This is a genomic window from Rhizobium sp. CF080 (assembly GCF_000282095.2).
GTDB lineage: Bacteria > Pseudomonadota > Alphaproteobacteria > Rhizobiales > Rhizobiaceae > Neorhizobium.
In genome coordinates, this window is sequence record NZ_AKKC02000016.1 from 1 (window position 1) to 113,236 (window position 113,236).

Annotated in this window: 113 protein-coding genes and 4 tRNA genes (1 of these 117 cut by a window edge); 32 read left to right on the forward strand and 85 right to left on the reverse strand. The window is 61.4% G+C overall.

Going from position 1 to position 113,236, the window contains the following annotated elements; all coding sequences use genetic code 11:
- The 30 genes from PMI07_RS30245 to rpsL form a co-directional block, all read right to left on the reverse strand.
- Positions 1-502: DNA-directed RNA polymerase subunit alpha (locus tag PMI07_RS30245; protein WP_024164296.1), on the reverse strand; the 502-nt coding region annotated here is incomplete at its 3' end.
- A 198-nt stretch (positions 503-700) separates the two neighbouring features.
- Complete coding sequence (gene rpsK / locus PMI07_RS30250; protein WP_007766864.1) at positions 701-1,090, reverse strand: 30S ribosomal protein S11; 390 nt, start codon at positions 1,088-1,090, stop codon at positions 701-703.
- 122 nt (positions 1,091-1,212) lie between these two features.
- Positions 1,213-1,581, reverse strand: coding sequence for a 30S ribosomal protein S13 (gene rpsM / locus PMI07_RS30255; RefSeq protein ID WP_024164297.1), 369 nt, complete (start codon positions 1,579-1,581; stop codon positions 1,213-1,215).
- A gap of 238 nt (positions 1,582-1,819) precedes the next feature.
- Positions 1,820-2,470 carry an adenylate kinase gene (locus PMI07_RS30260; protein ID WP_007766861.1) on the reverse strand — a complete coding sequence of 217 codons (651 nt, stop codon included), beginning with the start codon at positions 2,468-2,470 and terminating at the stop codon, positions 1,820-1,822.
- A complete protein-coding gene (gene secY / locus PMI07_RS30265) occupies positions 2,467-3,807 on the reverse strand; it encodes a preprotein translocase subunit SecY (protein ID WP_007766858.1) in 1,341 nt (446 codons plus the stop codon). Before secY ends, PMI07_RS30260 begins: the two co-directional genes overlap by 4 nt.
- A 240-nt stretch (positions 3,808-4,047) precedes the next feature.
- Positions 4,048-4,527 carry a 50S ribosomal protein L15 gene (gene rplO / locus PMI07_RS30270; protein ID WP_007766854.1) on the reverse strand — a complete coding sequence of 160 codons (480 nt, stop codon included), beginning with the start codon at positions 4,525-4,527 and terminating at the stop codon, positions 4,048-4,050.
- 16 nt (positions 4,528-4,543) lie between these two features.
- Complete coding sequence (gene rpmD, locus PMI07_RS30275; protein WP_007766851.1) at positions 4,544-4,756, reverse strand: 50S ribosomal protein L30; 213 nt, start codon at positions 4,754-4,756, stop codon at positions 4,544-4,546.
- A gap of 11 nt (positions 4,757-4,767) precedes the next feature.
- Positions 4,768-5,337 (reverse strand): 30S ribosomal protein S5, encoded by a 570-nt coding sequence (gene rpsE / locus PMI07_RS30280; RefSeq protein ID WP_007766847.1) that lies wholly within the window; start codon positions 5,335-5,337, stop codon positions 4,768-4,770.
- Positions 5,338-5,488: 151 nt separating this feature from the next.
- Positions 5,489-5,851, reverse strand: a complete 363-nt coding sequence (gene rplR, locus PMI07_RS30285; RefSeq protein WP_024164298.1) for a 50S ribosomal protein L18 — start codon at positions 5,849-5,851, stop codon at positions 5,489-5,491.
- Positions 5,852-5,863: 12 nt separating this feature from the next.
- Entirely contained in the window at positions 5,864-6,397 is a 534-nt protein-coding gene (rplF, locus tag PMI07_RS30290; protein WP_007770122.1) for a 50S ribosomal protein L6, read from the reverse strand.
- 43 nt (positions 6,398-6,440) lie between these two features.
- Complete coding sequence (gene rpsH, locus PMI07_RS30295) at positions 6,441-6,839, reverse strand: 30S ribosomal protein S8 (protein WP_007770127.1); 399 nt, start codon at positions 6,837-6,839, stop codon at positions 6,441-6,443.
- A gap of 12 nt (positions 6,840-6,851) precedes the next feature.
- The gene (rpsN, locus tag PMI07_RS30300; protein WP_007770129.1) at positions 6,852-7,157 is read right to left on the reverse strand and encodes a 30S ribosomal protein S14; all 306 of its coding nucleotides are present in this window, start codon (positions 7,155-7,157) and stop codon (positions 6,852-6,854) included.
- 33 nt (positions 7,158-7,190) lie between these two features.
- Positions 7,191-7,748, reverse strand: a complete 558-nt coding sequence (gene rplE, locus PMI07_RS30305; protein WP_007770134.1) for a 50S ribosomal protein L5 — start codon at positions 7,746-7,748, stop codon at positions 7,191-7,193.
- Positions 7,741-8,049 carry a 50S ribosomal protein L24 gene (gene rplX, locus PMI07_RS30310; RefSeq protein WP_007770136.1) on the reverse strand — a complete coding sequence of 103 codons (309 nt, stop codon included), beginning with the start codon at positions 8,047-8,049 and terminating at the stop codon, positions 7,741-7,743. Before rplX ends, rplE begins: the two co-directional genes overlap by 8 nt.
- 12 nt (positions 8,050-8,061) lie before the next feature.
- On the reverse strand, positions 8,062-8,430 hold the full coding sequence (gene rplN / locus PMI07_RS30315; protein WP_007770138.1) for a 50S ribosomal protein L14: 369 nt from the start codon (positions 8,428-8,430) through the stop codon (positions 8,062-8,064).
- A 235-nt stretch (positions 8,431-8,665) separates the two neighbouring features.
- Positions 8,666-8,902, reverse strand: coding sequence for a 30S ribosomal protein S17 (gene rpsQ, locus PMI07_RS30320; protein WP_007770140.1), 237 nt, complete (start codon positions 8,900-8,902; stop codon positions 8,666-8,668).
- An 11-nt stretch (positions 8,903-8,913) separates the two neighbouring features.
- Positions 8,914-9,114 carry a 50S ribosomal protein L29 gene (rpmC, locus tag PMI07_RS30325; protein ID WP_007770142.1) on the reverse strand — a complete coding sequence of 67 codons (201 nt, stop codon included), beginning with the start codon at positions 9,112-9,114 and terminating at the stop codon, positions 8,914-8,916.
- Positions 9,115-9,126: 12 nt separating this feature from the next.
- On the reverse strand, positions 9,127-9,540 hold the full coding sequence (gene rplP / locus PMI07_RS30330) for a 50S ribosomal protein L16 (RefSeq protein WP_007770145.1): 414 nt from the start codon (positions 9,538-9,540) through the stop codon (positions 9,127-9,129).
- 38 nt (positions 9,541-9,578) lie between these two features.
- The gene (rpsC, locus tag PMI07_RS30335; protein ID WP_007770147.1) at positions 9,579-10,319 is read right to left on the reverse strand and encodes a 30S ribosomal protein S3; all 741 of its coding nucleotides are present in this window, start codon (positions 10,317-10,319) and stop codon (positions 9,579-9,581) included.
- On the reverse strand, positions 10,319-10,708 hold the full coding sequence (rplV, locus tag PMI07_RS30340; RefSeq protein ID WP_007770149.1) for a 50S ribosomal protein L22: 390 nt from the start codon (positions 10,706-10,708) through the stop codon (positions 10,319-10,321). Before rplV ends, rpsC begins: the two co-directional genes overlap by 1 nt.
- A gap of 2 nt (positions 10,709-10,710) precedes the next feature.
- Positions 10,711-10,989, reverse strand: coding sequence for a 30S ribosomal protein S19 (gene rpsS / locus PMI07_RS30345; protein ID WP_007770151.1), 279 nt, complete (start codon positions 10,987-10,989; stop codon positions 10,711-10,713).
- Positions 10,990-11,007: 18 nt separating this feature from the next.
- Positions 11,008-11,844: a 50S ribosomal protein L2 gene (gene rplB, locus PMI07_RS30350; RefSeq protein ID WP_024164299.1), complete on the reverse strand. Its 837-nt coding sequence runs from the start codon at positions 11,842-11,844 to the stop codon at positions 11,008-11,010.
- Between the two features lie 11 nt (positions 11,845-11,855).
- Positions 11,856-12,149 carry a 50S ribosomal protein L23 gene (locus tag PMI07_RS30355; RefSeq protein ID WP_007761057.1) on the reverse strand — a complete coding sequence of 98 codons (294 nt, stop codon included), beginning with the start codon at positions 12,147-12,149 and terminating at the stop codon, positions 11,856-11,858.
- A complete protein-coding gene (rplD, locus tag PMI07_RS30360) occupies positions 12,146-12,766 on the reverse strand; it encodes a 50S ribosomal protein L4 (RefSeq protein WP_007761052.1) in 621 nt (206 codons plus the stop codon). Before rplD ends, PMI07_RS30355 begins: the two co-directional genes overlap by 4 nt.
- A 13-nt stretch (positions 12,767-12,779) precedes the next feature.
- On the reverse strand, positions 12,780-13,421 hold the full coding sequence (gene rplC, locus PMI07_RS30365; protein ID WP_024164300.1) for a 50S ribosomal protein L3: 642 nt from the start codon (positions 13,419-13,421) through the stop codon (positions 12,780-12,782).
- 37 nt (positions 13,422-13,458) lie between these two features.
- Positions 13,459-13,767 (reverse strand): 30S ribosomal protein S10, encoded by a 309-nt coding sequence (gene rpsJ / locus PMI07_RS30370; protein ID WP_003547547.1) that lies wholly within the window; start codon positions 13,765-13,767, stop codon positions 13,459-13,461.
- A 264-nt stretch (positions 13,768-14,031) separates the two neighbouring features.
- Positions 14,032-15,207 (reverse strand): elongation factor Tu, encoded by a 1,176-nt coding sequence (gene tuf, locus PMI07_RS30375; RefSeq protein ID WP_024164301.1) that lies wholly within the window; start codon positions 15,205-15,207, stop codon positions 14,032-14,034.
- Positions 15,208-15,275: 68 nt separating this feature from the next.
- On the reverse strand, positions 15,276-17,375 hold the full coding sequence (gene fusA, locus PMI07_RS30380) for an elongation factor G (protein WP_007755830.1): 2,100 nt from the start codon (positions 17,373-17,375) through the stop codon (positions 15,276-15,278).
- 33 nt (positions 17,376-17,408) lie between these two features.
- Positions 17,409-17,879 (reverse strand): 30S ribosomal protein S7, encoded by a 471-nt coding sequence (rpsG, locus tag PMI07_RS30385; RefSeq protein ID WP_007755828.1) that lies wholly within the window; start codon positions 17,877-17,879, stop codon positions 17,409-17,411.
- A 78-nt stretch (positions 17,880-17,957) separates the two neighbouring features.
- Positions 17,958-18,329 carry a 30S ribosomal protein S12 gene (gene rpsL, locus PMI07_RS30390; protein ID WP_003547537.1) on the reverse strand — a complete coding sequence of 124 codons (372 nt, stop codon included), beginning with the start codon at positions 18,327-18,329 and terminating at the stop codon, positions 17,958-17,960.
- A 485-nt stretch (positions 18,330-18,814) separates the two neighbouring features.
- On the opposite strand from rpsL, the gene PMI07_RS30395 reads away from it, so the two are divergent.
- On the forward strand, positions 18,815-19,108 hold the full coding sequence (locus PMI07_RS30395; RefSeq protein WP_007755824.1) for a hypothetical protein: 294 nt from the start codon (positions 18,815-18,817) through the stop codon (positions 19,106-19,108).
- Between the two features lie 253 nt (positions 19,109-19,361).
- Here the strand turns inward: PMI07_RS30395 and rpoC are convergent, their stop codons facing one another.
- From rpoC to PMI07_RS30445, 10 genes are all read right to left on the reverse strand, one after another.
- A complete protein-coding gene (gene rpoC / locus PMI07_RS30400) occupies positions 19,362-23,573 on the reverse strand; it encodes a DNA-directed RNA polymerase subunit beta' (protein ID WP_007755822.1) in 4,212 nt (1,403 codons plus the stop codon).
- A gap of 186 nt (positions 23,574-23,759) precedes the next feature.
- Positions 23,760-27,896, reverse strand: a complete 4,137-nt coding sequence (gene rpoB / locus PMI07_RS30405; RefSeq protein WP_007755820.1) for a DNA-directed RNA polymerase subunit beta — start codon at positions 27,894-27,896, stop codon at positions 23,760-23,762.
- 255 nt (positions 27,897-28,151) lie between these two features.
- Positions 28,152-28,529 carry a 50S ribosomal protein L7/L12 gene (gene rplL / locus PMI07_RS30410; RefSeq protein WP_024164302.1) on the reverse strand — a complete coding sequence of 126 codons (378 nt, stop codon included), beginning with the start codon at positions 28,527-28,529 and terminating at the stop codon, positions 28,152-28,154.
- A 60-nt stretch (positions 28,530-28,589) separates the two neighbouring features.
- Complete coding sequence (gene rplJ / locus PMI07_RS30415) at positions 28,590-29,111, reverse strand: 50S ribosomal protein L10 (protein WP_007770609.1); 522 nt, start codon at positions 29,109-29,111, stop codon at positions 28,590-28,592.
- Positions 29,112-29,449: 338 nt separating this feature from the next.
- A complete protein-coding gene (gene rplA, locus PMI07_RS30420; RefSeq protein WP_007770611.1) occupies positions 29,450-30,145 on the reverse strand; it encodes a 50S ribosomal protein L1 in 696 nt (231 codons plus the stop codon).
- Between the two features lies 1 nt (position 30,146).
- On the reverse strand, positions 30,147-30,578 hold the full coding sequence (rplK, locus tag PMI07_RS30425; protein WP_007770613.1) for a 50S ribosomal protein L11: 432 nt from the start codon (positions 30,576-30,578) through the stop codon (positions 30,147-30,149).
- 198 nt (positions 30,579-30,776) lie between these two features.
- Complete coding sequence (nusG, locus tag PMI07_RS30430; RefSeq protein ID WP_007770615.1) at positions 30,777-31,307, reverse strand: transcription termination/antitermination protein NusG; 531 nt, start codon at positions 31,305-31,307, stop codon at positions 30,777-30,779.
- Positions 31,308-31,322: 15 nt separating this feature from the next.
- On the reverse strand, positions 31,323-31,523 hold the full coding sequence (gene secE / locus PMI07_RS30435; protein ID WP_007770617.1) for a preprotein translocase subunit SecE: 201 nt from the start codon (positions 31,521-31,523) through the stop codon (positions 31,323-31,325).
- A gap of 197 nt (positions 31,524-31,720) precedes the next feature.
- Positions 31,721-31,796, reverse strand: a tRNA-Trp gene (locus PMI07_RS30440).
- Between the two features lie 113 nt (positions 31,797-31,909).
- Positions 31,910-33,304: a capsular biosynthesis protein gene (locus PMI07_RS30445; protein WP_007770619.1), complete on the reverse strand. Its 1,395-nt coding sequence runs from the start codon at positions 33,302-33,304 to the stop codon at positions 31,910-31,912.
- A gap of 380 nt (positions 33,305-33,684) precedes the next feature.
- Between PMI07_RS30445 and PMI07_RS30450 the strand changes: the two genes are divergently transcribed.
- Positions 33,685-34,755, forward strand: coding sequence for a capsular biosynthesis protein (locus tag PMI07_RS30450; protein ID WP_245277257.1), 1,071 nt, complete (start codon positions 33,685-33,687; stop codon positions 34,753-34,755).
- 98 nt (positions 34,756-34,853) lie between these two features.
- Here PMI07_RS30450 and tuf (PMI07_RS30455) read toward each other — a convergent pair whose 3' ends face one another.
- The 4 genes from tuf (PMI07_RS30455) to PMI07_RS30470 form a co-directional block, all read right to left on the reverse strand.
- Positions 34,854-36,029, reverse strand: coding sequence for an elongation factor Tu (gene tuf, locus PMI07_RS30455; RefSeq protein ID WP_024164301.1), 1,176 nt, complete (start codon positions 36,027-36,029; stop codon positions 34,854-34,856).
- 277 nt (positions 36,030-36,306) lie between these two features.
- Positions 36,307-36,801: a hypothetical protein gene (locus PMI07_RS30460; protein WP_007770655.1), complete on the reverse strand. Its 495-nt coding sequence runs from the start codon at positions 36,799-36,801 to the stop codon at positions 36,307-36,309.
- 302 nt (positions 36,802-37,103) lie between these two features.
- A tRNA-Gly gene (locus PMI07_RS30465) sits at positions 37,104-37,177 on the reverse strand.
- A gap of 25 nt (positions 37,178-37,202) precedes the next feature.
- Positions 37,203-37,287 (reverse strand) — tRNA-Tyr (locus PMI07_RS30470).
- Positions 37,288-37,489: 202 nt separating this feature from the next.
- Here PMI07_RS30470 and rlmB point away from each other — a divergent pair.
- The 5 genes from rlmB (at position 37,490) to PMI07_RS30495 (ending at position 42,142) form a co-directional block, all read left to right on the forward strand.
- Positions 37,490-38,368, forward strand: a complete 879-nt coding sequence (rlmB, locus tag PMI07_RS30475; protein ID WP_007770654.1) for a 23S rRNA (guanosine(2251)-2'-O)-methyltransferase RlmB — start codon at positions 37,490-37,492, stop codon at positions 38,366-38,368.
- A gap of 84 nt (positions 38,369-38,452) precedes the next feature.
- A complete protein-coding gene (cysQ, locus tag PMI07_RS30480) occupies positions 38,453-39,241 on the forward strand; it encodes a 3'(2'),5'-bisphosphate nucleotidase CysQ (protein WP_024164303.1) in 789 nt (262 codons plus the stop codon).
- A 158-nt stretch (positions 39,242-39,399) separates the two neighbouring features.
- Positions 39,400-40,704 (forward strand): UDP-glucose/GDP-mannose dehydrogenase family protein, encoded by a 1,305-nt coding sequence (locus PMI07_RS30485; RefSeq protein WP_007770651.1) that lies wholly within the window; start codon positions 39,400-39,402, stop codon positions 40,702-40,704.
- 70 nt (positions 40,705-40,774) lie between these two features.
- Complete coding sequence (locus tag PMI07_RS30490) at positions 40,775-41,146, forward strand: hypothetical protein (RefSeq protein ID WP_007770650.1); 372 nt, start codon at positions 40,775-40,777, stop codon at positions 41,144-41,146.
- 108 nt (positions 41,147-41,254) lie between these two features.
- Positions 41,255-42,142, forward strand: coding sequence for a transglycosylase SLT domain-containing protein (locus PMI07_RS30495; RefSeq protein WP_245277258.1), 888 nt, complete (start codon positions 41,255-41,257; stop codon positions 42,140-42,142).
- A 301-nt stretch (positions 42,143-42,443) separates the two neighbouring features.
- Here PMI07_RS30495 and PMI07_RS30500 read toward each other — a convergent pair whose 3' ends face one another.
- The 3 genes from PMI07_RS30500 to PMI07_RS30510 form a co-directional block, all read right to left on the reverse strand.
- Complete coding sequence (locus PMI07_RS30500; RefSeq protein WP_007768142.1) at positions 42,444-42,716, reverse strand: hypothetical protein; 273 nt, start codon at positions 42,714-42,716, stop codon at positions 42,444-42,446.
- A gap of 49 nt (positions 42,717-42,765) precedes the next feature.
- Complete coding sequence (locus PMI07_RS30505) at positions 42,766-43,419, reverse strand: hypothetical protein (protein ID WP_007768139.1); 654 nt, start codon at positions 43,417-43,419, stop codon at positions 42,766-42,768.
- Between the two features lie 213 nt (positions 43,420-43,632).
- A tRNA-Thr gene (locus tag PMI07_RS30510) sits at positions 43,633-43,708 on the reverse strand.
- Between the two features lie 251 nt (positions 43,709-43,959).
- Here PMI07_RS30510 and PMI07_RS30515 point away from each other — a divergent pair.
- Positions 43,960-44,733, forward strand: coding sequence for an NAD kinase (locus PMI07_RS30515; protein ID WP_007768137.1), 774 nt, complete (start codon positions 43,960-43,962; stop codon positions 44,731-44,733).
- Positions 44,734-44,798: 65 nt separating this feature from the next.
- Here PMI07_RS30515 and PMI07_RS30520 read toward each other — a convergent pair whose 3' ends face one another.
- On the reverse strand, positions 44,799-45,455 hold the full coding sequence (locus PMI07_RS30520) for a TetR/AcrR family transcriptional regulator (RefSeq protein ID WP_007768132.1): 657 nt from the start codon (positions 45,453-45,455) through the stop codon (positions 44,799-44,801).
- Positions 45,456-45,625: 170 nt separating this feature from the next.
- Here PMI07_RS30520 and PMI07_RS30525 point away from each other — a divergent pair, with 170 nt between their 5' ends.
- Entirely contained in the window at positions 45,626-46,831 is a 1,206-nt protein-coding gene (locus PMI07_RS30525; protein ID WP_007768125.1) for a multidrug effflux MFS transporter, read from the forward strand.
- A 78-nt stretch (positions 46,832-46,909) separates the two neighbouring features.
- On the opposite strand, the gene prfB is transcribed toward PMI07_RS30525, so the two are convergent.
- From prfB to PMI07_RS30540, 3 genes are all read right to left on the reverse strand, one after another.
- Positions 46,910-48,041 (reverse strand): peptide chain release factor 2 gene (gene prfB, locus PMI07_RS30530; RefSeq protein WP_155956703.1). Its coding sequence is split into 2 segments (ribosomal slippage): positions 46,910-47,971 and positions 47,973-48,041, totalling 1,131 coding nucleotides; the frame shifts between segments, so codons are not numbered across the junction.
- 110 nt (positions 48,042-48,151) lie between these two features.
- Positions 48,152-50,623, reverse strand: coding sequence for a penicillin-binding protein 1A (locus tag PMI07_RS30535; RefSeq protein WP_007768118.1), 2,472 nt, complete (start codon positions 50,621-50,623; stop codon positions 48,152-48,154).
- Between the two features lie 255 nt (positions 50,624-50,878).
- Positions 50,879-52,048: an N-acetylmuramoyl-L-alanine amidase gene (locus tag PMI07_RS30540; protein WP_051484307.1), complete on the reverse strand. Its 1,170-nt coding sequence runs from the start codon at positions 52,046-52,048 to the stop codon at positions 50,879-50,881.
- A gap of 706 nt (positions 52,049-52,754) precedes the next feature.
- Between PMI07_RS30540 and PMI07_RS30545 the strand changes: the two genes are divergently transcribed.
- The 6 genes from PMI07_RS30545 (at position 52,755) to aat (ending at position 59,859) form a co-directional block, all read left to right on the forward strand.
- Complete coding sequence (locus PMI07_RS30545; RefSeq protein WP_024164305.1) at positions 52,755-55,745, forward strand: ribonuclease E/G; 2,991 nt, start codon at positions 52,755-52,757, stop codon at positions 55,743-55,745.
- Between the two features lie 295 nt (positions 55,746-56,040).
- Entirely contained in the window at positions 56,041-56,817 is a 777-nt protein-coding gene (locus tag PMI07_RS30550) for a DsbA family protein (protein ID WP_007770545.1), read from the forward strand.
- A 132-nt stretch (positions 56,818-56,949) separates the two neighbouring features.
- Positions 56,950-57,387, forward strand: a complete 438-nt coding sequence (aroQ, locus tag PMI07_RS30555; protein WP_007775798.1) for a type II 3-dehydroquinate dehydratase — start codon at positions 56,950-56,952, stop codon at positions 57,385-57,387.
- Positions 57,388-57,415: 28 nt separating this feature from the next.
- Complete coding sequence (accB, locus tag PMI07_RS30560; protein WP_007775796.1) at positions 57,416-57,877, forward strand: acetyl-CoA carboxylase biotin carboxyl carrier protein; 462 nt, start codon at positions 57,416-57,418, stop codon at positions 57,875-57,877.
- Between the two features lie 9 nt (positions 57,878-57,886).
- A complete protein-coding gene (gene accC, locus PMI07_RS30565) occupies positions 57,887-59,233 on the forward strand; it encodes an acetyl-CoA carboxylase biotin carboxylase subunit (RefSeq protein WP_007775794.1) in 1,347 nt (448 codons plus the stop codon).
- Positions 59,234-59,241: 8 nt separating this feature from the next.
- Positions 59,242-59,859, forward strand: coding sequence for a leucyl/phenylalanyl-tRNA--protein transferase (aat, locus tag PMI07_RS30570; RefSeq protein ID WP_007775793.1), 618 nt, complete (start codon positions 59,242-59,244; stop codon positions 59,857-59,859).
- Positions 59,860-59,866: 7 nt separating this feature from the next.
- Here aat and PMI07_RS30575 read toward each other — a convergent pair whose 3' ends face one another.
- From PMI07_RS30575 to PMI07_RS30600, 6 genes are all read right to left on the reverse strand, one after another.
- Positions 59,867-60,286 carry a DUF2155 domain-containing protein gene (locus PMI07_RS30575; RefSeq protein ID WP_037088812.1) on the reverse strand — a complete coding sequence of 140 codons (420 nt, stop codon included), beginning with the start codon at positions 60,284-60,286 and terminating at the stop codon, positions 59,867-59,869.
- Between the two features lie 77 nt (positions 60,287-60,363).
- Positions 60,364-60,762, reverse strand: a complete 399-nt coding sequence (locus PMI07_RS30580; RefSeq protein ID WP_007775788.1) for an NADH:ubiquinone oxidoreductase subunit NDUFA12 — start codon at positions 60,760-60,762, stop codon at positions 60,364-60,366.
- A 103-nt stretch (positions 60,763-60,865) separates the two neighbouring features.
- Positions 60,866-61,327, reverse strand: coding sequence for a GNAT family N-acetyltransferase (locus PMI07_RS30585; RefSeq protein WP_007775780.1), 462 nt, complete (start codon positions 61,325-61,327; stop codon positions 60,866-60,868).
- A gap of 25 nt (positions 61,328-61,352) precedes the next feature.
- Positions 61,353-61,859, reverse strand: a complete 507-nt coding sequence (locus PMI07_RS30590) for a GNAT family N-acetyltransferase (protein ID WP_024164306.1) — start codon at positions 61,857-61,859, stop codon at positions 61,353-61,355.
- 3 nt (positions 61,860-61,862) lie between these two features.
- Entirely contained in the window at positions 61,863-63,368 is a 1,506-nt protein-coding gene (gatB, locus tag PMI07_RS30595) for an Asp-tRNA(Asn)/Glu-tRNA(Gln) amidotransferase subunit GatB (RefSeq protein WP_007775776.1), read from the reverse strand.
- A 108-nt stretch (positions 63,369-63,476) separates the two neighbouring features.
- Complete coding sequence (locus tag PMI07_RS30600) at positions 63,477-63,986, reverse strand: GNAT family N-acetyltransferase (RefSeq protein ID WP_007775774.1); 510 nt, start codon at positions 63,984-63,986, stop codon at positions 63,477-63,479.
- A gap of 279 nt (positions 63,987-64,265) precedes the next feature.
- Between PMI07_RS30600 and PMI07_RS30605 the strand changes: the two genes are divergently transcribed.
- Positions 64,266-64,523 carry a YjhX family toxin gene (locus tag PMI07_RS30605; RefSeq protein ID WP_007775772.1) on the forward strand — a complete coding sequence of 86 codons (258 nt, stop codon included), beginning with the start codon at positions 64,266-64,268 and terminating at the stop codon, positions 64,521-64,523.
- A gap of 35 nt (positions 64,524-64,558) precedes the next feature.
- Here PMI07_RS30605 and PMI07_RS30610 read toward each other — a convergent pair whose 3' ends face one another.
- The 4 genes from PMI07_RS30610 to PMI07_RS30625 form a co-directional block, all read right to left on the reverse strand.
- On the reverse strand, positions 64,559-64,828 hold the full coding sequence (locus PMI07_RS30610; RefSeq protein ID WP_007775771.1) for a hypothetical protein: 270 nt from the start codon (positions 64,826-64,828) through the stop codon (positions 64,559-64,561).
- Positions 64,829-64,891: 63 nt separating this feature from the next.
- Positions 64,892-66,373 (reverse strand): Asp-tRNA(Asn)/Glu-tRNA(Gln) amidotransferase subunit GatA, encoded by a 1,482-nt coding sequence (gatA, locus tag PMI07_RS30615; RefSeq protein WP_024164307.1) that lies wholly within the window; start codon positions 66,371-66,373, stop codon positions 64,892-64,894.
- 58 nt (positions 66,374-66,431) lie between these two features.
- Positions 66,432-66,719, reverse strand: a complete 288-nt coding sequence (gatC, locus tag PMI07_RS30620) for an Asp-tRNA(Asn)/Glu-tRNA(Gln) amidotransferase subunit GatC (protein ID WP_007761091.1) — start codon at positions 66,717-66,719, stop codon at positions 66,432-66,434.
- Between the two features lie 109 nt (positions 66,720-66,828).
- Positions 66,829-67,530 (reverse strand): metal-dependent hydrolase, encoded by a 702-nt coding sequence (locus PMI07_RS30625; RefSeq protein WP_007761089.1) that lies wholly within the window; start codon positions 67,528-67,530, stop codon positions 66,829-66,831.
- A 133-nt stretch (positions 67,531-67,663) separates the two neighbouring features.
- On the opposite strand from PMI07_RS30625, the gene ruvX reads away from it, so the two are divergent.
- Positions 67,664-68,152, forward strand: coding sequence for a Holliday junction resolvase RuvX (gene ruvX, locus PMI07_RS30630; RefSeq protein WP_007761087.1), 489 nt, complete (start codon positions 67,664-67,666; stop codon positions 68,150-68,152).
- Here the strand turns inward: ruvX and PMI07_RS30635 are convergent.
- From PMI07_RS30635 to PMI07_RS30645, 3 genes are all read right to left on the reverse strand, one after another.
- Complete coding sequence (locus PMI07_RS30635; RefSeq protein ID WP_007761084.1) at positions 68,095-68,421, reverse strand: DUF6105 family protein; 327 nt, start codon at positions 68,419-68,421, stop codon at positions 68,095-68,097. The two genes, ruvX and PMI07_RS30635, sit on opposite strands and share 58 nt — an antisense overlap.
- On the reverse strand, positions 68,418-68,588 hold the full coding sequence (locus PMI07_RS35485; RefSeq protein WP_007761081.1) for a hypothetical protein: 171 nt from the start codon (positions 68,586-68,588) through the stop codon (positions 68,418-68,420). The genes PMI07_RS30635 and PMI07_RS35485 overlap by 4 nt, the downstream gene beginning before the upstream one ends.
- A gap of 128 nt (positions 68,589-68,716) precedes the next feature.
- Entirely contained in the window at positions 68,717-69,361 is a 645-nt protein-coding gene (locus PMI07_RS30645) for a TetR/AcrR family transcriptional regulator (protein ID WP_007761079.1), read from the reverse strand.
- Positions 69,362-69,544: 183 nt separating this feature from the next.
- Between PMI07_RS30645 and PMI07_RS30650 the strand changes: the two genes are divergently transcribed.
- Positions 69,545-70,480 carry an AEC family transporter gene (locus tag PMI07_RS30650; RefSeq protein WP_007761075.1) on the forward strand — a complete coding sequence of 312 codons (936 nt, stop codon included), beginning with the start codon at positions 69,545-69,547 and terminating at the stop codon, positions 70,478-70,480.
- Here PMI07_RS30650 and PMI07_RS30655 read toward each other — a convergent pair.
- Positions 70,462-72,114: an acyl-CoA dehydrogenase family protein gene (locus PMI07_RS30655; protein ID WP_007761072.1), complete on the reverse strand. Its 1,653-nt coding sequence runs from the start codon at positions 72,112-72,114 to the stop codon at positions 70,462-70,464. The genes PMI07_RS30650 and PMI07_RS30655 overlap by 19 nt on opposite strands.
- A gap of 202 nt (positions 72,115-72,316) precedes the next feature.
- Here PMI07_RS30655 and PMI07_RS30660 point away from each other — a divergent pair, with 202 nt between their 5' ends.
- Genes PMI07_RS30660 through dprA form a run of 4 tightly spaced genes read left to right on the forward strand, consistent with a single transcriptional unit; the run spans position 72,317 to position 76,328 of the window.
- Positions 72,317-73,258, forward strand: a complete 942-nt coding sequence (locus PMI07_RS30660) for an aspartate carbamoyltransferase catalytic subunit (RefSeq protein WP_007761069.1) — start codon at positions 72,317-72,319, stop codon at positions 73,256-73,258.
- Positions 73,255-74,541 (forward strand): dihydroorotase, encoded by a 1,287-nt coding sequence (locus tag PMI07_RS30665; protein ID WP_024164308.1) that lies wholly within the window; start codon positions 73,255-73,257, stop codon positions 74,539-74,541. The genes PMI07_RS30660 and PMI07_RS30665 overlap by 4 nt, the downstream gene beginning before the upstream one ends.
- A 13-nt stretch (positions 74,542-74,554) precedes the next feature.
- Positions 74,555-75,172 carry a glycerol-3-phosphate 1-O-acyltransferase PlsY gene (plsY, locus tag PMI07_RS30670; protein WP_007775013.1) on the forward strand — a complete coding sequence of 206 codons (618 nt, stop codon included), beginning with the start codon at positions 74,555-74,557 and terminating at the stop codon, positions 75,170-75,172.
- Between the two features lie 13 nt (positions 75,173-75,185).
- Positions 75,186-76,328 (forward strand): DNA-processing protein DprA, encoded by a 1,143-nt coding sequence (gene dprA, locus PMI07_RS30675; protein WP_024164309.1) that lies wholly within the window; start codon positions 75,186-75,188, stop codon positions 76,326-76,328.
- Here the strand turns inward: dprA and PMI07_RS30680 are convergent.
- Entirely contained in the window at positions 76,308-76,514 is a 207-nt protein-coding gene (locus PMI07_RS30680; protein ID WP_007766712.1) for a hypothetical protein, read from the reverse strand. The two genes, dprA and PMI07_RS30680, sit on opposite strands and share 21 nt — an antisense overlap.
- Positions 76,515-76,760: 246 nt before the next feature.
- Between PMI07_RS30680 and topA the strand changes: the two genes are divergently transcribed.
- The 6 genes from topA (at position 76,761) to rpmG (ending at position 84,386) form a co-directional block, all read left to right on the forward strand.
- Positions 76,761-79,442, forward strand: coding sequence for a type I DNA topoisomerase (gene topA / locus PMI07_RS30685; RefSeq protein ID WP_024164310.1), 2,682 nt, complete (start codon positions 76,761-76,763; stop codon positions 79,440-79,442).
- A 50-nt stretch (positions 79,443-79,492) separates the two neighbouring features.
- Positions 79,493-81,793, forward strand: coding sequence for a ribonuclease R (gene rnr, locus PMI07_RS30690; protein WP_051484308.1), 2,301 nt, complete (start codon positions 79,493-79,495; stop codon positions 81,791-81,793).
- Between the two features lie 2 nt (positions 81,794-81,795).
- Entirely contained in the window at positions 81,796-82,248 is a 453-nt protein-coding gene (locus tag PMI07_RS30695; RefSeq protein ID WP_007758593.1) for a DUF983 domain-containing protein, read from the forward strand.
- A gap of 32 nt (positions 82,249-82,280) precedes the next feature.
- Positions 82,281-82,931 (forward strand): NUDIX hydrolase, encoded by a 651-nt coding sequence (locus tag PMI07_RS30700; protein ID WP_051484309.1) that lies wholly within the window; start codon positions 82,281-82,283, stop codon positions 82,929-82,931.
- 11 nt (positions 82,932-82,942) lie between these two features.
- Entirely contained in the window at positions 82,943-84,127 is a 1,185-nt protein-coding gene (locus PMI07_RS30705; RefSeq protein ID WP_007758595.1) for an MFS transporter, read from the forward strand.
- Positions 84,128-84,218: 91 nt separating this feature from the next.
- Positions 84,219-84,386: a 50S ribosomal protein L33 gene (rpmG, locus tag PMI07_RS30710; protein ID WP_003547442.1), complete on the forward strand. Its 168-nt coding sequence runs from the start codon at positions 84,219-84,221 to the stop codon at positions 84,384-84,386.
- A 779-nt stretch (positions 84,387-85,165) separates the two neighbouring features.
- Here the strand turns inward: rpmG and PMI07_RS30715 are convergent.
- Entirely contained in the window at positions 85,166-86,536 is a 1,371-nt protein-coding gene (locus tag PMI07_RS30715; RefSeq protein ID WP_024164312.1) for a PleD family two-component system response regulator, read from the reverse strand.
- Positions 86,537-86,552: 16 nt separating this feature from the next.
- Entirely contained in the window at positions 86,553-86,924 is a 372-nt protein-coding gene (locus tag PMI07_RS30720) for a response regulator (RefSeq protein ID WP_007765577.1), read from the reverse strand.
- Positions 86,925-87,056: 132 nt separating this feature from the next.
- Here PMI07_RS30720 and PMI07_RS30725 point away from each other — a divergent pair, with 132 nt between their 5' ends.
- Both PMI07_RS30725 and PMI07_RS30730 read left to right on the forward strand, forming a co-directional pair.
- A complete protein-coding gene (locus PMI07_RS30725) occupies positions 87,057-87,365 on the forward strand; it encodes a DUF3572 domain-containing protein (protein WP_007765574.1) in 309 nt (102 codons plus the stop codon).
- Position 87,366: 1 nt separating this feature from the next.
- Complete coding sequence (locus PMI07_RS30730; protein ID WP_007765571.1) at positions 87,367-88,017, forward strand: hypothetical protein; 651 nt, start codon at positions 87,367-87,369, stop codon at positions 88,015-88,017.
- Positions 88,018-88,020: 3 nt separating this feature from the next.
- On the opposite strand, the gene PMI07_RS30735 is transcribed toward PMI07_RS30730, so the two are convergent.
- On the reverse strand, positions 88,021-88,602 hold the full coding sequence (locus PMI07_RS30735) for a GNAT family N-acetyltransferase (RefSeq protein WP_007765569.1): 582 nt from the start codon (positions 88,600-88,602) through the stop codon (positions 88,021-88,023).
- 77 nt (positions 88,603-88,679) lie between these two features.
- Here PMI07_RS30735 and PMI07_RS30740 point away from each other — a divergent pair, with 77 nt between their 5' ends.
- Together PMI07_RS30740 and PMI07_RS30745 are read left to right on the forward strand one after the other, a co-directional pair.
- The gene (locus PMI07_RS30740; RefSeq protein ID WP_024164313.1) at positions 88,680-89,972 is read left to right on the forward strand and encodes a DNA polymerase IV; all 1,293 of its coding nucleotides are present in this window, start codon (positions 88,680-88,682) and stop codon (positions 89,970-89,972) included.
- A gap of 108 nt (positions 89,973-90,080) precedes the next feature.
- The gene (locus PMI07_RS30745) at positions 90,081-91,466 is read left to right on the forward strand and encodes a L,D-transpeptidase (protein WP_081761032.1); all 1,386 of its coding nucleotides are present in this window, start codon (positions 90,081-90,083) and stop codon (positions 91,464-91,466) included.
- Positions 91,467-91,472: 6 nt separating this feature from the next.
- On the opposite strand, the gene dnaE is transcribed toward PMI07_RS30745, so the two are convergent.
- From dnaE to nuoG, 16 genes are all read right to left on the reverse strand, one after another.
- A complete protein-coding gene (gene dnaE / locus PMI07_RS30750; RefSeq protein WP_024164315.1) occupies positions 91,473-94,970 on the reverse strand; it encodes a DNA polymerase III subunit alpha in 3,498 nt (1,165 codons plus the stop codon).
- A 1,180-nt stretch (positions 94,971-96,150) separates the two neighbouring features.
- The gene (locus tag PMI07_RS30755) at positions 96,151-96,834 is read right to left on the reverse strand and encodes an ABC transporter ATP-binding protein (RefSeq protein WP_007772170.1); all 684 of its coding nucleotides are present in this window, start codon (positions 96,832-96,834) and stop codon (positions 96,151-96,153) included.
- A 14-nt stretch (positions 96,835-96,848) separates the two neighbouring features.
- Entirely contained in the window at positions 96,849-98,156 is a 1,308-nt protein-coding gene (locus PMI07_RS30760) for a lipoprotein-releasing ABC transporter permease subunit (RefSeq protein ID WP_007772171.1), read from the reverse strand.
- Positions 98,157-98,240: 84 nt separating this feature from the next.
- A complete protein-coding gene (proS, locus tag PMI07_RS30765) occupies positions 98,241-99,566 on the reverse strand; it encodes a proline--tRNA ligase (RefSeq protein WP_007772662.1) in 1,326 nt (441 codons plus the stop codon).
- A gap of 539 nt (positions 99,567-100,105) precedes the next feature.
- Positions 100,106-100,375 carry a DUF1467 family protein gene (locus tag PMI07_RS30770; RefSeq protein WP_007772665.1) on the reverse strand — a complete coding sequence of 90 codons (270 nt, stop codon included), beginning with the start codon at positions 100,373-100,375 and terminating at the stop codon, positions 100,106-100,108.
- Between the two features lie 102 nt (positions 100,376-100,477).
- Positions 100,478-100,882, reverse strand: a complete 405-nt coding sequence (gene mce / locus PMI07_RS30775) for a methylmalonyl-CoA epimerase (RefSeq protein ID WP_007772666.1) — start codon at positions 100,880-100,882, stop codon at positions 100,478-100,480.
- Positions 100,883-101,150: 268 nt separating this feature from the next.
- Positions 101,151-102,818 (reverse strand): ribonuclease J, encoded by a 1,668-nt coding sequence (locus PMI07_RS30780; RefSeq protein ID WP_007772668.1) that lies wholly within the window; start codon positions 102,816-102,818, stop codon positions 101,151-101,153.
- A 9-nt stretch (positions 102,819-102,827) separates the two neighbouring features.
- Positions 102,828-103,598 carry a biotin--[acetyl-CoA-carboxylase] ligase gene (locus PMI07_RS35195; RefSeq protein WP_007772669.1) on the reverse strand — a complete coding sequence of 257 codons (771 nt, stop codon included), beginning with the start codon at positions 103,596-103,598 and terminating at the stop codon, positions 102,828-102,830.
- A gap of 2 nt (positions 103,599-103,600) precedes the next feature.
- The gene (gene nuoN, locus PMI07_RS30790) at positions 103,601-105,043 is read right to left on the reverse strand and encodes an NADH-quinone oxidoreductase subunit NuoN (RefSeq protein WP_007772670.1); all 1,443 of its coding nucleotides are present in this window, start codon (positions 105,041-105,043) and stop codon (positions 103,601-103,603) included.
- Between the two features lie 18 nt (positions 105,044-105,061).
- Positions 105,062-106,573 (reverse strand): NADH-quinone oxidoreductase subunit M, encoded by a 1,512-nt coding sequence (locus tag PMI07_RS30795; RefSeq protein ID WP_007772671.1) that lies wholly within the window; start codon positions 106,571-106,573, stop codon positions 105,062-105,064.
- The gene (gene nuoL / locus PMI07_RS30800; RefSeq protein WP_007772672.1) at positions 106,573-108,573 is read right to left on the reverse strand and encodes an NADH-quinone oxidoreductase subunit L; all 2,001 of its coding nucleotides are present in this window, start codon (positions 108,571-108,573) and stop codon (positions 106,573-106,575) included. Before nuoL ends, PMI07_RS30795 begins: the two co-directional genes overlap by 1 nt.
- Positions 108,574-108,580: 7 nt before the next feature.
- Positions 108,581-108,889: an NADH-quinone oxidoreductase subunit NuoK gene (nuoK, locus tag PMI07_RS30805; protein WP_007772674.1), complete on the reverse strand. Its 309-nt coding sequence runs from the start codon at positions 108,887-108,889 to the stop codon at positions 108,581-108,583.
- A gap of 25 nt (positions 108,890-108,914) precedes the next feature.
- Positions 108,915-109,529, reverse strand: coding sequence for an NADH-quinone oxidoreductase subunit J (locus tag PMI07_RS30810; RefSeq protein ID WP_007772676.1), 615 nt, complete (start codon positions 109,527-109,529; stop codon positions 108,915-108,917).
- 148 nt (positions 109,530-109,677) lie between these two features.
- Positions 109,678-110,169, reverse strand: a complete 492-nt coding sequence (gene nuoI / locus PMI07_RS30815) for an NADH-quinone oxidoreductase subunit NuoI (protein WP_007772678.1) — start codon at positions 110,167-110,169, stop codon at positions 109,678-109,680.
- Between the two features lie 45 nt (positions 110,170-110,214).
- Complete coding sequence (gene nuoH, locus PMI07_RS30820; protein ID WP_007772680.1) at positions 110,215-111,258, reverse strand: NADH-quinone oxidoreductase subunit NuoH; 1,044 nt, start codon at positions 111,256-111,258, stop codon at positions 110,215-110,217.
- 8 nt (positions 111,259-111,266) lie between these two features.
- Positions 111,267-113,236, reverse strand: the 3' portion of a protein-coding gene (nuoG, locus tag PMI07_RS30825; protein ID WP_007772684.1) for an NADH-quinone oxidoreductase subunit NuoG. It continues 112 nt past the right edge of the window; only the last 1,970 of its 2,082 coding nucleotides appear in the window; the start codon falls outside the window, past its right edge; its stop codon occupies positions 111,267-111,269.

A 113,236-nucleotide genomic window follows, 5' to 3' on the forward strand; every position in this document is an offset into this window, starting at 1 on the left:
TTAAGCCGATCGGAGCATCTTCGGCACGGTTACGATCGGCAGGAACGTAACCTTTGCCGTTGTTGACCGTGAATTCCATGCGGATCTCGGCACCCTCGTCGAGGGTGCAGATAACATGGTGCGGGTTGAGGATCTCGATATCGCCGACCGTCTGGATGTCGCCGGCGGTCACCGAGCCCGGGCCCTGCTTGCGCACGACCATGCGCTTTGCGTCATCGCCATCCATCTTGATGGCGATTTCCTTGATGTTGAGCACGATGTCCGTCACATCTTCCCGGACGCCCGGGATGGAGGAGAACTCATGCAATACGCCATCGATCTGCACGGCGGTCACAGCCGCACCGCGCAGAGACGACAAAAGCACGCGACGAAGCGCGTTGCCAAGCGTCAGGCCGAAGCCGCGCTCGAGGGGTTCGGCAACCAGGGTTACCTTGGTACGGCCGGAGGAGGAGAATTCCACCTTGTTCGGCTTGATCAGTTCCTGCCAGTTCTTCTGGATCATGACTCAATAACCTTCCGTTCGTTGCCACCATCCAATCGTGGCAACCGAGCATGAGGAGCACCGATCGGGACAATGCCCATCGGCGATATGGGTAAAGCCGCCGAACCTCTTGAGGAGGGTCAGGCGGCTATTCCCGAGTTCAGACAGAGGCCACCAATTCCCAACACGAGATCCGGCAGCCTCTTCGATTTCCGACAATCAGACGCGGCGCTTCTTGCGCGGGCGGCAGCCGTTGTGCGGGATCGGGGTAACGTCGCGGATCGAGGTGATCATGAAGCCGGCAGCCTGCAGAGCGCGCAGAGCCGATTCACGGCCGGAACCCGGGCCGCAGACTTCGACTTCCAGCGACTTCATGCCATGCTCCTGAGCCTTCTTGGCGCAGTCTTCGGCAGCGATCTGAGCGGCGAACGGGGTCGACTTGCGCGAACCCTTGAAGCCCTTTGCACCAGCGGACGACCAGGCAATCGCATTGCCCTGCGCGTCGGTGATGGTGATCATCGTGTTGTTGAAGGTAGAATTGACGTGGGCAACGCCCGACGTGATATTTTTACGCTCGCGTCTACGGACGCGGGTGGCTTCCTTGGCCATTTTATCCCTTTCGTTGATCTCTGCACCGCCGTAATTCCAGCGGCTCCACCTTGGAGTGAGTAGTCAATAGTGATTAGTGAGCAGGAACCAATCACTGCTCACCAACAACTAATCACCCCAAATTACTTCTTCTTACCAGCGATCGCCTTTGCCGGACCCTTGCGGGTGCGGGCATTGGTGTGCGTGCGCTGACCGCGGACCGGAAGGCCACGGCGATGACGCAGGCCGCGATAGCAGCCAAGGTCCATCAGACGCTTGATGTTCATCGCGGTATCGCGACGAAGGTCACCTTCGACCTGGTAGTCGCGGTCGATGGTTTCGCGGATCTGCAGGATTTCCGAGTCCGTCAGCTGATGGACGCGCTTTTCAGCCGGAAGACCGACCTTCTCCATGATTTCCGATGCGAATTTCGGGCCGATCCCGTGAATGTAGGTCAGCGCGATGACAACGCGCTTCGCAGTCGGGATGTTGACGCCAGCGATACGTGCCACGCCTATTCTCCTTGTTCCAGTTGCCATCCGGCAAGTGGTACTTCTTCCATGAAAGCAGCCTGATATGGGCCGCCAGTTCAAACACCATACGGAACAGGTCAAAACGACCGGTCTCGGATGTCCTTGCGGGAAATCCGCGCCGATCGCTAAAGCTGTCGCGAGTTGGCGCGGTGTTTAACGGAATCAGCGCTGAAATGCAACTGCTCCGCCCAAGATTCTTTAACAGATCGATGACGGCTCAAAGATCCGCCAGGATATTTTCGATGTCGGCCGTAACCTTGTCCATGTCCGCCATGCCGTCGACAGCCTTGAGCTTGCCCTTGGCATGGTAGTAGCCGAGAAGCGGCGAGGTTTCCTTGTAGTAGACCTCGAGTCGCTTGGTCATGGTCTCGGCGTTGTCGTCGGGACGGCGTTTGAAATGCGTCGAACCGCACTTGTCGCAGACGCCTTCCTGGGACGGCTTCTTGTCCGTGTCGTGATAAGTCGTGCCGCACTTCGCGCAGGAATAGCGACCCGCGACGCGGCGCACGAGCTCCTTGTCGTCGACACGCAGTTCGATGACGACGGAAAGATCGAGACCCTTGGCTTTCAGCATTGCCTCGGTCGCATCCGCCTGCACGAGCGTGCGCGGAAAACCGTCGAGGATGAAGCCGTTGGCGCAATCGGGCTGGTCGATACGCTCGGAGACGATCGCATTGACGATCTCGTCGGAGACGAGGTTGCCGGCATCCATGACGGCCTTGGCGCGCTTGCCCACTTCCGTCTCGGCGGCTACCGCCGCACGCAGCATATCGCCCGTGGAGAGCTGCGGGATGCCGTGCTTCTCCACGATCCGCTGGGCCTGGGTCCCCTTCCCCGCGCCCGGCGGTCCTAAAAGAATCAGTCTCATCGTCCCCTCTTTCCTCCGCGCAGTTTCGACTTCTTGATCAGACCCTCATACTGCTGCGCAATGAGGTGCCCCTGAATCTGTGCTACCGTATCGAGGGTTACACTGACAACAATCAAAAGCGAAGTCCCACCAAGGGCTAATGGCACGCCGGTGCGGGCCACCAGGAATTCCGGCAGGATGCAGACGAAGACAAGGTAGATCGCGCCGATGACCGTGATGCGGGTCAGCACATAATCGATGTATTCAGCCGTGCGCTCGCCCGGACGGATGCCCGGGATGAAGCCGCCATGCTTCTTCAGATTGTCGGCAGTGTCCTTCGGATTGAAGACGATCGCCGTGTAGAAGAAGGCGAAGAAGGCGATCAGCAGGCCGTAGAACAGCATGAACAGCGGCTGGCCATGGCCGAGCGCCGAGATGATCATGGTTGCCCAGTCCGGCAGGCCGGCATTGCCGGCAAAGCCTGCGGCCGTCGCCGGCAGAAGCAGAAGCGACGAGGCGAAGATCGCCGGGATGACGCCCGAGGTATTGAGCTTCAGCGGCAGGTGCGACGTATCGCCCTGGAACATGCGGTTGCCGACCTGGCGCTTCGGATACTGGATCAGCAGGCGGCGCTGGGCGCGCTCGACGAAGACGATCAGCGCAATGACGCCGATGGCGACGATCAGGACGGTGAGAATCAGTGCCGTCGGCAAGGCGCCGGTGCGGCCGAGCTCGAGTGTGCCGGCGAGAGCCGTCGGCAGGCCGGCGGCAATGCCGGAGAAGATGATCAGCGAAATGCCGTTGCCGATGCCGCGCGAGGTGATCTGTTCGCCGAGCCACATCAGGAACATGGTGCCGCCGAGCAGCGTCACGACCGTGGAAAGCTTGAAGAACCAGCCCGGATCGACCACCAGGCCCTGGCCGCTTTCGAGGCCGGCCGCGATGCCATAGGCCTGCAGCGTGCCGAGCAGCACCGTGCCGTAGCGGGTGTACTGGTTGATGATCTTGCGGCCGGCTTCGCCTTCCTTCTTGAGGTTCTCAAGCGAGGGGACGACCGAGGTCATCAGCTGCACGATGATCGACGCGGAAATGTAGGGCATGATGCCGAGCGCGAAGATCGCCATGCGCTCCACTGCACCGCCCGAAAACATGTTGAAAAGTCCGAGGATGCCGCCGGCCTGGCCGCGGAAGGCCTGGGCATAGGCTTCGGGGTTCAAGCCCGGAAGCGGAATGTGGGTGCCAAGGCGATACACGAGAAGTGCCGCAAGGGTAAACCAAAGCCGCTTCTTGAGGTCCTCCGCCTTGGCGAAGGTCGCAAAATTCAGATTGGAGGCAAGTTGTTCCGCTGCAGAAGCCATGCAATTCTCCGCCCGACCAATTCTCCGGCGGCGGGGGAAGTGCCGGGTCCGGAAAGCAGTCTAAAAATTCAGGTTCACAAAAACCGGGCGCGCAAGATTGCGAATGCAATCGGATGCCTCACCCTGTTTTCCGTATGATCCCGGTCAGGCGACCAACAGGATCGCTTCGGGATCGTGAGGCTCACATATGGAGATAAAATCGCCCGGTGTGAAGCACAAACCGGGCGATTTTTAAACGATTTATTCGGCTGCCGCTTCGGCGACGACGAGCAGCTTGATCGAGCCACCGGTCTTCTCGATCTTCTCGACGGCAGCCTTGGAGGCACCGGCGACTTCGATCGAAACCTTGGCGGTCAGCTCGCCGTCGGCGAGGATGCGAACGCCGTCCTTCGGGCGACGGATGACGCCGGCAGCCTTGAGGGCAGCAGCATCGATCGTTGCCTTTGGGTCAAGCTTCTTGGCATCGATCGCGGTCTGGATACGGCCGAGCGAAACGGTGGCGTATTCAGACTTGAAGATGTTGGTGAAGCCGCGCTTCGGCAGGCGACGATAGATCGGCATCTGGCCGCCTTCGAAGCCCTTGATCGCCACGCCTGAACGGGCCTTCTGACCCTTCACGCCACGACCGCCGGTCTTGCCCTTGCCGGAACCGATACCGCGACCTACGCGGATACGGTCCTTGGAAGAGCCTTCGTTGTCCTTGATCTCATTCAGTTTCATGGTCAATTCCTCCGTCTCACTTCTCGTCGACGACGCGAACGAGATGCTGGACAGCCCGGATCATGCCACGAACGGAAGGCGTATCTTCCAGGGTGCGGGTCCGGTGCATCTTGTTAAGTCCGAGACCGATCAGCGTCTGGCGCTGGACGTCCGGGCGGCGGATGGGGCTACCGATCTGCTCGACGGTAACCGTCTTCTTGGCTTCTGCCTGAGTGGCTTTCTTGGCCATTATCGCTCTCCTTATTCTTCCTGCGCATTGCCGGAAGCGGCGCGGCGAGCCTGAAGCGTTGCATACTTGATGCCACGCTGAGCCGCTACGTCCTTCGGATGCACCTGATGCTTCAGGGCGTCGAACGTGGCGCGAACCATGTTGTAGGGGTTCGACGAACCGGTCGACTTGGCGACGACGTCATGGACGCCGAGCGTTTCGAATACGGCGCGCATCGGGCCGCCGGCGATGATGCCGGTACCAGCCTTGGCCGAGCGCAGCAGAACCTTGCCGGCGCCGTGACGGCCGTTGACATCGTGATGCAGCGTACGGCCGTCGCGCAGCGGTACGAAGATCAGATCGCGCTTTGCGCTTTCGGTCGCCTTGCGGATGGCTTCCGGCACTTCGCGTGCCTTGCCATGGCCGAAGCCGACGCGGCCCTTCTGGTCGCCGACGACGACGAGAGCTGCGAAACCAAAACGACGGCCGCCCTTGACGACCTTGGCGACGCGGTTGATCGCGACCAGCTTGTCGACGAATTCGCTATCGCGCTCTTCGCGGCTCTGGCGATCTTCGCGCTGGCCTCTTCTTTCTTGTGCCATTGTTCTTTTCCTTTTTCTTTTCCGGGTGCAATGGGCAATTTCCGGGAGCCAACCATCCCCTGCCCGTGAAGGACTAGAATGGAACGACTGATGCGTGCGGCGAACCGCATTTCGCCCGCCTCCCCTTCTTCGGGGATGCGGGCGAAAATTCTTAGAAGCTCAGGCCGCCTTCGCGGGCAGCTTCGGCAAGCGCCTTGATGCGGCCGTGATAGATGAAGGCGCCGCGATCGAACACGACTTCCGTCACGCCGGCCTTGGTGGCGCGTTCTGCAACCAGCTTGCCGACAGCGGCAGCTGCCGCAACGTCAGCACCGGTCTTCAGCGACGTGCGCAGACCGGCATCGAGCGTGGAGGCGGCAGCAAGCGTGCGGCCGGCCACGTCATCGATAACCTGGACATAGATGTTCTTGGACGAGCGGTGAACCGACAGACGCGGACGGCCGTTTGCGACCTTCTTGATCTGGCGGCGAACACGGCTCGCACGCTTGGTGAGTGCTTCTTTTCTGGTAGCCATGATCCGTCGTCCTTACTTCTTCTTGCCTTCCTTGCGGACGATCCGTTCCTCAGCGTACTTGACGCCTTTGCCCTTGTAGGGCTCGGGACCGCGGTATTCGCGGATTTCCGCGGCAACCTGACCGACCTGCTGCTTATTGATGCCGGTGACGACGATTTCCGTCGGCTTCGGCACGGCAATGGTGATGCCTTCCGGCGTCTGGTAGACGACGTCGTGGCTGAAGCCCAGCGCCAGCTGCAGGTTCTTGCCCTGCATGGATGCGCGGTAACCGACGCCGTTGATTTCGAGCTTGCGCTCAAAACCGTCCTTAACACCCTTCAGGATGTTTTCGATCATCGTGCGGGACATGCCCCACTTCGACCGAGCATCCTTGCTGTCGTTGACCGGAGTCACCGAAATGGCATTGTCTTCAAGTGCCAGCTTGATTTCGTCGTTTGCGACGAAGAAAAGCTCACCCTTCGGGCCCTTGGCAGTCACCTTCTGGCCATCAACAGTGGCCGTGATCCCTGCAGGAACCTGAACGGGCTTTTTACCGATACGAGACATGTTTCAATCCTGTCTGTTCGCTATGGAGTTCCCCTACCCTGTCTTAGAAGACAGAGCAGAGAACCTCGCCACCAACGTTCTGTTCGCGAGCCTGGTGATCAGCCATCACACCCTTCGGGGTCGAAAGGATGGTGATGCCGAGGCCGTTCGAAACCTGCGGAATGGACTTCACCGAGACATAAACTCGGCGGCCCGGCTTGGACACGCGGCCGATCTCACGGATCACCGACGCGCCTTCATAGTACTTGAGTTCGATTTCGATCTCGGCCTTGCCGTTACCGTAATCGATTTCCGAATAACCGCGGATGTAGCCTTCAGCCTGCAGGACGTCGAGAACGCGGGCACGCAGCTTGGAAGCAGGCGTGGAAACGGTCGACTTGCGGCGGGCTGCGCCGTTGCGGATACGGGTGAGCATATCGCCCAAGGGATCAGTCATGGTCATCTAACGATCTCCTTACCAGCTCGACTTGACGATGCCCGGCACCTTGCCGAGATTGCCGAGCTCACGAAGCGCGATACGCGACATCCTGAGCTTGCGATAGAAAGCGCGCGGGCGACCGGTGACTTCGCAACGGTTGCGGATACGCGTCTTCGACCCATCGCGCGGCAGAGAAGCGAGCTTCAGAGTTGCCTTGAACCGTTCTTCGATGGAAAGTTCCTGGTTCATGATGGTTGCCTTCAGGGTCGCACGCTTGGCGGCCTGGTTGGCAACTGTCTTGCGGCGGCGCTTGTTCTTTTCAACTGCGCTGGTTTTCGCCATATCGGAGTTCCTTTTAAACGCTCGTCGTTACGGTTACTGGCGGAACGGGAAGTTGAACTCTTTCAAGAGAGCCCGTGCTTCGTCGTCCTTGGTAGCCGTCGTGCAAACGATGATGTCCATGCCCCACATCTGATCAACCTTGTCGTAGTTGATCTCAGGGAACACAATGTGCTCCTTGATGCCCATGGCAAAGTTGCCACGGCCGTCAAAGCTCTTCGGGTTCAGGCCGCGGAAGTCGCGAACGCGCGGAAGCGCGATGTTGATCAGACGGTCCAGGAATTCGTACATGCGTGCGCCGCGAAGCGTAACCTTGGCACCGATCGGCATGAATTCGCGAACCTTGAAGCCCGCGATGGAATTCCGTGCCTTGGTGATGACCGGCTTCTGGCCTGCAATGGCGGCCAGGTCGGCAGCAGCCACGGAAGGCTTCTTCGAGTCAGCCGTCGCTTCGCCAACACCCATGTTGATGACGATCTTGTCCAGCTTGGGGATCATCATGTCGTTGGAATAGGAGAACTGCTCCTTCAGCGCGGCGCGAATGCGGGAATTATATTCCGCCTTGAGCCGCGGCTCATACTTTGCCTCAGCCATCGATCACATCTCCCGTACGCTTGGCCACACGCACCTTCTTGCCGTCGACGACAGAGAAGCCAACGCGGGTCGGCTTGCCGTCTTTCGCGACGATCGCGATGTTCGACAGATGAATGGACGCTTCCTTGTTGATGATGCCGGCTTCCTGCGTCTGAGACTGACGCTGGTGGCGCTTCACCATGTTGATGCCACGCACGACGGCGCGGTCTTCCTTCGGCATGACCTGGAGGACTTCGCCGGTGCGGCCCTTGTCCTTGCCTGCCAATACGACGACGCTGTCGCCCTTCTTGATCTTGTTCATCGCATGAGCTCCTTACAGTACTTCCGGAGCCAGCGAGATGATCTTCATGTGGTTCTTGGCGCGAAGTTCGCGCGGAACCGGTCCGAAGATACGGGTGCCGATCGGCTCTTTCTTGTTGTCGATGAGGACCGCTGCGTTGTTGTCGAAGCGGATGACGCTGCCGTCCGGACGACGGATGTCCTTGGCGGTACGCACAACAACCGCCTTCATCACGTCACCCTTCTTGACGCGGCCGCGCGGGATCGCTTCCTTGATCGAAACGACAATGATGTCGCCGATCGAAGCGTACTTGCGCTTGGAGCCGCCCAGCACCTTGATGCACATGACACGACGTGCGCCGGAATTATCCGCCACGTCGAGGTTTGTTTGCATCTGAATCATGTCAGGTCGCCTTTTTCTAATGACCGAAACGACCGGGCGCAAAAACACCCCGTTTCGGCTTATGGACAGAATCTCGTTGTGCGCGGGTGGGGTCTTGCCAAGGTGGTTTCCTCAAAAGGACCTTCCCTGCGCTCAAAGCAAAAGAACGCTCGTTTCCGAGCGTCCTGCGCCAGTGGGGTGCTTCTTACAGGATTCTGCGTCGGGCGCAAGGCCCAGACGCGAAATCCGAAGCAAATTAAGCCTGGGCGGAAACGACCGTCCAGGTTTTGTCCTTGGAGATCGGCGCGCATTCCTGAATGGAAACGACGTCACCTACCTTGTACTGGTTGTTCTCGTCATGCGCCTTGTACTTCTTGGAACGGCGGACCGTCTTCTGAAGCAGCGGATGCGCGAAGCGGCGCTCGACCCGGACAACAACGGTCTTCTCGTTCTTGTCGGAAACTACGACGCCCTGCAGAATGCGTTTCGGCATATTATTTTTCCTTAGGCCTTGGCTTCTGCCGCCTTCTGGCGGGCAATGGTTTTCACGCGGGCGATGTCCTTGCGAACTTCGGTGATGCGCGAGGACTTCTCGAGCTGACCGGTAGCCTTCTGGAAGCGCAGGTTGAACTGCTCCTTCTTCAGGTCGGCGAGCTTGTCCTTGAGCTGGTCGGCCGTGAGGCCGCGAACGTCTTCGGCTTTCATGTGCCTTGCTCCTTACTCTGCGATGCGCTGTACGAAGCGCGTCTTGACCGAGAGCTTGGCTGCGCCGAGACGAAGCGCCTCGCGGGCGAGCTCCTCGGAAACACCGTCGATCTCGAACATCATGCGGCCGGGCTTGACCTTGCAGGCCCAGTATTCGACGCCGCCCTTACCTTTACCCATGCGGACTTCGGTCGGCTTTGCGGTGACCGGAACGTCCGGGAACACGCGGATCCAGACACGGCCGGCGCGCTTCATGGCACGCGTGATCGCGCGGCGGGCCGCTTCAATCTCGCGGGCGTTGACGCGGTTGGGTTCCTGAGACTTCAGGCCAAATTCACCGAAGGCCAGATCGAAGCCGCCCTTGGCCACACCCTTGATGCGACCCTTGAACTGCTTGCGGTACTTGGTACGCTTTGGCTGCAACATTTTCTTACTTCTCCGAGCTTATCTTTCGCCAGCGTTGATCAAGCGTTTTCGCGGCGGCGATCACCACGGTCACCACGATCGCCGCGTTCGCGGCTTGCGGGACCCTGTGCATCGCCTTCCATGGCGCGACGTTCAGAAGCCATCGGATCGTGCTCAAGGATTTCGCCCTTGAAGATCCAGACCTTGATCCCGCAGATACCGAATGCGGTTTCGGCTTCAGCCGTACCGTAGTCGATGTCGGCGCGCAGTGTATGAAGCGGAACGCGACCTTCGCGGTACCATTCGGTACGGGCGATTTCAGCACCGCCGAGACGGCCGGCGCAGGTGATCTTGATGCCTTCGGCACCGAGACGCATGGCCGACTGAACGGCACGCTTCATCGCACGGCGGAAAGCCACGCGGCGCTCGAGCTGCTGGGCGATCGACTGGGCGACGAGCGTCGAGTCGATTTCCGGCTTGCGCACTTCAACGATGTTGAGATGCGTTTCCGAATTGGTCATCGTGGCGATCTTCTTGCGAAGCTTCTCGATGTCCGCGCCCTTCTTGCCGATGATCAGACCCGGGCGAGCCGAGTGGATCGTGACGCGGCACTTCTTGTGCGGACGCTCTATGACAACCTTGGCGATGCCGGCCTGCTTCAGTTCCGACATCAGATAGGCGCGGATCTTCAGGTCCTCATGGAGGAGCTGACCGTATTCCGCGTTGTCGGCGAACCAACGGCTGTCCCAGGTACGGTTAATGCCGAGGCGGAAACCGATCGGATTAATTTTCTGGCCCATTATGCGGCCTCCCCTTTTTCCTCGACTTCGCGGACGACGATCGTCAGATGCGAGAACGGCTTCTCGATCCGCGATGCACGGCCGCGGCCACGAGCGTGGAAGCGCTTCATCACGATCGACTTGCCTACATAGGCTTCCGAAACGATCAGGGCGTCGACGTCGAGGTCATGGTTGTTTTCAGCATTGGCGATTGCAGACTCGAGGGTCTTCTTCACCGTGCCGGCGATGCGCTTGCGCGAGAATTCGAGCTCTGCAAGCGCGCGTTCGACCTTCTTGCCGCGGATCATGGCGGCAACGAGGTTCAGCTTCTGGGGGCTGACGCGGAGCGTGCGCGCAACTGCCTGCGCCTCGTTATCCTTCAGCCGGCGTTCGGTCTTAGCCTTCGCCATGATTACTTCCTCTTCGCCTTCTTGTCCGCGCCGTGACCGTAATAGGTACGGGTGGGAGCGAATTCACCGAACTTGTGTCCGACCATGTCTTCGTTGACGCTGACCGGAATGTGCTTGCTGCCGTTGTAGACGCCGAACGTCAGACCAACGAACTGCGGCAGGATGGTGGACCGACGGGTCCACATCTTGATTACTTCACTCCGTCCGCCTTCGCGCACCTTCTCAGCCTTCTTGAGAAGATAGCCGTCAACAAACGGACCTTTCCATACTGAACGAGCCATTAGTGACTTCCTTCTCTCTTACTTCTTGCGCTGGTGGCGCGAACGCATGATGAACTTGTCCGTGGACTTGTTCGAACGCGTGCGCTTGCCCTTGGTCGGCTTGCCCCACGGCGAGACCGGATGACGGCCGCCCGAGGTACGGCCTTCACCACCGCCGTGCGGATGGTCGACTGGGTTCATGACGACGCCGCGGTTATGCGGACGCTTGCCACGCCAGACGGTACGACCGGCCTTGCCGTCGCTGATGTTGCCGTGATCCGGGTTGGAAACCGCACCGACCGAAGCCAGGCAGGAGCCCGGAACGAGGCGCTGTTCGCCGGAGTTCAGGCGCAGGATCGCCATGCCAGCGTCGCGGCCGACGAGCTGAACGTAAGTGCCGGCCGAACGAGCGATCTGACCGCCCTTGCCCGGCTTCATCTCGACGTTGTGCACGATCGAACCGACCGGGATGTACTGCAGCGGCATGGTGTTGCCGGGCTTGACGTCGACGGCCTTCTCGGAAGCGATCACCTTGTCGCCGGCAGCGAGGCGCTGCGGAGCCAGGATGTAGGCCTGCTCGCCGTCGGTATAGGTGACCAGCGCGATGAACGCGGTGCGGTTCGGGTCGTATTCCAGACGCTCGACGGTGCCTTCAACGTCGAACTTGCGACGCTTGAAGTCGATCAGGCGATAGGTCCGCTTGTGACCGCCGCCGATAAAGCGGGCGGTGATGCGGCCGTAGTTGTTGCGGCCGCCGCTCTTGGAGAGACCCTCGGTGAGCTTCTTGACGGGCTTGCCCTTCCAGAGGCCGGACCGGTCGACGATAACCAGCTGACGCTGGCTCGGGGTCGTCGGGTTGTAGCTTTTCAATGCCATTATCTTATACCTCAGAGACCGGTGGAGACGTCGATCGTCTGACCTTCGGCCAGGGTGACGACAGCCTTCTTGACGTCCTTCTGCTTGCCAATGAAGCCACGGAACCGCTTCACCTTGCCCTTGCGGACAAGCGTGTTGACGGCCGTGACCTTCACACCGAACAGCGCCTCTACGGCAGCCTTGATTTCCGGCTTGGAAGCAGTCTTGGCAACGTTGAAGACGACCTGGTTCTGCTCTGATACCAGCGTCGACTTTTCGGTGATCGAGGGAGATACGATCACATCATAGTGGCGAATGTCGGTCACTTGAAACGCTCCTCTAGAGCTTCCACCGCAGCCTTGGAAAGCACCAGCTTGCCGCGACGCAGGATGTCGTAAACATTGATGCCCTGAACCGGCAGAACATCGACGTTCGGGATGTTCTGGGCGGCGAGCTTGAAGTTGCTGTCGAGCTCAACGCCGCCGATGAACAACACGTTGGTGAGGCCGAGCGAAGCAAACGAACCGGCAAGCGCCTTGGTCTTTGCTTCGGCGGCAACCAGGTTGTCGACGATGATGATGTCTTCAGCCTTCATCTTTGCAGAGAGGGCGTGACGAAGAGCCAGCGCACGAACCTTCTTGGGAAGGTCATGCTCGTGGCTGCGGACGACCGGGCCGTGAGCCTTGCCACCGCCGCGGAACTGCGGAGCGCGAGCCGAATGGTGACGAGCGCGGCCCGTACCCTTCTGCTTGTACATCTTGGCGCCGGTGCGGGAGACTTCAGCACGACCCTTGGTCTTGTGCGTGCCCTGCTGCTTCTTGGCGAGCTGCCAACGAACCATACGGGCCAGAATGTCTTCGCGGGGGTCGAGGCCGAAAATCTCGTCCGACAGGGCTACCTTGCCGGCGTCTTTTCCCTCGAGGGTCTTGACGTTATATTCCATGTGCTTGGCTCCCTTACTTCGCGGCCGACTTGATGGCATCGCGAACGACGATCCAAGCGCCCTTGGAGCCGGGAACGGCACCCTTGACGAGGATCAGGCCACGGTTCTCGTCGGTGGAAACAACTTCGAGGTTCTGGGTGGTGATGCGCGTCTGGCCCATATGACCAGCCATGCGCTTGCCCTTCCAGACCTTGCCCGGATCTTGGTTGTTACCAGTCGAACCATGCGAACGGTGCGAAACGGACACACCGTGCGTGGCACGCAGACCACCGAAGTTATGGCGCTTCATGGCGCCGGCGAAACCCTTACCGATCGAGGTACCGGTGACGTCCACCAGCTGACCCGCCGTAAAGTGACCAGCCGTCAGCTCGGTGCCGACATCGATCAGATTGTCTTCGGAAACGCGAAACTCGACGAGCTTCGCCTTCGGCTCGACTTCGGCGACGGCGAAATGGCCGCGCAGCGCCTTGGTCGTGTTCTTTACCTTGGCCGTGCCGGCACCGAGCTGAACGGCGGGGTAGCCATTCTTCTCGACAGTGCGCTGAGCCACGACCTGGCAGTTTTCCAGCCGCAATACGGTTACGGGAACATGCTCGCCTGCGTCGTTATAGACGCGGGTCATTCCCACCTTCTGTGCAATTACACCTGAACGCATCGGTTCAATCCTTCTCACTCAGCCCGAGACCGAGGTCTCAGAGCTTGATCTCAACATCGACACCAGCGGCGAGGTCGAGCTTCATCAGCGCGTCCACCGTCTGCGGTGTCGGGTCAACGATATCGAGAAGGCGCTTATGGGTGCGCATCTCGAACTGCTCGCGGCTCTTCTTGTCGATGTGGGGGGACCGGTTAACCGTAAACTTCTCGATGCGGGTCGGAAGCGGAACGGGGCCCCGGACGCTTGCGCCGGTGCGCTTCGCCGTCGACACGATCTCGCGCGTCGACGCGTCGAGAATGCGGTGATCGAACGCCTTCAGGCGAATGCGGATATTTTGGCCGTTCATTCGACGTTATCCTTGTTGTCTTGTTTATCCACGTGCCAACCCAATAGGGCACGGGTTGTTCTTTCTTCCTAAGGCGGACCACCGGTTTCAAAGATCGAAGGGGACACCGAGAATACGGCGTCCCTTTCCACTCTTCGGGCCTTTGGCCCACCTCATTTGTTCATTGCCTGCCTCGAACCCGAAGCAGCGGGCAAATCACGCTCGCGCGCCATTTGCTACATTTTTGTGTCATACGCAAGCGGCCAAAGCCGCTTGCGTTAAAACTTACTCGACGATCGAAGCAACGATGCCTGCGCCGACGGTGCGGCCGCCTTCGCGGATTGCGAAGCGCAGCTTTTCTTCCATCGCGATCGGAACGATCAGCTCGACGGCAACGGTCACGTTGTCGCCAGGCATGACCATTTCCGTGCCTTCCGGAAGCGTCACGATGCCCGTCACGTCCGTCGTGCGGAAGTAGAACTGCGGACGGTAGTTGGTGAAGAACGGCGTATGACGGCCGCCTTCTTCCTTCGTCAGGATGTAGGCTTCAGCCATGAACTTCTTGTGCGGCTTGACCGAACCCGGCTTGCACAGAATCTGGCCACGCTCGACGCCGTCACGGTTCACGCCGCGAACCAGTGCGCCGATGTTGTCGCCGGCCTGGCCCTGATCGAGCAGCTTGCGGAACATTTCAACGCCGGTCACCGTCGTCTTCGAGGTCGGGCGGATGCCGACGATCTCGACTTCTTCGCCAACCTTGACGATGCCACGCTCGACGCGGCCGGTGACAACCGTGCCACGGCCCGAGATCGAGAACACGTCTTCGATCGGCATCAGGAACGGCTGGTCGATCGGACGCTCAGGCGTCGGGATGTAGGCATCGACGGCGGCCATCAGTTCGCGGATCGCGTCTTCGCCGATCTTCTTGTCGGAATCTTCAAGAGCGGCCAGAGCCGAACCCTTGACGATCGGAATGTCGTCGCCCGGGAAGTCATAGGACGACAGCAGTTCGCGCACTTCCAGCTCGACGAGTTCGAGAAGCTCGGCGTCGTCAACCTGGTCGACCTTGTTGAGGAACACGACGATCGCCGGAACGCCGACCTGACGGGCAAGCAGGATGTGCTCGCGGGTCTGCGGCATCGGGCCGTCGGCAGCCGAGCAGACCAGGATCGCGCCGTCCATCTGCGCGGCACCGGTGATCATGTTCTTGACGTAGTCGGCGTGGCCGGGGCAGTCGACGTGGGCATAGTGGCGGGCCGGCGTCTCATATTCGACGTGCGCCGTCGAAATGGTGATGCCGCGCGCCTTTTCTTCAGGAGCCGCGTCGATCTGGTCATAGGCTTTGTACTCGCCGAAGTACTTCGTGATCGCGGCCGTCAGCGACGTCTTGCCATGGTCAACGTGACCGATCGTGCCAATGTTGACGTGCGGCTTGTTGCGCTCAAACTTGCTCTTTGCCATTTCCGGCTTCTCCGTTCTTATCCCCGTCAGGGGTTATTCTCTAAATTTGATTGGGCGGGTTACCCCGGTCACTTCTGACCGGAGTACTTGGCCTGGATTTCGTTTGCTACGTTCGTCGGAACCGGTGCGTAGTGATCGAAGGTCATCGAGTACTGCGCACGGCCCTGGGACATGGAGCGCAGGTTGTCGACGTACTTGAACATGTTCGCAAGCGGCACATGGGCGTTGATCACGACGGCAATGCCACGTGCTTCCTGGCCCTGGATCTGGCCACGACGGGAGTTCAGGTCGCCGATAACGTCACCGACGTAATCTTCCGGAGTGACGACTTCGACCTTCATCATCGGCTCGAGGAGCTGGGCACCGGCCTTCTTGGCTGCTTCACGGAAGCAGGCGCGGGAGGCGATTTCGAATGCCAGAACCGACGAGTCGACGTCGTGGAAGGCGCCGTCGATGAGGGTCGCCTTGACGCCCAGCATCGGGAAGCCAGCCAGCGGGCCGGAAGACAGAACGCTTTCGATGCCCTTCTGGACGCCCGGGATGTATTCCTTCGGAACAGCACCACCGACGATCTTGGACTCGAACTTGAAGTCGTCGCCATCCGGGTTCGGTTCGAAGACGATCTTGACGCGCGCGAACTGGCCGGTACCACCGGACTGCTTCTTGTGCGTGTAGTCTTCTTCGTGCTTCTTCGTGATGGTTTCACGATAGGCAACCTGCGGAGCACCGACGGTGGCTTCGACCTTGAACTCGCGACGCATGCGGTCGACGAGAATGTCGAGGTGAAGTTCGCCCATGCCGGCGATGATGGTCTGGCCGGATTCCTCGTCGGTCTTGACGCGGAAGGACGGATCTTCGGCAGCCAGGCGGTTGAGCGCGAGGCCCATCTTTTCCTGGTCGCCCTTGGACTTCGGCTCGATGGCGATCTGGATGACCGGCTCGGGGAATTCCATGCGCTCGAGGATGACCGGCTTCAGCGGATCGCAGAGCGTATCGCCAGTGGTGGTTTCCTTGAGGCCTGCGAGAGCAACGATGTCGCCGGCGAAGGCTTCTTCGATGTCTTCACGGGAATTGGAGTGCATCTGCAGCATACGGCCGACGCGCTCGCGCTTTTCCTTGACCGTGTTCAACAGCGCAGCGCCCTTTTCGAGCTTGCCCGAATAGATGCGGCAGAAGGTGAGCGAACCGACGAAGGGGTCGTTCATGATCTTGAAAGCGAGCATCGAGAGAGGCTCGTTGTCATCGGCATGACGGTCGATTTCGGCTTCGGTCTTGACGTCGATGCCCTTGATCGCCGGAATGTCTGCCGGGGACGGCAGGAATTCGACAACGGCGTCGAGGAGCGGCTGAACGCCCTTGTTCTTGAAGGCGGAGCCGCAGAACATCGGGAAGAACTTGACGTCGATGGTGCCGCGACGGATGAGCGCACGGATCTTATCGTTGTCCGGCATGATGCCGTTCAGATAGTCTTCCATGGCCTGTTCTTCGATCTCGACAACGGTCTCGATCATCTTTTCGCGGAATTCTTCAGCGCGAGCCTTCAGGTCTTCCGGGATCTCGACGACGTCCCACTGGGCGCCGAGCGATTCATCGCGCCAGACGAGCGCGTTCATCTCGATTAGGTCGACAACGCCCTTGAACTCGGTTTCTGCGCCGATCGGGAGCTGGCAGACGACAGCGGTCGCGCCGAGACGGGTCTTGATCATCTCGACCGAGCGGTAGAAGTCAGCGCCGGTCTTGTCCATCTTGTTGCAGAAGATCATCCGCGGGACGTTGTACTTGTCGGCCTGGCGCCAGACAGTTTCCGTCTGCGGCTCAACGCCGGCATTGGCGTCGAGAAGAGCAACTGCACCGTCGAGAACGCGCAGCGAACGTTCGACTTCGATGGTGAAGTCGACGTGGCCGGGAGTGTCGATGATGTTGAAGCGGCGCATCTTGCCGTCACGGCCCTTCCAGAAGGTCGTGGTCGCAGCGGAGGTGATCGTGATGCCACGCTCCTGCTCCTGCTCCATCCAGTCCATCGTGGCTGCGCCGTCGTGAACTTCGCCGATCTTGTGCGACTTACCGGTGTAATAGAGGATACGCTCGGTGGTCGTGGTCTTGCCGGCGTCGATATGCGCCATGATACCGAAATTGCGGTAGTCTTCGATTTTATATTCGCGAGCCATAGGACTGCCTTTCGAAATTCGATCGGGTGAAGATTACCAACGGTAATGCGAGAATGCGCGGTTGGCGTCGGCCATCTTGTGCGTGTCTTCACGCTTCTTGACGGCACTGCCACGGTTGTTTGCAGCATCCATGAGTTCACCGGAAAGGCGATCAACCATCGTCGTTTCGTTGCGCTTGCGGGCAGCAGCGATCACCCAACGGATCGCGAGAGCCTGGCGGCGCTCCGGACGAACATCGACCGGAACCTGGTAGGTTGCACCACCAACGCGGCGCGAGCGAACTTCGACATGCGGCGCGACATTGTCGAGCGCCGAATGGAAGATACCCAGCGGGTCAGCCTTGGCCTTGCCCTGCACGACGTCGAACGCGCCGTAAACGATGTTTTCAGCCACGGACTTCTTGCCGTGGAGCATGATCGCATTCATGAACTTCGTGACGACCAGATCGCCGAACTTCGGGTCCGGGTTGATCTCACGCTTCTCTGCACTATGGCGTCGGGACATACTTCTCGTCTCTCAATTGTTACGGGCGCTTTACCACGCGGAGAACCTCGCGCAGCGCCGGATAAACCAAATTCCGAATTACTTCGGACGCTTCGCACCGTACTTCGAACGGCGCTGCTTGCGGTTCTTGACGCCCTGGGTGTCGAGAACGCCGCGGATGATGTGGTAGCGAACGCCCGGCAAGTCCTTGACGCGGCCGCCGCGGATCATCACGACGGAGTGTTCCTGCAGGTTATGGCCCTCACCCGGGATGTAGCCGATGACTTCGAAGCCGTTGGTCAGACGAATCTTGGCAACCTTACGCAGAGCCGAGTTCGGCTTCTTCGGGGTCGTCGTGTAAACGCGGGTGCAAACGCCGCGCTTCTGGGGATTTTCCTGCAGAGCAGGAACCTTGTTACGCTTTACGTTCGCCTGGCGAGGCTTGCGGATCAGCTGGTTTACGGTAGGCATTCAACCATCCCTTACGTTTTTCTCAGTACCCTTTCGGGCCGATCTGATGCCGTTTCCGGCGGCGGCACACACATTTCCTCATGCGCAAAACGTGGCCCGATCCGCTTTTCCGGATGGACCACAGAAAGCAGAGGACGCATTCCTCATGCGTCGTGCGTGCAGCATTCGTATCTTCAACGTGCGTATGGAACCGTGTCTGAGGCGTACTCCGGAACGAGTCGTTCCGAACGGGCAAGCCTCACATCGCTTCCGATGCGGGGCGTGTACTGTTTTCCCCCCTGCCCGTCAAGACCAAATCCTAATTTATTGCCCCGAACCCTTGGTTTCGGGGGCGAAAGGAGGGTTTCGGGACAAGGTTTCGTGAAATCTGACATGTCCTCGCGGATAATGTTTGGGAATCATCGCCGATCACACTAAAGAGTGCGGGAACCTTCCGTTCCGCCTCGTCTTCGGACGATACTAGGGAATCGCTTGCGGAGATGACCATGATCGCCACACCCGACAATGACAACAACCTCGACGGGCCGATGGTCTTCATCATCATCGGCAAGGGCTATGAGAAGAAGGGCGGCGAAGGCATCGAGCTGCATATCATGCTGCGCGCGCCGGATGACGATTCCGCCGTCCGCGAGGCGCTCAACGCGCTGTCCGAAGAGGGCTTCATCGAGGCCGACCTCGACCAGATCGGCGTCCTGACCGACGAACCCACCGAGGAGCCCCATGCCTCCGCCTACCAGGGTGCGCTCGAAGGCGAAGTGGCGATCATCCGCTTCGAGTAGTCTCGATCGACGAAGAGGCCTGGCTGTCCTCGCCTCTTTGTTTGCCGGCGGCCGCAAGAGTGCGGACCTGTTCCGTTTTTGCTTGTCTTTCCCAACCCTCACCAACAGCGACACGCCTGCGTTTCACCAAAAAATATGCATGAAGCCGCCGGCCAATCCCGGCGGCTTTTTGATGTCCATCCCCTTCCCGCTTGAAACGAAAAACCGCCCGGATCGCTCCGAGCGGTTTTGATTTCCAATGGCCAGTTACCGATTACTCGGCGGCCGGAGCCTTCTCGCCGGCAAGATCCTGGAGCATCGGGGTGGCGGACGAAGCGCCCGAACCCTTCTTGCGTTCTTCCAGGATGAGCTCGTCGCGCGAAGTGGCGATACGGCGGATCTGGGTCATGGTACCGCCAGTACCGGCCGGGATGAGACGGCCGACGATGACGTTTTCCTTGAGGCCCTGGAGCGTGTCCATCTTGCCGGCGATCGCAGCTTCCGTCAGCACCTTGGTCGTTTCCTGGAAGGAAGCGGCCGAGATGAAGGACGGGGTCTGCAGCGACGCCTTGGTGATGCCGAGCAGAACCGGTTCGCCGTAAGCGGGCTTCTTGCCTTCTTCGACGAGACGCTCGTTGGCTTCGTCCAGTTCGATCCGGTCGACATTGTCACCGACGATATACTGGCTGTCGCCAGCATCGGTGATCTCGACCTTCTGCAGCATCTGACGGACAATCACCTCGATGTGCTTGTCGTTGATGACAACGCCCTGCAGACGATAGACTTCCTGGATTTCGTTGACGAGGTAGGAAGCGAGTGCTTCCACGCCCTTGATCGCCAGGATGTCGTGCGGGGCCGGATTGCCGTCGAGGATGTAGTCGCCCTTTTCGATGTAGTCGCCTTCCTGAAGATGGAAGGGCTTGCCCTTCGGGATCAGGTATTCGACCGGTTCGACACCGTCTTCCGCCGGCTCGATCATGACGCGACGCTTGTTCTTGTAGTCGCGGCCGAGGCGGATCGTACCATCGATCTCAGCGATGATGGCGTGATCCTTCGGACGACGGGCTTCGAAGAGCTCGGCGACGCGCGGCAGACCACCGGTGATGTCCTTGGTCTTGGCGCTTTCCATCGGCACACGGGCAAGAACGTCGCCCTGGGAGACCTTGGCACCCGGCTCGACCGACAGAATGGCGTCGACCGACAGGTTGAAGCGGGCTTCGCCACCGCGGGCCAGCTTCATGATGTTGCCGGACGCGTCCTTGATGACGATCGCAGGCTTCAGGTCGGTGCCGCGCGGCGTCGAACGCCAGTCGATGACCTGACGCTTGGTGATGCCGGTGGATTCGTCGGTCGATTCCGAAACCGAGATCGAATCGACCACGTCCTCGAACTGAACCGTACCTTCGACTTCTGTCATCATCGGGCGTGTGTAGGGATCCCACTCTGCCAGACGCTGACCGCGACGAACCTTGTCGCCGTCATCCACGAACAGCTTCGAACCGTAGGCTACGCGCTGCGAGGAACGCTCGACGCCGCGCTCGTCAAGGATGGTGACCGCCATGTTGCGGCCCATCGCGACGAGAACGCCTTCGGAGTTCCGCAGCATGTTGCGGTTCTTGATCTGGATCGTGCCTTCGTACGACGCTTCCAGGAACGACTGGTCGACCACGTTTGCCGTACCGCCCAAGTGGAAGGTACGCATGGTGAGCTGGGTTCCCGGCTCGCCGATCGACTGAGCAGCGATGACGCCGACGGCTTCGCCCATGTTGACCGGCGTACCACGGGCCAGATCTCGGCCGTAGCAGACCGAGCAGACGCCCGTCTGGACTTCGCAGGTCAGTGCCGAACGGATGCGGATCGACTGGATACCAGCCTTTTCGATCTCGATGACATCCGGCTCGAGGATCATCTTGCCGGCATCGACGATGCGGGCACCCGTGACCGGATGATCGATATCGTCGAGTGCAGTACGGCCGAGAACACGAGCGCCGATGGAAGCCACGACCTGACCGGCGTCAACGATCGCCGTCATGGTGAGGCCGCTTTCGGTACCGCAATCGACGAGGTTGACGATGCAGTCCTGCGCGACGTCGACGAGACGACGGGTCAGGTAACCGGAGTTCGCGGTCTTCAAGGCGGTGTCTGCGAGACCCTTACGGGCACCGTGGGTCGAGTTGAAGTACTCGTTAACGGTCAGGCCTTCCTTGAAGTTCGAGATGATAGGCGTTTCGATGATCTCGCCCGAGGGCTTGGCCATCAGGCCACGCATGCCGCCCAGCTGGCGCATCTGGTTCGGAGAACCACGTGCACCCGAGTGGGACATCATGTAGATGGCGTTCATCTGCTTCTGGCGACCGGTCTCCGGATCGAACTCGACAGCCTTAATGCGGGCCATCATGTCTTCCGCGACCTTTTCGGTTGCCTTGCCCCAGGCGTCGACGACCTTGTTGTACTTTTCGCCCTGAGTGATCAGGCCGTCATTGTACTGCTGCTCGTATTCCTTGACCAGGGTTTCGGTGTCACCGACGATCTTCGCCTTGGTTTCCGGGATGATCATGTCGTCCTTGCCGAACGAAATGCCGGCGCGGCAGGCATGCGTGAAGCCGAGCTGCATGATGCGGTCGCAGAAGATCACCGTGTCCTTCTGACCGCAGTGACGGTAGACCGTGTCGATCATCTTGGAGATGTTCTTCTTGGTCATTTCCTGGTTGCAGGTCTCGAACGGCACGTTGACGTTCTTCGGCAGAAGTTCGCCGATGATCATGCGGCCGGGGGTCGTTTCATAGATCTTCGACACCAGCTTGCCGTCGGCATCCAGGGTCTTGAAGCGGCCACGGATCTTGGCATGCAGGGTGACGATCTTGTTTTCCAGAGCGTGGTGCAACTCGCCCATGTCGGAGAAGGCCATGCCTTCGCCCGGCTCGTTCTGGTTCATGATCGCCAGATAGTAGAGGCCGAGAACCATGTCCTGTGACGGAACGATGATCGGTGCACCGTTTGCCGGATGCAGGATGTTGTTCGTCGACATCATCAGCACGCGGGCTTCGAGCTGGGCTTCGAGCGACAGCGGCACGTGAACGGCCATCTGGTCACCGTCGAAGTCGGCGTTGAAGGCCGTGCAGACGAGCGGATGCAGCTGGATTGCCTTGCCTTCGACCAGGATCGGTTCGAAGGCCTGGATGCCCAGGCGGTGCAGCGTCGGTGCGCGGTTCAGGAGGACCGGATGCTCGCGGATGACCTCGTCGAGGATATCCCAGACTTCCGGCTTTTCCTTTTCAACCAGCTTCTTGGCCTGCTTGACGGTCGAGGAGTAACCCTTCGCGTCGAGGCGGGCGTAGATGAACGGCTTGAAGAGTTCGAGCGCCATCTTCTTCGGCAGGCCGCACTGGTGCAGCTTCAATTCCGGACCGGTCACGATGACCGAACGGCCGGAATAGTCGACGCGCTTGCCGAGCAGGTTCTGGCGGAAGCGGCCCTGCTTGCCCTTGAGCATGTCGGACAGCGACTTCAGCGGACGCTTGTTGGCGCCGGTGATGACGCGGCCGCGACGGCCGTTGTCGAACAGCGCGTCCACGGATTCCTGCAGCATGCGCTTTTCGTTGCGGATGATGATGCCCGGAGCGCGCAGTTCGATCAGGCGCTTCAGACGGTTATTACGGTTGATGACGCGACGATAGAGATCGTTGAGGTCCGAGGTCGCAAAGCGGCCGCCATCAAGCGGAACCAGCGGGCGCAGGTCCGGCGGGATGACCGGGACGACCTTCATGATCATCCATTCCGGGCGGTTGCCCGACTCCATGAAGTTCTCTACGATCTTCAGGCGCTTCATCAGCTTCTTCTGCTTCAGATCCGACGTGGTGTCGGCAAGTTCCGAACGCAGGTCGCCGGCGATCTTTTCGAGATTCATCGAAGCGAGCATCTCATAGATGGCCTCGGCGCCGATCATCGCCGTGAACTGATCTTCGCCGAACTCGTCGACGGCGATCATGTATTCTTCTTCGGAAAGAAGCTGGTTTTCCTTGAGCGAGGTGAGGCCCGGCTCAGTGACGATGTAGTTCTCGAAATAGAGAACGCGCTCGACATCCTTCAGCGTCATGTCGAGAAGGGTCGAGATGCGCGACGGAAGCGACTTCAGGAACCAGATATGGGCGACCGGAGCGGCGAGCTCGATATGGCCCATGCGCTCACGACGAACGCGCGACAGCGTGACTTCGACGCCGCACTTTTCGCAGATGATGCCCTTGTACTTCATGCGCTTGTACTTGCCGCACAGGCACTCGTAGTCCTTGATCGGCCCGAAGATGCGCGCGCAGAAGAGGCCGTCGCGTTCCGGCTTGAACGTACGGTAGTTGATGGTCTCCGGCTTTTTGATTTCGCCGTAGGACCAGGAGAGAATCTTCTCCGGAGACGCGATCGAGATGCGGATCGAGTCGAAGTGCTGTGCAGGCACCTGCGGATTGAAAAGATTCATGACCTCTTGGTTCATGCCTATCTCCTTTAGGGGCGGAAGCCCTCGGCTGGCGATCGATACGGTCCGAATTCCCGGGAGGGACCGCTCGATGCTCTAAAACAGTATTAGCCGCGAAATGCGGCAAAAATCCCCCTAGCCTTCGGTGCGAACCGGAGGCGGGAGTGGCGCGCGCCCATTCCTGGCGCGCGCCGGCTTTTGTTCTTATTCGGCTGCGTCCGGAAGCTGAGCGGCATTCGCCTCGTCGATCTTCGAGTTCTCAAGCTCGACGGACAGGCCGAGAGAGCGCATTTCCTTGACGAGAACGTTGAAACTCTCCGGAATGCCTGCCTCGAACGTGTCGTCGCCGCGCACGATCGCTTCGTAGACCTTGGTACGGCCGGCCACGTCGTCCGACTTCACGGTCAGCATTTCCTGCAGCGTGTAGGCAGCGCCGTAGGCTTCGAGCGCCCAGACTTCCATTTCGCCGAAGCGCTGGCCGCCGAACTGCGCCTTGCCGCCGAGCGGCTGCTGGGTGACGAGCGAGTACGGACCGATCGAACGCGCGTGGATCTTGTCGTCCACAAGGTGGTTCAGCTTGATCATGTACATGTAGCCGACAGTCACCTTGCGGTCGAACTGCTCGCCGGTACGGCCGTCATAGAGGACCGACTGACCGGACGGATCCAGGCCCGCCTTGGTCAGCATCGCTGCGACGTCCGGCTCATGCGCGCCGTCGAAGACCGGCGTCGCAATCGACAGACCACGCTTGGACTGCTCGGCCAGGCGAATGAGAGAGTCGTCGTCGAAGCTTGCAACTTCGGCGTTTGCCTCACTTTCATAGGCTTCCGTCAGCTCTTTCTTCAGGTCGGTGATGTCGTTCGACCTGCGGTACTCTTCGAGCATCGCACCGATGCGCTTGCCCATGCCGGCGCAAGCCCAGGCCAGGTGCGTCTCGAGGATCTGGCCGACGTTCATGCGCGAAGGCACGCCGAGCGGGTTCAGAACGATGTCGACATGCGTACCGTCTTCGAGGAACGGCATGTCCTCGACAGGTACGATGCGCGACACGACGCCCTTGTTGCCGTGACGGCCGGCCATCTTGTCGCCCGGCTGGATCTTGCGCTTCACAGCGACGAAGACCTTGACCATCTTCATGACACCCGGAGGCATTTCGTCGCCGCGCTGGACCTTTTCGACCTTGTCCATGAAGCGCTGTTCAAGGCGCGACTTGGATTCGTCGTACTGGCCGCGAAGCGCTTCGACTTCGCCCTGCACCTTTTCGTCCTCGACTGCGAACATCCACCACTGCGAGCGGGGATATTCGGAGATGACGGCGTTGGTGAGCTCGATGCCCTTCTTGAAGCCCTTCGGACCGGCAACCGACATCTGGCCGCGCAGCATGTCCGTCAGACGGCCATAGACGTTGCGGTCGAGGATTGCCTGTTCGTCGTCGCGGTCCTTGGCGAGGCGTTCGATTTCCTCACGCTCGATCGCCATGGCGCGTTCGTCCTTCTCCACACCGTGACGGTTGAAGACGCGGACTTCGACGACCGTGCCGAACGTGCCCGGAGGCATGCGCATGGAGGTGTCGCGAACGTCGGAGGCCTTTTCACCGAAGATGGCGCGCAGAAGCTTTTCTTCCGGCGTCATCGGGCTTTCGCCCTTCGGAGTGATCTTGCCGACGAGGATGTCGCCCGGCTGGACTTCGGCGCCGATGTAGACGATGCCGGCTTCGTCGAGGTTCTTCAGCGCTTCTTCCGAAACGTTCGGAATGTCGCGCGTGATTTCTTCCGGACCAAGCTTGGTGTCACGCGCCATCACTTCGAATTCTTCGATGTGGATGGAGGTAAACACGTCGTCCGACACGATGCGCTCGGACAGCAGGATCGAGTCTTCGTAGTTGTAGCCGTTCCAGGGCATGAACGCGACGAGCGCGTTGCGGCCGAGCGCCAGGTCACCGAGGTCCGTCGACGGACCGTCGGCGATGATGTCGCCCTTGTTCAGGATGTCGCCGACGGCGACCAGCGGACGCTGGTTGACGCAGGTGTTCTGGTTCGAACGCTGGAACTTCTGCAGACGATAGATATCGACGCCCGACTTCGACGGATCGAGGTCTTCGGTGGCGCGGATAACGATACGCGTCGCGTCGACCTGGTCGACCACGCCACCACGGCGGGCAGCGATCGCCGCGCCGGAGTCGCGGGCAACGACCGGTTCCATGCCGGTGCCGACGAACGGAGCTTCAGCCCGCACCAGCGGCACGGCCTGACGCTGCATGTTCGAGCCCATGAGAGCACGGTTGGCGTCGTCGTTTTCCAGGAAAGGGATCAGAGCGGCCGCGACCGAGACAAGCTGCTTCGGCGAGACGTCCATCAGGTTGATGGTGTCGCGCGGTGACAGCATGACTTCGCCGGCATGACGGCACACGACGAACTCTTCAAGGAACGAACCGTTCTTGTCGAGCGGAGCGTTCGCCTGTGCGACGTAGTACTTGGCCTCTTCCATGGCGGAGAGGTAAAGCACTTCCTTCGTCACGACGCCGTCGATGATCTTGCGGTACGGGCTTTCGATGAAGCCGTACTTGTTGACGCGGGCAAAGGTCGCAAGCGAGTTGATCAGACCGATGTTCGGGCCTTCCGGCGTTTCGATCGGGCAAATACGGCCGTAATGGGTCGGGTGAACGTCGCGGACTTCGAAGCCGGCGCGCTCGCGGGTCAGACCACCCGGGCCAAGTGCCGAAAGACGGCGCTTGTGGGTGATTTCCGAAAGCGGGTTCACTTGGTCCATGAACTGCGACAGCTGCGAAGAACCGAAGAATTCGCGAACCGCGGCAGCAGCCGGCTTCGCGTTGATCAGGTCCTGCGGCATGACGGTGTCGATTTCGATCGACGACATGCGTTCCTTGATGGCGCGCTCCATGCGGAGCAGGCCGAGGCGATACTGATTTTCCATCAGTTCGCCGACAGAACGGACGCGGCGGTTGCCGAGGTTGTCGATATCGTCGATCTCGCCCTTTCCATCGCGCAGTTCGACCAGCATCCGGACCACGGCCAGGATGTCGTCCTTGCGCAGCGTGCGGACGGTGTCGGCGACTTCGAGGTCGAGGCGCATGTTCATCTTGACGCGGCCGACGGCGGAGAGGTCGTAACGCTCCGAGTCGAAGAACAGCGAGTTGAACATGGCTTCGGCCGATTCCATGGTCGGCGGCTCACCCGGACGCATGACTCGGTAGATGTCGAACAGAGCGTCCTGACGGTTTTCGTTCTTGTCGGCCGACAGCGTGTTGCGGATGTAGGCGCCGACATTGATATGGTCGATGCCGAGAACCGGAACTTCGTCGAAACCTGCATTGAGGATGACCGGCAGGGTCTTTTCGTCGATCTCGTCGCCGGCTTCGAGGTAGATCTCGCCGGTTGCCGCGTTGACGATGTCTTCGGCAAGATAGTTGCCGTAGATGTCGTCATTGGTTGCCTTCAACGCCTTGAGGCCCTTGTCCGTCAGCTGACGGAGAAGGCGCGGCGTGAGCTTCTTGCCGGATTCGACGACCACTTCGCCGGTATCGGCGTCGATCATGTCGGAAAGGGTCTTTGCACCCTTGAGGGTCTCCGGCTGGAACGGAATCCGCCAGCCATCGCCGTCGCGCTGATAGGACGACTTCGTATAGAAGGTCGACAGGATTTCTTCGCCGTCCATGCCGAGCGCCATCAGCAGCGAGGTCACGGGGATCTTGCGGCGGCGGTCGATACGGGCGTAGACGATATCCTTGGCGTCGAATTCGATGTCGAGCCAGGAACCGCGATACGGAATGACGCGGGCAGCGAAGAGCAGCTTGCCGGAAGAGTGGCTCTTGCCCTTGTCATGGTCGAAGAAGACGCCCGGCGAACGGTGCATCTGGGACACGATCACGCGCTCGGTGCCGTTCACGATGAACGTACCGTTGTCGGTCATGAGCGGCATGTCGCCCATGTAGACCGACTGTTCCTTGATGTCCTTGATCGACTTTGCGCCCGTATCCTCGTCGATATCGAATACGATCAGGCGCAGCGTCACCTTCAGCGGCGCAGCATAGGTCAGATCGCGCTGACGGCATTCTTCCACGTCGAACTTCGGCAGTTCGAATTCGTAGGACACGAATTCGAGCATGGAGGCGCCGGAAAAATCGGTGATCGGAAAGACCGACCGGAAGACCGCGTTCAGACCTTCGTCCGGACGGCCGCCCTTCGGTTCATCGACCATCAGGAACTGATCATAGGATGCCTTCTGAACCTCGATGAGGTTCGGCATCTCCGTGACTTCGGGGATTTTTCCAAAAAACTTGCGTACGCGCCTGCGACCATTAAAGGAAAGGGTCTGAGCCATCGTCGCTCCTTCAAACTTGCATCCGGGCCTGCAACGGACGGGGTTCGATGGCCAGTCGATCCCGTCGATCAATGGGTATTCTCAATCTCGTCCCACCTCTCGAACACGCCAGGCCGGATTGCCTTTTCGGTTCGATTCGGGACCATCCTCTTGAGAACCCATTACCCAAGAGCCGTTTTTGACGGTTCTTGGGTAATCAGTTCCAAGGAAGAACACCGGGAGAGGAGCAATCCCCTCTCCCGGCGCATTCCGATATTACTTAACGTCGACCTTGGCGCCGGCGTCCTCAAGCTTCTTCTTGAGGTCAGCGGCTTCAGCCTTGTTGACGCCTTCCTTGACAGCCTTCGGAGCGGCTTCAACGAGATCCTTGGCTTCCTTGAGGCCCAGGCCGGTGATGGCGCGGACTTCCTTGATGACGTTGATCTTGTTGGCGCCGGCATCAGCGAGGATGACGTCGAACTCGGTCTTTTCTTCTTCAACAACGGCAGCAGCAGCGCCACCGCCAGCAGCAGCAACAGCTACCGGAGCAGCTGCAGAAACGCCCCACTTCTCTTCGAGCAGCTTGGAAAGCTCAGCAGCTTCCAGAACGGTCAGAGCAGAGAGGTCTTCAACGATCTTTGCGAGATCAGCCATTTTACTAGTTCCTTATATTCGGTTCGAACTTGATTTGGGTATGAACAGCGAAAAACCGCCTTAAGCGGCTTCCTCGTCCTTCTTGGCGTAGGCCGCGAACACGCGGGCAAGCTGACTTGCCGGTGCGGCGACAACCGTAGCAACGCGGGTGGCCGGGGCATTCAAGAGGCCCAGCAGCTTTGCGCGAAGCTCGTCCAGCGAAGGCAGGGTCGCAAGCGACTTGACCGCATCCGCAGTGAGCGTGGTTGCACCCATGGAACCGCCCAGAACAATGATCTTGTCATTGGTCTTGGCGAAATCCATGACGACCTTCGGAGCCGTTACCGGGTCTTCGCTGAATGCGATCAGCGTCTGACCCTTGAAGAGATTTGACATCCCTTCCGACTCCGTACCCTGAAGAGCGATCTTGGCCAGACGGTTCTTCGCGACTTTGACGGTGCCGCCAGCAGCGCGCATCTTCGAACGAAAATCGTTCATCTGCGCAACTGTGACACCAGCATAGTGGGCCACGACAACCGAACCGGAAGCCTTGAAGACTTCGTTCAGCTCCGTGACAAATTCGCGCTTTTCCGCTCTTTCCACTGTCTGTCTCCAGTTGACGGGACCGCAATCCTGCAGGCCCCATCGGGTTGCCTTTGCCTCAAGGGATCCGTGTATAGGACCCCAAGCGACGCTTGAGGATCCTGTCCCCTCGCTCTGTCGCCGTAAGGCTCCAGGCACAAGGCACACTAGGCTCGAACCGAATTCGCGAGGCGCATAGCACCTCAAAAATCTCGGGTCTTACCCGTCTCATGCAGGCAAAAGTGATTAAGGGATAACCACCTGCAATCTCGGACAGGAATTCCGGATTTCTCCGGAAATTCCCGGTCTCGAAGGACCGGGAATTCATGCGACCGGAGCCCGAAAGCTCCGGCAAATCTTTAAGCCGTGACCGTCGACGGGTCGATCTTGACGCCCGGGCCCATGGTCGAAGAGATGGCTACGCGCTTGACGTAGTTGCCCTTGGCGCCAGCCGGCTTGGCCTTGATGACCGCATCGGCAAAAGCCTTGATGTTCTCTTCAAGAGCCTTGGCTTCGAACGAGGCCTTGCCGATACCGGCATGGATGATGCCAGCCTTTTCGACGCGGAACTCGACAGCACCGCCCTTGGAAGCCTTGACGGCGCCCGTGACGTCCATGGTGACGGTCCCGACCTTCGGGTTCGGCATCATGCCGCGGGGGCCGAGAACCTTACCGAGACGACCGACGAGCGGCATCATGTCCGGGGTGGCGATGCAGCGATCGAAGTCGATCTTGCCGCCCTGGACGATTTCGACGAGGTCTTCGGCGCCGACGATGTCTGCACCGGCGGCCTTGGCTTCGTCAGCCTTGGCGCCACGTGCGAAAACGGCGACGCGAACGTCACGGCCGGTGCCGTTCGGCAGGTTGACTACACCGCGGACCATCTGGTCTGCGTGACGCGGATCAACGCCGAGGTTCATGGAGATTTCGACGGTTTCGTCGAACTTCGCCGTGGCACGAACCTTGACCATCGAGATGGCTTCCGTCAGGGCAACCAGCTTGGTCGGGTCGACGCCTTCGCGGATCTTCTGAATACGCTTTGCAAGCTTTGCCATGTTAAGCCACCACTTCCAGGCCCATGGCGCGGGCGGAGCCCTCGATCATGGCCATTGCGCCTTCGATGTCGGCAGCGTTGAGATCCTTCATCTTGGCTTCAGCGATCGTCTTGATCTGAGCCTTGGTGAGGGTGCCAGCCTTGGCGCCCTTGCCCGGGGTCTTGGAACCCGAGGTGATCTTCGCTTCCTTCTTCAGCCAGTAGCTGACCGGAGGCTGCTTCATCGCAAACGTGAAGGACTTGTCCTGGAAATAGGTGATGACGACCGGAATCGGCATGCCCTTTTCCATTTCCTGCGTGGCGGCGTTGAACGCCTTGCAGAATTCCATGATGTTGATGCCGCGCTGACCAAGTGCAGGACCGATCGGCGGGGACGGATTGGCCGACCCTGCCTTCACCTGCAGCTTGAGCTGGCCCATAACTTTCTTAGCCATAACTCTCTGCCTTTCGAGAGACCGGTTACCCGGCTCATTAGAGACCGGTTTCCCGGTCCGACATGCCGGCTTTCGCCGACGGCTGCGGTTGCGTGGTTCGGCCAAAGTGCCCGGCTAAGGCACCGTTCCTCCCACGCGCTTGCGGCAAACGCCGCACGAGGCCCGCTGAACAAACAGCAGGCCCCATTTCGAAACTCATCAGACCTTTTCGACCTGAGCGTATTCCAGCTCGACCGGGGTCGCACGACCGAAGATCGAGACTTCGACCTTGAGGCGGGAGCGCTCTTCGTCGACATCCTGAACGGTGCCGTTGAAGGACGCGAAAGGACCGTCGGATACGCGAACCTGCTCGCCGATCTCGAAGGTGATCGAGGATTTCGGCCGCTCGACGCCCTCCTGGACCTGGCCCAGGATACGCTCTGCTTCGAAGTCCGGGATCGGGACCGGCTTGTTGTCGGAGCCGAGGAAGCCGGTGACCTTCGGGGTGTTCTTGATCAGGTGATAGGCTTCGTCGGTCAGGTTGGCCCGAACCATGACGTAACCCGGAAAGAACTTGCGCTCGGAATCAACCTTGCGGCCGCGTCGCACCTCGACGACCTTTTCGGTCGGCACGAGGATCTTTTCGAACAAATGCTCAAGCCCCTTCTGGCGAGCCTTGTTCTCGATGTCCTCAGCCACCTTCTTCTCAAAATTAGAATATGCGTGGACGATGTACCAACGCGCCGCCATCTTCATTCTCCAGAATCAAACGCTGACGTTCAGTACGAGACGTAGCAGCCAGCCCATAAGCTGGTCGGCAGCGAAGAAAAACAGCGCAGCGAACACAACCATAACCAGAACCATGGCCGTGGAGATCATGGTCTCGCGACGAGACGGCCAATGGATTTTCGTCGCTTCGGAGCGCACTTGGCGCAGAAACGTAACGGGATTGGTTTTGGATGCCATAGATTGTCCACGCAATTACGGCACGTAAAGCTGAACTCGCTCAGCCCCACGCACCGCGTGTCTGTTTTGACCTACATAAACACCCCTTCCCCTTTACACAAGAGGGAAAACAGTGTTCGATGAAATTTCGCCGTTTTGCACGGCGGCCATTTCCCGACAATTCCGCTGCGGATAATCTCGCGCCAATCATCTGAAAGTGGCAGGGGCGGCCGGGCTTGAACCGACGACCTGCGGTTTTGGAGACCGCCGCTCTACCAACTGAGCTACACCCCTTCAACCCTGGCGAACCCTCAACCGGAAACTCCGGCCTGCCGCCAACTGGCTAGGCGCTCCCTTTAAGGGGATGCGCTGCGCTTTGCAAGAGCATTTTTGAATATCGGGACGTTCTACCTGAGCTTTCGGCCGGACCTGTCGGATACGTCCGCAAAGCGGGCGACCGAAAGCGCCGGCTCCGCGCCGCCACCAAGAATTTCCTTGCCCGGCAACTCGATTCCGCCCGGCAACAGCCCGGAGGAATGGGGCTTTCGTTCAGGCGATACCGGCAGGCGCCGCCAGGAAAGGCGCGGCGGCCGCGCCACATAGGCGTCCGGCTGATTGACCAGGCCGCCCGAGATACGGGCGATGATTCCCTCGATGCCGTGCTTGCGGCCTTCCCTGTTGTAGAAATTGCCCTTCACCTGGATGCTGCCGGCGAGCGCCTTGATGAAATCGGCGAGCAGCTGCGAATCGATCGGCTCCGGATGACGCCAGAAGCTGTCGATGCCCCCCTGATGGGTGAGGCCCGGCACGTCGTAGACCGCGGCTCCTACAGCGATCGTCGGGATCCCGGCCCGGAGGCTGTGCATCGCCGTCGTCGAATTGACGACGATGGTGCCGTGCGAATTGCGCAGGATGGTCGGCAGATCGCCCTTTTCGATGAAGACCACCCTGCCCTGAACCCGATGGCGTGCCGCAAGCCGCGTGACGACCTTGCGCCAGTCTTCCAGATCGTTGTCGAGCGGATGCTGCTTGACGATCAGCCGGCTGTTTTCCGGCGCATGACGGGCAAAGGACTGGATCGTCTGCTCCAGCATCTGAGAGAGATGCCGGTAAGGCGAGTTGGCGCGGATCTGATAGTCGCTCTGCAGCTGGAGGGCGAGAAGGTAATTCTTCTTGGACTTGTCGTCGAAGAAACCTTCCGGCAGGTCATGCCGCGGCCGGAACATGCGCGGCAGCCAGGAAAGATAGTCGAACAGCGGATCGTAATATTTGTCGGACCGGTAGAACGGGAACATCGGTCGGCCGAAATAGGCGGCGAGATTATAGACGACCTCGTTGGTGGCCTCCTGGCTGAACGTGTGGCCGAAATGCGCCTTGAGGTCGGGAACACCCACCTTGGCGGCGATCTGCCGGATATGTTCCGGGTCATTGGGAAAATGGGAAAATCGCCCCATGCCGTCCCGTTCCAGGGTGATCCAGTCCGGTCTCAGATAGCCGAATTCCACCGCATGACAGCGGACACCCAGCTTGCGGGCAACATGTGCCGCAAGGCGGTGATAGGGAAGCCGGTCGGCATAATAGAGGACGTCGGTAAAGCCTTCGCGGCGGATCAGATCCGCCAGATAGCGCGGCCACGCCCGCAGCGTGCCGCGATAATTGATGGCGCCGCGCTTTCGCCAGTAGAGCTGGTCGCCGAAGGAGAAATTGACACGCTTGGTTGCGATCCCCTGCGTCTCGAACGCATCCGCCAGTTCGCGCCAGAATACGGAAGGTGGCCCTTGCAGGAACAAGACTTTCGTCATGCGGAAACCAGTGCTGGTTGTGACTCGGATCTTACAAAAGCGATTTCATTTGCGAAATTTGTCGATAAGTATCAGCGGCATCTTTCAACAAGGCAGCTTCCCTCGTCAATGCCAAACCCGACGCCCGCAGTTTTTCCAACAGGTTGTGTGACATGAACACCCGCACGTTCCTGTTTCTCCAGGGGCCGGCTTCGCCGTTCATCAGGCTGCTGGCCGAAGCCGTTGAAAAGAAAGGCGCTTCCGTCCGTCATATCGGCCTCTGCCTCGGAGATATGGCGTTTTGGTGGCCAAGGAAGGGGGATTTTTTCTCAGGTCGCGCGAATGATTGGCGTATGTATCTCAAAAGTTACATTCGCGATCACAATGTTACGGACATTGTCATGTTGGGTGATGGCCGCTTCCCGCATGCGACTGCGGCCGAGATCGGCGTGGAGGATGGAATTCGGGTCCATGTCCTCGAACACGGCTATCTCCGGCCCGACTGGCTGACGATCGAGCCGGACGGCATGTCGGCCCATTCGCGCTTTCCCCGCAGCCCCGGCGAAATTGAAGCACTGGCTGCCGGCACACCGACCATCATGCCCGGCGGCCTCTACCGGTCGAGCTTCCTCACCTATGCGCTCTACGATCTCGCCTACCATGTTCCGAACGTGCTTCTCGGCTGGCTCGTCCATCGCCACTACCGGACGCATGGGCCGGTGCATCCGGCGGTGGAATATGGCGGCTGGATCTGGAAGGCGCTGACCGTCGCCAAGCGTCGCCGAGAGGCCAAAAAGATGATCGACGCCTGCCTGTCACCCGACGCGAATGGGCATGCGCACTTCTTCCTGTTTCCGCTGCAGTTGCCGGGCGACTACCAGATCCGCAGCCAGTCACCGGGCGGAGACCTGCTCAAGCTGGTGGATGCCACGATCGCGTCCTTCGCCCGGCATGCGCCTCCCGGAAGCCGGCTGCTCTTCAAGGTGCACCCGATCGACAACGGTCTGTCCCGCTGGGCCGCCCGAATAGGCGACGCAGCCAAGCGCCATGGCGTCGCGGACCGTGTGTTCGTGGCCGACGGCGGCAGTACTGACGACCTGATCCGAAGGTCGGCGGGCATCGTCACCGTCAATTCCACGGTCGGACTGACGGCAATCGGTCTCGGCAAGCCGGTGATCGCGCTGGGCTCGGCGATCTACGATGTGCCGGGCCTCACCTTCCAGGGCAGCCTTGCCGCCTTCTGGCAGCGCCCGACGCCGCCCGATGCGGATCTGTTCGACGCCTTCACCCGCGCGCTTGCGGCAACGACCCAAGTTCGTGGCGGCTTCGTCGGCAGCGAAGCGATCCGCGCCGGTGTCGAGAACGTCGCCGAGCGGCTCCTGGAAACCGAAGACAGACTTCCCCTCGTCTTCCGCAAGCCGCGCGGCAAAACGCATTTCCGTTACGAGAACGAGCTCTTTTCGGCAGGCTGACTCCGGGTGAGCCGGCCGATTGACTCATAGTCAGGCCCAAAAGCAAAAGGCCCCGCCGTCGCCGGCAGGGCCTTTCTCAATTCTAGTGTCGCGATCGATTACTCGACGATCGAAGCAACGATGCCTGCGCCGACGGTGCGGCCGCCTTCGCGGATTGCGAAGCGCAGCTTTTCTTCCATCGCGATCGGAACGATCAGCTCGACGGCAACGGTCACGTTGTCGCCAGGCATGACCATTTCCGTGCCTTCCGGAAGCGTCACGATGCCCGTCACGTCCGTCGTGCGGAAGTAGAACTGCGGACGGTAGTTGGTGAAGAACGGCGTATGACGGCCGCCTTCTTCCTTCGTCAGGATGTAGGCTTCAGCCATGAACTTCTTGTGCGGCTTGACCGAACCCGGCTTGCACAGAATCTGGCCACGCTCGACGCCGTCACGGTTCACGCCGCGAACCAGTGCGCCGATGTTGTCGCCGGCCTGGCCCTGATCGAGCAGCTTGCGGAACATTTCAACGCCGGTCACCGTCGTCTTCGAGGTCGGGCGGATGCCGACGATCTCGACTTCTTCGCCAACCTTGACGATGCCACGCTCGACGCGGCCGGTGACGACCGTACCACGGCCCGAGATCGAGAACACGTCTTCGATCGGCATCAGGAACGGCTGGTCGATCGGACGCTCAGGCGTCGGGATGTAGGCATCGACGGCGGCCATCAGTTCGCGGATCGCGTCTTCGCCGATCTTCTTGTCCGAATCTTCAAGAGCGGCCAGAGCCGAACCCTTGACGATCGGAATGTCATCGCCCGGGAAGTCATAGGACGACAGCAGTTCGCGCACTTCCAGTTCGACGAGCTCGAGAAGCTCGGCGTCGTCAACCTGGTCGACCTTGTTGAGGAACACGACGATCGCCGGAACGCCGACCTGACGGGCAAGCAGGATGTGCTCGCGGGTCTGCGGCATCGGGCCGTCGGCAGCCGAGCAGACCAGGATCGCGCCGTCCATCTGCGCGGCACCGGTGATCATGTTCTTGACGTAGTCGGCGTGGCCGGGGCAGTCGACGTGGGCATAGTGGCGGGCCGGCGTCTCATATTCGACGTGCGCCGTCGAAATGGTGATGCCGCGCGCCTTTTCTTCAGGAGCCGCGTCGATCTGGTCATAGGCCTTGTACTCGCCGAAGTACTTCGTGATCGCGGCCGTCAGCGACGTCTTGCCATGGTCAACGTGACCGATCGTGCCAATGTTGACGTGCGGCTTGTTGCGCTCAAACTTGCTCTTTGCCATTGAATGCTTCCTGTGAACATAAGGGTGGACCCGGCGACCGGGTTTGGTGTCGCCGTTTAAGGCTTTCCACTAGAATGCGCAAGACATAATTACGACGCGCGCCCGGACAAGGGGAGCAGGCGAAATCGCACGGAAATCGTTCGCAGACGGCGCGGTTCGCAGCATGCCTGGCAGCGGACAACACCGTTCCATGACAGCCGCAAAACAAAGAGCCGACCGTCATCCCTCGAAGCGGGAGACGGCCGGCCCTATAATCCTTGAGCGCCGGAGCGGGCTGTTACTTCGCCGGCTTCAGCGAGTTGATGAGCGCCAGCAGTTCCGGGCCGTGCTTTTCCTGCTCGCCCTTGGTGCCCCAATAGGTGATGACGAGAAGCTTGTCCGGCTTCGGCGCGACGAGCGAGACGCCGATCGAGACGGCACCGTCCTTGTCCTTGCCGCTCCAGTCCAGGTTGATCATCTTCATGCCGTTGAACGTGTCTTCGGACTGCTTCTGGGTAGCCGGATCGACCGTGACGCCATTCTCGTCCAGGAAGGAGAACACGTCCTCGATGACCTTGTCGGTGGTCTCGGAGGTCGCGACATCGATCGAGAGATAGATCGCATCGTCATCGGAATTCGCCTGGATGCCGCTATCGGTTTCTTCAGGGTTCCATGCATCCGGAATGGTGATCTGCGCGACGGGTTCGGCGCTCGGGAAAAGCAGGGTCGCGGCAAACGACGGAGACGACAGGAGCGTCGTCGCAAGGACTGCGGCGGCAAGTATTTTCTTCATGGACAAAGTTTCCATAGCTGGTGGTGAGACGGCCTCGATGCCGGCCAAAATGCTTCTAACGAGAATGCTTTAAAAAGTTGCGAGCGTCACCACGACAATGCGGGGCGATCAGAGGAAATCAGGATTCCACCCAAAAAAAGTACAACCGAAATCGCGATGTCTTCATGTGGCGATGAAGCGCGATATTTCAGCTATCACGGACAGCAGACGGCCCGTCCCGAACCCGCAGGCCGACGACCTCAGCAGAGGCGCCGAGATCCCATCGAACGGGGGATGTTTCAGTCTTCTCATGATCTTGAAAATGGAGCGGGTAGCGGGAATCGAACCCGCGTATTCAGCTTGGAAGGCTGCTGCTCTACCATTGAGCTATACCCGCGGTGTGGTGTCCGATCAGAGACGAATGGTGGAGAGAGTTGGATTTGAACCAACGTAGGCTGAGCCAACGGATTTACAGTCCGTCCCCTTTAACCACTCGGGCATCTCTCCAGTTTTTCGTCCGGATCGTGAGACCAAGTTCGTCAGACCGTGAAGCTTGCCGCCCCTCGATCTGCGCCGCGTATATGACCGCCTCGTTCTCGTCTGTCAACACGAGGAAGACGCAAAAATGACGAAAATAAATCAGTCCCTCTTTCGGCCCGCCTCCCCGTCGAGGGCTTTGCCCGGAGAGCGAGGATGGCTATAAGGCCTGATGAGCAAGGACGACAAAGAAGACAAATCCACCCGCGACACCCATTACGCGACGCTCCGGCGCGCCGTGCGCGATGCCAGGCGCGAGCGTGGCGAAATTCCGACGCCGCCGCTGAAGCGGCCGAAATCCAACAAGGACTGGAAGCCGCCGCAGCTCCAGCCGGAACAGGTCTTCCTTTACGGCCTGCACACGGTGCGCGCGGCCCTCGACAACCCCGAGCGCAAGCTCATCAAGCTGTCGGTGACGCAGAACGCCTTCGCGCGGCTCGAGATCGGTGAACCGGAGACGCTGTCCTTTCCGGTCGAATTCGTCTCGCCGCAGGATATCGACAAGGTGCTCGGCCCCGAAGCCATCCACCAGGGTGTGATGCTGGAAACACGCCCCCTGCCCGTTCGGCGCTTGGAAGCCTTGAAGGCAAGTCCGCTCCTGCTGGTCCTCGACCAGGTGACCGACCCGCACAATGTCGGCGCGATCATGCGCTCAGCCGTCGCGTTCGGCGCGGGCGCGGTCATCACCACCCAGAGACATAGCCCGACCGAATCCGGCGTGCTCGCCAAATCGGCCTCCGGGGCGCTGGAACTCATACCTTATATACAGATCACCAATCTCGCCGACGCGATCGAAGAACTGCATCGGCTCGGTTTCCAGACGATCGGTCTCGATTCGGAAGGCCCAGCCCCGCTCGAAGGCACGTTTGCCGGCGGCCGGATCGCGCTGGTGCTGGGTTCGGAGGGCAAGGGCCTGCGGCAGAAGACCCGCGAGACGGTCACCGCACTCGCCCGCCTCGACATGCCGGGCGCCATAAAGTCGCTCAACGTCTCGAACGCCGCCGCGATCGCGCTTTATGCGACACGGCAGCATCTCGCCAAGGCCGGCTGACCCGGCCGTTTAAGACTCCCATGCGCGGGGCAAACGTGTCATGGGAAGTCTTCGCAACTGATGTGACCGCCCGCCATGGAATTGATGCTCGCCACATTCGAAAAAGCCGCGCTTCTCGCCGGCAAGGCCATCCTGGACATCTACAGGGCAGGCCCCAGTACGAGCTACAAGGCCGACCGGTCTCCGGTCACGGAGGCGGACGAGCGGGCTGAGGAGATCATCCTCGCCGAGCTCTCCCAAGCTTTTCCGGAGATTCCGGTCATCGCGGAGGAATCGGTCGCGAGGGGACGTATCCCATCGATCGAGGGACGCTCCTTCATCCTCGTCGATCCGCTCGACGGCACCAAGGAGTTCATCAACAAGCGCGAGGATTTCACGGTCAACATCGCTCTCATCGAGAACGGGGCGCCGGTCGTCGGCGTTGTTTATGCCCCTGCCCTCAAAGTCGCCTATCTCGGCGGCGGCGATCGGGCGGAAAAACTCGTCATCGATGACGATTTCGGAGTGGCCAGCCGGGCGCCGATCGTCGCAAGGCGCGTCGAGACACGGCCGGTCTGCGTCGCGAGCCGCTCGCACAATTCCGCCGAGACCGAGGCCTTTCTTGAAAAGGCCGGTGCCGCCGACATCCGCAGTATCGGCTCCTCGCTGAAATTCTGCCTGTTGGCGGAGGGTGTCGCCGACCTCTATCCCCGCTTCGGCCGGACCATGGAATGGGATACGGCCGCCGGCGATGCCGTGCTCCGTGCCGCAGGCGGCAGCACCGTGACGACCGATGGCAGGCCGCTCACCTACGGCAAGACCGGCCGCGCCGGCAATCTGGATTTCGCCAATCCCGATTTCATCGCCTGGGGATCGCGGCCCGCAAATACCTAGCATCGTCGTCCTATTGTCATCATTCGGTGACATTGCCCATGGAGCCGACTGCAGGATGCAGCCGCCACAACAGGCCGATCCGATGCGTTGCATTCCCTTTCGGATGCGCTTAGGAAGCCGCTGCGCGTGAGATTACCGAGCAAAGATGAGGATTATTGATGCGTATCGTGATGGTTGGATCAGGTTATGTCGGCCTCGTGTCGGGAGCCTGCTTTGCGGATTTCGGACATGACGTGATCTGTGTCGACAAGGCTGAGGAAAAGATCGAGGCGCTGAAAAAGGGCGTCATCCCGATCTTCGAACCGGGCCTCGACGATCTGGTCGAATCGAACGTCAAATCCCGTCGCCTTTCCTTCACCACCGAGCTCGGCCCGGCGGTGGCCGATGCCGATGTCGTCTTCATCGCAGTCGGCACGCCATCGCGCCGCGGCGACGGCCATGCGGACCTCGGCTACGTCTATGCCGCAGCCAAGGAAATCGCCGAAGCGCTGACCGGCTTCACCGTCATCGTCACCAAGTCGACCGTCCCGGTCGGCACCGGCGACGAAGTGGAGCGGATCATCCGCGAAACCAATCCGGATGCGGATTTCGCCGTCGTCTCCAACCCGGAATTCCTGCGCGAAGGCGCTGCGATCGAGGACTTCAAGCGTCCGGACCGCATCGTCGTCGGCCTTTCCGACGAGCGTGCTCGCGGGGTGATGACGGAAGTCTATCGTCCGCTCTATCTCAACCAGTCGCCGCTCCTCTTCACCAGCCGCCGCACGTCCGAGCTGATCAAATATGCCGCCAACGCCTTCCTGGCGATGAAGATCACCTTCATCAACGAGATGGCCGACCTCTGTGAGCGCGTCGATGCCGACGTCCAGGACGTTTCGCGCGGCATCGGCCTCGATGGCCGCATCGGCTCGAAATTCCTGCATGCCGGTCCCGGCTATGGCGGCTCCTGCTTCCCGAAGGATACTTTGGCGCTCGCCAAGACCGCCCAGGACTATGACAGCCCGGTGCGCCTGATCGAAACGACCATCGCCGTCAACGACACTCGCAAGCGCGCCATGGGCCGCAAGGTGATCGCGGCCGCCGGCGGCGACGTGCGTGGCAAGAAGGTCGCAGTCTTCGGCCTGACCTTCAAGCCGAATACCGACGACATGCGCGACAGCCCGGCGATCGCCGTCGTCCAGACGCTGCAGGATGCCGGCGCGATCATTTCAGGCTACGATCCGGAAGGCATGGAAAACGCCAGGCAGATGATGGATATCGAATTCGCCAGCGGCCCCTATCAGGCCGCTGAAGGCGCAGATGTCGCGGTTCTCGTCACCGAATGGAACGAGTTCCGGGCGCTCGACCTGGAGCGGCTGAAATCCGTCATGAAGAGCCCGGTTCTCGTCGACCTGCGCAATGTCTATCGGGCGCGGGAGGTGGAAGCGCATGGCTTTGCCTATACCGGCGTCGGCAAGGTGCACTAGGCAGTCCCCAAGGCGTCGGGATTGAAGGCACCGGCCTGGAACCTTGGGCTTTGCGCGAGGGGTGTCCCGTATGACCACGGAAGCGAAAATCACTTGGGTCTTGGCGCCGCTGCTGATGGCGGCGCCGGCTTTCGCCCAGACCGAACCGATCCGGTCCGCCGAACAGCACATATCCTGTTCGGCCTTCTATTCGATGCGCGAGGTCATGGCCAGGGAGTTCGGCAAGAGCGGCCTGACCGCCGGCCTCGTACCCCGCGATGAGGAGCATATGCATGCCGCGCTGCTGATCCTGCAGGATATTGGCTATCCGCGAGACGGCACCAGCGCGCTCTTCGAGAGACAGACGCAGCAGATGCTGGAAAGGACCCAGTCGATGACGGAGACGGATTTCGCCGCGCTGGACCGGTCCTGCCAGTCGCTTCTGGAACAATCCAGGCGATAGACAATCCGGTTCTGAATGTTCCTGGTGTGGAAGGCTTTCAAGCGGCGGCTTGATTGGGCATATTGCATGCCGATGATGTTTCGCCATCTCATGCAGACAGGCTTGGCCTTGTCATTGGCAGTCCCGCCCCATGGCGGGAGCATTGCGGCTGCCGAAGACCCCGCCGCTCCCGAATGCCGATACGAGCGTGCGGCGTCGGGCGGCATGGACCGGCTCTGCATCCGCGCCGAAACCTACAATGAGGATCTCTGCCAGGTGATGGAGCGGCTCGCCGTGACGAACGGGCTGCCCCCGGAATTTTTCGCGCGCCTGATCTGGCGCGAAAGCCTGTTTCGAGCCAATGCAGTGAGCCCGAAAGGCGCCGAGGGCATCGCCCAGTTCATGCCGGGAACTGCCAAGATCCGGGGGCTGGCAAACAGTTTCGATGTCGCCGAAGCGCTTGTCGCGTCCGCTCTCTATCTCGGCGATCTCCGCAACCGTTTCGGCAATCTCGGCCTTGCCGCCGCGGCCTATAATGCGGGAGAAGCCGGCCTGGAAACCTTCCTGAAAGCCGGGCGATTGCCGATCGAGACGCGCGACTACGTGTTTGCGATTACCGGCCATTCCGCCGAGACATGGAAGGACAATCCGCCGAAGGTGGCGGCTCAGGCTCTCGATCCCGGAAAATCCTTCATCGACGGCTGCGTGCGGCTCGCCAATACACGGCGGCTCAACGAGACCGTCCTGATCGCCTCGGCGGATTGGGCCCCATGGGGCGTGCAGCTTTCGGCCCACTACAATCCGAATATGGCCAGCCAACTGTTTGCCAACACGATCGGCAGGCTGCCGGCGCCGCTCAACTCGGAACGGGCGCTCGTCGTGCGGCAGAAACGCGGCAATTTCGGCTATCGCCCGCGCTACGCAGCCCGGATCGGCCGCGCCACCAGGGCCGAGGCGACTGATTTGTGCGCGAGGATCAGGGCACAGGGGGTGTCTTGCACAGTGTTCAGGAATTGAAGCCGCATTAGAGTGCGGAGCGGGGCGTTCAAACTACCTCCCGCGCAGGAATGGAGATCAACAGTTTTGTGCCTGCCCGGTCCGGGAGGTTCCATCCGGGCTGGTCGCGACGGAGCCCTGCGGCAGGCACCGGAACCATCGCGCCGCCACAGCCACGAAAGTTAAAGACCGGGCCGCATCCTTGCGCACGCATCAAACTGTAGAATTCAATGAAGCAGGGATCAACCGAGCCATCCCGTGTGCTCAGCCCAGAGCTAGCGAATCTTGGTCTCGGTATCGTACTTCTGTATTGCTATGTCACCTATTCGATTTTGTCATTTGCCTCATACCATTCGCCGGGTTCAGCCTTCAAATGCTCTAAGACGATGCGCGTGACGATTGTAGCTATGTGGTCGAGTTCTTCAGCGATTTGTTCGGCACCGAGGGGTTCGGCGCCCATCGATATGTCCTCTTCTGACAAGGGTTCGAGATCGTATTTCAGGCTCATCGCCCTCACGTTTATCTCGGCTAGTTCCTGCAGGACATTTGCAAGTGCGGAGCCCTCGAATGGTCGGTTGCTGTTTGCTGGTTGCATGTCATCTCCTGCATTACGCAATCAAAGCGTGACAGGATTCACGGCGGGGTCAAGGCTCTTTCGGGTCATCAAGCAGGCTCAGCAAGCCACCTTTGTGAAGTTGATCTGGACGTACAGTGAAGCTGTGCAATTCTCGCTTTTCTTCCGGATCAAGCCCACTTGCCGCGATAGCGCTGTAAATTCTCTCTTCGACCCAATCGGCACCTTCGCGCAAAAGCTCAAGCGAGTTTCGGCCCGTGTACATGCCGCCGCGCATCATAAGCACCGTGCGCACGTCCTCTGGGCGATCTGCAAACAGCGAAAGTGTCGGTCGCACAACACTTCCGTCATCTTTCAACCAAGCCTCATAAGCGGCCCACTCATATTCGTGTATGATGTTATCGCGCTCTTTGCGAAGGAATTCCCAGAATATCGGGTGTTGGTCTTTGTGCGCCCTGATCGACGTCCATTCCGCAGCAACGGCTTGGCGGAGATCGGTGTTTATGCACGAGCGGGCATCGACTTGAAACAGATCGATGCATGTCCGCAGGATTGTACACGTCCCGATCCATATCACTTTCCACTCAGAGAGCAGAAAGCTTGCGTCGCGAAGGTAGTCCTCCAGGTGCCGAATGCCCGATCTCGCATCTGATAGGGCGCGGTAGCTGTTCAGGAAATACTTAACTTCGATGTACATCGGGGGGATATTGATAGGTAGCGTCATCACGTTTAGCCCCACTCAATTAATGCCGAATTCTCGGGGGCTAAACTGAGTCGCAAGCCATCGTTTGCTATGCGACAGTTGCGTCCCATGTCGCATGGATTTGCCGGGAGCCCCGTGGAATTCGTGGGAAATCAAGGGGAGCAGCCGCAACACGAAATGCAACATGCCGCCCATTTTATTCGAGCGGCATGCCGTTAAGGTCTGTAAATTCTTTGGTGCCCCCGGCAGGGTTCGAACCCGCGACCCCCTGATTACAAATCAGGTGCTCTACCAACTGAGCTACAAGGGCACTTTCGAGTGGGGAGTTACCAGATTTTCCCCTCCTGTAAAGAGAAAATCGCTGCAACACCACATGCCGTGCATTCGAGTTGCGTTGTTTCACTTACCGGGGAAGGCGCAAGGCGCTTGTCCAAAAGCCTGTTTTTCCTGTACTTAATGCCGTCCGGCCGGCATGGTCCTGTCACAGGCTCGTGTTAGCTCAAATGGTTACAGCGTCCCTTGCGCGGCCCTTCGGGCGGCGGCACCCTCAAAGGCCCGTTCATGTCGTCCCAGACGAACAAGCTCTCCATCATCGCCTCGACAGCCCCGGAAGCACAAACCGCGCTGGAGGAACTCGTGCGGCTCTACGGCAACGTGCCGACCGCGGAAGCGGACGTGATCGTCGCGCTCGGCGGCGACGGTTTCATGCTGCAGACGCTGCATGACACGATCCATACGGGCAAGAGCGTCTATGGCATGAACTGTGGCTCGGTCGGCTTCCTGATGAACGATTTTCGCGCCGAGCAACTTCATGAGCGGGTGGCCGAATCGGTCGAGAACGAATTTCACCCGCTGAAGATGACGACGGAAAACGAGGACGGCTCGACGTCGGCAGCTCTCGCCATCAACGAGGTCTATCTCTTCCGGCAATCCTACCAGGCGGCGAAGCTGCGCGTCGAGATCGACGGCCATGTGCGGCTGGAGGAGCTGATCTGCGACGGCCTGATGATCGCCACGCCCGCAGGCTCCACCGCCTACAATCTGTCGGCGCATGGGCCGATCCTGCCGCTGGAAGCCCCGCTGCTCGCCATGACGCCGGTCTCCGCGTTTCGCCCGCGGCGTTGGCGCGGCGCGCTGCTGCCGAACCATGTCTGCGTCGATATCCACATCCTCGAGCCGGAGAAGCGGCCGGTCAACGCCGTTGCCGACAATACGGAGGTGAAGTCGGTGCTGAAGGTGCGGGTGGCGCAGTCGACCGAGATTACCGCCCGCATCCTGTCCGATCCTAACCATTCCTGGTCCGACCGGATTCTCGCGGAGCAGTTCAACAACTGACTCAGCGTCAGCGTGCGTGACTCAGCGTCAGCGCGCAAACAAAGCCTGTTGCACTGACGTGAAGCTCAGCGCCTCGGGGCAAAGGCGCGCAAAAAAGTGCGGGTGGCATTCGCCGCCATCTGGTCGATCTCCGATTCCGGCGTCTGGCGGCCGATCTGCTGGTCGTAGCGAAGGTCGGTCGCGAGAAGCGCCATATACTGGCGGGCCGCAAGCGCCGGATCGTCGATCTGGAGATAACCGCTATGGGCAAGCTGTGCCAGGCGGGCGGCGATGGCCGGATATTTCTTGCCCGGCCCGTATTCCTTCCAGGTCTCGAAAAGCTCTGGGAAACGGGCGCCTTCGGTCTCGACCACCTTGCGCAGCCAGCGGCCGTTCGGGTCGCAGATCGCCTTGCGCAGGAGCTGGGCCGAAAATTGCGTCAGCTCCGTCTCGATATCCTGCGGCGCCACGGGGAAAGTATCGAGGACACGAAAAAAACCGGCGCTGGAGCGGTCGGTGATTTCGGCGACCACCACCTTGAAGAGGTTATCCTTGTCGCCGAGCTGGTTGTAGATCGTCTGGCGCGAAACCCCTGCCCTTGCCGCGATCGCATCGATGCTGGCACCGCCAAAGCCTTCCTGGGCAAAAACATCGGCTGCGGCATTGAGGATTGCCTGGCGCTTGTTCTGCGCCGGCGGCCATGTGTCGTAATCGCGTGAAAGCTCGGCAGACGAATTTTTCATGACATCACCATAGCGGGGCTTGACGGATTGGACAATTGTGTCCAAAATATTTTACATGATTGACTAGGCCCATCTTCCCACACGCGGCCGGCTTTCATATTCATCTCCCATAATCGTCCTCGCCCTGCCGTTACCACGGCAGATGTGGTGACGGGAAAGGTTTTTTCCAAATGCAAAGCAGAGCTCCTTCGCATGCCCTGTCGCTCGGGCTGCTCTCGGCTATCGGGCTTTTCGCCCTCGACATGTACCTTCCGGCATTGCCGACCATCAGCGCTAACCTCCATGCCGACAGCCATGCGGTGCAGGCGAGCCTGATCTCCTTCTTCGCCGCCATGGCGGTGTCGCAGATCGCCTATGGCCCCCTCTCCGACATGTTCGGCCGCAAGAAGCCGCTCTATGTCGGCCTCGCACTTTATGTCATCGGGGCGATCGGTTGCGCGCTGTCGCCGTCGATCGAGTGGCTGATTGCCTTCCGCTTCCTGCAGGGCATGGGCGCCTGCGCCGGCGTCGTCATCTCCCGCGCCATCGTTCGTGACCTGCATACCGGTCCGGCGGCGGCCCAGCTGATGTCGCGGCTGATGTTGGTGTTCAGCGTCTCGCCGATCCTCGCACCGCTTGCCGGCAGCATCGTCACCGTGTTCGGCGACTGGCGGCTGATCTTCTGGGTAATGGTCGGCGCCGGTGCCGTCGGCGCCGTCGTCGCGGTCTTCTTCCTCGAAGAGACCCGCCTGCCAGCCGCACGCAGCGAAAGCGGCCTCGCCAGCGCGCTCAACTCCTATGGCACGCTGCTCCGGGATCCCTATTATCTCGGGCTGGTGCTGATCGCCTCCTTCGGCATGTCGAGCTACATGATCTATGTGGCGAATTCGTCCTTCGTGCTGATCGAACATTACGGCCTGTCGCCGACCTTCTACAGCATCGTCTTCTCGTGCAATGCGGTCGCCTTCATCGGCATGTCGCAGCTGAACGGCTGGCTCTCCCGCAAGATCGGGCTTCGGAAAGTGATCCGCAGCGCGGTATTCGGGTATTCGGCGATGATGGTCCTGCTGGCGCTGGTCACCTCGCTCGGCATCGACCGCCTCGACGTCATGGCGGCTTTCCTGTTCGGCGGCTACGGCTTCCTCGGCATGATCATCCCGACGGCGGCGGTGCTGGCGCTCGAACATCACGGCCGGATCGCCGGCACGGCGTCGGCGATGATGGGCACGATCCAGTTCGTGACATCGGCGGTCGTGGTCGGCGTCGGTGGCATGTTCGTCGACGGCACCTCGCTGCCGATGGTCACGGTCATCGCGGTGTGCTCGGTGATGGTCTTCCTGCTGTCGCTTGCCGTGCTGCGCAGCCCGCGCGGCGCCATGGCGGCCGCAGCGGAATAATCCCCGCCTTCACTCAATAAAAAAGCGGCCGGGTCGCAAGATCCGGCCGCTTTCGTTTGGCATCTTGATAGGAAGGCCTCAGTCGACGTCGGCGGCGTCGATATCCGGCTTGCCGCTGATGCGGTGGGCGAGTGCCGCTTCCATGAACTCGTTGAGTTCGCCGTCCAGCACGTCGTCGGGCGCTGTGCTCGAAACGCCGGTACGCAGGTCCTTCACCAGCTGGTAGGGCTGGAGCACGTAGGATCGGATCTGGTGGCCCCAGCCGATATCGGATTTCGAAGCCGCTTCGGCATTTGCCGCTTCCTCGCGCTTCTTCAGCTCGGCCTCGTAGAGACGTGCACGCAGCATGTCCCACGCCTTGGCGCGGTTCTTGTGCTGCGAACGTTCCTGCTGGCATTGCACGACGATGCCCGACGGGATGTGCGTGATGCGCACTGCCGAGTCGGTCGTGTTGACGTGCTGGCCGCCGGCGCCCGAAGAACGGTAGGTGTCGATGCGGCAGTCGCTTTCGTTGATCTCGATATTGATCGAGTCGTCGATGACCGGATAGACCCAGATGGACGAGAAGGACGTGTGGCGACGGGCGTTGCTGTCATAGGGCGAAATGCGGACCAGGCGGTGGACGCCCGATTCGGTCTTCAGCCAGCCATAGGCATTGTGGCCCTTGACGAGGATGGTCGCGGACTTGATGCCCGCTTCTTCGCCGTCATGCACTTCCAGGAGCTCGACCTTGAAGCGCTGGCGTTCGGCCCAGCGGGTGTACATGCGCAGAAGCATGTTCGCCCAGTCCTGGCTTTCCGTGCCGCCGGCGCCGGAATGGACTTCGACATAGGTATCGTTGCTGTCGGCTTCGCCCGACAGCATGGCCTCGACCTGGCGCCGGCCGGATTCCGCCTTGAGCGCTTTCAGCGCATCCTCGGCTTCCTTGACGATACCCTCGTCGCCCTCTTCCTCGCCGAGTTCGATGAGTTCGATATTGTCGTTGAGCTGTTGCTCCATGGCCTTGACGCCATTGATGCCGTCGTCGAGCTGCTGGCGCTCGCGCATCAGCTTCTGCGCCTCGGCGGCATCGTTCCAGAGGTTCGGATCCTCTGACTTGTTGTTCAACCAGTCCAGTCGTCTTACCGCCTGATCCCAGTCAAAGATGCCTCCTCAGCAGGCTTATGGCCTGCTTGATTTCGTCGACTACATTGATGATTTCCGCACGCATGGCGCTTGTTCTTCGCTCTTTGTGTTGGGTTTTAGGTGCCGTGGACATAGTTGCAGCGAGCCCGGATGTAAAGCCCGGGCCGGCCCGCAGGCCATTCGCGTCCGACGGGATCAGAACAGGCCCGGCATGCCCGAGGTCACAGCCTGCTGCGCCTGGGGCGAATTGGTGAAGATCTGGTCCTGGGTCATGTATTCGCCGTCGCCGATGACCTGGAAGACGTCGGCCGGGCCGGTGCCGGGCTTGAAGGCTTCGACGATCGTGTCGGGCTGGCCTTCTCCGGCTGCCATGCCGGTCTTGCGGTTGACGGCGACGAGTTGCATGCCGTCCGGCACATGGAACTTTGCAGCAGGCGTCAGCTTGGCCGCCTGAGCGAGGAACTCACCGAAAATAGGCGCGGCAAGGCCACCGCCGGTGCCGGCACGGCCGAGCGGCGTCGGCGTGTCGAAGCCGATGTAAAGACCCGCAACCAGGTTCGGCGTGAAACCGACGAACCAGGCATCCTTCTCGTCATTGGTGGTGCCGGTCTTGCCGGCGACGTCGCGGTCCTTGACCGGAATCTTGCCGGCTGCCGTGCCGCGTAGGACGACGCCCTGCATCATCGAGGTGATCTGGTATGCAGTCATCGGGTCGAGAACCTGCTCGCGATTGTCGACGATGCTCGGTTCTTCCTGGTTGGCCCAGTCATTGGTGTTGCAGCCGTCGCAGGCCCGCTCCTCGTGGCGGAAGATCGTCTTGCCGTAGCGGTCCTGGATACGGTCGATGACGGTCGGCTTGATCTGCTTGCCGCCGTTGGCGATGACCGCATAGGCCGAGACCATTCGCATGACCGTCGTTTCGCCGGAACCGAGCGACATGGCAAGCACCGGCAGCATCTTGTCGTAGATGCCGAAGCGTTCGGCATATTCGGCGACCAGTTCCATGCCCATGTCCTGCGCCAGACGCACGGTCATCTGGTTGCGGGACTTTTCGATGCCGGTGCGCAGCGTCGAAGGGCCACCCGCCTCGCCGCCGTAGTTTTCCGGCCGCCAGACCTGACCACCGGAGACGATCTCGATCGGAGCGTCGAGGATGACCGAGGCCGGCGTATAGCCGTTGTCGAGGGCCGCCGAATAGACGAAGGGCTTGAACGACGAACCCGGCTGACGCATTGCCTGGGTGGCGCGGTTGAATTCGGATTGCGAATAGGAGAAGCCGCCCGCCATCGCGAGAACACGGCCCGTATTCGGGTCCATGGCGACGAAACCACCCTGGACCTTCGGCGGCTGGCGCAGCCTGTAGGTCTTGGCCTGCGGATTGATCGGCTCCACATAGACGACGTCGCCCGGCTTCAGCACGCCGTCCGGAGATTTCGCCGGCTTGCGGGTATTGGTCGAATCCCGATAGGCCCATTTCATGTCGTCGGCGTTGATCGTGCCCGTCTCGCGGGCCGCGTCGACCTTGCCGGCCGCATCCGTCGAGGGCTGCAGGCCGATCGTGGCGGACTTTGCCGAGACCTCGGTCACGACCGCGAGCTTCCATTCCGGCACGTCCGAAAGCGACTTCTGCTTGGCGAGTTCCGGACCCCAATCCGAGCTTCCGAGGGCGCCGGTCATCGCGATCTGAGCGAGCGGCCCATGGAAACCGCGGCGCTCGTCATATTCCACCAGGCCGTTCTGAAGGGCGCTGCGGGCGAAGACCTGAAGGTCGGGATCAAGCGAGGTACGGACCGAGAGACCGCCTTCGTAGAGCGCCTTGTCGCCGTAACGCTCGATGATCTGGCGGCGGACTTCTTCCGAGAAATAATCCGATGCGAAGACATGGGCGCCAGTGCGGCGCTGCTTGACGCCGAGCGGCTGCTTCTTGGCGTCGTCGGCATCGGGCTGGGTGATGTAACCATTCTCGGCCATGCGGTCGATGACCCAGTTGCGGCGCTCGAGCGCGGCCTTTTCGCGGCGGAAGGGATGGTAGTTGGCCGGGCCCTTGGGAAGGGCCGCGAGATAGGCGGCCTCGGCCGTCGTCAGTTCAGTCACCGACTTGTCGAAATACGTGAGTGCCGCGCCGGCAATGCCATAGGAATTCAGGCCGAAGAAGATCTCGTTCAGGTAGAGTTCGAGAATCTTGTCCTTCGAATAGGTCTGTTCGATGCGGAAGGAAAGGATCGCCTCCTTGACCTTGCGGTCGATCGTCTGGTCGGCCGAGAGAAGGAAGTTCTTCGCCACCTGCTGGGTGATGGTCGAGGCGCCTTCCGGGCGACGGCCGGAACCAAGGTTCTGGAGGTTCGAGAGGACGGCGCGCCCAAGCCCCGTGATATCGATGCCGGGATGGCTGTAAAAATTCTTGTCTTCCGCCGACAGGAAGGCAGCCTTGACGCGATCGGGCACCGCCTGGATCGGCAGAAAGAGGCGCCGCTCGCGGGCATATTCGGCCATCAGCGCGCCGTTGCCGGCATGAACGCGGGTCGCGACCGGCGGCTCGTAGGAGGCAAGCACCTCGTAGTTCGGCAAGTCCTTGGTCATCCCGGTGAGGTAGATACCCACGCCGGCGGCCACGACCAGAAACAGGACGCAGGCCAGTCCAAAGAGATAACCAATCAATCTTACCATATCGGAGCTACCGTTCAGCTTTCATTCGGCGCGTGAAACGCACCATCGCATGGTTAGAGGCGTTTTGCACGGTGATTGCACCAGCGCAAGGCGAAAGCGGATCAATTGCCCCTCGTCCATTGCCCCTGACAATCCTCGAGTAACCGCCCGAATGTGAGTAAAATAGGGCTCTTAACTGCAATTTCCGGTAACCGGCCTCCCCCGCGCAATATTCGCCGGCGCCTGTGGCACCGGCGCCACGCGCGTCAGGCAGAATCAGCCGCCGTTCGCCACCGCACGGTCACGATAACGCCTGATCGCGTCGACCATGCGATCGATCACCTTCGAGCGCCACGACTCATCCAGAAGCAGCTTTTCATCCTCGGCATTGGACAGGAAGCCGAGCTCCAGAAGCACGGACGGAATGTCCGGTGCGCGCAGAACCTGGAAACCCGCATAACGATGAGGATTGTTGATGAGCCCGATCTGCCCTTCGAAGGATTCGACGACATTGCTCGCGAGCGCGATCGAAAACGCCTGAGTCTCGCGCCGGGTCAGGTCGAGCAGGATATCGGCGACTTCGGGCGGGCCGCTCTGGAGCGTGTAGCCGGCGAGTTCGTCGGACAGGTTTTCACGGGTGGCGAGATTTTCGGCCATGCGGTCGGAGGCCTTGTCCGACAGCGTATAAACGGTCGCGCCACGGATATCCTTCTGGCCGAGCGTATCGGCGTGCAGGGATACGAAAAGATCGGCGTGCCCCTGGCGGGCGAGCGTCACGCGCTCGGAGAGCGACAGGAAGGTGTCGTCATCGCGGGTCAGGAAGGCCTTGATGCCGTCGAGCTTGTTCAATCGTTCGGCAAGCGTCTTGGCGAAGGCGAGCGTGATGGTCTTTTCCGAGGTCTTGGTGGCCGCCCCGGTGGCACCGGCGTCGATCCCGCCATGCCCGGCATCGACCGCAACGGTGAAGACATTGTCCTTCTCGGCCATCGCAAGCGGGTCGGGAGCGGCGGCGCGCGGCGTCGCCCAGCTCTGGGTCTTCACCAGATCGGCGAAAACCTCCTTGGAGGCCATTTCCGCATCGAGCACCAGACGAAAGCTGCCGTTGTCGTTCGACTGAACCTCGGCGATCGACAATTTCACCGGCCTCTTGGCGGTCAGCACGATGCGGGCGCTCGACTCGCCCATCGTGCCGTAGCGTATATCTTTAAAGAGGCCTCGCGCGGACAGATCCTCGGCAGGAAAGCCGAAGGCGGTCGCCGGGAGGTCGACGATCACCCGTTCAGGCGCGGCAACGTAATGGACGGAGAATTCCGGTTTCTTCTCGAAATCGATGACGATCCGGGTGCGCGCCTCGTCGCCGGCGACGCGCGCACTGAAGGCGAGAAGCGGTGGCTGCGGCGTGGCGCGAACGGCCGTGGGGGGAAGAGTTGCGACGAAGCATATCAGAAGGAGAAGCGCGTAACCGATTCGCGCAAAAAACCGCGGCCGGGTTCCACCGCAGGTCGTCGCCGCCCTCGCCTTCACATCCGCCCTCAAAACGCCACTCGCATTCAAAGCCCCGCCGCAATCGCGCTACCCGCATCAAAGTGCCCATTTTAGAAGGCATTTGCACGTCAAAAGATGCGAATCATCCGCCCATTCCCTGCCATCCATAAGGCGTCTAATTCCATCGAGAATATGGCAAACTTGGCTTTTCCCTTGCTATTGTGACAGATAAACCATACAACGCGCATGAGGGTTAAAGTGTTGACGGGATAGTCTGCCGATAGGCTGGCCAGCCTCCAAGGACCTGGCGCCGGAGACCGACAGTCATCCGCCGTCGTTACACTTTATCCTGATACTCGATCCAACCGGCGGTGGCCGGAATAGTACCGGGTGGCATGTGCCACCCACCGCTCACGCGGAGCACATTCATCGGGCCCTTAAGGGCCTATGGTATCGTCATTCTCGTTTGGTTTTTGATGTCGCGGCACAATTTTCAGAACCTGGAGAGACCGAGGGAGCAATGCTCCCCGTCATCTTTCCGGTTGCCGTCACAACCGCGCCCGACGGGAACATCTTTATCCGGCGCAACGACCGCATTGCATGACGGGCCTGTCCTTGTGGCAGCCTTTTCTGCACTCCCCCGGCGGCGCCGAGGAGCAGAATTTCAATGGCAGACAAAATGCTTATCGACGCGTCTCACGAAGAGGAGACGCGCGTAGTTGTCGTTCGCGGTAACCGGATCGAGGAGTTCGATTTCGAATCGCAGCATAAGAAACAGATACGCGGCAATATCTATCTGGCGAAGGTGACGAGGGTCGAACCCTCACTGCAGGCCGCTTTCGTCGACTACGGCGGGAACCGTCACGGCTTCCTCGCCTTTGCCGAAATCCATCCCGATTATTATCAGATCCCGCTTGCCGACCGTCAGGCGCTGATGCAGCAGGAAGCCGAGGATCAGCGCAAGATCGCTGAAGCCGAGGCGGCCGATCCGGTTGTCGATCTCGCCAACGAGGATCAGCCGGATATCGGCATCGCTGCGCCGGCACCCGCCGCCGAGCCCACAAGCGAAGCTGGCGCCGAAGCCGCAGAGGCCGCTCCGGTCGAAGCGGTCGCCGTCGAAGAAGAAGCCGAAAAGCCGAAAGCCAAGCCCAAGCGCAGCCGCGCCCGCAAGAAGCCGGCCGAAGAGGCGCCCGCTGCAGAAGCCGCCGCAGCCGAGGTCGAGACCGCCGCCGCCGAGAACAATGATGAAGACGGTTCGACGCCCGGCGAAATGGCCGCAATGGTCGAGACCGATTCGATCTCGGAAGATGTCGATGCCCGCCGCGGTGGCCGCGGCGACGATTTCGACGATGATGACGACGACGACAATCACGAGAAGGAAGTGATCGAGTCGGTCGGCGCCGAAGACGCGATGGAAGAGGTTCCGGACCGCGTCGTGCGCAAGCCGCGCAAGCAGTACCGCATCCAGGAAGTCATCAAGCGCCGCCAGATCCTGCTCGTGCAGGTCGCCAAGGAAGAGCGCGGCAACAAGGGCGCTGCTCTCACCACCTATCTTTCGCTCGCCGGCCGTTATTCCGTGCTGATGCCGAACACGGCGCGCGGCGGCGGCATTTCCCGCAAGATCACCCAGCCGCAGGACCGCAAGCGCCTCAAGGAAATCGCCCGCGAGCTCGACGTGCCGCAGGGCATGGGCGTGATCCTGCGCACCGCCGGTGCCAACCGCACTCGCGTCGAGGTCAAGCGCGACTTCGAATACCTGATGCGCCTGTGGGAAAACGTCCGCACGCTGACGCTGAACTCCACCGCGCCGTGCCTCGTCTATGAAGAAGGTTCGCTGATCAAGCGCTCGATCCGCGACCTCTACAACAAGGACATTTCCGAGATCATCGTGTCCGGCGAAGAAGGCTATCGTGAAGCGAAAGACTTCATGAAGATGCTGATGCCGAGCCATGCCAAGGTGGTCCAGCCCTATCGCGACCTGCATCCGATCTTTGCCCGCTCGGGCATCGAGGCGCAGCTCGACCGCATGCTGCAGCCGCAGGTGACGCTGAAGTCCGGCGGCTACCTGATCATGAACCAGACGGAAGCGCTCGTCGCCATCGACGTCAACTCCGGCCGCTCGACCCGCGAGCATTCGATCGAGGAAACGGCGCTCCAGACCAATCTGGAAGCGGCGGAAGAAGTCGCCCGCCAGCTTCGCCTGCGCGACTTGGCCGGCCTGATCGTCATCGACTTCATCGACATGGAAGAAAAGCGCAACAACCGCGCCGTCGAGAAGAAGCTGAAGGATTGCCTGAAGAACGACCGCGCCCGCATCCAGGTCGGCCGCATCTCGCATTTCGGCCTGCTCGAAATGTCGCGCCAGCGCATTCGCGCCTCGGTTCTCGAATCGACGACGCAGATCTGCACCCATTGCGGCGGCACCGGTCATGTGCGCTCGCAGTCGTCGGTCGCCCTGCATGTGCTGCGCGGCGTCGAGGAATACCTGCTCAAGAACACCACGCATGACATCACCGTGCGCACCACGCCGGAAATCGCGCTTTATCTCCTGAACCACAAGCGCAGCAGCATTGTCGATTACGAGAACCGCTTCGGCGTCTCGATCTTCATCGAATCGGATGTCAGCATCGGCTCCAGCCACTTCGCGATCGATCGCGGCGAGCCGGTCGAAAACCCGGTCAAGATCGAAAGCCTGATGCAGTTCGCTGCCATTCCCGTCGAAGAAGATGATGACGACATCATCATCGAGGCAGACGAGGAAGAAGAGGAAGAGATCGTTGCTTCGTCGCAGCCGGCCGCTGCCAATGCCGAGCGCGCCCAGCAGCAGGGCGACGACCAGAACGGCCGCAAGCGCAAGCGCCGCCGGCGTCGGCGCAACCGCGGCGGCGAGCGGGGCGGAGACGCCCAGACCGCCCAGGGCGGCAATGACGACATGGCCGATGGCGACGAGGACGGCGACGAAGGCGAGGACGATGTTTCCGAAGCCGGAGAAGCACCCGACGCAACGGTTGCCTCCGACGCGGACTCGGACGAGAACAACCGCCGCAAGCGCCGCCGTCGCGGCAAGCGCGGCGGCCGTCGCAACCGCACCGGTGAGGACGGACAGGAGTTGAGCGCTTCGGAAGACGGCGAAGCAGCCGATGACGATGCGTCCGACGAAGACGATGACGCTGCAGCGGTGATTCCGGCAGCAGCAGCAGCAGCCGTAGCCCCTGAAGACTTGGCCGTCGAGGCCGTGGCTGTTCCCGCCGAAGCGGAAGCCGCACCTGCCGGCAAGGCGGACGCCAAGCCCCGCCGTTCGCGTCGTGGCAAGGCGGCGACTGCGGCCGACGTCCCGGCTGCGGAAGAGGCCCCGGTGGCTGTCGCCGCTCCGGCTCCGGTGGAAGCCGTGGTCGAGCAGGTCGAAGCCGCACTCGGCGAAGAGCCGAAGGCTGGCGAGGTTGCTCCCGCTGCGGAAGCTCCCGTCGAGGAAGCGGCGGTGGCTGAGCAGGCCGATGCCGGCGACGTGAAACCGGCTCGTGCCAACCGCGCGTCGAACATCTCTTCTTCCGCCGAGGCGGTGGTGAAGAGTTCCGATCCGGCGGCTGCGCCCGAGGCCGAAGGCGACCCGTCGAAGCCCAAGAAGGCCGGCTGGTGGCAGCGCCGCGGTTTCTTCTGAGCCGACTGACAATCGATGAGAACGGCCGCGGTAAACGCGGCCGTTTTTGTTTGCGCGCTGCCGTCGCCTTGAGACACTGAATCAACAGCCTGCCGAAGCGATTCCGGAAAAGCAGCCAAGCCGTTGAAATCCGACTCCATTCCTCCGTCCGGCCAAACGTCATACGCAGTTGTGAACCGGTGGAATCCGCTTGCAAATGATTTTGAGGTTTTTTGGAAAGCCCGACTGGCTTACTTTGGGCGCAAACCGCAACAATGGTGCGCGGGATTCGTGTGCCCGACCCGAGAGGATATGGATGACCCGCCTGTTCAAGACGCCCGTTTTCAAGACATTGGCCGCCGGCTCGATGCTGGCCCTGGCATTTTCCGCAGCCGCCCCGGCTGTTGCCCTGGACGATCAACAGAAGAAGGAAATGGGCGAGTTCATCCGTGAATATCTGATCCAGAACCCGGAAGTCCTGGTGGAGGTTCAGAACGCGTTGGAAGCCAAGCAGCAGACCCAGCGCGTCGAGCAGTCGACCAAAGCGATCGCGGACAACAAGCAGGAGATCTTCTCCTCGCCGACCGACATCACGCTCGGCAATCCGAAGGGGGACGTCACCGTCGTCGAATTCTTCGATTACAATTGCGGCTACTGCAAGCGAGCACTTTCCGACATGGACGACATTCTTTCCAAGGACAAGAACGTCCGCTTCATCCTCAAGGAATTCCCGATCCTCGGTCCGGACTCGATTGCCGCCCACCGGGTTGCCAATGCCGTGCGCCTGGTGGCGCCTGAGAAATATGCGGAATTCCACCGCCAGCTGCTCGGCGGCAAACCCCACGCAACGGAAGCGACGGCGATTGCGGTCGCCGGCGCGCTCGGCGTCACGGAGGCGGCGGTCCGCAAGTCGATGGCCGACCAGCCGAACGACAATCTGGTGCGCGACGCCTACCAGCTTGCCAATGCAATCGGCATCACCGGCACGCCGACCTATGTGGTCGGCGACGAAGCCGTTTTCGGCGCCGTCGGCCTCGACACGATCGAGCAGAAGGTCGCCAACGTACGCGCCTGCGGCAAGGCGACCTGCTGACAAGGCACCCTTGACCGACAGATGTTCCATCGCAGTGGACTCACGGGCTTTCGGCGCGGCGGGGGCTTTCCCTTGCCGCCTCGCCGGTCTATAGGTGGCCCCTGAATTTCTGCATGGAACAATAGATCAGTGATGAGCAAGACGGTCTTCGTCCTCAACGGCCCCAATCTCAATATGCTGGGCAAGCGCGAGCCGGGCATCTATGGCGCAGCCACGCTGAAGGACGTCGAGAACGACTGTATTGCAGCGGGCAAGGAGCTCGGCTTCGAGGTCGATTTCCGCCAGAGCAATCATGAGGGCGTGCTGATCGACTGGATGCACGAGGCCAACGAAAAGGCCGTCGGCGTCGCCATCAACGCAGGCGCCTATACGCATACCTCGATCGCATTGCACGACGCCATCAAGGCGATTTCCGTGCCGGTGATCGAGCTTCATATCTCGAATGTCCATGCGCGGGAGGAATTCCGCCATCATTCGATGATCGCACCGGCCGTAAAGGGCGTGATCTGCGGTTTTGGCACCGCGAGTTACATTCTGGCGCTGCACGCCTTGAAATCCATTACCGCCTGACAAGATAAACAGAACAATAGGGTTTGCCATGTCTGACAAGAAGAACGGTATCGACAAGGGACTGATCCGCGACCTCGCGAACATCCTCAACGAGACCGACCTCACCGAGATCGAAGTCGAACAGGACGATTTGCGTATCCGCGTATCGCGCGCCGGCACGACGCAGTATGTCCAGGCACCGATTGCAGCGCCCGCCTACGCCCCGGCTGCCGCAGCCGCTCCGGTTGCCGCCGCAGCGCCCGCCGCGCAGGACAACAAAAACGCCGTAACCGCGCCGATGGTCGGCACCATCTATCTCTCCCCGGCCCCGGGCTCGCGCGCCTTCGTCGAAGTCGGCGCCACCGTCAAGGAAGGCCAGACGCTGCTGATCATCGAAGCCATGAAGACGATGAACCAGATCCCGTCGCCGCGCTCCGGCAAGGTCACGGAAATCCTGGTCAACGACGCTCAGCCAGTCGAGTATGGCCAGCCGCTCGTCATCATCGAGTAAGGCGCATCCATGATTTCCAAGATCCTCATAGCCAACCGCGGTGAAATCGCGCTTCGTGTGCTTCGCGCCTGCAAGGAACTCGGCATCGCGACCGTCGCGGTCCATTCCACAGCGGATGCCGATGCCATGCATGTGCGGCTTGCCGACGAAAGTGTGTGCATCGGCCCGCCGCCCTCGCGCGACAGCTATCTCAACATCCACCAGATCGTTGCCGCCTGCGAAATCACCGGCGCCGACGCCGTGCATCCGGGCTACGGCTTCCTGTCGGAAAACGCCAAGTTCGCGGATATTCTCGACGCGCACGGCATCACCTTCATTGGCCCGACCGCCGACCATATCCGTATCATGGGCGACAAGATCACCGCCAAGCAGACCGCGCAGGAACTCGGCATTCCCGTCGTTCCCGGCTCCGACGGCGAAGTGAAGCCCGAGAACGCGATGGAAATCGCCCGCCAGATCGGTTTCCCAGTACTCATCAAGGCAACCGCCGGCGGCGGCGGACGCGGCATGAAGGTCGCCAAGACCGAGGCCGACCTCGACGAGGCCGTATCGACCGCCCGTTCCGAAGCGCTCGCCGCCTTCGGCAACGACGCCGTCTACATGGAAAAATACCTCGGGAAGCCGCGCCATATCGAAATCCAGGTGGTCGGCGACGGCGAAGGCAATGCCATCCATCTGGGCGAGCGCGACTGCTCGCTGCAGCGCCGCCACCAGAAGGTCTGGGAAGAGGCAAACTCCCCTGCCCTCAATGTCGAGCAGCGGATGAAGATCGGCGAGATCTGCGCCGATGCGATGCGCAAGCTGAAATACCGCGGCGCCGGCACGATCGAGTTCCTCTACGAGAACGGCGAGTTCTATTTCATCGAAATGAACACCCGCCTTCAGGTCGAACATCCGGTCACCGAAGCGATCACCGGCATCGACCTCGTGCACGAACAGATCCGCGTCGCCTCCGGCGGCGGCCTGTCCGTCAAACAGGAAGACGTCGTGTTCTCCGGCCATGCCATCGAATGCCGCATCAATGCCGAGGATCCGCGCACCTTCGTGCCGTCGCCCGGCACGATCACGCATTTCCATGCGCCGGGAGGCCTTGGCGTGCGCGTCGATTCCGGCGCCTATGCGGGCTATCGCATTCCGCCCTATTATGACAGCCTGATCGGCAAGCTGATCGTGCACGGACGCACCCGCGTCGAATGCATGATGCGCCTGCGCCGCGTGCTGGACGAGTTCGTTGTGGACGGCATCAAGACGACGCTGCCGCTCTTCCAGGATCTCGTCGACAATCCGGATATCGCCAACGGCGATTATGACATTCACTGGCTGGAACACTATCTCGCCGGCGACAAGACGCATTAGGGAGATCGATGGCAGGGCGACGTGGCAGATATTACCCGGCGATAACCCCGGAAATCCTGCTGCGCGCCTATTCCATCGGCCTTTTCCCGATGGCAGAATCCGCCGACGACCCGGAAATCTTCTGGGTCGAGCCGGAAATGCGCGGCATCCTGCCGCTCGACAGCTTCCACATTTCAAAAAGCCTCGCCAAGGCGGTCCGCAAGAGCCCGCTCGACATCCGTTTCGACACGGCCTTCGAACGGGTGATCGCGTTGTGCGCCGAGCCCGCCGGCGACCGTCCGAGCACCTGGATCAACTCCACCATCCGCAAGCTCTATATCGAGCTGCACCGCATGGGTCACGCGCACAGCGTCGAGGCCTTCGAAGGCGATGAACTGGTCGGAGGGCTATACGGCGTCTCGCTCGGCTCCGCCTTCTTCGGCGAGAGCATGTTTTCGAGGCGCACCAATGCCTCCAAGATCTGCCTGACGCATCTGGTGGAACGGCTGAAGGCGAACGGCTTCACGCTTCTCGACACGCAGTTCACCACCGAGCATCTGAAGACCTTCGGCGCGATCGACGTACCCAAGAACGACTATCTGAAGCTGTTGAGAAAAGCGGTCGATCTACCGCATCTGAAATTCTAAAGGAAAATCAGTTGGTCGCCTTTGGCGGCGGCACGTCGGACTTCTGCTTGCAGCCGGTCAGCCAGACGTCATAGATCGGATGTTCCACGGCGTTGAGGCCGGGGCTGTCGGCGAACATCCAGCCGGTGAAGATACGCCGGATCTTGCGGTCGAGAGTGATCTCGTCCACTTCCACGAAACCGTCGATCTTCTGGGCTTCCGTCTCGTCGCGGGAATAACAGACTTTCGGCGTCACCTGCAGCGCGCCGTATTGAACGGTCTCGTTGACATAGACGTCGAATGTGGTGATGCGGCCGGTGATCTTGTCGATGCCGGCAAAGACCGCAACGGGATTGCTCAGCCGCGCCGCAGACACACCATCCGCCGCAAGCACGGATGCCAGCGCGATCAGTGCGCCGACCATTGGCTTGCGTGGAAAAACCGTCATCAATCCCATTATGCTTCCCGTCTCGGCAAATCCCGTCGGCGTCGACCCCTAGAGGTCGAATGTGGCCAAAACAGGTGTCAGTTGCCGGGCGTCCAGGCGTCGTAGTCGCCGGTGACGCGGGGGCGTTCGCCGGTGGCGGCAAGCGAGCCCTGCGGGTGATAGGCGAACGGCGTGCCGGTGGCATTCGGCTTGTGCGTCTTTTCCCATTCGCGGGCCTTGTAGTCTTCCTGCGACGGAGCGACATCGGTGCGGTAGTGCATCCAGCCGTGCCAGCCGGGGCCGATCGCGGAGGCTTCGGCGTAATCCTTGTAGATCACCCAGCGCTTCGGCTTGCCCCAGGAGGTCATCGGGCCTTCGTAATAGATATTGCCCAGCTCGTCTTCGCCGACCTTCTTGCCGAAACGCCAGGTGAAGAACCGGGTGCCCATGGTCTGTCCGTTCCACCAGGTGAAGATCTGCAGCAGGAGGTTTTTCATGGATGTTCCGTCGGCTTGGCAAACAGGATGACGATCGAAGTGACTGATCCGCTTATGCCGCTTGGCGCCTTCGATGTCCAGTGATTCCAAATGTCGCGCACGGTCATTTGAGCTTCATCTTGAAGCCGAAATGGCTCTTGGCGAAACCGAGCCGTTCGTAAAAACGATGCGCGTCGGTGCGTGCCATGTTGGAGGTGAGCTGGACCGTCCGACAGTCGCGGCGCCTGGCCTCCTCGATCGCATGATGGATCATCCGCGCGCCGATTCCCCTGCCGCGCATGTCGCTGCGGGTCTGCACCGCTTCCAGGATCATCGACAGCGATCCCCTGCCCGTCAGCGTGCGGTTGAAGAGGATCTGGAACGTGCCGACCACCTCACCCTCCCGTTCGGCGACGAAGAGCTGTTCGTTTTGAGAGGCATCGATGACGTTGAAGGCGCGCAGGTAGTCGTCGAAGGCGGCTTCGTCCGTCGTATCGCCATGGCCGCCGAGGTCATCCGCTGCAAACAGGGCGATGAGTTCGGGAAGGTCGGCTTGCCGCGCCCTGCGGATCACCATGTCGGCCATGCAAGCTCCTCCTCGGGGTCAGGATCTAGTGCGACTCCAGCCGCTTTTCCATGATGATCGCCGGCAGGCCGGAATTGGGAGCACCCCACTCCCCCATCCGGTCGACCTCGGAAAACCCGAGCCGCTCGTAGAAGGACAGCGCGCGCACATTCGGCAGAGCCACCTCGACCCGCATGATCTCGGCATCCGGGAAACAGGTTTCGATCTCGGCGAAAATGTCGCGGCCGATACCCTCGTTCTGGCAGGATGGCTTGACGTAGAGCTGGTGCAGCATCGCTGTCTTCACCATTTTCGGATACATGGCGGCATAACCGATGCCGCCGATATCCTTGCCGTTGTCGGCGACCAGGAATTCGCCGCCGCGCTTCTGGATGCGCGACCGGACGGCCGCGGACGAATGCCAGCCTTCGACCATCCGCTTGACCTTGTCGGCGCCGTAGAACGGGTCGTAGGTATCGTGAAAGGTTGCCGCCAGCAGGGCGCGGATCTGCTCGACGTCAGCTTCACCGGCGGTGCGGACGAAGTAGACCACAGCCTACTCCTCTTCAATCCCGAGCTTCGCCTTGACGAGCGCCTGGACGGCCTGCGGATTGGCCTTGCCGCCGGTCGACTTCATCACCTGGCCGACGAACCAGCCGGCAAGCGTCGGCTTTGCCTTGACCTTGGCCACCTGGTCCGGATTGGCGGCAATGATCTCGTCGACAGCCGCCTCGATCGCGCCGGTATCGGTAACCTGCTTCATGCCGCGGGTCTCGACGAGTTCGGCCGGGTCGCCGCCTTCGTTGAGCACAATCTCGAAGAGGTCCTTGGCGATCTTGCCGGAAATCGTCTCGGCCTTGATGAGGTCGATGATGCTCCCAAGCTGGGCGGGCGAAACCGGAGTCGCTTCAATGTCTTTGCCGGTTCTGTTCAAGGCGCCCAGCAGGTCGTTGATCACCCAGTTTGCGGCCGTCTTGCCGTCGCGACCTTCGGCAACCGCCTCGAAATAATCGGCGATCGCCTTTTCGGAAACGAGCACCGAAGCGTCGTAGATCGACAGGCCGAGCTCGCGCACGAAACGGGCCTTCTTGTCGTCCGGCAACTCGGTCAGGCCTGCGCGGAGTTCCTCGATGAAGGCATCGTCGAATTCGAGCGGCAGCAGGTCCGGATCGGGGAAATAACGATAGTCGTGCGCGTCTTCCTTGGAGCGCATCGAGCGGGTCTCGCCCTTGTTCGGGTCGAAGAGCCGGGTCTCCTGGTCGATAGAACCGCCGTCTTCCAGAATGCCGATCTGGCGGCGTGCTTCGTATTCGATCGCCTGGCCGATGAAGCGAATCGAGTTGACGTTCTTGATCTCGCAGCGGGTGCCGAATTCGGCGCCCGGACGGCGCACCGAGACGTTGACGTCGGCGCGCATCGAGCCTTCGTCCATGTTGCCGTCGCAGGTGCCGAGATAGCGCACGATCGAGCGCAGCTTGGTCATATAGGCCTTGGCTTCGTCGGAGGAGCGCATGTCGGGCTTGGAGACGATCTCCATCAGCGCCACACCGGAACGGTTCAAGTCCACATAGGACATGGTCGGATGCTGATCGTGCATCGACTTGCCGGCATCCTGTTCCAGGTGCAGGCGCTCGATGCCGATCTCGATATCCTCGAACTGGCCCAGGCGGTCAGGACCGAGCGAGATGACGATCTTGCCCTCGCCAACGATCGGGTCCTTGTACTGGGAGATCTGGTAGCCCTGCGGCAGGTCCGGATAGAAATAGTTCTTACGGTCGAACAGCGAGCGCTTGTTGATCTGAGCCTTCAAGCCGAGGCCGGTGCGCACCGCCTGCTTGATGCATTCCTCGTTGATGACGGGCAGCATGCCGGGCATGGCCGCATCGACGAGCGAGACGTTGGAATTGGCCGGCTTGCCGAACTCGGTCGAGGCGCCGGAGAAGAGCTTGGAATTGGAGAGAACCTGGGCGTGCACCTCCATGCCGATGATGACTTCCCAGTCGCCGGTGGCACCGGGAATGAAGCGTTTCGGATCGGGCGTGCGGACGTCGACAAGGGTCATCTGATGCTCGTGAAATGGTCTCGATTGGGTTTTCTGGAGGTAGAGCAATTGGCGCGGGCGTGCAAGCTCAACTGACATTCTGGCGCATTTGGGGGACGGCGGATGCCGTCAGAAGCTCGGCCCGTAAGTATCCGGCGCCTCGACAACGAGGCGCTTGGAGAGGCCGACCGACTGTACGTCGCGGTCGATCTTCGGGGAATAGCTGGTGGAGAGCCAGTTGATCGAAAAACCCTGCTTCTCGAAAAAGCCGATGGCCTCGGTATTGCGGGCATGGGTCTCGACGCGGGCGACCTCGAAACCCTGGTGGACGATCTCGGCCTCGACTTCGACAAGAAGCGCGCGGCCGAGCCCCTGGCCCTTGAAGGACGGATCGATCCAGAAATCGGAGATCAGTTCGTCGAGCTTTTCGCGCGCCGCCCAGCCGGCGAGATTGCCGCCCTGTTCGACGACGGTGATGGTGAGCCAGGAGGAGCGCGTGAAATTCTGGAAGGCAGTGCGGGCGCCTGAGCGCATATCGGTCATCTCGCCGATCGAAGTCATGGCCTTCTCCCAGGAGCGGAAGCCGATTTCCGCCAGGATATCCACCTCGTCCTCACGCGCATTGCGAATATGGGCCATATCTTCCCCTGTTGCAGCGCCAGTAGACCACTGAGTCCGCGCTTTGACCAGTGCAACATATAGGGCGTTTCCATCAGACGCTTGACGGCTCCGGAAAACCCGCTTAGGGCGAAATTCGTACCGATGGAGTTTTGATGTTCTCTTCCATAGAGACCCGATAAGGGGCCGGCCCCGCATCCAGCCGCGCCGGCCCAGACAAAAACGAGAACCCCGACGTCACATGACGCCGGCAACGTTTTTGCGCGCTCGTTTCCGAGCGCTTCTCCGGACATCAAGACAATGGATATTTCCCGCGCCGAACAGCGCATCCTCCACCTGCTCGCCCAAGGCGGCAGGATCGAGATTACCCGCGACGACAACAGAAAGATCGAAAAACTGCAGCTCGTCACCCGCGAAGGCTGGGCCTTCTCGGGGCTGGACCTCGTGACCTTCCGCAAGCTCAAGCAGAAGAAGGCGATCAAATCCCAGGGCGGCAAACCCTACCGCATCACCGAAAGGGGACTGGTGCTGGTGAGGGCCGAGCAGGATAACCGGTAAAGCCAGAATACTGCCGCGCGTCTCACGGCGCGCGGCTATCCGGCCGAAATCTCCGCCCTCATCACCGACCAGTCCTCGGCGATCGAGGCTGCGCGCCTCTTCCCAGCCCGGCGGTACCAGTAGTCGGCGTTCCAGTCGTCGCCTTCGATGCGGTGGCAGAGCGCGTGGCCCCAGTCGAACGGCTGTTCGCCCTCATGGGCCTGGCAGATGTTATGAACCGCTTCCCAGTCCGTGCCCATGGTGAAGCCGGAGGTTGCGAGGCGGTCAAACGCCTCGATCAAATGTGCGAGATCCGTCTCAGCCATGAACCATCTCCCCGGCGACCGCCTGGTGATCGGCGGCCGTCATTTTCCGGATGATCGGCCCGCTTACCACCACTTCGACGGCGTGAACCGGCCGGCTGCCTGTTCGATGACATAGGCGGTGCGGAACAGCGTTTCTTCCTCGAACGGCTTGCCGATCAGCTGCAGGCCGAGCGGCAGGCCCTTGGCGTCGAGGCCGGCGGGGACGGCGATGCCCGGCAGGCCGGCCATGTTGACCGTTACCGTGAAGATGTCGTTGAGATACATCTTGACCGGATCGGACGCGAGGTCCTCGTCGGCGATGCCGAAGGCGGAAGACGGCGTGGCGGGCGTCAGGATCGCATCGACGCCGGCGTCGAAGACGATCTCGAAGTCACGCTTGATCAGCGTGCGAACTTTTTGCGCCTGCAGGTAATAGGCGTCGTAGTAACCGGCCGAGAGAACATATGTGCCGATCATGATGCGGCGCTTGACCTCGGTGCCGAAGCCGGCGGCGCGGGTCTTCTCGTACATGTCGACGATGTCCTTGCCGTCGACGCGCAGGCCGTAACGCACGCCGTCGTAGCGGGCGAGGTTCGACGAGGCTTCGGCAGGAGCGACGATGTAATAGGCCGGCAGCGCGTATTTGGTGTGCGGCAGGGTGATGTCGACGATCTCGGCACCGGCATCCTTCAGCCAGGCAATACCTTGAGCCCAAAGCTTTTCGATCTCTTCCGGCATGCCCTCGACGCGGTATTCCTTCGGAATGCCGATCTTCATGCCCTTGAGCGACTGGCCGAGCGAGGCTTCATAATCCGGCACCGGCAGGTCGACCGAGGTGGTATCCTTGGCGTCGACTGACGCCATCGACTTCAGCATGATCGCCGCATCGCGCACGTCGCGGGCGATCGGGCCGGCCTGGTCGAGCGAGGAGGCGAACGCGACCGTGCCCCAGCGCGAGCAGCGGCCATAGGTCGGCTTGATGCCGACGGTGCCGGTGAAGGCGGCCGGCTGGCGGATCGAGCCGCCGGTATCGGTGGCGGTGGCACCGGCGCAGAGAAATGCAGAGACGGCCGCGGCCGAACCGCCGGACGAGCCGCCCGGCACGAGCTGCTGGTTGGAGCCGTTGGCCCGCCACGGGTTGACCACCGCGCCGTAATGGGAGGTCTCGTTGGAGGAGCCCATCGCGAACTCGTCCATGTTGAGCTTGCCGAGCATCACCGCGCCGTCATCCCAGAGGTTCTGGGTGACGGTCGATTCGTATTTCGGCAGGAAACCGTCGAGGATGTGGCTGCAGGCCTGGGTGTGGACATCGCGGGTGGCAAACAGATCCTTGATGCCGAGCGGGATGCCTTCGAGCGCACCGACAGTGCCCGCGGCGCGGCGCTCGTCGGAAGCCTTCGCCATGTCGAGCGCCTTTTCCGGGGTCACAGCCACATAGGCGTTGAACACCGAGTTGGCGGCGTCGATCGCGGAAAGATAGGCCTTCGTCAGCTCGACCGAGGTGAATTCCTTGGCTTTGAGCTTTTCGCGGGCTTCGGCAATGGTGAGGCTGGTGAGTTCGGTCATGGTCTCTTCAAACGGTTCGAATGCTAGGGAGAGGTTCGGCGGGGCGCTATTTGAGCGCTCACTCGACGACCTTCGGCACCAGGAAGAAATTGTGGTCGGTGGTCGGCGCATTGGCGACGATATCGTCGGCCTTGTCGCCATCGGTTACGGCGTCGGCGCGCTTGCGCATTTCCATCGGGGTGACCGAAGTCATCGGCTCGACGCCCGTGACATCGACTCCGGAAAGCTGCTCGACGAAATTGATGATGCCGTTCAGCTCGCCGACCATGCGATTGGCATCTTCCTCGGTGACCGCAATGCGGGCAAGGCGCGCGACGCGCTTGACGGTGGCGAGATCGACGGACATGGCATAACTCCGATGGGAAATTTCCCCTTCGCTATAATGGCCATGCCCGCCCTTCGCAACAGGGAGCACGCCTCAATTTGCGAAGGCGCGCTGCCGGAAAGGATGCGACTTAGAAGGTCAGGCTGCCGCCCGGCACCGGTGTCTCGACGCGGGTGCGCGAGCCTTCCATGCCCTTGACGAACTTTTCCGGCGTCTGGTCGACGCCCGGCAGGCCGTAATGGCAGGGTAGCGCATGTTTGAAGTCGAAGAAGCGCTGGCAGGCGAGAGCGGCCACGGCACCGCCCATGGTGAAGCGGTCGCCGATCGGCACGATGCCGATATCCGGCTGGTGCAGTTCGTTGATCAGGGCCATGTCGGAGAAGATGTCGGTATCGCCCATGTGGAGGACGGAGAGTTCGTCTTCGAAATGCAGCATCAGGCCGTTGGCATTGCCCAGGCAGTGCGAAACGCCGTCTTCGGTGAGCTGCGCCGAGGAATGCAGCGCATTGGTGAAGGTGGCGGTGAAACCCTCGAAACCGATCGTGCCGCCGGTATTGCCCATTTCGAGCTTCTCGACGCCCTTCTTGGCCAGCCAGACGCCGAGATCGTAGTTGGCGAGAACGACGGCACCGGTTTCCTTGGCGATCTGGATCGTGTCGCCGACATGGTCGCCGTGGCCGTGGGTCAGCAGGATATGCGTCAGACCCTCGGCAGCGGCCTTGATGTCCTGGCCGGCAAAGGCGGGATTATAGGTCAGGAAGGGGTCGATCAGGATTTTTGCCTTGGCGGTCTCGATGCGGAAGGCGGCATGGCCGAGCCAGGTGATCTTCATGGAAAACTCTCCTCCAATATGATGTGAGATGGTAACGACACATAGCCGATATAAGGCTAAAGGGAAGTGGGACAGAGCGTGGGACAAAACCCTCTCTGGCCACCCCCTATTGGATCCCCGGGATGAAGAGCGCATGACAGTGATGACGATCGAGGAACTGGCTGAGGCCCTTCAACCCGGTCAGGCGATTGCCGGCCTCGACCTCGGGACCAAGACCATCGGGCTCGCCATGTCGGATCTCGGCCGGCGTTTCGCCTCTCCCCGCCCGGTCATCAAGCGGGTGAAATTCACCAAGGATGCAGAAGTGCTGCTCGCCTTTGCCGAGAAGGAGAAGGTGGCGGGCTTCGTCATCGGCCTGCCGACCAACATGGACGGCTCGGCCGGGCCGCGGGTGCAGGCGACCCGCGCCTTCGTGCGCTCGATGTCGGAAAAAACCGCCCTGCCCTTCGTCTACTGGGACGAACGGCTATCGACGGTTGCCGCCGAACGGGCGCTTCTGGAAATGGACGTGTCACGGGCCAAGCGGGCCGAGCGGATCGATTCCGCTGCGGCGAGCTTCATTCTTCAGGGAGCTCTCGACAGGCTCTCGTCGCTCGGCAGGGAGACCGATTTCGCAAGCTGACGCCTTTGCCACCAAGCGGCGATTTCCTTGCGCTTGCGGAAGGCAATGATCGCGAACACGACTAGGCTGTCGAAAGCGATAGCGCGCGCCACCAGCGGCGGGATGGTTTCCGGCGGAATGCCGAGAATATTGCCGTAGATCTGGAAGACCAGATCATGGGTCTGGCGGGTCAGCATGAAGAAGCCGAAGCTCATATCGTAGTAGGAAAGCCCGTACCAGCTGCACAGCAGCAGGACCGGGCCGGCCCACAGAATCAGGAACCACTTCATGCGGTCTTCCCCCTCGGCTCGACTGGATACACATCCAGAGACACGAGCCATCTCGACAGAGCCATAAGGCTCAGGGTCATCGCGGGAACAGCAATATCGAGCGCCAGCACCGCGAAGATCGTCGTCATGACGAGCAGCAATGCCGTGTCCCTGATTGTGGTTCCCATCCTGAGCGTGTCCGGCCGGCGTCTTGGTTAACAATGCGTTAATGCCAATTTAGGCCGTGGGGGATTTCCTGCAACGGAAACCGGGCAGCATGGTTAATTCCGAAGGGGCGGCTGTGGATAACGCGGGATCAGCCGTAGATCGCACGAACCAGACGACGCAGGGCGTTGCCGACCTTGTCCCAGTCCTTCTCGGTCTTCAACGCCATGCCGGCGAACTGGCCGCTGACGGCGGCTGATATCACCAGGTGCTGGATCGCCCCAAACAGTAGCGCATTGGTGGTCGCGGCATCGACACCCTTTGGCGGTGTCAACGAGCCGCGCATCCTTTCGAGCCATTTGCCGAGCGCCTTGGTACGCGCCTCCGACAGCCGGCGGACCTGCGGCGTATCCTGCGAGACCTCCCAGGCGACGATCTTGCAGACCAGCGGATCGTCTCGCAGCGCTTCCATGAAATAGATGGAGAGCTTTTCCATCAGATCGCCATAAGTCAGCAGGAACATGCCGCCCGTATCTTCCGGGATGCGATCCTTGACCCAGGTACCGAGATCGGCGCCGATCGCTTCGATCAGTCCGTCGAGGCCGCCGTAATAGCGGTAGATAAGCTGTTTGTCGCAGCCGGCGCGGCGCGCCACCGCGTTGATGCCGAAACCCTGAAAGCCCTGTTCGGCGAGCAGCTCGCGAGCTGCCAGGAAAATCGCCCGCTCGGTGCCGGCGCGGTTGCGCACTTTCACGACCGCACCTTCTTGCGCTGTGACTTCAGGGATCTGGAGCATTTTTCGCCTGTTTCGGTTTCGTCTTGACCAACCGCGATAGTCCGAGCCATCCACCGCCGCAAGCGGTCTCGGTCGCCATGCACAGGATTGCGCGGGCAGGGCTTGAATTCGCGGGGTCAGCATTGCACTATCGGCAAGGGAGGACTAACGAGATCGTATTCTCCCACCCGCGTGCCCTCCCCCATGCTCATCGTCTTCCAAAGTGTCCTGCCGATTTTCCTGCTGGTTCTCCTCGGCGTCGGATTGAAACGCGCGCCGATCATCAATCCCGATTTCTGGGACGGGCTCGAGCAGTGCAGCTACTGGGTGCTGTTTCCGGCCCTGCTGTTTTCGACCATGGCCAAGGCTGATTTCTCCAATACCGAGAACCTGACGGTCAGTTTCGCCGCGATCATATCCGTGTTGGTGATGTCGGGCGGGCTGCTGCTGGCCTGGCCGCTCTTGCGAAACTTGCGGGTCGGCGCGCCGGCCTATACGTCGCTGTTCCAGACGGCGACGCGCTGGAATGCGTTCATGGCGCTGGCGATCGCCGCCAAGACATACGGTCAGCAGGGACTGACCATGGTCGGCTTGGTGATGGCGGCGATCATCATCCCGCTCAACTTCATCAACGTGACGGTGCTGCTGTGGTTCTCCGGCCACGACCGGAACTACAAGGCCATCCTCTATCGGATCTGCACCAATCCGCTGATCCTTTCGACAGCGCTTGGCATCGTCGTCAACCTTGCCGGCATCCCGGTCTACGAACCGGTGATGGTGACGATCGACCTCTTGTCGCAGGCCTCCCTCAGCCTCGGCCTGATCACTGTCGGCGCCGGCCTCAGGATCATGGACGCGCTGAGACCGCGGCCGATCACGCTCCTCGCGGTCGTTCTGAAGCTGATTGCCTTCCCGATCGTCGCCGTCGGTGTCGGAGCGCTGTGCGGCATCCAGGGCAACGGCCTCGTGCTCCTGGCGCTGAGCGCCGCGGTGCCGACCGCGATGAATGGCTATCTGCTGGCGAAACAGCTGAACGGCGATGCGGACATGTATGCGGCGGCGGCGACCCTGCAGGTCGTCGCCTCGTTCCTAACCATCCCGGTCGTGATGACGACCGTGGCTTACGTCGCGGCGGGATAAAGCAGGTCGACGATATAGCGGGCGTCGAACCGGGCATCGAGCATGCCATAGGTCGAGCGCCAGCCGCCGGCCAGCCGGGTTTCCAGGAAGGCATCGGCGATCTTGCCGGCACCGAGCCGCACCAGTTCGGACGCCGCTGCCGCAAGTGCCAGCTGCTCGACCAGAAGCCGGGCAGCGCCCTCGTCGGTTTCACAGAGCGCCATGGCGGCGCGCAGCACTTCCACCGTCTTCTTGCCCGCAGGCCCGAGATCCCGTTCGAAACCGGCGAGCACCGTATCGAACAGGTCCTTGCCGCGTGAGAGGACCCGGAGCACGTCGAGCGCCATGACATTGCCCGAGCCTTCCCAGATCGCATTGACCGGAGCCTCGCGGTAATGCCGGGCGATCGGTCGCTCCTCGATATAACCGTTGCCGCCGATGCACTCCATCGCCTCGTAGATCAGCGCGGGCGCGATCTTGCAGTTCCAGTATTTGATGACCGGGGTCATGACGCGGGCGAAAGCGGCATCGGCCGCGTTGCTGGCGGCGCGATCGAAGGAATCCGCAAGCCGGAACGCGAGCGCCGTCGCGGCAGCCACGTCGAGCGCCATGTCGGCGAGCACGCGCGTCATCAGCGGCTGATCGACCAGCTTCTTGCCGAACACGCTGCGACCGCGGGTATGGTGGACCGCCTCGGCAAGCGAGGCGCGCATGATGCCGGCGGATGCCAGGGCGCAATCGAGCCGCGTCAGGGTCACCATGTCGAGAATGGTGCGGATGCCGCCGCCCGGCTCGCCCAGCAGATAACCGAAGGCATCGGTGAACTCGACTTCGGAAGACGCGTTCGAGCGGTTGCCTACCTTGTCCTTCAGGCGCTGGAACTGCAGGCCATTCGCCGATCCGTCCTCAAGCAGCCGCGGCACCAGGAAACAGCCGATGCCGTCGCCGGTCTTCGCCAGCATCACGAAACCGTCGCTCATCGGCGCCGACATGAACCACTTGTGGCCGGAGAGCCGGTAGATGCCCTCGCCGACCCGCTCGGCGGTCGAGCGGTTGGCGCGCACGTCGGTGCCGCCCTGCTTTTCGGTCATGCCCATGCCGAGCGTGACCGCGCTCTTCTGCAAGGCCGGGCGATTCGTCGAATCGTATTTGCGCGACAGTATCTTTGGCGCCCATTCCTTCTGGACGCGCGGCGAGGCCATCAGCGCGGCGATCGAGGCGCTGGTCATGGTCAGCGGGCACAGATGTCCGCATTCGAGCTGCGCCGAGAGATAGAATCGCGTCGCCCGCGCCTTGTGCTCGTGGCCCTTGGCTTCGGGCACGTTTTCCCAGACGGAGGAATGCAGGCCGGTCTGCATCGAACGGCGCATCAGCGCGTGCCAGGCGGGATGGAACTCGACGACATCCAGCCGCTCGCCGCGCGGACCATGGGTCTTCAGCTTCGGCGGGTTCTCGTTCGCCATGCGCGCCAGTTCCTGCGCCTCCGGCGAGGTGACGTAACGACCGAGCTGGTCGTATTCCTCGCGGATGGTGCGGTTCAGCGTGCTCGTCAGGTCGACGACCAGCGGATCGGATCGGTAGGCATTGATGCCGGACCAGGGTTTCGGCTGGTTCAGTTCGGCAAATTTTTCTTCGGCGCGCGACATCTGGTTCATGAAACGGGTTCTAGCGGAAGTTACCGGGCCTGGGAACGGCGCCCGTTCAGGATTTCTGGCGTTCTCAACAAAAGGCCGCACCCGCGTCAAGAAACCATCTTGTCGCCATCCTCACAAACAAGCAGTGAGATAAGTCCGTCGCCCGCTTGCGGCGCTTGACGGCAGTCATTATAGACCGCCGAACGCAAGCGGAGACGTGTCCATGGTCTTCTTCCCTCACCGCCATCTGATTGGCATCAAGGGCCTTACCGAACAGGATATCACCTTTCTTCTCGACAAGGCCGACGAGGCCGTGAAGATTTCCAGGCAGCGGGAGAAAAAAACCTCGACGCTGCGGGGTCTTACCCAGATCAACCTGTTCTTCGAAGCTTCCACCCGCACCCAGTCGTCCTTCGAGCTCGCCGGCAAACGCCTCGGCGCCGACGTGATGAATATGTCGGTCGGCAATTCCTCGGTGAAGAAGGGCGAAACGCTGATCGATACGGCGATGACGCTCAACGCCATGCGGCCGGACGTCTTGGTGCTGCGCCACTCATCGGCCGGCGCCGCTGCACTTCTCGCCCAGAAGGTCGCCTGCTCGGTGATCAATGCCGGCGACGGCCAGCACGAGCACCCGACCCAGGCGCTGCTCGACGCGCTGACCATCCGCCGCTCCAAGGGCAAGCTGTCGCGGATCATCGTCGCCATCTGCGGCGACGTGCTGCATTCGCGCGTGGCGCGGTCGAACATACTTCTTCTCAACGCCATGGGCGCACGGGTCCGGGTCGTGGCGCCTTCGACGCTGCTGCCCTCCGGCATCAGGGACATGGGCGTCGAGGTCTTCCATTCGATGGAAGAGGGTCTGAAGGATGCCGACGTGGTGATGATGCTGCGCCTGCAGCGCGAGCGCATGGCCGGCGCCTTCGTGCCTTCGGTGCGCGAATATTTCCGCTTCTACGGGCTCGACGCCGAAAAGCTTAAAGTCGCCAAGCCGGATGCGCTCGTCATGCATCCCGGCCCGATGAACCGCGGCGTCGAGATCGCCTCCGAGGTGGCCGACGGCCCGCAGAGCGTCATCGAGCAACAGGTGGAAATGGGGGTCGCGGTCCGCATGGCCGTGATGGAGGCCCTGCTCATCTCCCAGAACCAGGGAGAACGCGCATGACCCCGACCGTGCTGAAAAACCTGCGCATCATCGACCCGTCGCGTCAACTCGACGAGACCGGCACGATCATCATCGGCGCCGACGGCCACATCCTCGCCGCCGGCAAGCAAGCCCAGAACCAGGGCGCCCCGGACGGTGCGACCATCCGCGACTGCAAGGGCCTCGTCGCGACACCGGGCCTCGTCGACGCCCGCGTCTATGTGGGCGAACCGGGTGCCGAGCACACCGAGACGATCGAATCGGCAAGCCGCGCGGCGGCGGCCGGCGGCATCACCTCCTTCATCATGATGCCCGACACCGATCCGGTGCTGGACGACATCGCGCTGGTCGAATTCGTGCAGAAGACGGCGCGCGACAAGGCGGTGGTCAACGTCCATCCGGCCGCGGCCCTCACCAAGGGTCTCGCCGGCAAGGAGATGACGGAGATCGGGCTCATGCAGCAGTCCGGCGCCGTCGCCTTCACGAACGGCCGGCACGGGCTTTCCGACACGCTGCTCTTGCGCCGGGTGATGACCTATGCCCGCGAATTCGACGCGGTCGTCTCGCTGGAACTGCGCGAAAAATATCTCGGCAACGGCGTGATGAACGAGGGCCTGTTCGCCAGCTGGCTCGGCCTCTCCGGCGTGCCGAAGGAAGCCGAAATCATTCCGCTCGAAAGGGATCTCCGGATCGCCGGCCTGACGCGGGCGAAATACCATGCGGCGAAGATTTCCGTGGCGGAATCGGCCGAAGCCATGCGCGTCGCCCGCGCCCGCGGTGCCAACGCCACCTGCGGCGTGTCGATCAACCACCTAGCGCTCAACGAGAACGACATCGGCGAATACCGCACCTTCTTCAAGCTGTCGCCGCCACTGCGCTCCGAAGACGATCGCGTCGCGATGGCTGATGCGATCGCCGACGGCACGATCGATATCATCGTCTCCTCGCATGATCCGCAGGACGTCGATACCAAGCGCCTGCCGTTTGCCGATGCCGAGGACGGCGCGATCGGTCTGGAAACCCTGCTCGCCGCTGCCCTTCGCCTGCATCACGACGGCCGCGTGCCGCTGATGCGGCTGATCGATGCGATGTCGACCCGGCCGGCGCAGATCTTCGGCCTCGATGCCGGCACGCTGAAGCCCGGCGCCAAGGCCGATATCACGCTGATCGACCTCGACGAGCCTTGGATCGTTTCGAAGGATATGATCTTGTCGAAGTCGAAGAACACGCCGTTCGAAGACGCGCGATTCTCGGGGCGCGCCGTCGCCACCTACGTGGCCGGCAAGTGCGTCTACACGCTTTAAGGGGAGCAAGGGCGTGAGTGAACTCTTCAACTGGCAGATCAGCCTGCCGATCGCGCTGGCCGCACTGGCATTCGGTTATCTGCTCGGCTCCATTCCTTTCGGCCTGATCCTCACCCGTGCGGCCGGCCTCGGCGATATCCGCTCGATCGGATCGGGCAATATCGGCGCCACCAACGTGCTGCGCACCGGCAACAAGAAGCTCGCGGCGGCCACCCTGCTGCTCGACGCGTTGAAGGCAACCGTCGCGGCGCTGGTCGCCTGGTATTTCTTCGGGAAGGAAGCGGGGCTGCTAGCCGGTTTCGCAGCGTTCATGGGCCATCTCTTCCCAGTCTGGCTGGGCTTCAAGGGCGGCAAGGGTGTCGCCACCTATATCGGCACGCTGCTCGGCGTCGCCCCCTGGATGGTGCTGGTATTTGCCGCCATCTGGCTCGGCGTCGCCAAGATCAGCAAATATTCCTCGCTCTCCGCTCTGGTTGCAACTCTTGTCATTCCGGTTGTGCTGTGGTTTTTAAACGAGCCGAAGATTGCGCTGGTCATGGCCATCATGACCGTGATTTCCTGGTGGAAACACGAGGAGAATATCAAGCGGTTGATCGCCGGCACCGAAAGCAGGATCGGCCAAAAGGGATAGACCGGGGGAAAGAATGCCGGACGGCAGCGCAAGGCGAACGGGAATTGCGCTGACGGAGAGGCAAAGGATCGCCTGGCTGAGGCTGATCCGCTCCGACAATGTCGGCCCCGCCACATTCAGAGACCTCATCAATCACTGTGGCTCGGCGGAAAACGCGCTCTCCATGCTGCCGGAACTCTCCGCCCGGGGCGGCGCCATACGGGCGATCCGAATCGCCAGCGTTGAGGAGGCCGAGCGGGAACTGGAAACCGCCCATCGCCACGGCGCTCAGTTTATCGGCATCGGCGAACCCGACTATCCGCCGGCGCTGCGCCAGATCGAAGGCGCGCCGCCGCTCCTTGCCGTGAAAGGCAATCTTTCGGCGGCGACATGCCCCTCGGTCGGCGTCGTCGGATCGCGCAACGCTTCCATTTCGGGCGCCAAGTTCGCGGCGATGATCGCCAGGGATTGCGGCCGCGCCGGTTACACGGTGACGTCAGGCCTTGCCCGCGGCATCGATACCGCCGCCCACCGTGCCAGCCTGGAGACCGGCACGATCGCGGTGCTCGCCGGTGGGCTCGACCAGCCCTATCCGCCGGAAAATATCCCCCTTCTCGACGAGATCACCGAGGGTGCCGGGCTTGCCGTCAGCGAGATGCCGTTCGGCTGGGAGCCGCGAGCGCGGGACTTTCCCCGCCGCAACCGGCTGATATCGGGCATTTCACTCGGCGTGGTGGTGGTGGAGGCGGCCGAGCGCTCCGGCTCGCTGATCACCGCGAGGCTTGCGACCGATTTCGGCAGGCTCGTCTTTGCCGTCCCCGGCTCGCCGCTCGATCCGCGCTGCCACGGTACCAATGGTCTCCTGAAACAGGGAGCGATCGTCACGACCGGCTCGGCTGACGTCATCGAGGCTCTGGCGCCGCTGTCGCAGCTCGATCTCTTCAACGAACCGATGGTGGAAGAGCCGAAGGAGACCGGCGAGATGCTGCCGCCCAACGACGACGACCGGGCGGTCATCGTCTCGGCGCTGGGGCCGACGCCGGTCGATGTCGACGACATCATCCGCCATACCGGTCTGGCGACGTCGTCCGTCTACCTCGTGCTCCTGGAACTCGATCTCGCCGGCCGGCTGCATCGGCATGCCGGCGGCATGGTGTCACTCGCGATGGAAGACTGAGCGCGGACGCCGGCCCGCCTGGACGTCACCCGCTTCCACATAGGCCATCTCTATAAGATAGCAGAGCATGTCCGCGCCCTCCGACAAGGCGACCTGCCGGAGCTCTCCGAGCATCTGCCTTATATAGGCGACATTTTCCTTGGTATCATCTTCACGCCGGCCGTTCGTCTCACTTCGAGAAACCATATTCTGTCCTGTCAAAAAAAGCCGGCCACCGGTCCAAATAAATTCACCTTGAGGTATGCGGGGGACCATATCGCATTTATTTAAAATTGCAACCAATTGCATATCTTCCCAAGGTTGCATCTCGTTGTACCCCATAATTTATGGCTCGCCTCTTGACCCCGAGCCAAACGCCCTCCATGTCGGGAGGTCAGATTTCCGCCTGGACCGCAACGGTGCCGGGCCAAGCCTCTATTGCAGAGAAGCAAAATGAATGTTGTCGTCGTAGAATCTCCTGCCAAAGCCAAGACAATCAACAAGTATCTCGGCTCCGGCTACAAGGTTCTCGCCTCTTTCGGCCATGTGCGCGATCTTCCGGCCAAGGACGGGTCCGTGCTTCCCGATCAGGACTTTGAAATGCTGTGGGAGGTCGACCCCGCGTCCCAGAAGCGGATGAAGGACATTTCCGACGCCGTCAAAGGCTCGGATGCCGTGTTCCTCGCAACCGACCCGGATCGCGAAGGTGAAGCCATTTCCTGGCACGTGCTCGATCTTCTCAGGAAGAAGAAGGTGATCGGCGACAAGCCGGTCAAGCGCGTCGTCTTCAACGCCATCACCAAGAAGGCCGTGCTCGACGCGATGGCGAGCCCCCGCGATATCGACGTGCCGCTTGTCGACGCCTATCTCGCCCGCCGCGCACTCGATTATCTGGTCGGCTTCAACCTTTCGCCAGTGCTGTGGCGCAAGCTGCCGGGCGCCCGTTCGGCCGGCCGCGTGCAGTCGGTTGCGCTGCGGCTTGTCTGCGACCGCGAATCGGAAATCGAGCGTTTCGTCTCGGAAGAATACTGGAACCTGTCGGCGCTCCTGCGCACCCCGCGCGGCGACGAGTTCGAGGCGCGCCTCGTGTCTGCCGACGGCAAGCGGCTGCAGGGCCGCTCGATCAAGAACGGCGAGGACGCCAACCGCCTGAAGACGCTGCTCGACGGCGCGACCTATCTGGTCGATACGGTCGAGGCAAAGCCCGTCAAGCGCAATCCAGGCCCGCCCTTCACCACCTCGACGCTGCAGCAGGCCGCCTCTTCCAATATCGGCTTCAACGCCTCGCGCACCATGCAGGTGGCGCAGAAGCTTTATGAAGGCGTCGATATCGGCGGCGAGACGGTCGGTCTCATCACCTATATGCGTACCGACGGCGTGCAGATGGCGCCGGAAGCGATCGATGCCGCCCGCAGCGCCATCGTCGGCCAGTTCGGACAGCGTTACCTGCCGGAAAAGCCGCGCTTCTATTCCACCAAGGCGAAAAACGCCCAGGAAGCCCACGAAGCGATCCGCCCGACCGATTTCAACCGCACGCCGGACCAGGTGCGCCGTTATCTCGATGCCGACCAGGCCCGTCTTTATGAACTGATCTGGAAGCGCGGCATCGCCAGCCAGATGGCGTCTGCCGAAATCGAGCGCACCACCGTCGACATCCTCGCCGACAACAAGGGCGAGAAGGCAGGCCTTCGCGCCGTGGGCTCGGTCATCCGGTTCGACGGCTTCCTCGGCGCCTATGTCGACAGCCGCGAGGATGCCGAAAAGAGCGAGGACGACGATGAAGATGGCCGCCTGCCCGAGATCAACGCCCGCGAAAAGCTCGACAAGAACAAGGTGAACGCCAGCCAGCACTTCACCGAGCCGCCGCCGCGTTATTCGGAAGCCTCGCTGATCAAGAAGATGGAAGAGCTCGGCATCGGCCGTCCGTCCACCTATGCCGCGACGCTGAAGACGCTAAGCGACCGCGAATACGTGACGATGGACAAACGCAAGCTGATCCCGCATTCCAAGGGCCGGCTGGTGACGGCCTTCCTGGAAAGCTTCTTCACGAAATACGTGGAATACGACTTCACCGCGGATCTCGAAGAAAAGCTCGACAAGATCTCGGCCGGCGAACTCGACTGGAAGCAGGTTCTGCGCGAATTCTGGCAGGACTTCTTTGCCCAGATCGAGGACACCAAGGAACTGCGCGTCACCAACGTGCTCGACGCGCTCAACGAGACGCTTGCGCCGCTGGTCTTCCCGAAGCGGGAGGACGGCAGCGATCCGCGCATCTGCCAGGTCTGCGGCACCGGAAACCTGTCGCTGAAGCTCGGCAAATACGGCGCCTTCGTCGGCTGCTCGAACTATCCGGACTGCAATTTCACCCGCCAGCTTTCCTCCGAAGGCGGCGCGGACGCGGAGGCGAACGCCCTCAGCGAACCGAAGGCGCTCGGTGCCGATCCGCATACCGGCGAGGAACTGACGCTGCGCTCGGGCCGGTTCGGGCCTTATATCCAGCGCGGCGACGGCAAGGAAGCCAAGCGTTCGTCGCTGCCGAAGGGCTGGAAGCCCGAGGATATCGACCACGAAAAGGCGCTCGCCCTGATCAACCTGCCGCGCGACGTCGGCAAACATCCGGAATCAGCCAAGATGATCTCGGCGGGCCTTGGCCGCTACGGACCGTTCCTGCTGCATGACGGCAGCTATGCCAACCTGGAAAGCATCGAGGACGTGTTCTCGATCGGCCTCAACCGCGCCGTGACCGTGCTTGCCGAAAAGCAGAGCAAGGTGGCGGCCGGCGGTGGCCGCACCCGCGGCGCGCCCGCGGCTCTGAAGGAACTCGGCGACCATCCGGACGGCGGCACGATCACCGTGCGCGACGGCAAATACGGCCCCTATGTCAACTGGGGCAAGATCAACGCGACGCTGCCGAAGGGGCTGGACCCGCAATCGGTGACGATCGAACAGGCGATGGCCTTCATCATCGAAAAGGGCGGCAAGGCACCGTCGGCCAAGGCAAAGCCGAAGAAGGCCGCCGCCAAGGCAACCACCGATACCAAGAAGGCGGCGCCGAAAGCCAAGACGGCCGCGAAGGCTAAAGCTCCGGCGAAAAAGGCTGCAGCTGCACCGAAGGCGAAGAAGACGGGCACGTGAGAGAACCGCGCGACAGATCGAGACACCAGGGAAAACGCCCCGAGAAAGTCATCCGAGGCCACGCCGCTTCCACAACGGAAAAGCCGGTGATCATCCACGGTGCGGTGCCGCCGCGCGATGTCCTGCTCGAATTCATCGCCGACAACCCGGACAAGGGATCGAAGCGGGAGATCGCCAAGGCTTTCGGGCTGAAGGGCGACACCCGCGTCGAACTGAAGGACCTGCTGCGGACACTGGAGGAGGAAGGCCTTCTCAAGAAGAGCCGCAAGTCGCTCACCCGTCCCGACGCGCTGCCGCCGGTCACCGTTCTTGACATCACCAGCCGCGACAAGGACGGCGAGCTGATCGGCCGGCCGGCCGAATGGCCGGAGGAACTGGGTGCCGCCCCTGCGGTGCTTATCCGCCAATCCTCGGACAATCGCGGCAAGGGCAAGGCGCCCGCCGCCGGGCTCAACGACCGGGTGCTGGCAAAGATCTTCCCCAACAAGGATCGGGCCGGCCCCGCTTACACCGCCCGTGTCATCAAGATCATCGACAAGCGCCGCGGCGCTTCGCTCGGCATCGTCCACAAGCTTGACGATGGCGAGCTGCGCCTGCTGCCGATCGACCGGCGCGGCGAGGAAATGGTGATCGAGCCCGCCGATATCGGCGAGGCCAAGGATGGCGACCTGGTCGAGACGGAAGTCGTCCGTTCGGGCCGCTTCGGCCTCCCCCGCGCCCGGGTTCTGTCGATCGTCGGCACGATCGGCTCGGAAAAGGCGATCTCGATGATCGCCGTCTATTCGCACGGCATCCCGCATATCTTCCCGAAACAGGTGATGGACGAGGCGGAAGCCGCGAAGCCCGCCACCATGGCGCAGCGCGAGGACTGGCGTTCGCTGCCGCTGATCACCATCGACCCCGCCGACGCCAAGGACCATGACGACGCGGTCTATGCCGAGCTCGACCCCTCGCCCGACAATCCGGACGGCGTCATCGTCACCGTGGCGATCGCCGATGTCTCCTGGTATATCCGCACCGGCTCGGCACTCGACCGCGAGGCGCTGAAGCGCGGCAATTCAGTCTATTTCCCGGATCGCGTCGTGCCGATGCTGCCGGAGCGCATCTCCAACGACCTCTGCTCGCTGCGTGAAGGCGAAGACCGGCCCGCACTTGCCGTGCGCATGGTCTTCTCCAAGGAAGGCCGCAAGGCCGGCCACACCTTCCACCGGATCATGATGAAGAGCGCCGCCAAGCTCTCCTACAACCAGGCCCAGGCGGCGATCGACGGCAAGCCGGACGACAAGAGCGGACCGCTGCTCGAGCCGATCCTGAAGCCGCTGTGGCATGCCTACGGCGTGATGAAGCGCGGTCGCGACCGCCGCCAGCCGCTCGAACTCGACATGCCGGAGCGCAAGATCCTGCTGAAGCCCGACGGCACCGTCGACCGGGTCTTCGTGCCGGAGCGGCTCGACGCGCACAAGCTCATCGAAGAGATGATGATCCAGGCGAACGTCGCCGCCGCCGAGACTCTGGAAAAGAAGCGGCAGGCGCTGATCTATCGCATCCATGACACGCCCTCGCTTGCCAAGCAGGAAACGCTGCGCGAGTTCCTCGCGACTTTGGGCATTCCGATGGCCAAGGGCGGCCAGATGCGGGCCAACTCGTTCAACGGCATTCTCGCCAAGGCCGAGGGCACCGCGCACCAGGTGATGGTCAACGAGATGGTGTTGCGCTCCCAGAGCCAGGCGATCTACAGCCCCGAGAATATCGGCCATTTCGGCCTCAACCTGATGAAATACGCGCATTTCACCTCGCCGATCCGCCGTTACGCCGACCTCATCGTGCACCGTGCGCTGGTCGGCTCGCTGGGCTTGGGCGAAGGCGGCATCAAGCCGGAGGAAGAGGCGCAGCTCGACGATATCGCTGCCGAAATCTCGACCTTCGAGCGCCGCGCCATGGCCGCCGAGCGCGACACGATCAACCGGCTGATCGCCCACCACCTGAGCGAGCGGATCGGCGAGGAATTCGTCGGCCGCGTCTCCGGCGTCACCAAGGCGGGACTATTTGTCTCGCTTCCGACCTATGGCGCGGACGGATTCATACCTATATCCACGCTCGGCAACGACTACTTCATCTACGACGAGGCGCATCAGGCCCTGTCCGGAGAGAAGACCGGTCTGGGCTACCAGATCGGCGATACGGTCGATGTGCGGCTGAAACAGGCCATCCCGCTTGCCGGCGCGCTTCAGTTCGAAATGCTGAGCGAGGGCAAGAAACTGCCGACCGCGACACGCTCCTTCCATAAATCGGGGCGGCGTGGCCGGACGCAACCCGGCACGCGGCCTCCGCGGAGCGGCCGAAGGAGATAGCAATGCAGAAACAGGGCGAACAGACCGTCCGATATGGCGGAGTGCCTGAGGCCGAAAGGCCGCTCGGCCGCTCCATCAAGCGGGGCTTGCTCTCAACCTGTCCTGCCTGCGGCACCGGCCGCCTGTTCCGGGCCTTCCTGAAGCCGGTCGATAGCTGCACCGTCTGCGGCGAGGAAATCCATCACCACCGCGCCGACGACCTGCCGGCCTATCTCGTCATCGTCGTCGTCGGCCACGTGCTGATGACCGGCTACATGCTGACCGACATGGTCCTGCGGGTTTCCCCCTGGGTGCATCTCGCCATCTGGGTGCCGCTGGCGATACTCGCAGCTCTCCTGACCATCCAGCCGATCAAGGGCGGCGTCATCGGCTTCCAGTGGGCGTTGAAGATGCACGGCTTCGGTGGCAGCGAAGACGAGGTGGTCGATCCCGGCCGGGGCGGACCGATCGCATGACATCCTCCACCGAGGAACAGGCTCCGTTCGCGATGGACGCGCCGAAGCATGCGCGCGTGGCTGGCGTGACGCCCAAGGACGCGGCATCACTGATCCTGATCGACCGCTCGGGCGGCAGTCCTCGGGTTCTCATGGGCCGGCGCGGCAGCGGCCATGTCTTCATGCCGGATGTCTATGTCTTCCCCGGCGGCAGGCGCGATGCCCGCGACCACGCCCTTCCCTTCAGTGCCGATCTCGACCCGCTGGTTCTCGAAAAGCTGGCCGCCGGCACCACGGTCCGCATGAACCCGGCCCGCGCCCGGGCCCTGGCGCTCGCGGCCCTCAGGGAACTCCAGGAGGAGACCGGGCTTGCCGGCGACGGCCCTGCCGATCTCTCCCGCCTGCGCTATATCGCCCGCGCCATCACGCCGCCCGGCAATGTCCGGCGCTACGACACGCGCTTCTTTCTCGCGTTTGCCGACGAAACCCTCTTCGACATGGCGCGGCTCGGCGACTCAAACGAACTTCAGGACGTGCGCTGGCTTGACATTGCCGAGCTTTCGGGTCTGAAACTCCCGCGCATCACCCAGACGGTCATGGAGGACGTGAAAAACCTGATGGCATCCGATCCGTCTTTACCGCTTGGAAGCCCGGTTTCCTTCTACTTCATGCGTCATGGACGATTCGTCCGCAGCCGACTGTAAGGAACAATTGAATGCCTCAGCCGACGACAGACGCCAACGGCCATGTCGAGACGATTCACTGGCCGTCGCTGATCGCCGCCATATCCGCCATCAGTGCCGTGGGCATCGCCATCGGCCTCGGCCTGCCGCTCCTCAGCATCATTCTTGAAAAACGCGGAATCTCCTCCACCCTGATCGGCCTCAATGCCGCCATGGCCGGCATCGCCTCCATGGTCGCAGCACCGATCACCACCAAGATCGCCCATGACTGCGGCGTGGCGCGCACCATGATGTTCGCGGTGCTCGTCGCGGCCATCAGCGCCATCGGCTTCTATTACGCGGATGCGTTCTGGATGTGGTTCCCGCTGCGCTTCACCTTCCATGGCGCGACGACGACGCTGTTCATCCTGTCGGAATTCTGGATCAACGAGGCGGCCCCTCCACGGCGCCGTGGGCTCGTTCTCGGCATCTATGCCACGGTGCTCGCCATCGGCTTCGCAATCGGCCCCCTGCTCTTCTCCGCGCTCGGCAGCGACGGCATCCTGCCCTTCCTGGTCGGCGCGGCGATCATCATGCTGGCGATCATCCCGATCTTCATCGCCCGTAATGAAAGCCCCGTGCTGGACACCAAGCCGGACCGGCACTTCTTTCACTACATCTTCCTCGTTCCGACGGCGACGGCCGCGGTATTCGCCTTCGGCGCGGTGTCGGCGGGCGGGCTGTCACTGTTCCCGATCTATGCGCTGCGTTCCGCTTTGACCGAACCCCAGACCGCCGTGCTGCTGACGGTGATGGGAATAGGCAACATGGCTTTCCAGATCCCGCTCGGCCTCTATTCCGACAAGCTGAAGGACCGGCGGCCACTCTTGACCGCCATGGCCGTCCTCGGCGTCGCGGGATCGCTCGCCCTGCCCTTCCTGATCGGGAACTGGATCATGATGGCCGTGATCCTGTTCTTCTGGGGCGGTTGCGTCTCCGGCCTCTATACGGTCGGCCTCGCGCATCTGGGATCGAGACTCAGCGGCGCCGACCTTGCGGCCGCCAATGCGGCCTTCATCTTCTGCTATGCGGTCGGCACCGTTGCCGGTCCGCAGGGTATCGGCGCGGCCATCGATATTGCCGGCAATGACGGTTTTGCCTGGGCGTTGGCGGGATTCTTCGGCTTCTATGTGCTGGTTTCCCTCTGCCGGATGCTTTTCCAACCAAAACGGAGTTGACTTTTCGGGCGCGATTTGTAATTTCGCGCCAGATTTTGCCGTGGACCCAACCCGCGTCCGCGGCTTCATTTTTTCTTAGAGGCAGAACACCATGGCGAAAGCTACGACCATCAAGATCAAGCTGCTGTCGACGGCTGACACCGGTTTCTTCTACGTCACCACGAAGAACAGCCGCACGATGACCGACAAGATGACCAAGACCAAGTACGACCCGGTCGCCAAGAAGCATGTCGAGTTCAAGGAAACCAAGATCAAGTAAGACTTGATCCGGGGTTTATCGGAAGGCGCCGGCCGATGGGCTAGGCGCCTTTTTCTTTTGGGCCTCACCCTGCCGGGGTGATCCAGAACATGACAGGCTGCGTAGAAATGGAAAAGCGCCGCTCCAGAGGTCTGGAAGCGGCGCTTTCAAATGGGGGTCGACCAGCCTGCAATCACGGCACGAGGAACCGCTTTGGTATGCCTGCCAGTCGACCGACCCCACGACCCAGGAGATGCGGCGGACCTGAGCATCATGGGGTATCGGTGACCCTTTCGGGTACACTGTCTGTGTTGCGGTCAAAATTGCTCAAAACGAAAAGAAAATCAACAGATTCTTAATCTGATACCGGTTCAGTCATTGTTGTTGGTTAAAATTCGCGCCCGCTATTCACATTCTGCTTAATTTTCTTGATCTAATTCCAAGATCATTTCCGGCGCTCCATAGGATTACAATCAATCCAACTCTTGGAAATATGTTCCCAACTCAACAACATTCTTAGCGAACACTGTTTATCCGATTAGCCATGCAAAAATATGGAAGCGAATTCGCGAAGCTATTCTCCATTGACAAGCCTGAAGCATGCCTCCGATACATTCGGAATTTCTTGAATGCGCTGCAGCAGCAGGATTAACCGACTACTGTTCATGAAACTCTTCGATTAATTCGCACCTGCAAAAAATTGGGTTTCGCATCGAAACAACCCCGGACTCCAGGGGCTTTTCCACAGCATCCTTGCATTGCAGGTGCATGAGGCATGCAATTTAGAATTTGCTGATTCTCTAGGCGGCGGCGGCAACCACGCGATTGCGGCCGCCATTCTTCGCTTCATAGAGAGCGCGGTCGGCCTGCTTCATGAGCTGCTCCGGCGTTTCTGCCCCGTAGGCGTTGCAGGCGATCCCGAGCGATGCGGTGATATTGAGCATGATGCCCGCCGTCTTCAAATGGAACGGCTGGCTTTCAATGATGCTGCGAAGCCTCTCGGCGATCGCTGCCGCCGACATCGCGTCGGTATCGGGCATGACGACCACGAATTCCTCGCCGCCGTAACGGCAGGCGAGATCGGCTCCCCTGACCGTCGAGCGGACGCGGGTCGCGAACTCCCTCAGCACCTCGTCGCCGGCATCATGGCCGTAGGTGTCGTTGACCAACTTGAAGCGGTCGATATCGGTGATGCAGACGGACAGCGGCCGCGAACGTGCGGCGGCGCGGTTGAACAGCACCTTGAGGTGATTGTCGAGATAACGCCGGTTGTTGAGGCCGGTCAGCCCGTCGGTGACGGCGAGCTCGATCGTCTGGCGGACGCTCATGCGCAGGCGATCGTTGTAGCGCTTGCGCTTGATCTGGGTGAGCACGCGGGCCACGAGTTCGTTGGGGTCGATCGGCCGGACGATATAATCGTTGACGCCGAGGTCGAGTGCCCGGACGATCACGTCGTCGGCGCCCATTTCGGTCACCAGAAGCAGCGGCAGGAAGCGGGTGCGCTCCAGCGAGCGAAGCTGCGAGCAGAGTCTCAGCGGATCGTATTCGTCGAAATTGGCATTGACGATCACCAGATCGACCGGGCTCTCCGCCGCTTCGAAAAGGGCCGCCTGCGGATCGGACATGGCAATGACACCGGCGACCGGCTTCAGCGCCTTGATGATGCGCTCCTGCGAGCTTGCGCGGCCATCCACGAGCAGGACCTGGGCCATCTCGTCACGACCGTCGGCGCCCTTCAGCATGTCTTCCAGCCCGATATTGCTGGCGGTGTCGGCGCGGATTCGCAGCTCGTCGCTGAGCGTCTTCAGCCGCACGAGGCTTTTCACGCGCGAGATCAGCTGCAGGTCGTTGACCGGCTTGGTCAGGAAATCGTCGGCGCCTGCCTTCAGCCCGCGGACGCGGTCGGACGGCTGGTCGAGCGCGGTGACCATGACGACCGGGATGTGGGCGGTGCGCGGATTGGCCTTCAGCCGCTCGCAGACCTCGAAACCGTCAATGCCCGGCATCATGATGTCGAGCAGGATCAGGTCCACATGGGTGCTGTCGCAGATCGCCAGCGCCTTGTAACCGTCGTCGGCGGTCAGGACGTCGAAATATTCGGCCAGAAGCCTGGCTTCGAGCAGCTTCACGTTCGCCGGAATATCGTCGACTACCAATATGCGCGCCGTCATGACGTCCGTCCCGTTTTCATGCGTCGCCGAGATAAGTCTTTATCGTCTCGATGAACTTCGGCACCGAGATGGGTTTCGAGACATAGGCCTCGCAACCACCCTGGCGAATGCGCTCCTCGTCGCCCTTCATGGCAAAGGCGGTCACCGCGATCACCGGAATGACGTGCAGTTCATCATCTTCCTTCAGCCATTTGGTGACTTCCAGACCCGAAACCTCGGGAAGCTGGATGTCCATCAAAATCAGGTCGGGGCGATGTTTGCGCGCAAGATCAAGCGCCTCCATACCGTTGCGGGTCTGGATGGTATCGTATCCCGATGCTTCGATCAGGTCGCGGAAGAGCTTCATGTTCAGCTCGTTGTCCTCGACGATCATGACCCGTTTGGGCATGGCGATCCGTTCCTTAAATCCCGGCTTGCATGAGTGCCTTCAGTATATAAGCTCCCGGAACGGCCGATTCCACAGAGCGCCTATCAGGCACGGTAAAGCCATTTAGTTGAAAAAGAGGTAACTCGGCAGACAATGCGGCGCGACCCCGGTAATACTCGAAACAACAGAACCCAGGCGGAGGAGACCGCGGCCGCCATTCTCGGATGGCTCGCCAGCGAACCCGATATGCTCGGCCGTTTCCTCGCTCTTTCCGGCGTCCAGCCCAACCAGTTGCGCAATGCGGTAAACGATCCGGGCTTTCTCGCCGGCATGATCGATTTCCTGATGGGGCATGAGCCGACTCTGCTGGCCTTCTGCGAGGCGACGGATACAAAGCCTGAAGCCGTGGCAGCAGCCTCGCATCACTATTCCGGCCCCGGGCTCGATTCCGGCGACTATTGAGATGACCGAGATCCTCGACCTTTCCCATGTGCGCCTCGGCGACCGGCCGCTCGTCGTCTGCGATGTCGACGACGTGGTGCTGCATTTCGTTGCCCCTTTCCAGGAGTTTCTGCGCGGCGAAGGCCATGAACTCTTGCCGCGCTCGTTCCGGCTCACCGGCAATATCGTTTCCATAGAGACCCAGATCGCGCTTGAGCACCCGGATGTGCGCCGGCTGATCGAGGCTTTCTTCGAGGCCCAGGAGAACTGGCAGATCCCCACCGACCTCGTCGTCCAGACGCTCGACACGCTGTCGAAGGATGCCGACGTCGTGTTTCTCACCGCGATGCCGCCGCGCTATCGGGAGCACCGCCGCCGGCTTCTCGACCAGATCGGCCTCACCTTCCCGATGATCGCCAGCGAAGAGCCGAAGGGGCCGATCATGCAGCGCCTGCATGCCGGGCGTCCCCTGCCTTCCGTCTTCATCGACGACATGGCGCATAATCTTCATTCGGTGCGGGATCATGTCACTGAGTGCCTCCTCCTCCACATGATGCCCGACTCTCCCTTGCATCTGCTTGCGCCGAAACCCGCCGACGGCATCGTCCGGGCAGCCGACTGGGGCCATGCCGCCGAGCTGATCCGTCGCCATATCCAGCCTGAAGCCGCCTGACATCTAAAGTTCCAGCCGCATCAACGGCCGTCCGTCCTTGCGGCGCTCCACAACGTCGAAGCCGGCCGCGTCGAAGATCGCCGTCGAGCCGATGCACAGTGTCACCGATTTCGACTGCTTCACATGATCGATCGGACAGGCATCGACGAAACGTGCTCCCATATGCCGAGCGTATTCCACTGCGCCGGACAGCAGACGGTGGCTCAACCCCTTGCCCCTGAGCTTCGGCTTCAGGAAGAAACAGCTGACCGCCCAGACCGAGGGATCGACTGCATCCGCCTCCTCCAGCGGGCGTGAGACGGTGCGCGGCGAGTTGAACTGCGGCACGTCGTGGCGCGGCCCCACCTGCACCCAGGCCACCGGTTCACTCTCCGAATAGGCCAGAATGCCGGGCGGCGGACCGGCGGCTATGCGGCCGCGGATATGGTCCTTGCGCTCCTGCGGCCGCATCTTGGTGCGCACCGCATGCGGCAGGCGCAGCGCAACGCACCAACAGTCGCAGAAGGCGCCATGCGGACCGAAAAGCATTTCGAAATCCTCCCAGCGCTCCGCCGTCACAGGCTCGAAACGAAGATCGATATCCACGCCAAACCTCTACGCTCTCCCTTGTGACTCACGAGCTTAGGCCTTAACGTCGCAGTGTTCAATCTTTGTTCTCTGCCATGACGCCCACGCCTGACAAGACACCCGGCTTCTGTCGCGACTGCCTTGCGGAGCAGAAGGCGGAAGTGCGCCGTTGCCGCGCCTGCGGCAGCCCGCGCCTCGTCTATCACAAGGAGCTCTATGGCCTGACGCTGGCGCATATCGATTGCGACGCCTTTTACGCGACGATCGAAAAACGCGACAATGCGGACCTTGCCGACAAGCCGGTGATCATCGGCGGCGGCAAACGCGGCGTCGTCTCGACGGCCTGTTATATCGCCCGCATCAATGGCGTCCGTTCGGCGATGCCGATGTTCAAGGCGCTGGAACTCTGCCCGGATGCCGTGGTGATCCCGCCGAACATGGAGAAATATGTGACTGTCGGTCGGCAGGTGCGCGCCATGATGCACGATCTGACGCCTCTGGTTCAGCCGCTGTCGATCGACGAGGCCTTCCTCGAACTCGCCGGCACCGAGCGGCTGCACCATGCCCCGCCGGCACGCATTCTTGCCCAGTTTGCCAAACGGGTGCAGGACGAGATCGGCATCAGCATTTCGGTCGGCCTCTCCTATTGCAAATTCCTCGCCAAGGTCGCCTCGGACCTGCAGAAGCCGCGCGGCTTTTCCGTGATCGGCCGGCAAGAGGCGCTGGAATTCCTGGCGGCGCGGCCGGTCACCACCATCTGGGGCGTCGGCAAGGCGTTCAACGCGACGCTGGAGGCGGACGGCATCCGCACGATCGGCCAGCTCCAGACCATGCAGGAGGCCGACCTGATGCGCCGCTACGGCACGATGGGCCAGCGGCTCTACCGGCTCTCGCGCGGCATCGACGATCGCGAAGTGCATGTGAACGACGCGGCGAAGAGCGTTTCGGCCGAGACCACCTTCTTCGACGACATATCTCGTTACGACGACCTCGTGCCGATCCTGCGCCGGCTTTCGGAAAAGGTCTCGACCCGGCTGAAGAAACACGGCATCGCCGGGCAGACCGTCGTTCTCAAGCTGAAGACCGCCGACTTCAAGAGCCGCACCCGCAACAAGCGGCTGGAGGACCCGACTCAGCTCGCCGACCGCATCTTCCGGACCGGCCTCTCGCTGATGGAACGCGAGACCGACGGCACGAAATTCCGCCTGCTCGGCATCGGCGTCACCGATCTCGGCGACCCGGCGCGTGCCGATCCGCCCGATCTCGTCGACCGCCAGGCCGGCCGCCGCGCGGCCGCGGAAGCGGCGATGGACAAGCTGCGCGACAAGTTCGGCAAGGCTGCGGTCGAGACCGGATATACTTTCGGAAGCCGGCGCCGGGATCAATGAAATGTGATCCGTTATTAACCATAACGTTAAAACTACTCGCGGTACTGATAACCTTCCTTAAACCTCGTGCGCTAATATGCGGGTCTTGTATTGCGTATGGGGTCGGTCATGTTGCGTCGCCTGGTGTTCGGGTTAGGTCTTTTGTCTGCGACCATGCTGTCGCATGCAGCTTTTGCGGAAGGTGCCCGCACGCTGCAAATCATCGTTTCCAAGGACAAGCAGTCGCTCGTCGTCTATGACGGCGAGAATGTCGTGACCACCTCCAAGGTGTCGACCGGCAAGGACGGCCACACGACGCCGAGCGGCATCTTTTCGGTCCTCGAAAAGCAGAAATATCACGAATCCAACCTCTATTCGAACGCGCCGATGCCGTGGATGCAGCGCCTGACCTGGTCGGGCATCGCGCTTCACGAGTCGAACAGCGTGCCGAACTATCCGGCCTCGCATGGCTGCGTGCGCATGCCCGGCGCGTTTGCCAAATCGCTCTACCAGATGACTGAGCGCGGCGCGCATGTGATCATCACCGATGCGCCGGTCGTGCCGCAATTGATCGAGAACGCCAACCTGTTCCTGCCGCGCAAGCCGCTGCCAACCGGGCCGCTGCTTTCCGACGTGCAACTGAGGACCTCGTCGATCGGCGGCAGTTCCAAGCCTGTCGATTCCAAGCCGGTCGAAGTGGCGATGAACGTCGTTCCGAACAATCCCTCGATCGTCCATCCGACGACCGACGCGCGGCCGGCTCCGACCCAACCGGTCACGGCCGCGAAAGAAGACGTCGCACCGCTGCGCATCCTCATCACCCGCCGCGGCGATCGCGAGACGCTGATGGACGCCCAGGTCCTGCTGCAGCAGCTCGGTTTCGACACCGGCGGCGGCGACGGGTTTGCCGGGCCGATGACCCGCAGCGCGATTGCCGGCTTCAAGCGCTGGAAGAACCTGCCCGCCAAAGGCGCGCTGGTGACACCGGAATTCCTGGATTCGCTCTACGAGACCGCCGGCAAGCCGCGTCCGCCGATGGGCCAGATCATGGTGCGCCAGAATTTCCAGCCGCTGTTCGAGGCCCCGGTCGGCATCAAGGATCCCGAAATCGCGCTGGGCACGCATTTCTTCAGCGTCGACAAGGTCGAACGCAAGGAAGAGACGGCCGAGTGGCACAGCGTCACCGTTCCGAACGGCCTGAGCGCTGCGATGAAACAGCGGCTCGGGATCACGGTCGACGACGATCCCTATGCGCCCGGCGCCGCCGCAAAGGCGCTTGCCCGCATCGACATCCCGGCCGACATTCGCGACCGGATCGAGACGCTGATCAGCGACGGCTCGTCCCTGACGATCAACGACCAGGGGATCGGCACCGATACCGGCGACGGCACCGATTTCATCACCATCACCCAGCCGGTCAAGCGGGTTGCCGAAGCGCAGGCGTCCATCACGAAGCCGCAGCCGGTCAGCCAGCGGCGGACGGAAGCTAAGCCGCGCGCCTACGGCCTTTACTAAAGTCTCCTAGACCAGCTCGACATCGAGAACGCCCGGCGCCGTCCGAAGCGCCGCGGCGATTTCCGGCGAGATGCGGTATTTCTCCGTCAGCTCCACCTCGATTTCCCGCTTGCCGTCATCCTTGATGACCACGAAGGACACCAGCCCGTCGCCTCGGGCATTCAGATGCCGCGCGACGGCGCGCATCGGGCCTGAATCGCGCACGAAAACGCGCAGCGCCTTCTGTATCTGCACCGACTTTTCCTCGAGCGACTGGGCGGTCTGGATGCGCAGGCCGATGCCTTCCGGCCGCTCTTCCGCTTGAACGGTGATGACCAGCGACTTGCCGGGCTCGAGCAGGTCGCGATATTGCGCCAGCCCTTCCGAGAACAGCACCGCCTCGAACTGGCCGGTCGCATCCGAGAAGGTGACGATGCCCATCTTGTTGCCGGTGCGGGTCTTGCGTTCCTGCTTGCTGGTCACCGTTCCGGCCAGCCGGCCGGCGGTTGCGCCCTGTTTCACGGCGGCGGAAAAGTCCGCGAAATTCTGAACGCGCATCTTGGCGAGCACATTGGCATAGGCATCGAGCGGGTGGGCGGACAGATAAAAGCCGAGCACCTGGTATTCGCGCATCAGCTTTTCGGACGGCATCCACGGCGTAAACGACGGGAAGATCAGCGTTTCCGGCCCGGAGGCGGAGGACGAGCCGAACATGTCGTGCTGGCCGCTGACCTTCTCCCCTTGGGCGCGCTGCGCATAACCGATGATTCGGTCGAGGCCGCCGCTCAGTTCGGCGCGATCACGGCCGAAACAATCGAAGGCACCCGCCGAGATCAGGCTTTCCATGACGCGCCGGTTGACCTGTTTGGGATCGATCCGGAGGCAGAAATCCTCGATGCTGGCGAAAGGCACATCGCCACGGATCTCGGTGATATGCTCGACCGCCGACTCGCCGACGCCCTTGATGGCGGCCAGCGCATAATAGATCCTGTTGTCGCCGGTCTCGAAATGCCGGAACGAGGTCTGCACAGACGGCGGAATGACGGAAATGCCGAGGCGGCCGGCATCCTGACGGAAGTCGTTGAGCTTCTCGCTGTTGGCCATATCGTAGGTCATCGAGGCTGCGAGGAACTCGACCGGATAATGCGCCTTCATGAAGGCCGTCTGGTAGGAGACGATGGCGTAGGCCGCGGCGTGCGATTTGTTGAAGCCGTAGTTGGCGAACTTGGCGAGCAGTTCGAAGATGTTGTTGGCCTGCGGCTTGGAGACGCCGTTCTTGATGGCGCCATCGACAAAGCGTTCGCTCTGCTGGTCCATCTCCGCCTTGATCTTCTTACCCATGGCGCGGCGCAGCAGGTCGGCCTCGCCGAGCGAATAGCCCGACAGGACCTGAGCGATCTGCATGACCTGCTCCTGGTAGACGATAACCCCTTGAGTCTCCTTCAGGAGATGGTCAATCATCGGATGGATCGACTCGATCTCCTCCTCGCCGTGCTTGCGGGCGTTGTAGGTCGGAATGTTCTCCATCGGGCCCGGACGATAAAGCGCCACGAGCGCGATAATGTCTTCGATGCAGTCCGGCCGCATGCCGATCAGCGCCTTGCGCATGCCCGCACTTTCCACCTGGAACACGCCGACCGTCTCGCCGCGCGAGAGCATCTCGTAGGTCTTGGTGTCATCGAGCGGGATCTTGGCGAGATCGATCTCGATGCCGCGCTTGCGGCAGAAATCGACGGCGGTTTTCAGTACGGTCAGCGTCTTCAGGCCGAGGAAGTCGAACTTCACCAGGCCCGCCTGCTCCACCCATTTCATGTTGAACTGGGTGACCGGCATGTCGGAGCGCGGGTCGCGATACATCGGCACCAGCTTCGACAGCGGCCGGTCGCCGATGACGATGCCGGCGGCGTGGGTCGAGGCGTGACGGTAGAGGCCCTCAATCTTCTGGGCGATATCGAGGAGGCGGGCGACGACCGGTTCCTTGTCGGCCTCCTCCTGAAATTTCGGATCCTCCTCGATCGCCTTCGACAGGGGCGTCGGGTTGGCCGGGTTGTTCGGCACCAGCTTGCAGATCTTGTCGACCTGGCCGTAGGGCATTTCGAGAACGCGGCCGACGTCGCGCAGGGCGGCGCGCGCCTGCAGCGAACCGAAGGTGATGATCTGCGCCACCTGCTCGCGGCCGTATTTCTGCTGCACGTAGCGGATCACCTCTTCGCGGCGATCCTGGCAGAAGTCGATGTCGAAGTCCGGCATCGAGACGCGGTCGGGATTGAGGAAGCGTTCGAACAGCAGCGAGAAGCGCAGCGGATCGACGTCGGTAATGGTCAGCGCATAGGCGACCAGCGAACCCGCACCCGAACCACGGCCAGGGCCGACCGGAATGCCCTGCTGCTTGGCCCATTTGATGAAGTCGGCAACGATCAGGAAGTAGCCCGGGAACTTCATCTTCTCGATGACGCTGAGCTCGAAATCCAGACGTTCGCGATAGTCCTGTTCCGTATAACCGAGCGTCATGCCGAGCGTCGCGATGCGCTCTTCGAGCCCTTCGACGGACTGACGGCGCAGCTCTTCCGCCTCGGCGCGCTCGGCTTCTAGAGGATCGTCGGTGGCGCCGGTGAAGCGCGGCAGGATCGGATTGCGGGTCTTCAGCACGAAGGAGCAGCGGCGGGCGATCTCGACCGTGTTTTCGAGCGCTTCCGGCAGGTCGGCGAACAACTTCGCCATCTCCGCACGACTTTTCAGATAATGGTCCGGCGTCAGGCGGAAGCGGGTGTCATCCGAGACGATCGCATTGTGGGCGACCGCCATCAGCGCGTCATGGGCATCGTAATCGGCCTTGGACGGAAAGAAGGCCTCGTTGGTCGCGACCAGCGGCAGGTCATGATCGTAGGCAAGCGTGACGATCTTGTGCTCGTGGCGGCGGTCATAGGCGCCATGGCGCTGCAGTTCGACATAGAGCCGGTCGCCGAAAATCTCCTTGAGCTTCAGGAGCCTTGCCTCGGCAAGCGTTGCATTGCCTTCTTTCAGGACCGTGTCGACCGGACCGGTGCCGGCGCCGGTCAGCGCGATCAGGCCTTCGGTGCCGCCGTCCTCCAGCCAGGAGCGGCTGATATGGATGGACTGATGCCCCTCGTCGCCGAGATAGGCGCGGCTGATCAGGTCGACGAGCCGTTCGTAACCGACGGCATTGGCCGCGAGCACGACGATCGTCGGCAGCTTGGCGAGCTGCTGGTGGCTGTTGCGCCGCTCGTCGGACTGGTCTTCCATATCGATCGACAGCTGGCAGCCGATGATCGGTTGCAGGCCGTCGCCGATCGCCTTCTGGGCGAATTCCAGTGCGACGAACAGATTGTTGGTATCGGTGATCGCAATCGCGGGCTGATTGTCCGCGATCGCCTTGGAGAGGATCTTCTTGAGCGGCAGCGCGCCTTCCAGAAGCGAATAGGCGGAATGGACGCGAAGGTGAACGAATTGAGGGGTGGTCCCCAGCTTTTCCGATCCCGATTTTACGTCCGTTGCATCTGCCATGTCTGCGCCATATCCATCTCATGAATCAGGCTATTGTCCGGCGCAGGAGCTTGAGAGTCCAGTTCGGATTTCCCCCCTCAACGCCTTTCGGCCGAGGGCCCGGATCACATGGCCATCATGATCATGGAGAGGCTGGCCACGAAGGTGGCGATGGAAGCGAATGCGGCAATGTCACGAAGCAGGTCAGTCATCGTCGTCTCCCGTGTTCTCTTATGTTTTTACTTTGTTCTCATTTTGTTTGAGAGTCAATAAAAGAACAGACCGGAAACAGACATATCGCGATATCCTCCCTCACCTGGTAAACAAGGTGTTAATTCGGGATCGCAGCCGGTTGAAGCGCATGCCGACAGATCCGGACTTGGAATGACCAATCCGGGTTTGGCGATGGTTCGGACGGGGCGCTGAAAGCTGCCTCGTAAGATAAGTAATAAGTGACACCTCTCAGCGCCCCGTTCGGCGGTTAATATCCGCGACTTCGGTCTCTCTGCCGTGGCCTTTCCGGACGGTGTTCGTCTGACCCGTGGCGCCCGTCCGAATCCTCGTCCTCGGGTTAAACCCGAGGATTAACCCGAGGACTTATCGGCAAGGCTTCCACAGGTCTCCGCCGGTTTCTCCGATAGGATCGGTCGGACTTGTCAAAGCCCGGCGAAACCATCCGGTTTGCCACCCTGTGTGCCGCACAGGCACGCCCGGCGCGCTGTTTCGGGCATCAAGAGACGAAGGCTCGGTCCGTTTGCCTCCGTCTCTCCCCGTGTCGCCGGAGGGAGACCATTTTCCACGAACCCAAACGCCAAGGTTTTGCGTCTTGCCCTTGACGTCCGCGCCGGTCCCGCCTCGCCGGCACGCCTGCCGGTGTATCCGCGACGGAACGAGGGGATTGTAGGCATGGGTTGGGAATGCGGGGATGAGAGAGAGGTTAAGTGTTTGATGGAGCTGGCGGGGAGGTGCCGAAGGTCCCCGGTTAAGTCGGCGCTCGGAGCGTGGATCCTCGGGTCAAGCCCGAGGATGACGACCTTTAATGCCGAGGATGACGAGTGCGGTGGCCTTGGATGTCGAGGGTGACGGCCTTGGATGCCGAGGATGGCGATATTGGATGACAGGCGCCTCCTCCCTCATCCGCCGCCCCCTCCGTCATCCTTGGGCTTGACCCAAGGATCCAGACGCACGCATATCCGCCTCTTCACATCTCGACGACTTTCCCGCCCTCGATCGTCACGCGGCGGTCCATGCGGCTGGCGAGGTCGTGGTTGTGGGTGGCGATCAGGGCCGCGAGGCCCGACTGGCGCACCAGCGCTTCCAGCGCGTCGAAGACATAGGATGCGGTCTTCGGGTCGAGATTGCCGGTCGGCTCGTCGGCGAGGAGCACGCGGGGCGCGTTGGCGACAGCGCGGGCGATCGCCACGCGCTGCTGCTCGCCGCCGGACAGCTCCGATGGGCGATGTTCGCCGCGATGGCCGATGCGCATATAGTCCAAAAGCTGACCTGCCCGCTCCTTCGCCTCGGCCTTGGACAAGCCGGCGATCAGCTGCGGCATCATGATGTTCTCGATCGCCGAAAACTCCGGCAGCAGATGGTGGAACTGGTAGACGAAACCGATCTCGTTACGGCGGATCGCGGTGCGCTCCGCATCGGGAAGTCCGTTACAGGCGTGTCCGCCGAGAAACACCTCGCCGGCGTCGGGATGTTCGAGCAGGCCGGCGAGATGCAGCAGTGTCGACTTGCCGGTGCCGGACGGGGCGACCAGCGCAACGATCTCCCCGGTCCTCAGCTCGAAATCGGCCCCCTTCAGGATCGAAAGCGTGGTCTCGCCCTGGCCGTAGTGACGTTCGACGCCCGAGAGCTGCAAGACGGTTTTACGTGTCATGAAGGATGATGGTCCTATTCGTATCGAAGGGCCTGGACAGGATCGAGCCGGGAGGCTCGCCATGCCGGAAAGATGGTCGCGATGAAGGAGAGCACGAGCGCCATCATGACCACCGAGAAGGTCTCGCCAAAACTCATTTCCGCCGGAAGCTGGCTGAGGAAATAGAGTTCCGGATCGAAGAGGATGGTGCCCGATACCCAGGAGAAGAACTGGCGGATCGATTCGACGTTGAGACAGACGACGACGCCGAGCAGGACGCCTGCGAACGTTCCGACGATGCCGATCGCAGCCCCGGTCATGAAGAAGATCCGCATGATCGCGCCCGCCCCCGCGCCCATGGTGCGCAGGATGGCGATATCGCTGCCCTTGTCCTTCACCAGCATGATCAGGCCCGAGATGATGTTGAGCGCCGCGACAAGCACGATCAGGGTCAGGATCATGAACATGACGTTGCGCTCCACCTGGAGCGCGGAAAAGAAGGTCTGGTTGCGCTGGCGCCAGTCGGTGATGAAGATCTGGCGGCCGGCCGCAGCTTCGACTTTCGGGCGAAGATCGTCGATATCGTCGGGATTGTCGACGAACAGCTCGATCGACTGCACGAGGCCTTCGGCATTGAAATAGAGCTGCGATTCCTCGAGCGGCATATAGATGATCGTCGCGTCGTATTCCGACATGCCGATCTCGAAAATGCCGGAGACCGGATAGGATTTGACGCGCGGGTTGACGCCCATCGGCGTCACGTCGCCTTCCGGCGAAATCAGGGTGATCTGGTCGCCGGCGGAAAGGCCGAGCTGGGCTGCGAGCCTGGAGCCGACGAGCACGCCCTGCCCCGAGGCAAAACCGACCATATCGCCGGATTTGATATTGCCGGCGACCTCGGACAGCTTTTCGAGGTCTTCCGGGCGCACGCCGCGCACCAGCGCGCCGGAGCCGGCACCGCCACGGCCCGACGCCAGCGTCTGGCCCTCGACCAGCGGCAGCGCCATCCGCACACCCGGGACGGCCGCGAACTTCTGGGTGAGTTCGGCGTAATTGGTGAGCGGCCCGTCGATCGGCTGGACGATCATGTGGCCGTTGATGCCGAGGATGCGCGAGATGAGTTCGGTGCGGAAACCGTTCATCACCGCCATGACGATGATCAGCGTCGCGACGCCGAGCATGATGCCGATGAAGGAAAAACCGGCGATGACCGAAATGAAGGCCTCGCGGCGGCGCGACCGCAGGTAACGCCAGGCGACCATCCGCTCAAAGGCCGAGAAAGGACCGGCCGCAGGCGCACCACCCGCCTTAACCGCTTCACCATTCGCCGCGACGCTCGCCATGCCGTTTCCTCAATTTGGTGGTCGCAATTCCGGACGGAAAACCGCTTCACACTTTTCCTGGAATTGCTCCGGCAGCCTGCCGGCTTATCGGCCGGCGAGCCTGTTCATGGCCGCTTCGACGGTCAGCGTTTCGCGCTCGCCGGTCTTGCGGTCCTTGACCTCCACTTCGCCTGACGCGGCGGAGCGGGGTCCGACAATCACCTGGACCGGCACGCCGATCAGATCGGCGGTCGCGAACTTAGTGCCGGCGCGCTCGTCCGTATCGTCGTAGAGCACGTCCTTGCCGACCGTCGCGAGACCGCCATAAAGCGTTTCGCAGATACGGTCGCAGGCCTCGTCGCCGGGCTTCATGTTGATCACCACGACGTCGAACGGCGCGACCGATGCCGGCCAGATGATTCCGTTATCGTCATGCGATGCTTCGATGATGGCGGGAACAAGGCGTGTCGGGCCGATACCGTAGGAACCCATGTGGACATGGTGTTCCTTGCCGTCCGGTCCCTGCACCTTGGCGCCCATTGGTTCGGAATATTTGGTGCCGAAATAGAAGATATGGCCGACCTCGATGCCGCGGGCAGACAGCCGGTCGGTCTCGGGAATGGCGTTGAACGCTTCCTCGTCGTGCATTTCCGAGGTCGCGGCGTAGACCGAGGTCCACTTGTCAAAGACCGCCTGCATGGCCCCGACGTCATCGAAATCGGTATCCGTGCTGGGGATGTCGAAATTGACGAAATCTTTGTGGGAAAACACTTCCGACTCGCCCGTCTCGGCCAGGATGATGAATTCGTGGGACAGGTTGCCGCCGATCGGGCCGGTATCGGCACGCATAGGAATGGCGCGAAGCCCAAGCCTGGAGAAGGTGCGCAGATAGGCGGTGAACATCTTGCGATAGGAATGCTCGGCACCTTCCTTCGTCAGGTCGAAGGAATAGGCGTCCTTCATCAGGAATTCGCGCGAGCGCATGGTGCCGAAGCGCGGACGGATCTCGTCACGGAACTTCAGCTGGATGTGATAGAGGTTGAGCGGCAGGTTCTTGTAGGACTTGACGTAGGACCGGAAGATGTCCGTGATCATTTCCTCGTTGGTGGGGCCGTAGAGCATCGGCCGCTCCTGGCGGTCCTTGATGCGAAGCATTTCCTTGCCATAGGCGTCGTAGCGGCCGCTTTCCTGCCAGAGTTCGGCGGACTGCAGCGTCGGCATCAGCACCTCGATGGCGCCGGCACGGTTCTGCTCCTCGCGGATGATGGCGTTGACCTTGTCGAGCACGCGCTTGCCGAGCGGCAGCCAGGAATAGATGCCCTGGCTCTGCTGGCGGATCATGCCGGCACGCAGCATCAGCCGGTGGGACACGATTTCCGCTTCCTTGGGGTTTTCCTTCAGGATGGGCATAAAATAGCGGGACAGGCGCATCGCGATTTCCGAGGTTGCCAGGCTTATCCTTCACGCGAGGAATCGGCCGTTTTCTTCAACAATATTGCGAGGGTACATAACCGTTCCGCGGCCCCAAGGGAACCCGCCCCCGCAGGAATCGCATGCTGTTCACGAATCCGCGCCGGCACTTGCAGATCGGCAAAAAGCGGAGATTTCGTGGCAAGCGTGCGACATTTTTGTCAACTGAAAAATTTTATCGAAGTGTAGCAAAAATACAAAAAAAGCGGATGACAAAGCACATCCATTGAGCTAGGTTCAGCTCACAAAAGAGGCAAGGAGTTCAAATTCTTGCCATTTCGCGGTCAAGTCTTGGGAGGATCAGATCTTAGGCGCGCTCGTCGCTGCCCCGGCAACGGTTAAGGATCACGCGAAACTAGAAAACAAGGCTTAACCGCCTTGTTTTTTTTTGCTTCTCGGCTGCCCGAACGGGCTCGTAGGCGTATTTTCGCCGCGCTTCCTATGCCTGCAGATCATGACAGGGAGATGACGGGATCCCGATGATCCCGCCTTATTCGCGACTATTCGAAGGTCGGCACGATGACCGGAATATCGGCAATGCCTACGCCGAAATAGACGGACGCGACGTGGTAGCCGGCATAGAGCAGTGTCGAGATCACCGTCGTCAACAGCACGACGCGGCCACCGCGGAACCGGGTCGGAGCGCTTTCCACCGTCCCCGTGGTCACTTCGCCATCTTCCTGCTGGCTGCGATAGCCGAGCGGAAGGACGATGAAGAGCACGGTCCACCAGATGATGAAATAGATGGCCGCGACCGTCAAAAGAGGCATGGTATCGACTCGATTCCGGTTCGAAGAATTGGCGCCCTTATAGGCTGAAAGGCGGGCAAGCTCAAACCGAGAGGCCCTGACGTGATGTCACAGCTGTGGGAATCATAGCTGTTCGAGCTCGACCAATGTGCCGTTGAAATCCTTCGGATGCAGGAAAAGCACAGGTTTTCCATGGGCTCCGGTCTTCGGATTGCCGTCTCCGAGCACCCGCGCACCGGCCGCCTTCAACGTGTCGCGGGCAGCAATGATATCGTCCACCTCGTAGCAGATATGATGCATGCCGCCGGACGGATTCTTCTCGAGGAAGGCTGCAATCGGCGAATCGGCGCCCAGTGGTTCCAGGAGCTCCACCTTGGTGTTGGGGAGTTCGACGAAGACCACGGTGACGCCGTGCTCGGGCAAGGCCTGGGCCTGGGAGACGCGGGCGCCGAGCGTATCGCGGTAGGTCGTGGTCGCGGTGCCAAGATCCGGCACGGCGATGGCGATGTGATTGACGCGTCCGAGCATGTTTGTCCTCCCGAGTGTAGGTTAGGCGGTTTTGGAGCGGCTGCCTATAGAGATGCGCACGGTGCCGCGGGCTCCCTATGATCTCCCCCCTTGAGCGGGAGATCTCACCGAAGGTCACAGAGGAGGGTGGCGACGGTGCGACAAATACGGTGGTAGAAGAGTATGCCGCAATACCCCCCTCTGCCCTGCCGGGCATCTCCCCCTCAGGGGGGAGATCGACTCGTGGCACCCTCTCACTCCAAAATGGACGTCCGAACCACCCGTCCCTTCAGAGCCGGGTGACGAACACCGTCACGATCGGCTTCTTGCCCCAGGCCTCGTTGGCGGCGGAGCGGACGGCACGGCGGATCGCCTCGCGGACCATGTCGAGATCCTTCCGGCGGGCGCGCGGAATGCTTTCGACGGCGCCGAGCACCGCGTCATAGAGCGTATCCTCCATGTCCTCGCCCTCGTCGTCGAATTCCGGCAGGCCGAAGGCGATGAGATCGGGATCGGTGACGAAGTCATAGCGGGTGTCGAGCAGGACGTTGACGGAGACGTGGCCGACGAAGGAGAGCTTGCGGCGGTCGCCGATGCCCATTTCCTCAAAATCGCCGATCAACTTGCCGTCCTTGAAGATACGCCCATGTGGCGCTTCGCCGATCACCTCGGCCGGACCGGGCGCGAGACGCAGGATATCGCCGTTGCGGACACGCGGAATGGTCTTGATGCCGGCGGATGCGCCGAGTTCGGCCTGGGCCGTCAGGTGCGCCGCCTCGCCATGGACGGGCACGAGGATCTGCGGGCGGGTCCATTCGTACATCTGTACCAGTTCGCTGCGGCGCGGATGGCCGGAAACGTGCACCAGCGCGTCGCTATCGGTCACTATCTTGATGCCCTGCTCGATCAGGCCGTTCTTGATCTCGATGATCGCCTTCTCGTTGCCGGGAATGGTGCGCGAGGAGAAGACGACCGTATCGCCTGCGGTCAGCGCCACGTGGCGCATCTCGTCGCGGGCGATCTTGGCGAGCGCTGCGCGCGGCTCGCCCTGGCTGCCGGTCAGGATCACGACGATCTTGTCGCGCGGGATATAGCCGTATTCGTCCTCGGCGATGAAGGGCTTCAGGCCTTCCATGATGCCGATATCGCGGGCGACGCCGACGACGCGCTTCAGCGAAGAACCGAGCAGCAGCACTTCGCGGCCGGCGGCGTCCGCGGCCTGGGCGATCGAGCGAATGCGGCCGACATTCGACGAGAAGGTGGTGATCGCCACCCTGCCCTCGGCGGCCTCGATGATCTTGCGCAGCCCTTCGGACACTTCCTCCTCGGAAGGCGAAACGCCCTCGCGCATGGAATTGGTGCTGTCGCACATCAGCGCCAGCACGCCCTCGTCGCCGATCTTGCGGAAGCGCGTCTCGTCGGTGAACGGTCCGAGCGACGGCGCATGGTCGATCTTCCAGTCGCCGGTATGGACGACATTGCCGAGCGGCGTGCGGATGACCAGCGACATCGGCTCGGGAATCGAATGGTTGACACCGATCGCCTCGATCTCGAACGAGCCGATATTGATGCGGTCGCCGGCCTTGAAGATCGTCACCGGGATTTCGGCGCGCGAACCTTCGTAGTTGCGTTTCGCCTCCAGCATGCCGGCGGTGAACGGCGAGGCGTAGACGGGCACGTTGAGGCCCGGCCAGAGGTCGTTCATGGCGCCGTAGTGGTCCTCATGCGCATGGGTGATGATCATCGCCTTGAGATGGCTGCGCTGGCTGGCGAGGAAGCGGATATCCGGCAGCACGAGATCGACGCCCGGCAGCTCCGGCCCCGGAAAGGTCACGCCGCAGTCGACCATGATCCACTGGCGCTTCTCCGGCGTTCCATAGCCGTAGAGGGCGAGGTTCATGCCGATCTCGCCCACGCCGCCCAGCGGCAGAAACACCAGTTCTTCTTGGTTTGCCATTTTCTTTGTCTATTCCATTCCTTGAAAAAATACATCACCGGCGGCGATCGACATCAACGCGCCCAATCCGGTGTCGAGCAGCAGAAATCCTTTGTCATCGATACCTGCGAATGTGCCAACAAGCGAGCCATCCGGCAGGTTCACGGTGATTTTTTCGCCGATACCGCAAGCAACTTCGCGCCAGCGCCGGCTGATTTCGGGCGTGCCCCGGCCCTCGTCCCAGGATTCCAGAACCTGCGCCATCTCCCTGAAAAGATGCGCAAAAAGCTCATCCGGCGAGATGTTGGCGCCGTGGTCGGCAAGCCGGGTCACCGCATAGGCAGCACTATCGGGCATGTGGCGGATATTGATGCCGATGCCGATGACGAGCGCGCGGCGGCCGTCCGGCAGTCCCTCGCCTTCCAGCAAAATACCACAGGTCTTTTTGCGGCCGATCAGGATATCGTTCGGCCATTTGACGTCGAGCGGCTCGCCGCCCGGCGGCAGGACGGACTTGACGGCGGCGTGAACTGCGACCGCGACCGCAAGCGGCAGAGAACCAATGCGCTCCGGCGGCGCAGGATCGATCAGCAGCAGCGATGCATAGAGATTGCCGGGTTCCGATGTCCAGGCCCGGCCGCGGCGACCACGGCCGGCGAGCTGGCGCGTCGCGGTCAGCCACAATAAACCGGAATCGCCCGCGCGGGCGCGGGCGAGACATTCGCTATTGGTGGATCCGACTTCGTCGAGCGCCTCGTGGCGGAACGCATCGAGCGAGAAGCGGCCCCTTGCTCCCGGCATTCTCAGAAGAAGGACTTCGCTGCGGCACTTGCCGCCGTGCCGATCGGTCCGCCGATCAGCACGTATGCCACGACGAAGAGACCGGAGAGGCCGAAGACCAGCCGCAGTTCGCCGGAGATGCGGGCGAACTCGCCCTTGGCTTCATCGAACCACATCAGCTTGACGATGCGCAGGTAATAATAGGCGCCGACGACGGAGGAGAGCACGCCGATAACCGCCAGCGCGTAAAGCTTGGCTTCGATCGCCGCGACGAAGACGAAATACTTGGCGAAGAAGCCCGCGAGCGGCGGAATGCCGGCCATCGAGAACATCAGCGCGGTCAGCACCACCGCCATGAACGGCTTGGTGGAGAACAGGCCGGCGAGATCGTCGACATTCTCGACGTTTTCACCGTCCTTGCGGCGCATCGCCATGATGCAGGCGAAGGTGCCGAGCGTCATAACCATGTAGATGGTCATGTAGAGGACAACGCCGGAGACCCCCGTTTCGGAGCCGGCGGCAAGACCGACAAGCGCGTAGCCCATGTGGCCGATCGAGGAATAGGCCATTAGTCGCTTGATGTTGCGCTGGCCGATCGCGGCGAACGAGCCGAGCAGCATGGAAGCGATCGATACGAAGACGATGATCTGGCGCCAGTCTGCGACGAGCGGCAGGAAGGCGTCCGAAACGATGCGCACCAGGATCGCCATGGCGGCAACCTTCGGGCCGGCAGCGAAGAAGGCCGTGACCGGGGTTGGCGCGCCTTCATAAACGTCCGGCGTCCACATGTGGAACGGCACGGCGGAGATCTTGAAGCAGGCGCCGGCGAGCACGAAGACCATGCCGAAGATCAAGCCCAGGCCACGGGTCTCGGCGGAAAGAACCTTGGCGATGCCTTCGAAGCCGGTATTGCCAGTGAAGCCGTAGACCAGCGACATGCCGTACAGCATCATGCCGGAGGAGAGCGCACCGAGAACGAAGTATTTCAGACCGGCTTCGGTCGAGCGCAGGCTGTCCCGGTTGAAGGCGGCGATGACGTAGAGCGCCAGCGACATCAGTTCGAGAGCGAGATAGAAGGCGATCAGGTCGTTCGCCGAGATCAAGAGCAGCATGCCGAGCGTCGAGAGCACCAGCAGGACCGGGAATTCGAAGCGATTGAGCTGATCCGACTTCGCATGGCCGACGGACATGACCATGGCGGTGATCGAGCCGACCAGCGCCAGCACCTTCATGAAACGGCCGAAGGCATCGAGCTTGAAGGCGCCGCCATAGGCCACGCCCTCGCCGGGCATGAAGATCAGCCAGAGGCCGGCCACCGCAAGCAGCGCCACCGCAAGCCCGGTCACCGTCGGCGCGGACTTGTCGCCGGAGAAGACGCCGATCATCAGAAGAGCGAGCGCGCCCACGGCCAGGATGATCTCCGGCATCGAGAGCTGCAGGCTTAGGGAGAGAATTTCAGCGGTCATGTCCAGTCGTGTCCCGTCTCAGTGCACGTTGAGTGCAAGGTCTTTCGCTGCTGCCAGGGCTGCGGAATAATTGTTCACCAGCAGGTCCACCGATGCCGCCGTCGCATCGAAGATCGGCGCCGGATAGAAGCCGTAGAAGATGGTGAGCGCGATCAGCGGATAGAGGATGAGCTTTTCGCGGCCGGAAAGGTCGAGCAGGCCCTTGAGGCTTTCCTTCTCGAGTGCCCCGAAGATCACCCGGCGATAGAGCCAGAGCGCGTAGGAGGCCGAGAGGATGACGCCGGTTGCCGCAAACAGCGCGACCCAGGTGTTGACCCGGAAGACGCCGATGATCGTCAGGAACTCGCCGATGAAGCCCGACGTGCCCGGCAGGCCGACATTCGCCATGGTGAAGATCATGAAGGCGACGGCATATTTCGGCATGTTGTTGACGAGGCCGCCATAGGCGGTGATCTCGCGGGTATGGAGGCGGTCATAGATCACGCCGACGCAGAGGAAGAGTGCGCCCGAGACGATGCCGTGCGACAGCATCTGGAAGATCGCGCCCTGCAACCCTTGAACGTTCGCCGCAAAGATGCCCATGGTCACGTAGCCCATGTGGGCGACCGAGGAATAGGCGATCAGCTTCTTGATGTCGTCCTGCATCATCGCCACCAGCGAGGTGTAGATGATGGCGATGACCGACAGCGAGAAGACCAGCGGCGCGAAATGTTCGGACGCGATCGGGAACATGGCGAGCGAAAAACGGATCATCCCGTAGCCGCCGAGCTTCAGCATGACGCCGGCCAGGATGACCGAACCTGCGGTCGGGGCCTGGACGTGCGCGTCCGGAAGCCAGGTATGCACCGGCCACATCGGCATCTTGACCGAGAAGGCCGCAAAGCAGGCGAGCCAGAGCCAGGTCTGCATGCCGGCCGGGAAGCCGTATTTCAGAAGTTCGGTAATGTCGGTCGTGCCGGCCTGCCAGTACATGGCCATGATGGCGAGCATCATCAGTACCGAGCCGAGCAGCGTATAGAGGAAGAACTTGTAGGACGCGTAGACGCGGTCCTTGCCGCCCCAGACGCCGATGATGACGAACATCGGGATCAGGGTCGCTTCGAAGAAGACGTAGAAGAGCACGACATCGAGCGACACGAAGACGCCGGTCATGACCACTTCCAGAAGCAGGAAGGCGATCATGTATTCCTTGAGGCGCTTCTCGATCGTATTCCAGCTGGCGAGCACGCAGAAGGGCATCAGGAAGGTCGTCAGGATGACGAACAGCATGGAAATACCGTCGACGCCGAGATGGTAGGAAATACCGGTGCCGAGCCAGTCATGCTTCTCGACCATCTGGAAGCCGGCATTCGAATTGTCGAAACCGATCCAGATGAACAGCGAAACGATGAAGGTGAAGACCGTCGTGAACAGCGAGACGTTGAGGATGTTGCGGCGCCCGAAGGGGCCGTCTTCCCGAGTCAGAAGCAGCAACAGCACGCCGACCAGCGGCAGAAAGGTGACCGTCGAGAGAATTGGCCAGTCGGTCATTAGATTGAGCTCCCGAGCATCATCCAGGTGACGAGGGCGGCGATGCCGATCAGCATCGCGAACGCATAGTGATAGAGGTAACCGGACTGCAGCTTGACCACCCGGTTGGTGACGTCGACCACGCGGGCGGCAACGCCGTTCGGGCCGTAGGTATCGATGACGCCGACGTCACCCTTCTTCCACAGGAACCGGCCGAGCGCCTTGGCGGAGCGGACGAAGAGGAAGTCGTAGAGCTCGTCGAAATACCACTTGTTGAGCAGGAACTCGTAGAGAACCTTCTGCGAAGCGGCGAGACGCCGGGGCGTCGAAGGCGACTTGATGTAGAAATACCAGGCGGTGACGAAACCGAGCACCATGGCGATGAACGGGCTCAGCGCCACCAAAGCCGGCACGTGATGGAATTCGTGCAGCAGTTCGTTGTGTTGCGAGGTGAACAGCGCGCCCTTCCAGAATTCGGCATATTCCTCGCCGTAGAAGTAACCTTCGAAGATAAAGCCCGCCAGCACCGCACCGAGCGCCAGGAGATAGAGCGGGACCAGCATGACATTCGGCGATTCATGCACATGGTGCATGACATCGGCGGAAGCGCGCGGCCTGCCGAAGAAGGTGAGGAAGGCAAGACGCCAGGAATAGAAGCTGGTGAACAGGGCGGCGATGACCAGGAGCGTGAAGGCGAAGCCCGATACCGGCGAATGCGAGGCATAGGCAGCTTCGATGATCACGTCCTTGGAGAAGAAGCCGGCGAAACCGATTGGCGTGAACGGGATGCCGACGCCGGTCAGCGCAAGCGTGCCGATCGTCATCATCCAGAAGGTGACCGGAATGTGTTTCCTCAGGCCGCCCATGTAGCGCATGTCCTGCTCGCCGTCGACGGCATGGATGACCGAGCCGGCGCCCAAGAACAGCAGCGCCTTGAAGAAGGCGTGGGTGAAGAGGTGGAAGATCGCCGCGCCATAGGCTCCGACGCCGAGCGCCACGAACATGTAGCCGAGCTGCGAGCAGGTGGAATAGGCGATGACGCGCTTGATGTCGTTCTGGACGAGGCCGACGGTCGCCGCGAAGAACGCGGTGATCGCGCCGATGACGGTGACGACCAGCAGAGCGTTGGGCGACAGTTCGAAGATCGGCGACATGCGGGCGACCAGGAAGACGCCGGCGGTGACCATGGTCGCGGCATGGATGAGCGCCGAGACCGGGGTCGGGCCTTCCATGGCGTCAGGCAGCCAGGTGTGCAGCAGGAACTGCGCCGACTTGCCCATGGCGCCCATGAACAGCAGCAGGCAGACGACGGTGACGGCGTTCGCCTTGTCGAGCGACATGCCGAAGATGTTGACGACCGCCTGGGCCGCCTCCGGCGAACCTTCGGCCGGCAGATAGGTGGCGGCAGCGGCGAAGATCGTCTCGAAGCTGATCGAGCCGAACAGCACGAAGACGCCGGCTATGCCGAGCACGAAACCGAAGTCGCCGACGCGGTTGACGATGAAGGCCTTCATCGCGGCAGCCGAGGCCGATGGCTTCTTGTACCAGAAGCCGATCAGCAGGTAGGACGCGAGACCCACGCCTTCCCAGCCGAAGAACATCTGGGCGAGGTTGTCGGACGTGATCAGCATCAGCATCGCGAAGGTGAACAGCGACAGGTAGGCGAAGAAGCGCGGACGATGTGGATCGTGATGCATGTAGCCGATCGAATAGACATGCACGAGCGTCGAGACGGTGTTGACGACGACGAACATGACCGCCGTCAGCGTATCGACGCGGAAGGCCCATTCGACATCGATGCCGCCGGACTGGATCCAGCGCATCACCGGAACCTTGATCACCTCGCCGGCCTCGCCATGGGCGAGCCCGACCTGCAGGAAGACGATCCAGGAGAGCACGGCTGCGATGATCATCAGGCCGCTGGTGACGTATTCGGACGCCTTTGCGCCGATCGAACGGCCGAACAGGCCGGCGATCAGGAAGCCGATCAGGGGTAGGAAGACGATTGCCTTGTAGATCATGACCCGATCAGCCCTTCATCATATTGACGTCTTCGACGGCGATCGAACCGCGGTTGCGGTAGAAGACGACGAGAATTGCAAGACCGATGGCGGCTTCTGCAGCCGCGACGGTCAGAATGAACAATGCGAACACCTGGCCGACGATGTCGTTCAGGAAGGAGGAGAAGGCCACCATGTTCAGATTGACCGAGAGCAGGATGAGCTCCACCGACATCAGGATGATGATGACGTTCTTGCGGTTCAGGAAGATGCCGAAAACGCCGAGCGTGAAGAGGATGGCGCTGACCGTGAGATAGTGGGAAAGTCCGATTTCCATGTGCCTGTTCCTTGTTCCCGCTCGCTCAGATGCCCTGGCCCGGCTTGACCTTGACCACTTCGACAGCGGTCGCGGGCGTGCGGGCCACCTGCTGGGATATATCCTGCCGCTTGATGTTGGTGCGGTGGCGCAGCGTCAGCACGATCGCGCCGATCATCGCCACCAGAAGCACCAGACCGGCGATCTGGAAGAAGTAGACGTAGTTTGTATAGAGCACATCGCCGAGGGCGGCCGTATTGGTGCGGGTCGCCGGGTTCGGGATCGGCATGGTGATCGACTTCGCCGCTTCCGGCGTCAGCACGCTGCCGCCGATGACGACGACCAGCTCGGCCGCAACGATCAGGCCGACCAGAATGCCGATCGGCGCATATTGCAGCACGCCGGAGCGCAGCTCCGTGAAGTCGATATCGAGCATCATGACGACGAAGAGGAAGAGAACCGCGACCGCGCCGATATAGACGACCAGCAGGATCATCGCCAGGAATTCGGCGCCCGTCAGCAGGAAGAGGCCGGCTGCGTTGAAGAAGACCAGGATGAGGAACAGCACCGAGTGCACCGGGTTCTTGGCCGAAATGACCATGAACGCCGACGCCACCGCGATGAACGCGAAGAGATAGAAGAAGATTGCCTGCAGACCCATCGTGGTGCCTTTTCGTCCCTCACCGGGCGTGGGGCAAATACCCCATCCCGTCGAAACCCGGGCTTGTGATAGGCGCCGGGTATTTCATCCAGATGTTACCGGCGCGCTGCCCGCTGAATTGGGACGGCGCCGGACAAATCACCCCGCCTTAGCGGTAGGGCGCATCGATTGCGATGTTGCGAGCGATTTCACGCTCCCAGCGGTCGCCGTTTTCAAGCAGACGCTCCTTGTCGAAATAGAGTTCTTCGCGCGTCTCGGTCGAGAATTCGAAATTCGGGCCCTCGACGATCGCATCCACCGGGCAGGCTTCCTGGCAGAAGCCGCAATAGATGCACTTCACCATGTCGATATCGTAACGCACCGTGCGGCGGGTGCCGTCGTTGCGGCGCGGGCCGGCCTCGATGGTGATCGCCTGGGCAGGACAGATCGCTTCACAGAGCTTGCAGGCGATGCAGCGTTCCTCGCCGTTCGGGTAACGGCGCAGCGCATGCTCGCCGCGGAAACGCGGGGAGACCGGGCCCTTTTCGAACGGATAGTTGATCGTCGCCTTCTGCTTGAAGAAGTAGCGCATCGACAGGAAGAACGCCCCGACGAACTCCTTCAGGAACAGCGAATTCACGGCTTGGCCGAGACTTGCCATCTTATTCTCCAATACTGCCGGAAGCGTTGGGGGACGTGTTCATGATCATGCCCATCCCATCAGCTTCAGCACGAATGCGGTGATGACGACCATGGCGAGCGACAGAGGCAGGAAGATCTTCCAGCCCAGCCGCATGAGCTGGTCGTAGCGGTAGCGCGGTACGAAGGCCTTCACCATGGCGAACATGAAGAAGACGAGCATCGACTTCAGCATGAACCAGATGATGCCCGGCACCCAGTTGAGGATCCAGATATCGACCGGCGGCAGCCAGCCCCCGAGGAACAGGATGGTCGTCAGTGCGCACATCAGGCAGACGGCCGCGTATTCGCCGAGCATGAACATCATGTATGGCGAGGAGCCGTACTCCACCATGAAGCCGGCAACCAGTTCCGATTCCGCTTCGGGAAGATCGAAAGGCGGGCGGTTGGTTTCGGCGAGTGCCGAGATGAAGAACACCACGAACATCGGGAACAGCGCCAGCCAGTGCCAGTCGAGGAACGAGGCCGGCAGGCCCATCATCGTGCCGAGGCCGTCATGCTGTGCATTGACGATGTCGGTGAGATTGAGCGAGCCGACGCAGAGGAGCACGGTGACGATGACGAAGCCGATCGAGACCTCGTAGGAGACCATCTGCGCCGCCGAGCGGAGAGCGCCGAGGAACGGGTATTTCGAGTTCGAAGCCCAGCCACCCATGATGATGCCGTAGACCTCGAGCGAGGAGATCGCAAAGATATAGAGGATGCCGACATTGATGTTGGCGATGACCCATCCGTCTGCAAGCGGCACCACAGCCCAGGTCGACAGGGCCAGAAGCACGGCAACCAGCGGTGCGAGCAGGAAGACGGCCTTGTTGGCGCCAGCCGGAATGATCGGCTCCTTGAAGACGAACTTCAGAAGGTCGGCGAAGGACTGGAACAGGCCGAAGGGGCCGACGACGTTCGGGCCTCGGCGCAGCTGCACGGCTGCCCAGATCTTGCGGTCGGCGAGCAGGATGTAGGCGATGAAGACGAGCAGGCAGACCAGCAGCAGCAGCGACTGCGCGACCATGACGATGCCCGGCCAGACGTAGATGGAAAAGAACGAATCCATGTTCAAAATTACTCCGCCGCAGCCTGGAAATTGTTGCGGGCCAATGCCGAGCATTCAGCCATGACGGCCGAAGCGCGAGCGATCGGGTTCGTCAAATAGAAGTCTTTGATCGGCGACGCAAACCCGGACTTCGTCATCCCACCGGCTTTTTGGCCAAGTGCGGCAATTTCGTTCACCGAGCCCGCCGCAATCTCGTCGACGGCGGCGAAATGCGGGTAATCCGCATAGAGCTTCGCACGCAGGGCGCCCAGCGAATCGAAGGGCAGCTTCTTGCCGAGCACATCGGAGAGCGCGCGGATGATCGCCCAGTCTTCGCGGGCCTCGCCCGGTGCGAAGCCAGCACGGTTGCCCATCTGGACGCGGCCTTCGGTATTGACCCAGGTGCCCGACTTTTCGGTGTAAGTCGCACCCGGCAGGATGACGTCGGCATTGTGCGCGCCGGCATCGCCGTGGCTGCCGATATAGACGGTGAACTTGGCGCCCTTCTTCGAGAAGTCGAGTTCATCGGCGCCGAGCAGGAAGAGAACGTCCATGCCAGCGACCTGGGCGGCGGCGTTGGCGCCGTTCGCACCCGGCACAAAGCCGAGGTCGAGGCCGCCGACGCGGGCAGCGGCGGTGTGGAGAACGGCAAAGCCGTTCCACTCTTCGGTCAGCGCGCCGACCGAACCGGCAAGCTGGGCGGCCGAGCTAAGGATCGCCGCCCCGTCCGGACGGGAGAGAGCCCCCTGCCCCACGATGATCATCGGGTTCTTGGCCGCACGGAGCTTGTCGGCGAAGCTGTTTGCACCGGAAGCGAGGTCGGAGAGCGTTTCAGCGCCGGCACCGAGATAGTCATAGACGTAACGCAGTTCGCTGACTTCGCCGATCACGCCGATCGGGAAGTTGCCGCGGCGGAAGCGTTTGCGGATGCGAGCGTTGAGAACGGCTGCCTCGAGGCGCGGATTGGCGCCGATCAGAAGCAGGGCGCCGGCCTGTTCAATGCCCTCGATGGTGGGGTTGAAGAGGTAGCTTGCGCGGCCGAGCGACGGATCAAGCGCCGTCCCGTCCTGGCGACAGTCGAGGTTTTCCGACCCGAGCGAGCGGATCAGCTCCTTCAGGGCGTACATTTCTTCGACCGAAGCCAGATCGCCAGCGATCGCGCCGATCTTGTTGGCCGAGGTGCCGGCAACGGCGGCCTTGATGGCGCCGAAAGCCTCGCCCCAGGAGGCAGCCTGAAGGCGGCCGCCCTTGCGGACGTAGGGGCGGTCGAGGCGCTGGGTCTTCAGGCCGTCCCAGATGAAGCGGGTCTTGTCGGAGATCCACTCCTCGTTCACCTGCTCGTTGACGCGCGGCATGATGCGCATCACTTCGCGGCCGCGGGTATCGACGCGGATCGCCGAGCCGACGGCGTCCATGACGTCGATCGATTCGGTCTTGTTCAATTCCCACGGACGGGCGGTGAAGGCGAAGGGGCGCGAGGTCAGCGCACCGACCGGGCAAAGGTCGATGACGTTGCCCTGCAGTTCCGAGGTCATGGCGCTTTCGAGATAGGTGGTGATTTCGGCATCCTCGCCGCGGCCGATCAGGCCGAGTTCGGAAATGCCGCCGACTTCAGTGGTGAAGCGGACGCAGCGCGTGCAGTGGATGCAGCGGTTCATCACGGTCTTGACCAGCGGGCCGATATACTTGTCTTCGACGGCGCGCTTGTTTTCCGTGTAGCGGGAACTGTCAATGCCGAAGGCCATCGCCTGGTCCTGCAGGTCGCACTCGCCGCCCTGGTCGCAGATCGGGCAATCCAACGGGTGGTTGATCAGCAGAAACTCCATCACGCCTTCGCGGGCCTTCTTGACCATCGGCGTGTTGGTGAAGACCTCCGGCAGCTCGCCGTTCGGGCCGCCGCGGATATCGCGCACGCCCATGGCGCAGGAGGCTGCCGGCTTCGGCGGTCCGCCCTTCACTTCGATCAAGCACATGCGGCAATTGCCGGCGACCGAAAGAC

Bases quoted from the DNA above. Each gene is read 5' to 3' on its own strand.
- nuoN (WP_007772670.1), bottom strand. From the start codon at position 105,043: ATGACCGCTGAAATTCTCTCCCTAAGCCTGCAGCTCTCGATGCCGGAG.
- PMI07_RS30445 (WP_007770619.1), bottom strand. From the start codon at position 33,304: ATGACGAAAGTCTTGTTCCTGCAAGGGCCACCTTCCGTATTCTGGCGC.
- proS (WP_007772662.1), bottom strand. From the start codon at position 99,566: ATGCGCCTGTCCCGCTATTTTATGCCCATCCTGAAGGAAAACCCCAAG.
- aroQ (WP_007775798.1), top strand. From the start codon at position 56,950: ATGAGCAAGACGGTCTTCGTCCTCAACGGCCCCAATCTCAATATGCTG.
- PMI07_RS30545 (WP_024164305.1), top strand. From the start codon at position 52,755: ATGGCAGACAAAATGCTTATCGACGCGTCTCACGAAGAGGAGACGCGC.
- PMI07_RS30610 (WP_007775771.1), bottom strand. From the start codon at position 64,828: ATGGCTGAGACGGATCTCGCACATTTGATCGAGGCGTTTGACCGCCTC.
- ruvX (WP_007761087.1), top strand. From the start codon at position 67,664: ATGACAGTGATGACGATCGAGGAACTGGCTGAGGCCCTTCAACCCGGT.
- PMI07_RS30460 (WP_007770655.1), bottom strand. From the start codon at position 36,801: ATGAAGAAAATACTTGCCGCCGCAGTCCTTGCGACGACGCTCCTGTCG.
- PMI07_RS30795 (WP_007772671.1), bottom strand. From the start codon at position 106,573: ATGACCGACTGGCCAATTCTCTCGACGGTCACCTTTCTGCCGCTGGTC.
- PMI07_RS30755 (WP_007772170.1), bottom strand. From the start codon at position 96,834: ATGACACGTAAAACCGTCTTGCAGCTCTCGGGCGTCGAACGTCACTAC.
- rplL (WP_024164302.1), bottom strand. From the start codon at position 28,529: ATGGCTGATCTCGCAAAGATCGTTGAAGACCTCTCTGCTCTGACCGTT.
- PMI07_RS30635 (WP_007761084.1), bottom strand. From the start codon at position 68,421: ATGAAGTGGTTCCTGATTCTGTGGGCCGGCCCGGTCCTGCTGCTGTGC.
- rpsS (WP_007770151.1), bottom strand. From the start codon at position 10,989: ATGGCTCGTTCAGTATGGAAAGGTCCGTTTGTTGACGGCTATCTTCTC.
- PMI07_RS30535 (WP_007768118.1), bottom strand. From the start codon at position 50,623: ATGGTAAGATTGATTGGTTATCTCTTTGGACTGGCCTGCGTCCTGTTT.
- rplN (WP_007770138.1), bottom strand. From the start codon at position 8,430: ATGATTCAGATGCAAACAAACCTCGACGTGGCGGATAATTCCGGCGCA.
- PMI07_RS30770 (WP_007772665.1), bottom strand. From the start codon at position 100,375: ATGCCTCTTTTGACGGTCGCGGCCATCTATTTCATCATCTGGTGGACC.
- PMI07_RS35195 (WP_007772669.1), bottom strand. From the start codon at position 103,598: ATGCCGGGAGCAAGGGGCCGCTTCTCGCTCGATGCGTTCCGCCACGAG.
- rplK (WP_007770613.1), bottom strand. From the start codon at position 30,578: ATGGCTAAGAAAGTTATGGGCCAGCTCAAGCTGCAGGTGAAGGCAGGG.
- nuoI (WP_007772678.1), bottom strand. From the start codon at position 110,169: ATGGCAAGTCTCGGCCAAGCCGTGAATTCGCTGTTCCTGAAGGAGTTC.
- PMI07_RS30550 (WP_007770545.1), top strand. From the start codon at position 56,041: ATGACCCGCCTGTTCAAGACGCCCGTTTTCAAGACATTGGCCGCCGGC.
- PMI07_RS30660 (WP_007761069.1), top strand. From the start codon at position 72,317: ATGGTCTTCTTCCCTCACCGCCATCTGATTGGCATCAAGGGCCTTACC.
- rpoB (WP_007755820.1), bottom strand. From the start codon at position 27,896: ATGGCTCAGACCCTTTCCTTTAATGGTCGCAGGCGCGTACGCAAGTTT.
- PMI07_RS30520 (WP_007768132.1), bottom strand. From the start codon at position 45,455: ATGAAAAATTCGTCTGCCGAGCTTTCACGCGATTACGACACATGGCCG.
- secY (WP_007766858.1), bottom strand. From the start codon at position 3,807: ATGGCTTCTGCAGCGGAACAACTTGCCTCCAATCTGAATTTTGCGACC.
- rpsG (WP_007755828.1), bottom strand. From the start codon at position 17,879: ATGTCCCGACGCCATAGTGCAGAGAAGCGTGAGATCAACCCGGACCCG.
- rpsH (WP_007770127.1), bottom strand. From the start codon at position 6,839: ATGACCATGACTGATCCCTTGGGCGATATGCTCACCCGTATCCGCAAC.
- gatA (WP_024164307.1), bottom strand. From the start codon at position 66,373: ATGACCGAACTCACCAGCCTCACCATTGCCGAAGCCCGCGAAAAGCTC.
- PMI07_RS30720 (WP_007765577.1), bottom strand. From the start codon at position 86,924: ATGCCCAAACGGGTCATGATCGTCGAGGACAACGAGCTGAACATGAAG.
- rplD (WP_007761052.1), bottom strand. From the start codon at position 12,766: ATGGAATATAACGTCAAGACCCTCGAGGGAAAAGACGCCGGCAAGGTA.
- PMI07_RS30525 (WP_007768125.1), top strand. From the start codon at position 45,626: ATGCAAAGCAGAGCTCCTTCGCATGCCCTGTCGCTCGGGCTGCTCTCG.
- PMI07_RS30625 (WP_007761089.1), bottom strand. From the start codon at position 67,530: ATGAAGATCACCTGGCTCGGCCATGCCGCCTTCCGCATCGAGACCGCC.
- tuf (WP_024164301.1), bottom strand. From the start codon at position 36,029: ATGGCAAAGAGCAAGTTTGAGCGCAACAAGCCGCACGTCAACATTGGC.
- PMI07_RS30680 (WP_007766712.1), bottom strand. From the start codon at position 76,514: ATGGTTTCTCGAAGTGAGACGAACGGCCGGCGTGAAGATGATACCAAG.
- PMI07_RS30725 (WP_007765574.1), top strand. From the start codon at position 87,057: ATGCGGCGCGACCCCGGTAATACTCGAAACAACAGAACCCAGGCGGAG.
- PMI07_RS30605 (WP_007775772.1), top strand. From the start codon at position 64,266: ATGGATATTTCCCGCGCCGAACAGCGCATCCTCCACCTGCTCGCCCAA.
- PMI07_RS30395 (WP_007755824.1), top strand. From the start codon at position 18,815: ATGATCGCCACACCCGACAATGACAACAACCTCGACGGGCCGATGGTC.
- PMI07_RS30515 (WP_007768137.1), top strand. From the start codon at position 43,960: ATGTCGTCCCAGACGAACAAGCTCTCCATCATCGCCTCGACAGCCCCG.
- PMI07_RS30740 (WP_024164313.1), top strand. From the start codon at position 88,680: ATGACGCCCACGCCTGACAAGACACCCGGCTTCTGTCGCGACTGCCTT.
- tuf (WP_024164301.1), bottom strand. From the start codon at position 15,207: ATGGCAAAGAGCAAGTTTGAGCGCAACAAGCCGCACGTCAACATTGGC.
- rpmG (WP_003547442.1), top strand. From the start codon at position 84,219: ATGGCGAAAGCTACGACCATCAAGATCAAGCTGCTGTCGACGGCTGAC.
- PMI07_RS30645 (WP_007761079.1), bottom strand. From the start codon at position 69,361: ATGCTCCAGATCCCTGAAGTCACAGCGCAAGAAGGTGCGGTCGTGAAA.
- nuoL (WP_007772672.1), bottom strand. From the start codon at position 108,573: ATGATCTACAAGGCAATCGTCTTCCTACCCCTGATCGGCTTCCTGATC.
- PMI07_RS30665 (WP_024164308.1), top strand. From the start codon at position 73,255: ATGACCCCGACCGTGCTGAAAAACCTGCGCATCATCGACCCGTCGCGT.
- PMI07_RS35485 (WP_007761081.1), bottom strand. From the start codon at position 68,588: ATGGGAACCACAATCAGGGACACGGCATTGCTGCTCGTCATGACGACG.
- dprA (WP_024164309.1), top strand. From the start codon at position 75,186: ATGCCGGACGGCAGCGCAAGGCGAACGGGAATTGCGCTGACGGAGAGG.
- PMI07_RS30715 (WP_024164312.1), bottom strand. From the start codon at position 86,536: ATGACGGCGCGCATATTGGTAGTCGACGATATTCCGGCGAACGTGAAG.
- PMI07_RS30695 (WP_007758593.1), top strand. From the start codon at position 81,796: ATGCAGAAACAGGGCGAACAGACCGTCCGATATGGCGGAGTGCCTGAG.
- rplP (WP_007770145.1), bottom strand. From the start codon at position 9,540: ATGTTGCAGCCAAAGCGTACCAAGTACCGCAAGCAGTTCAAGGGTCGC.
- rpsK (WP_007766864.1), bottom strand. From the start codon at position 1,090: ATGGCCAAGGAAGCCACCCGCGTCCGTAGACGCGAGCGTAAAAATATC.
- rpsQ (WP_007770140.1), bottom strand. From the start codon at position 8,902: ATGCCGAAACGCATTCTGCAGGGCGTCGTAGTTTCCGACAAGAACGAG.
- PMI07_RS30575 (WP_037088812.1), bottom strand. From the start codon at position 60,286: ATGACGGTTTTTCCACGCAAGCCAATGGTCGGCGCACTGATCGCGCTG.
- PMI07_RS30760 (WP_007772171.1), bottom strand. From the start codon at position 98,156: ATGGCGAGCGTCGCGGCGAATGGTGAAGCGGTTAAGGCGGGTGGTGCG.
- cysQ (WP_024164303.1), top strand. From the start codon at position 38,453: ATGCTCGCCACATTCGAAAAAGCCGCGCTTCTCGCCGGCAAGGCCATC.
- PMI07_RS30505 (WP_007768139.1), bottom strand. From the start codon at position 43,419: ATGACGCTACCTATCAATATCCCCCCGATGTACATCGAAGTTAAGTAT.
- rplA (WP_007770611.1), bottom strand. From the start codon at position 30,145: ATGGCAAAGCTTGCAAAGCGTATTCAGAAGATCCGCGAAGGCGTCGAC.
- rplF (WP_007770122.1), bottom strand. From the start codon at position 6,397: ATGTCTCGTATCGGTAAAAAGCCCGTTCAGGTTCCTGCAGGGATCACG.
- rpsN (WP_007770129.1), bottom strand. From the start codon at position 7,157: ATGGCGAAAACCAGCGCAGTTGAAAAGAACAAGCGCCGCCGCAAGACA.
- mce (WP_007772666.1), bottom strand. From the start codon at position 100,882: ATGCTCGGACGCGTCAATCACATCGCCATCGCCGTGCCGGATCTTGGC.
- PMI07_RS30700 (WP_051484309.1), top strand. From the start codon at position 82,281: ATGGACGCGCCGAAGCATGCGCGCGTGGCTGGCGTGACGCCCAAGGAC.
- fusA (WP_007755830.1), bottom strand. From the start codon at position 17,375: ATGGCTCGCGAATATAAAATCGAAGACTACCGCAATTTCGGTATCATG.
- rplB (WP_024164299.1), bottom strand. From the start codon at position 11,844: ATGGCATTGAAAAGCTACAACCCGACGACCCCGAGCCAGCGTCAGCTG.
- rpmC (WP_007770142.1), bottom strand. From the start codon at position 9,114: ATGAAAGCCGAAGACGTTCGCGGCCTCACGGCCGACCAGCTCAAGGAC.
- PMI07_RS30780 (WP_007772668.1), bottom strand. From the start codon at position 102,818: ATGGCAAACCAAGAAGAACTGGTGTTTCTGCCGCTGGGCGGCGTGGGC.
- rpsE (WP_007766847.1), bottom strand. From the start codon at position 5,337: ATGGCACAAGAAAGAAGAGGCCAGCGCGAAGATCGCCAGAGCCGCGAA.
- rpsL (WP_003547537.1), bottom strand. From the start codon at position 18,329: ATGCCTACCGTAAACCAGCTGATCCGCAAGCCTCGCCAGGCGAACGTA.
- PMI07_RS30450 (WP_245277257.1), top strand. From the start codon at position 33,685: ATGTTGGGTGATGGCCGCTTCCCGCATGCGACTGCGGCCGAGATCGGC.
- PMI07_RS30655 (WP_007761072.1), bottom strand. From the start codon at position 72,114: ATGAACCAGATGTCGCGCGCCGAAGAAAAATTTGCCGAACTGAACCAG.
- rplR (WP_024164298.1), bottom strand. From the start codon at position 5,851: ATGGCTACCAGAAAAGAAGCACTCACCAAGCGTGCGAGCCGTGTTCGC.
- PMI07_RS30705 (WP_007758595.1), top strand. From the start codon at position 82,943: ATGCCTCAGCCGACGACAGACGCCAACGGCCATGTCGAGACGATTCAC.
- rplC (WP_024164300.1), bottom strand. From the start codon at position 13,421: ATGCGTTCAGGTGTAATTGCACAGAAGGTGGGAATGACCCGCGTCTAT.
- gatB (WP_007775776.1), bottom strand. From the start codon at position 63,368: ATGACCCTTGTCGACGTCCGCACGCCCGATCCGAAACGCTTCATTCCC.
- rpmD (WP_007766851.1), bottom strand. From the start codon at position 4,756: ATGGCCAAGAAAGCCACTCAGGCAGAAGCCAAGAAGACGGTTACCGTC.
- rplV (WP_007770149.1), bottom strand. From the start codon at position 10,708: ATGGCGAAGGCTAAGACCGAACGCCGGCTGAAGGATAACGAGGCGCAG.
- PMI07_RS30730 (WP_007765571.1), top strand. From the start codon at position 87,367: ATGACCGAGATCCTCGACCTTTCCCATGTGCGCCTCGGCGACCGGCCG.
- rplO (WP_007766854.1), bottom strand. From the start codon at position 4,527: ATGAAACTGAATGAGATCAAGGACAACGAAGGCTCTTCCAAGGACCGT.
- PMI07_RS30585 (WP_007775780.1), bottom strand. From the start codon at position 61,327: ATGGCCGACATGGTGATCCGCAGGGCGCGGCAAGCCGACCTTCCCGAA.
- PMI07_RS30600 (WP_007775774.1), bottom strand. From the start codon at position 63,986: ATGGCCCATATTCGCAATGCGCGTGAGGACGAGGTGGATATCCTGGCG.
- PMI07_RS30485 (WP_007770651.1), top strand. From the start codon at position 39,400: ATGCGTATCGTGATGGTTGGATCAGGTTATGTCGGCCTCGTGTCGGGA.
- secE (WP_007770617.1), bottom strand. From the start codon at position 31,523: ATGGCATCCAAAACCAATCCCGTTACGTTTCTGCGCCAAGTGCGCTCC.
- PMI07_RS30260 (WP_007766861.1), bottom strand. From the start codon at position 2,470: ATGAGACTGATTCTTTTAGGACCGCCGGGCGCGGGGAAGGGGACCCAG.
- rpsJ (WP_003547547.1), bottom strand. From the start codon at position 13,767: ATGAACGGCCAAAATATCCGCATTCGCCTGAAGGCGTTCGATCACCGC.
- accB (WP_007775796.1), top strand. From the start codon at position 57,416: ATGTCTGACAAGAAGAACGGTATCGACAAGGGACTGATCCGCGACCTC.
- dnaE (WP_024164315.1), bottom strand. From the start codon at position 94,970: ATGGCAGATGCAACGGACGTAAAATCGGGATCGGAAAAGCTGGGGACC.
- nusG (WP_007770615.1), bottom strand. From the start codon at position 31,307: ATGGCGGCGCGTTGGTACATCGTCCACGCATATTCTAATTTTGAGAAG.
- rpsC (WP_007770147.1), bottom strand. From the start codon at position 10,319: ATGGGCCAGAAAATTAATCCGATCGGTTTCCGCCTCGGCATTAACCGT.
- PMI07_RS30745 (WP_081761032.1), top strand. From the start codon at position 90,081: ATGTTGCGTCGCCTGGTGTTCGGGTTAGGTCTTTTGTCTGCGACCATG.
- PMI07_RS30500 (WP_007768142.1), bottom strand. From the start codon at position 42,716: ATGCAACCAGCAAACAGCAACCGACCATTCGAGGGCTCCGCACTTGCA.
- rplX (WP_007770136.1), bottom strand. From the start codon at position 8,049: ATGAACAAGATCAAGAAGGGCGACAGCGTCGTCGTATTGGCAGGCAAG.
- aat (WP_007775793.1), top strand. From the start codon at position 59,242: ATGGCAGGGCGACGTGGCAGATATTACCCGGCGATAACCCCGGAAATC.
- PMI07_RS30490 (WP_007770650.1), top strand. From the start codon at position 40,775: ATGACCACGGAAGCGAAAATCACTTGGGTCTTGGCGCCGCTGCTGATG.
- gatC (WP_007761091.1), bottom strand. From the start codon at position 66,719: ATGTCCGTCGATCTCGCCACCGTCAAGCGCGTCGCGCGCCTTGCCCGC.
- nuoK (WP_007772674.1), bottom strand. From the start codon at position 108,889: ATGGAAATCGGACTTTCCCACTATCTCACGGTCAGCGCCATCCTCTTC.
- rpoC (WP_007755822.1), bottom strand. From the start codon at position 23,573: ATGAACCAAGAGGTCATGAATCTTTTCAATCCGCAGGTGCCTGCACAG.
- PMI07_RS30650 (WP_007761075.1), top strand. From the start codon at position 69,545: ATGCTCATCGTCTTCCAAAGTGTCCTGCCGATTTTCCTGCTGGTTCTC.
- rplE (WP_007770134.1), bottom strand. From the start codon at position 7,748: ATGGCTGAGGCAAAGTATGAGCCGCGGCTCAAGGCGGAATATAATTCC.
- rlmB (WP_007770654.1), top strand. From the start codon at position 37,490: ATGAGCAAGGACGACAAAGAAGACAAATCCACCCGCGACACCCATTAC.
- PMI07_RS30580 (WP_007775788.1), bottom strand. From the start codon at position 60,762: ATGAAAAACCTCCTGCTGCAGATCTTCACCTGGTGGAACGGACAGACC.
- PMI07_RS30810 (WP_007772676.1), bottom strand. From the start codon at position 109,529: ATGGGTCTGCAGGCAATCTTCTTCTATCTCTTCGCGTTCATCGCGGTG.
- accC (WP_007775794.1), top strand. From the start codon at position 57,887: ATGATTTCCAAGATCCTCATAGCCAACCGCGGTGAAATCGCGCTTCGT.
- nuoH (WP_007772680.1), bottom strand. From the start codon at position 111,258: ATGGATTCGTTCTTTTCCATCTACGTCTGGCCGGGCATCGTCATGGTC.
- topA (WP_024164310.1), top strand. From the start codon at position 76,761: ATGAATGTTGTCGTCGTAGAATCTCCTGCCAAAGCCAAGACAATCAAC.